Source organism: Filimonas effusa, assembly GCF_004118675.1.
GTDB lineage: Bacteria > Bacteroidota > Bacteroidia > Chitinophagales > Chitinophagaceae > Filimonas > Filimonas effusa.
On the sequence record NZ_SDHZ01000001.1, the window covers coordinates 288,358 to 403,700 of the forward strand.

General features: G+C 45.9%; 70 protein-coding genes and 1 other RNA gene (2 of these 71 only partly in view). 38 read left to right on the forward strand and 33 right to left on the reverse strand.

Going from position 1 to position 115,343, the window contains the following annotated elements:
- The 5 genes from ESB13_RS01110 to miaA all read left to right on the forward strand — a co-directional run.
- Positions 1-605, forward strand: partial view of a TonB-dependent receptor gene (locus tag ESB13_RS01110; RefSeq protein ID WP_129001205.1) — the 3' portion only. The gene continues 2,332 nt to the left of window position 1, outside the view; only the last 605 of its 2,937 coding nucleotides appear in the window; its start codon lies beyond the left edge, outside the window; it ends in the stop codon at positions 603-605.
- A gap of 146 nt (positions 606-751) precedes the next feature.
- Positions 752-1,738: a pyruvate dehydrogenase complex E1 component subunit beta gene (locus ESB13_RS01115; protein ID WP_129001206.1), complete on the forward strand. Its 987-nt coding sequence runs from the start codon at positions 752-754 to the stop codon at positions 1,736-1,738.
- Between the two features lie 123 nt (positions 1,739-1,861).
- Positions 1,862-3,922 (forward strand): TonB-dependent receptor, encoded by a 2,061-nt coding sequence (locus tag ESB13_RS01120; protein WP_129001207.1) that lies wholly within the window; start codon positions 1,862-1,864, stop codon positions 3,920-3,922.
- Between the two features lie 96 nt (positions 3,923-4,018).
- Positions 4,019-5,179, forward strand: a complete 1,161-nt coding sequence (locus tag ESB13_RS01125) for a sigma-54-dependent transcriptional regulator (RefSeq protein WP_129001208.1) — start codon at positions 4,019-4,021, stop codon at positions 5,177-5,179.
- A 168-nt stretch (positions 5,180-5,347) separates the two neighbouring features.
- A complete protein-coding gene (gene miaA / locus ESB13_RS01130) occupies positions 5,348-6,262 on the forward strand; it encodes a tRNA (adenosine(37)-N6)-dimethylallyltransferase MiaA (RefSeq protein ID WP_129001209.1) in 915 nt (304 codons plus the stop codon).
- A 17-nt stretch (positions 6,263-6,279) separates the two neighbouring features.
- On the opposite strand, the gene ESB13_RS01135 is transcribed toward miaA, so the two are convergent.
- The 6 genes from ESB13_RS01135 to ESB13_RS01155 form a co-directional block, all read right to left on the reverse strand.
- A complete protein-coding gene (locus tag ESB13_RS01135) occupies positions 6,280-7,251 on the reverse strand; it encodes a quinone oxidoreductase family protein (protein ID WP_129001210.1) in 972 nt (323 codons plus the stop codon).
- A gap of 80 nt (positions 7,252-7,331) precedes the next feature.
- Positions 7,332-7,907 (reverse strand): Crp/Fnr family transcriptional regulator, encoded by a 576-nt coding sequence (locus ESB13_RS01140; protein ID WP_129001211.1) that lies wholly within the window; start codon positions 7,905-7,907, stop codon positions 7,332-7,334.
- Between the two features lie 23 nt (positions 7,908-7,930).
- Positions 7,931-8,260, reverse strand: coding sequence for an ankyrin repeat domain-containing protein (locus ESB13_RS23885; protein ID WP_220399523.1), 330 nt, complete (start codon positions 8,258-8,260; stop codon positions 7,931-7,933).
- Positions 8,227-8,685, reverse strand: coding sequence for a DUF2314 domain-containing protein (locus ESB13_RS23890; RefSeq protein ID WP_220399524.1), 459 nt, complete (start codon positions 8,683-8,685; stop codon positions 8,227-8,229). The genes ESB13_RS23885 and ESB13_RS23890 overlap by 34 nt, the downstream gene beginning before the upstream one ends.
- Before the next feature lie 147 nt (positions 8,686-8,832).
- The gene (locus ESB13_RS01150; protein ID WP_129001212.1) at positions 8,833-10,410 is read right to left on the reverse strand and encodes an OmpP1/FadL family transporter; all 1,578 of its coding nucleotides are present in this window, start codon (positions 10,408-10,410) and stop codon (positions 8,833-8,835) included.
- A 17-nt stretch (positions 10,411-10,427) separates the two neighbouring features.
- Positions 10,428-11,225: a hypothetical protein gene (locus ESB13_RS01155; protein ID WP_129001213.1), complete on the reverse strand. Its 798-nt coding sequence runs from the start codon at positions 11,223-11,225 to the stop codon at positions 10,428-10,430.
- 252 nt (positions 11,226-11,477) lie between these two features.
- Here ESB13_RS01155 and proS point away from each other — a divergent pair, with 252 nt between their 5' ends.
- The 5 genes from proS (at position 11,478) to ESB13_RS01180 (ending at position 17,790) form a co-directional block, all read left to right on the forward strand.
- Positions 11,478-12,959, forward strand: coding sequence for a proline--tRNA ligase (proS, locus tag ESB13_RS01160; RefSeq protein ID WP_129001214.1), 1,482 nt, complete (start codon positions 11,478-11,480; stop codon positions 12,957-12,959).
- Positions 12,960-13,310: 351 nt separating this feature from the next.
- On the forward strand, positions 13,311-14,012 hold the full coding sequence (gene truB / locus ESB13_RS01165) for a tRNA pseudouridine(55) synthase TruB (protein ID WP_246022387.1): 702 nt from the start codon (positions 13,311-13,313) through the stop codon (positions 14,010-14,012).
- 80 nt (positions 14,013-14,092) lie between these two features.
- Positions 14,093-14,491 (forward strand): hypothetical protein, encoded by a 399-nt coding sequence (locus ESB13_RS01170; RefSeq protein WP_129001215.1) that lies wholly within the window; start codon positions 14,093-14,095, stop codon positions 14,489-14,491.
- 3 nt (positions 14,492-14,494) lie between these two features.
- The gene (locus tag ESB13_RS01175) at positions 14,495-17,080 is read left to right on the forward strand and encodes a DUF4132 domain-containing protein (protein ID WP_129001216.1); all 2,586 of its coding nucleotides are present in this window, start codon (positions 14,495-14,497) and stop codon (positions 17,078-17,080) included.
- On the forward strand, positions 17,077-17,790 hold the full coding sequence (locus ESB13_RS01180; RefSeq protein WP_129001217.1) for a HesA/MoeB/ThiF family protein: 714 nt from the start codon (positions 17,077-17,079) through the stop codon (positions 17,788-17,790). The genes ESB13_RS01175 and ESB13_RS01180 overlap by 4 nt, the downstream gene beginning before the upstream one ends.
- Before the next feature lie 3 nt (positions 17,791-17,793).
- On the opposite strand, the gene ESB13_RS01185 is transcribed toward ESB13_RS01180, so the two are convergent.
- Positions 17,794-20,271, reverse strand: coding sequence for a BamA/TamA family outer membrane protein (locus ESB13_RS01185; RefSeq protein WP_129001218.1), 2,478 nt, complete (start codon positions 20,269-20,271; stop codon positions 17,794-17,796).
- Between the two features lie 5 nt (positions 20,272-20,276).
- Between ESB13_RS01185 and ESB13_RS01190 the strand changes: the two genes are divergently transcribed.
- Positions 20,277-21,011 (forward strand): TrmH family RNA methyltransferase, encoded by a 735-nt coding sequence (locus tag ESB13_RS01190; RefSeq protein WP_129001219.1) that lies wholly within the window; start codon positions 20,277-20,279, stop codon positions 21,009-21,011.
- Positions 21,012-21,074: 63 nt separating this feature from the next.
- On the opposite strand, the gene ESB13_RS01195 is transcribed toward ESB13_RS01190, so the two are convergent.
- Positions 21,075-22,307: an ABC transporter permease gene (locus ESB13_RS01195; protein WP_129001220.1), complete on the reverse strand. Its 1,233-nt coding sequence runs from the start codon at positions 22,305-22,307 to the stop codon at positions 21,075-21,077.
- A gap of 87 nt (positions 22,308-22,394) precedes the next feature.
- Here ESB13_RS01195 and ESB13_RS01200 point away from each other — a divergent pair, with 87 nt between their 5' ends.
- The 3 genes from ESB13_RS01200 (at position 22,395) to fsa (ending at position 24,620) form a co-directional block, all read left to right on the forward strand.
- Positions 22,395-23,720 (forward strand): type IX secretion system plug protein, encoded by a 1,326-nt coding sequence (locus ESB13_RS01200; protein ID WP_129001221.1) that lies wholly within the window; start codon positions 22,395-22,397, stop codon positions 23,718-23,720.
- 68 nt (positions 23,721-23,788) lie between these two features.
- Positions 23,789-23,886, forward strand: an RNA gene (ffs, locus tag ESB13_RS01205) — signal recognition particle sRNA small type.
- 83 nt (positions 23,887-23,969) lie between these two features.
- Positions 23,970-24,620, forward strand: coding sequence for a fructose-6-phosphate aldolase (gene fsa / locus ESB13_RS01210; protein ID WP_129001222.1), 651 nt, complete (start codon positions 23,970-23,972; stop codon positions 24,618-24,620).
- A 110-nt stretch (positions 24,621-24,730) separates the two neighbouring features.
- Here the strand turns inward: fsa and ESB13_RS01215 are convergent, their stop codons facing one another.
- On the reverse strand, positions 24,731-25,153 hold the full coding sequence (locus ESB13_RS01215; protein ID WP_129001223.1) for a hypothetical protein: 423 nt from the start codon (positions 25,151-25,153) through the stop codon (positions 24,731-24,733).
- A 70-nt stretch (positions 25,154-25,223) separates the two neighbouring features.
- The gene (locus ESB13_RS01220; protein ID WP_129001224.1) at positions 25,224-25,916 is read right to left on the reverse strand and encodes a hypothetical protein; all 693 of its coding nucleotides are present in this window, start codon (positions 25,914-25,916) and stop codon (positions 25,224-25,226) included.
- 199 nt (positions 25,917-26,115) lie between these two features.
- Between ESB13_RS01220 and ESB13_RS01225 the strand changes: the two genes are divergently transcribed.
- Together ESB13_RS01225 and ESB13_RS01230 are read left to right on the forward strand one after the other, a co-directional pair.
- Entirely contained in the window at positions 26,116-28,065 is a 1,950-nt protein-coding gene (locus tag ESB13_RS01225; protein WP_164974058.1) for a gliding motility-associated C-terminal domain-containing protein, read from the forward strand.
- Between the two features lie 75 nt (positions 28,066-28,140).
- Positions 28,141-29,376, forward strand: coding sequence for a peroxiredoxin family protein (locus tag ESB13_RS01230; protein ID WP_246022388.1), 1,236 nt, complete (start codon positions 28,141-28,143; stop codon positions 29,374-29,376).
- 178 nt (positions 29,377-29,554) lie between these two features.
- Here ESB13_RS01230 and ESB13_RS01235 read toward each other — a convergent pair whose 3' ends face one another.
- Positions 29,555-30,022, reverse strand: a complete 468-nt coding sequence (locus ESB13_RS01235) for an OsmC family protein (protein ID WP_129001226.1) — start codon at positions 30,020-30,022, stop codon at positions 29,555-29,557.
- A gap of 619 nt (positions 30,023-30,641) precedes the next feature.
- Here ESB13_RS01235 and ESB13_RS01240 point away from each other — a divergent pair.
- Positions 30,642-33,917 (forward strand): SusC/RagA family TonB-linked outer membrane protein, encoded by a 3,276-nt coding sequence (locus ESB13_RS01240; protein WP_164974059.1) that lies wholly within the window; start codon positions 30,642-30,644, stop codon positions 33,915-33,917.
- 11 nt (positions 33,918-33,928) lie between these two features.
- On the forward strand, positions 33,929-35,347 hold the full coding sequence (locus ESB13_RS01245; RefSeq protein WP_129001228.1) for a RagB/SusD family nutrient uptake outer membrane protein: 1,419 nt from the start codon (positions 33,929-33,931) through the stop codon (positions 35,345-35,347).
- 65 nt (positions 35,348-35,412) lie between these two features.
- Here ESB13_RS01245 and ESB13_RS01250 read toward each other — a convergent pair whose 3' ends face one another.
- A complete protein-coding gene (locus ESB13_RS01250) occupies positions 35,413-35,988 on the reverse strand; it encodes an RNA polymerase sigma factor (protein ID WP_129001229.1) in 576 nt (191 codons plus the stop codon).
- Positions 35,989-36,251: 263 nt separating this feature from the next.
- Here ESB13_RS01250 and ESB13_RS01255 point away from each other — a divergent pair, with 263 nt between their 5' ends.
- Positions 36,252-37,439 (forward strand): FecR family protein, encoded by a 1,188-nt coding sequence (locus tag ESB13_RS01255; protein WP_129001230.1) that lies wholly within the window; start codon positions 36,252-36,254, stop codon positions 37,437-37,439.
- Between the two features lie 296 nt (positions 37,440-37,735).
- On the opposite strand, the gene ESB13_RS01260 is transcribed toward ESB13_RS01255, so the two are convergent.
- The 6 genes from ESB13_RS01260 to ESB13_RS01285 form a co-directional block, all read right to left on the reverse strand.
- A complete protein-coding gene (locus ESB13_RS01260; RefSeq protein WP_129001231.1) occupies positions 37,736-41,137 on the reverse strand; it encodes a glycoside hydrolase family 98 domain-containing protein in 3,402 nt (1,133 codons plus the stop codon).
- Positions 41,138-41,452: 315 nt separating this feature from the next.
- Positions 41,453-43,195: a RagB/SusD family nutrient uptake outer membrane protein gene (locus ESB13_RS01265; RefSeq protein WP_129001232.1), complete on the reverse strand. Its 1,743-nt coding sequence runs from the start codon at positions 43,193-43,195 to the stop codon at positions 41,453-41,455.
- Positions 43,196-43,206: 11 nt separating this feature from the next.
- Positions 43,207-46,467: a SusC/RagA family TonB-linked outer membrane protein gene (locus ESB13_RS01270; RefSeq protein WP_220399525.1), complete on the reverse strand. Its 3,261-nt coding sequence runs from the start codon at positions 46,465-46,467 to the stop codon at positions 43,207-43,209.
- 228 nt (positions 46,468-46,695) lie between these two features.
- Positions 46,696-47,751, reverse strand: coding sequence for a FecR family protein (locus tag ESB13_RS01275; protein ID WP_129001233.1), 1,056 nt, complete (start codon positions 47,749-47,751; stop codon positions 46,696-46,698).
- Positions 47,752-47,839: 88 nt separating this feature from the next.
- A complete protein-coding gene (locus ESB13_RS01280) occupies positions 47,840-48,424 on the reverse strand; it encodes an RNA polymerase sigma-70 factor (protein WP_129001234.1) in 585 nt (194 codons plus the stop codon).
- A 14-nt stretch (positions 48,425-48,438) separates the two neighbouring features.
- A complete protein-coding gene (locus ESB13_RS01285; RefSeq protein ID WP_220399526.1) occupies positions 48,439-51,207 on the reverse strand; it encodes a glycosyl hydrolase 115 family protein in 2,769 nt (922 codons plus the stop codon).
- Between the two features lie 248 nt (positions 51,208-51,455).
- Between ESB13_RS01285 and ESB13_RS01290 the strand changes: the two genes are divergently transcribed.
- From ESB13_RS01290 to ESB13_RS01305, 4 genes are all read left to right on the forward strand, one after another.
- On the forward strand, positions 51,456-53,558 hold the full coding sequence (locus ESB13_RS01290; protein WP_129001235.1) for a glycoside hydrolase family 43 protein: 2,103 nt from the start codon (positions 51,456-51,458) through the stop codon (positions 53,556-53,558).
- 225 nt (positions 53,559-53,783) lie between these two features.
- Positions 53,784-56,372: a glycoside hydrolase family 2 protein gene (locus ESB13_RS01295; RefSeq protein WP_129001236.1), complete on the forward strand. Its 2,589-nt coding sequence runs from the start codon at positions 53,784-53,786 to the stop codon at positions 56,370-56,372.
- A gap of 23 nt (positions 56,373-56,395) precedes the next feature.
- Positions 56,396-58,036 (forward strand): glycoside hydrolase family 43 protein, encoded by a 1,641-nt coding sequence (locus ESB13_RS01300; RefSeq protein ID WP_129001237.1) that lies wholly within the window; start codon positions 56,396-56,398, stop codon positions 58,034-58,036.
- A gap of 52 nt (positions 58,037-58,088) precedes the next feature.
- Entirely contained in the window at positions 58,089-61,388 is a 3,300-nt protein-coding gene (locus ESB13_RS01305) for a family 43 glycosylhydrolase (protein ID WP_164974060.1), read from the forward strand.
- Positions 61,389-61,430: 42 nt separating this feature from the next.
- Here ESB13_RS01305 and ESB13_RS01310 read toward each other — a convergent pair whose 3' ends face one another.
- Positions 61,431-62,540 carry a glycoside hydrolase family 43 protein gene (locus tag ESB13_RS01310; protein WP_129001238.1) on the reverse strand — a complete coding sequence of 370 codons (1,110 nt, stop codon included), beginning with the start codon at positions 62,538-62,540 and terminating at the stop codon, positions 61,431-61,433.
- 24 nt (positions 62,541-62,564) lie between these two features.
- Positions 62,565-65,162 (reverse strand): glycosyl hydrolase 115 family protein, encoded by a 2,598-nt coding sequence (locus ESB13_RS01315; protein WP_129001239.1) that lies wholly within the window; start codon positions 65,160-65,162, stop codon positions 62,565-62,567.
- 480 nt (positions 65,163-65,642) lie between these two features.
- Between ESB13_RS01315 and ESB13_RS01320 the strand changes: the two genes are divergently transcribed.
- From ESB13_RS01320 to ESB13_RS01380, 13 genes are all read left to right on the forward strand, one after another.
- Positions 65,643-66,140 carry a hypothetical protein gene (locus tag ESB13_RS01320; RefSeq protein ID WP_129001240.1) on the forward strand — a complete coding sequence of 166 codons (498 nt, stop codon included), beginning with the start codon at positions 65,643-65,645 and terminating at the stop codon, positions 66,138-66,140.
- 75 nt (positions 66,141-66,215) lie between these two features.
- Entirely contained in the window at positions 66,216-67,115 is a 900-nt protein-coding gene (locus ESB13_RS01325; protein ID WP_129001241.1) for a helix-turn-helix domain-containing protein, read from the forward strand.
- Positions 67,116-67,324: 209 nt separating this feature from the next.
- The gene (locus ESB13_RS01330; protein ID WP_129001242.1) at positions 67,325-68,440 is read left to right on the forward strand and encodes an alpha/beta hydrolase; all 1,116 of its coding nucleotides are present in this window, start codon (positions 67,325-67,327) and stop codon (positions 68,438-68,440) included.
- 389 nt (positions 68,441-68,829) lie between these two features.
- Complete coding sequence (locus ESB13_RS01335; protein WP_129001243.1) at positions 68,830-72,915, forward strand: hybrid sensor histidine kinase/response regulator transcription factor; 4,086 nt, start codon at positions 68,830-68,832, stop codon at positions 72,913-72,915.
- A 127-nt stretch (positions 72,916-73,042) separates the two neighbouring features.
- Positions 73,043-73,960 (forward strand): sialate O-acetylesterase, encoded by a 918-nt coding sequence (locus ESB13_RS01340; RefSeq protein ID WP_246022389.1) that lies wholly within the window; start codon positions 73,043-73,045, stop codon positions 73,958-73,960.
- A gap of 44 nt (positions 73,961-74,004) precedes the next feature.
- Positions 74,005-75,744 (forward strand): glycoside hydrolase family 43 protein, encoded by a 1,740-nt coding sequence (locus tag ESB13_RS01345; protein WP_129001244.1) that lies wholly within the window; start codon positions 74,005-74,007, stop codon positions 75,742-75,744.
- 515 nt (positions 75,745-76,259) lie between these two features.
- Entirely contained in the window at positions 76,260-79,397 is a 3,138-nt protein-coding gene (locus tag ESB13_RS01350) for a SusC/RagA family TonB-linked outer membrane protein (RefSeq protein WP_129001245.1), read from the forward strand.
- A 12-nt stretch (positions 79,398-79,409) separates the two neighbouring features.
- Entirely contained in the window at positions 79,410-81,305 is a 1,896-nt protein-coding gene (locus ESB13_RS01355) for a RagB/SusD family nutrient uptake outer membrane protein (protein WP_129001246.1), read from the forward strand.
- 19 nt (positions 81,306-81,324) lie between these two features.
- The gene (locus tag ESB13_RS01360) at positions 81,325-84,180 is read left to right on the forward strand and encodes a SusC/RagA family TonB-linked outer membrane protein (RefSeq protein ID WP_129001247.1); all 2,856 of its coding nucleotides are present in this window, start codon (positions 81,325-81,327) and stop codon (positions 84,178-84,180) included.
- Positions 84,181-84,204: 24 nt separating this feature from the next.
- Positions 84,205-85,977, forward strand: coding sequence for a RagB/SusD family nutrient uptake outer membrane protein (locus ESB13_RS01365; protein ID WP_129001248.1), 1,773 nt, complete (start codon positions 84,205-84,207; stop codon positions 85,975-85,977).
- Between the two features lie 29 nt (positions 85,978-86,006).
- The gene (locus ESB13_RS01370; RefSeq protein ID WP_129001249.1) at positions 86,007-87,050 is read left to right on the forward strand and encodes a DUF5627 domain-containing protein; all 1,044 of its coding nucleotides are present in this window, start codon (positions 86,007-86,009) and stop codon (positions 87,048-87,050) included.
- Between the two features lie 88 nt (positions 87,051-87,138).
- Positions 87,139-88,509, forward strand: a complete 1,371-nt coding sequence (locus tag ESB13_RS01375) for a glycoside hydrolase family 43 protein (RefSeq protein WP_129001250.1) — start codon at positions 87,139-87,141, stop codon at positions 88,507-88,509.
- Between the two features lie 170 nt (positions 88,510-88,679).
- The gene (locus ESB13_RS01380) at positions 88,680-91,769 is read left to right on the forward strand and encodes a glycoside hydrolase family 2 TIM barrel-domain containing protein (RefSeq protein ID WP_246022390.1); all 3,090 of its coding nucleotides are present in this window, start codon (positions 88,680-88,682) and stop codon (positions 91,767-91,769) included.
- Between the two features lie 67 nt (positions 91,770-91,836).
- Here the strand turns inward: ESB13_RS01380 and ESB13_RS01385 are convergent, their stop codons facing one another.
- From ESB13_RS01385 to ESB13_RS01415, 7 genes are all read right to left on the reverse strand, one after another.
- Positions 91,837-92,829 carry a transketolase family protein gene (locus ESB13_RS01385; RefSeq protein ID WP_129001252.1) on the reverse strand — a complete coding sequence of 331 codons (993 nt, stop codon included), beginning with the start codon at positions 92,827-92,829 and terminating at the stop codon, positions 91,837-91,839.
- 21 nt (positions 92,830-92,850) lie between these two features.
- Positions 92,851-93,708: a transketolase gene (locus ESB13_RS01390; protein ID WP_129001253.1), complete on the reverse strand. Its 858-nt coding sequence runs from the start codon at positions 93,706-93,708 to the stop codon at positions 92,851-92,853.
- A 38-nt stretch (positions 93,709-93,746) separates the two neighbouring features.
- Positions 93,747-94,964: a glycosyl hydrolase family 8 gene (locus ESB13_RS01395; protein WP_129001254.1), complete on the reverse strand. Its 1,218-nt coding sequence runs from the start codon at positions 94,962-94,964 to the stop codon at positions 93,747-93,749.
- A 49-nt stretch (positions 94,965-95,013) separates the two neighbouring features.
- Entirely contained in the window at positions 95,014-96,066 is a 1,053-nt protein-coding gene (locus ESB13_RS01400; protein ID WP_220399527.1) for a LacI family DNA-binding transcriptional regulator, read from the reverse strand.
- Positions 96,067-96,228: 162 nt separating this feature from the next.
- Positions 96,229-98,652, reverse strand: a complete 2,424-nt coding sequence (locus ESB13_RS01405) for a glycoside hydrolase family 95 protein (protein ID WP_246022391.1) — start codon at positions 98,650-98,652, stop codon at positions 96,229-96,231.
- A gap of 186 nt (positions 98,653-98,838) precedes the next feature.
- Positions 98,839-99,912, reverse strand: coding sequence for a LacI family DNA-binding transcriptional regulator (locus tag ESB13_RS01410; protein ID WP_129001255.1), 1,074 nt, complete (start codon positions 99,910-99,912; stop codon positions 98,839-98,841).
- 111 nt (positions 99,913-100,023) lie between these two features.
- Entirely contained in the window at positions 100,024-101,154 is a 1,131-nt protein-coding gene (locus ESB13_RS01415; protein WP_129001256.1) for an endo-1,4-beta-xylanase, read from the reverse strand.
- A 182-nt stretch (positions 101,155-101,336) separates the two neighbouring features.
- Here ESB13_RS01415 and ESB13_RS01420 point away from each other — a divergent pair, with 182 nt between their 5' ends.
- Both ESB13_RS01420 and ESB13_RS01425 read left to right on the forward strand, forming a co-directional pair.
- Positions 101,337-103,253 carry an alpha/beta hydrolase-fold protein gene (locus ESB13_RS01420; protein WP_129001257.1) on the forward strand — a complete coding sequence of 639 codons (1,917 nt, stop codon included), beginning with the start codon at positions 101,337-101,339 and terminating at the stop codon, positions 103,251-103,253.
- 12 nt (positions 103,254-103,265) lie between these two features.
- Positions 103,266-104,600: a family 43 glycosylhydrolase gene (locus ESB13_RS01425; RefSeq protein WP_129001258.1), complete on the forward strand. Its 1,335-nt coding sequence runs from the start codon at positions 103,266-103,268 to the stop codon at positions 104,598-104,600.
- A gap of 54 nt (positions 104,601-104,654) precedes the next feature.
- On the opposite strand, the gene ESB13_RS01430 is transcribed toward ESB13_RS01425, so the two are convergent.
- The 6 genes in view from ESB13_RS01430 to ESB13_RS01455 are tightly spaced (at most 54 nt apart) and all read right to left on the reverse strand, a layout consistent with a single transcriptional unit that may run on beyond the window.
- The gene (locus tag ESB13_RS01430) at positions 104,655-106,238 is read right to left on the reverse strand and encodes a glycoside hydrolase family 43 protein (protein WP_129001259.1); all 1,584 of its coding nucleotides are present in this window, start codon (positions 106,236-106,238) and stop codon (positions 104,655-104,657) included.
- 12 nt (positions 106,239-106,250) lie between these two features.
- Positions 106,251-107,297 carry a LacI family DNA-binding transcriptional regulator gene (locus tag ESB13_RS01435; RefSeq protein ID WP_129001260.1) on the reverse strand — a complete coding sequence of 349 codons (1,047 nt, stop codon included), beginning with the start codon at positions 107,295-107,297 and terminating at the stop codon, positions 106,251-106,253.
- A 20-nt stretch (positions 107,298-107,317) separates the two neighbouring features.
- On the reverse strand, positions 107,318-109,957 hold the full coding sequence (locus tag ESB13_RS01440) for a glycoside hydrolase family 31 protein (protein ID WP_129001261.1): 2,640 nt from the start codon (positions 109,955-109,957) through the stop codon (positions 107,318-107,320).
- Positions 109,958-109,979: 22 nt separating this feature from the next.
- Positions 109,980-111,926 carry a glycoside hydrolase family 97 protein gene (locus ESB13_RS01445; protein WP_181955283.1) on the reverse strand — a complete coding sequence of 649 codons (1,947 nt, stop codon included), beginning with the start codon at positions 111,924-111,926 and terminating at the stop codon, positions 109,980-109,982.
- Positions 111,927-111,969: 43 nt separating this feature from the next.
- The gene (locus ESB13_RS01450; protein ID WP_129001262.1) at positions 111,970-114,015 is read right to left on the reverse strand and encodes an NPCBM/NEW2 domain-containing protein; all 2,046 of its coding nucleotides are present in this window, start codon (positions 114,013-114,015) and stop codon (positions 111,970-111,972) included.
- 54 nt (positions 114,016-114,069) lie between these two features.
- Positions 114,070-115,343: the 3' portion of a family 43 glycosylhydrolase gene (locus ESB13_RS01455; RefSeq protein WP_220399529.1), read on the reverse strand. Its footprint extends 496 nt past the window's final position; 1,274 of the gene's 1,770 nt are visible here — the last part of the coding sequence; its start codon lies off the right edge, out of view; it ends in the stop codon at positions 114,070-114,072.

A 115,343-nucleotide genomic window follows, 5' to 3' on the forward strand; every position in this document is an offset into this window, starting at 1 on the left:
GCAGCGTGATCGGTAAAAAACTCATGATAGACGCTTACGGTTACTATAGCCGCTATAAAGACTTTATCGCACGTGTGGCAGTAGGAAGGGGGATGAGCGAAAGTACCACGCCACAGGTATACCTCCGCGAACTGGCTAACCCGCTTACTACTACCAATTATTCATTTGTCTACAACGTAAATCAACCGGTGAAATCTTACGGATGGGGACTGGGATTGGTATACAAAGCATATAAAGATTACATCGTTACCGGTAACGTTTACAGCGATAAACTCTCCAATGTGCCGGCAGGTGTGATCGCTTTCTATAATACACCGGAAATAAGATACAACCTTGGCCTGGGTAACGAAAACGCGTATAAGAACTTTGGCTTTAATGTCATCCTCAAATGGCAGGGTAAGATCAATTGGCAAGGAACGTTCGGCACAGGAGAAATTCCCTCCTATACCACGCTCGATGCGCAGGTGAGCTATAAAATACCATCTGTAAAATCCATGATCAAGATCGGTGGAACCAATATTACCAATAGTTATTATCGCAGCGCATTCGGAAATCCGTATGTCGGCGGCTTATATTACGTAAGCCTTGGATATAACGTTTTCTAACATAACGATGTTGGTAAGTTTAAACCCCGGTGCCATACACCGGGGTTTTCTTTTGTATTTGGCACAGACTATTGGCTTTTGTAAGGGAGAAACTTATATTTTTGCGGTGCTTTTTTAAGGCTTTTAAACAATCGATCTAATTTACTATGCGACAAATTGCTTTTCGTGAGGCTTTGCGTGAAGCCATGAATGAGGAAATGAGAAGGGACGAACGCGTATTCCTGATGGGTGAAGAAGTGGCTGAATACAATGGTGCTTATAAAGTAAGCCAGGGCATGCTGGCCGAATTTGGACCCAAACGTATCATCGATACCCCGATTGCCGAACTGGGCTTCGCCGCCATTGGCGTGGGTGCCGCTCAAAATGGCTTGCGTCCGATAGTAGAATTCATGACCTTTAACTTCGCAGTACTGGCCCTCGACCAGATCCTCAATACAGCTTCTAAAATGCTGGCAATGAGTGGTGGTCAGTTAAGCTGCCCCATCGTTTTCCGCGGACCTAACGGTAGCGCCGGCCAGTTGGGTGCACAGCACTCTACCGCCTTCGAAAGCTACTATGCCAATATCCCAGGCCTCAAAGTGGTATCTCCTTCTAACGGTTACGACGCAAAAGGCTTGATGAAACAGGCGATCCGCTACGAAGAAGATCCCGTTATCTTCATGGAAAGTGAAGTGATGTACGGCGACAAAAGCGAAGTGCCTGAAGAAGAATATTATATCGAATTAGGTAAAGCCGATATCAAAAGAGCAGGTAAAGACGTTACCATCGTTTCCTACAATAAAATGATGAAAGTGGCCCTCGCTGCTGCTGCTGAACTTGAAAAAGAAGGTATCAGCGCCGAAGTGATCGACCTGCGTACCATCCGCCCACTCGACTGGTACACCATCCTCGAAAGCGTGAAGAAAACAAACCGCCTTGTAATCGTTGAAGAACAATGGCCGTTTGCTTCTGTAAGCTCTGAGATCACTTACCGTATCCAGAAAGAAGCCTTCGACTATCTTGATGCGCCTATCCGTCGTATCACTTGCGCCGACGCTCCCATGCACTATGCGCCAAACCTCGTGGCAGCTTACCTGCCCGACGTTCCACGTACAGTGAAACTGGTGAAAGAAGTGATGTACACTAAGAAATAGAAAGTAGCTGACAGGTCGTGGGAAGAGCACAAAAAGCTATTGACGAACCGGCCTTTCAAATAAAATAAAAATCAAGCCGGAGAACTGTTCTCCGGCTTGATTTTTTCTACCATCTATTCACTTATGATCAAGCAATCAGCTGCCCTTTTTACCCTCATCATTTGTGCATTTACGCTACATGCACAATCTCCGTCGCTTGGCAACGCCAGAGATACGCTTGATGCAGCCGGTGATCCCGATTCTGTCACTGTTACTGCTTTTAACCTGCAAACCCGCTGGCTCTCTACACCAGCCGCCATCGCCATTATATCACAGCAAAACCTCCGCAACTTTGGATACCAGTCGCTGGTACCCGTATTGAATACTGTTTCAGGCGTTCGTATGGAAGAACGCTCTCCAGGCAGTTACCGCCTTTCTGTAAGAGGTAGTCTGCTGCGCTCCCCCTTCGGTATCAGGAATGTCAAGATCTATTTCGATGGTATTCCTTTGACGGATGCCGGTGGTAATAGTTATTTTAACCTGCTCGACTATAATCTCCTGCAATCTGCCGAGATCATAAAAGGCCCCGCCGCCAGCATTTATGGAGCTAATACGGGTGGCTCTCTCTTGTTGCACAGTCCCGCCGCTGCCGCACCGGTACCCGGCCATAAAGCACAGCTGGCGCTGTCAGGAGGCGCATATGGGATGTTCCGCCAGCAGGCCGCCTATAGCTATGACGATTCATCCGCCAGCTTCCAGCTGCGCCAGTTACACCAGCAGAGCGATGGCTTCCGCCAACAGTCCGCAATGCGTAAAGATGCCGCCCAGCTTTCGGGGAAAATACGCCTCAATAAAAGACAACAACTCTCAGCGCTCGCATTTTATACCGATCTCTACTATCAAACTCCCGGTGGCATCACCGCGGCTCAAATGAACCAGGACCCTAAACTGGCACGGCAGCCTACTGCTTCCTTGCCGGGGGCAGTGGATCAGCACACCGCTATTTTTAATAAAACTGCTTTCGGCGGACTTAACCTGGTCTCCGATCTCAGTGATAACTGGCAGAACAGCACCGTTGTAACTGTGAATCATACTGGTTTTCAAAACCCATTCATCACCAATTATGAACAACGGGATGAATGGAACTACGGCGGACGCACTTCTTTTCGCTTCCACCAACAGCAACGCCTTGTCCAGTGGAATGCCGTTGCAGGAGTAGAATGGATGCATAACCGCTCTTCTGTTGACAACTATGGCAACAGGGCAGGAGTGAAAGATACCATGCAGTTTAAAGATCGTCTCCGGGCTACACAGGCTTTTGCTTTTCTGCAAACCGATCTCCGTATCAGCCGCTGGTTATTCCAGGCGGGGCTGAGCCACAACCTTATGAAATACCGCTACCAGCGCATTTCCGACGGCGATCCGCAACAGCAAAAGGAACTTGACGCCGTATTGGCGCCCAGGATAAGCATCTTATACCAGCTGGCTCCCACCGTGGCGGCTTATCTTGTTGCCGCCAAAGGCTTCTCGCCACCCTCACTGGCCGAGATCAGACCCTCCGACGGCAATTACTACGGCAACCTGCAGGCGGAGCAGGGCTGGAACTATGAAGCAGGCATTAAAGGGCATCTCTGGCAAAACAGGCTGCGCTTCGATATTGGCATTTACGATTTCCGCCTTAAAGACGCCATCGTCCGTCGTACCAATACCGCAGGAGCCGAATTCTTCGTTAACGCCGGCGGCACCGTTCAAAAAGGACTGGAATGTTATATCCAGGCACAGTTGACGCCCTTTCTGTCCGCATTTCACAGCTTTAGCTACCAGCCTTACCGCTTCTCAGGTTACAAGGTCGATGATACCGACTTTTCCGGTAATGCTGTCACAGGTGTGCCCCGCTCCGTAAATGTCTCCGGCCTCGACTGTGTATTGCCACAAGGATGGAAACTGTCGGTATTATTGAATAATACTTCTTCCATTACGCTCAACGATGCTGCCACAGTAAAAGCAAAAGCCTATCATTTACTCCAGGCCCGGGTAGCATGGTCCTGCCGTCTGGGTAAACTGCGCGCTGAAGTTTTTGCCGCCGCCGATAACCTCCTCAACGAAAAATATAGCCTCGGAAATGACCTGAATGCAATGGGAAACAGATTCTTTAACCCGGCACCGCTCCGGAATGCCTCCGGCGGTATCATGCTCGACCTCTAACCCCCTTAAAATAGGGCCAAGGCTCTGGCACTCAGTCACTAATGTATTCTAATCAAATTTTCGTCTATTTTAGCACCTCAAATGAACAAACAGAACATGTCAAGTATCCTGATTATAGATGATGAAAAGGCCATCCGGAAAACCCTTAACGAAATCCTTTCCTTTGAAGGCTTTAAGGTTACCGAAGCCTCCGATGGGGAAGAAGGGTTGAAACTATTCAGCGCCCAGACCTTCGACGTGGTATTGTGCGATATCAAAATGCCTAAAATGGATGGCCTCGAATTCCTGGCGAAAGCCACCGAAGCCAACCCCGATGTACCTGTTATCATGATCAGTGGTCACGGTACCATCGAAACGGCCGTAGATGCCGTTAAAAAAGGCGCTTACGACTATATTTCCAAACCGCCGGATCTGAATAGAATGCTGATCACTATCCGTAATGCTACAGATAAGAATTCGCTGAGTAAGGAAACCCGCGTGCTCAAACGTAAAGTGGGTAAAGTGCAGGAAATGATCGGCGACAGCGACGGCATCGCCCGCATCAAAGATACCATCGAAAAAGTGGCTGCTACCGATGCCCGCGTACTGGTTACCGGCGAAAATGGCGTAGGTAAAGAACTGGTGGCCCGCTGGATCCACGAAAAAAGCAACCGCGCCTCCGGCCAACTGGTAGAAGTCAACTGCGCAGCGATCCCCTCAGAGCTTATTGAAAGCGAACTGTTCGGCCACGAAAAAGGCTCCTTCACTTCCGCTATCAAACAAAGGATCGGCAAGTTCGAACAGGCCAGCGGCGGCACGCTCTTCCTCGATGAAGTAGGCGACATGAGCCTCAGCGCACAAGCCAAAGTGTTACGAGCCCTCCAGGAAGGCAAGATCACCCGCGTAGGTGGCGACAAGGAAATTAGCGTCGACGTCCGCGTGGTGGCCGCTACCAACAAAGATCTGCTCAAAGAAGTAGAAGCTAAAAACTTCCGCCTCGACTTATACCACCGTCTCGGTGTAATCCTCATCCACGTCCCTTCCTTAAACGACAGGCGCGAAGACATTCCCTTACTGGTGAATAAATTCCTGGGCGATATCGCCGCAGAATACGGTCAGGCAAAAAAGGCTATCGATAAAAAAGCCATGGATGCCCTCCAGAAACATAACTGGTCCGGCAACATCCGCGAACTGCGCAACGTGGTAGAACGACTCATCATCTTATCAGGCAAAACCATCACCCTGGAAGATGTAAGCAACTACGTACTACCAAGATAGTAGCTGCGGCAATACGTAGTTAGCCCGGTTATCACTGCATGGTCATACATAATAAACTTACGCTTCTATAGACCGGAGCGCTAAGAGCAACATATGAACGGCGGCGCTGTTATAGGGGTACAAACCCGTGATAGCGCTGCTGTTAACACAGCATAATATCGCAATTTATTGACTCCTTACATCATCATAATAGCAGGACCTACAGCGGTAGGAAAAACGGCGCTGGCAATAGAAATCGCTAAACGCCTTGATACGGCTATTATCTCTGCCGACTCCCGTCAGTGTTTTGGGGAACTGGGCATTGGCGTAGCCAAGCCTTCCGCCACGGAATTGCAGCAGGTGCAGCATTATTTCATCGACTCGCATAGCGTTCACGATAACGTTAATGCCGTGGTCTTTGAACAGTACGCCCTGAAGGCAACAAACGATATCTTCAGCAAGCACAATAACTGCGCAGTAATGGTGGGGGGAACAGGCCTCTACATTAAAGCCTTTTGCGAAGGTCTTGATAACATCCCCGACGTTCCCGAAGATATTCGCCAAAAGGTAACGACAGCCTTTGAAGAAAAAGGACTGCAATGGTTGCAACAGGAAATACAGGAAAAAGATCCGGCCTTCTGGGCTGTTGCCGAACAACAAAACCCGCAGCGTCTTATGCGCGCCCTGGAAGTATGGTATGCTACTGGGCAGTCTATCGAAGCGTTTCGCATAGCCCATAAAACCCAACGCCCGTTTAAGATCATCAAAATAGGCCTCGAGCTCGATCGTCCGTTATTATACGATCGTATCAACGCCCGTGTAGATATCATGATGCAGGAAGGTTTGCTCGAAGAAGCGCGTGCTCTTCAGCCTTTGCAGCACCTTAATGCACTGCAAACCGTTGGCTACCGTGAATTCTTTAACTTTTTTAATGGAGAATACACCCTTGAGCAAGCCATTGATATGTTGAAACAAAACACCCGCCACTATGCCAAACGCCAGCTCACCTGGTTTAAACGCGATCCCGCCATACAATGGTTTCAGCCCGCCCAGGTAAATGAAATCATGCAGTACATCTCCGCTCAAACAGGCGGCTGGCGCTAATAATCACTGGATGATAGTTATATCGTTACCACCAGTCTTTGTCCGCTCGCTATTTCTGTATCCCATGCCTGCTCTATATTTTCAAGCGTTATACAGGTAGTATTTACCTGTAACCTTTTCGCTGCCGCCAGCTCAAACATTTCGGGAATGATATGTGTTAGTAGTTGATTCACTTCTTCTTTTGTCCAGCTTCCCAGGCCTGATCCGGATAGTTGCAGGTTAACACTCCTGAGTATTTGCGACGATAGTTCAATGGTTTCGCCGGTCATTGAGCCAATGGAAACAAACCGGGTTTTATGGGTAAAGTGGCCTGTGCCTTTCAGTGCTTCTAGGATGAGCACTGCTGTGTTTCCCCATAAATAATCCAATACGATATCTATAGGAGAATGCTGGTGAATCTCTTTTAACCGGGCAGAAAAAGCTTCGTCATCGCCTATGACAATGTATTCATCCGCGCCTATGGCGGTTAACATTTCCAATGACTGTTTATTTCTGCCTGTAACGATCACCCGGCCTGCTCCATAATATTTAGCGATTTGAACCGCTATGCTGCCGGTAAATCCCGTTGCTCCATTGATAAGAATGATTGCGCCCGCCTCCATTTGGGCACTAAACCTAAGCGCCATAGCCGATCCTGCAACAGCGTTGGGTAAGGCCGCGGCTGTGATATTGTCAATGTCAGCAGGTAAGGGGATGGTCCTGCTTTTATTAACTACTGCTTTTTCGGCTAACATACCCGTTATGCCTAAAGCATAAACCCGGCTCCCGTCTGGTAGCAAACCTACGCCATCGCCACCCGGTATTGTTGCCTGCGCAGGCCGGCCCTGGGTAGAGTAATGTTGGCCGCTTGCCCGCGATTTGTCCAGGTTTTTAATGGCGGCTGCTTTTACCGATAGGGTAATTTCATCCTGCCCGGTGGCAACCGGAGTGGGATAATCTGTTATATATTTAGGTCTTTCCCCTCTCTGAAAAACGACAGCTGCTTTCATGTGTACATGCTTTGAATGATAATGATTGATACCATGCAAAGGTATCGATGGCCCATGCCTGCCGGCAATAACATTTGTTATTAAATGCCTTTTGCCAGTTTGCTTTTAATGCGGCTTAAATGAACAGTCGTAATACCAAGGTAAGAAGCGATATAATGTTGAGGTATGCGCCGGACGATCTCGGGACGCTCTTGTATCAGGGCTAGATAGCGCTGCTGCGGCGTGTCTTTGATGGTGGAAATAAATAACTTCATATAGTCATAGGTCCTGTCGAATATTGCATCGATAAACCTGTCCCGTAATGCCGGTATCTCTTTTATCTCTTCAACTAACCTGTTCAAATCCTTTTTCGATGCCCGCCAGATAACACTGGGTTCAATCGTTTCAATACTTACAGGACTGGGAATGTTTTTCCTGAAGCTCTCGATAGAGCCAACCATATTGTTTTCAAAGAAGAATTGCGTAGTAATGTCCTTGCCGTTATGATTGAACCAGACACGAATACAGCCTGATTCAATTAAAAACATGCGCTTGGATATTTCTCCTTCTGTTAGCAGTATTGTTTTAGCTGGAACTTTAATAAGTTGAAAGCAGCTTACGAAGTCTGCCCATTTATCGTCGTCAATGGGATATCTGTTTCGGAACTGTTCAAACATTTTTCTTGACTAAAGTTTAGTTACTAAGCCTCCAATAACGGAATGATATGCGTCCAATTCAATTGGCGCGCATAATCCAACGCCGTTTTCCCATTATGTGTTTTCAGGCCCTTATCTGCTCCTTTTTCCAGTAATATTTCGATAGAAGTCCTGTTGCCTGCTATCGTTTCCCGGTGCAGTAAAGTAAATCCTTCATTATCAGCCTGTGATATCTCGGCAGGATATTGCTGCAGAAACTCACGAAAGCGCTCCCGCATATTGATGCTCATAGGATGTTCTGTCAGGTTTTCAGGATGTTCCGTTTGCTGGTAAACAACTTCTATATTGTTATAGTCGCCAAAGTCAAGCCCCATGCTTCGTCATGTGCTTCCCTTTCTTCAGAACGCATCTCGGAGCGCATCTGGTGAATGGTGAAGCCGCCATAGGTTTTACCACGGCTCGAAAGAAGCCAGTCGCTTACCTGCGACAAAGGCACCTGTACTGCATCGCCGTTATCAATATTGGTAAGTGTTTCAGGATCGTTGATAAGAATGCCGCCAATCTGCTCTCCATCGAAATACACATCGTTGATCCACATATGTTCAACAACGGGTTCATCGCTATCTTCCATTTGCTGCGCAAAAGCAACTTTCACACAGGCCAGGTCTAATGCAGGAACGATCCTGCGCGCCTCCCAGCTTAATTCACGCCACATATATTTGAATGTCTCACGCGCTTTTTCTGAAGCATCGATGATGCCCTGGTCATCTGATTTGGTGTAATACATATTGTCTGACATAGTATTGAATTGTAGGACCTGTAAACTGCAATCATCGCACCAGTTTTAACTCGTGGAAGGCATGTCTCCACGCTACTCAATAAAAAACGCCTGTATTGCTACAGGCGCCAAGCAGGTATGTTTAGATTGTCTGGTTAATTCCGCTCATCAGATTTTAAATCCTACCGTTAGTATCAGGTTTCCTCTGTTATTATTCACCTTAGCAAACGTATTGGGCTTATCGTTAAGCCTGTAAGGGAAGTTAACATCTTTATTGAAAGTATGTGCGTACGTCAAATCTATGAAAATTCCATGATTTCTGTAGCCAATACCACCACTAGCCATAATACGGTGTGCTTTTAATTCCTTGTCTTTGTAGGGGCTGCCATAATAAGCGCCTCCCAAACGGAACATCCAGGGATCAAACTTTAATTCACCACCTAAACGGAAATTGAATGCTCCTTTCAGGTAGTCTTTGATAGCATCATTCGCCATGCGGTAATATTCCTTTGCACCGCTATATTCAGCGTCATCTTCCGAAGCAAAGAAACGGGAACCACGGTGATTGATGAACTCGATATCAGCAGTAACAAAAGCCCGCTGACGCTGCGTATTTTCTACTTCACGGAATACATAACTACCACTTGCAATAACACGGTAAGGAGTTACCTGGCCATAATTACGGGTAACCTTACGGCCGTTGTTCAGCCCTTCAGTGGTAGCTGTTGCAACAGGATTGCCGGGAAATAAATTCTCGGTATTGGTAGTAATAGATGCGCTCAACTCATCTTTTATCGACATCACCGAAGGGGTATGAAAAGCCATACCGATCCTGATAAACTCTTTAGGTTTGTAAATGAAACCCAGCTTGGCATTTAAACCTACTCCACTGGAATTAAAACGCTCCTGGTATTCAAAATAACCAAAGTCGTTATTGTTATTTCCTGTTGCATCTGTCTCACGGTAAGTGATCTCGCGATGATACTTTTGAATAGGAACATTCAAACTGCCGCCAAAATATAACCGGTCCTCTATACCACCGCCTAAACCCAGCGATACCTCATGCATACCACCCCAGGTGTTAGCCGTATAATCCTGGAAAACACCCACATTGGTTATCGGGTTTACATATACCGCAGATTGATATCCATCAAAATTACCGTTCCCATCAAACTTATGATTGATCAGGTAGGTAGCATAGGCCAATGAAGCGCCGTTGACATAGTTGTTATAGGCTGCTATAGTATCGGCATTATCGTATTTTAATTCTTCAAGGTACTGCTCGCTGAAAGAGGTCATGTTGTTATATCCACTGTAGGAAACCCGGTTGTTATAACTCGCTAACTGGCTAACCGATAAAGCAAATGCCGAACTGCTCCAGTTGCTCCTGCGCGTTTTACCGGAACCCAAAACAATGCCGATAGGCCCATAGGCAAAAGCCGATTTGGAAGGCCCCTTCATACTGCTGTCCCTGAAATCTCCTTTGTTGCTGTTGAATATAAAACCCGGGCTTAAAACTATCTCCCGCGTTTTATAGAAACCCAGACCAGCCGGGTTTACATGCGTAGCGGTAATATCGCCGCCCAGTGATCCCATAGCCCCGCCAACAGCCATATTACGTGCACTGCCTCCCGGAACAAACCATCCCGCACGAAGTGCATCATCAGGTGTTTGTGCCTTTAAACATGGCATGGCGGCAATCGCTCCTATTAGTAAAAGACAGGACCTGGTAGATTTTCTCTTCATCTTGTGTTTTTTAGGTACTAATTCCTGGAAGGCCGCGCTCCGCTGCTGCCGTTGGAACTGTTATAACCACCGCTCCGTCCGCCCGCACTGCTGCTCGGAGCAGGACTGCCGGGACTAAATGTACGCGAAGGATTGCTCTGCTGCCAGTTGCCGGAAGAATTACCGCTGTTGTTGCTATTGTTGCTGCCGGAAAATGCTTTGCGCACCAATCCGCCGAAATTATTGGAGTTGTTATAGTTCGAAGAAGAGCCCTTCGCTGCCGGACGATATAACTGGTTGCTGTTATTGTAGTTCCGGTTGCCATAAGCCGATAGGTTACTACCCTGGCTCAGCGTTCTGTGTGTTTCAGGATTCTTGTAGTAAATAACAGTATAGTAAGGATTATACCAGCTGTTCCAGTTCGAACCGTAGAAACCATACCAGCCCGCATAAGGATTGTAATAATAAGGATTACCATACCCAAACGCACCATAGTAATTATTTACCCAGTGGTTGTTGTAAAACCCGCCATTGTAGAAACCAGGATTGTAGAAACTGCCCGCACCATAACCGTAATCATTGAAAAAATAACGGCTGTCATTCCAGTAAGCATAATCATCCAGCCCCGACCAGCGGTAATGATCTCTTACCTTCATACGCAGGTAACGGTCATCCGAACTCGCCGCATAATCATCATACTCTCCGGCAGCGCCTATCCCGCCTTTGGTAGGAGAATAGTACACATCATCAGGCGTTTGCGACGACTTATAAGCCCCCGTACACCCCCCAAGCACTACCACTGCAACTGCCCACAAGTATAAAAATTTCTTTTTCATAGTTCCTGCGTTTAGAACGGTTTACAATCTAAGTTCCTACATTTGCCCCATTCTGTAATTTACCTAAGTTTTGTAGCAAATTTCCGGCCTTTTTTGTTAAAAGTAGACTAAATGCGCGGAGCGGCAGATAGAACTCGGTAACTCGCAGACAAAATAACGCAAAAACAAAAAATCAACACTCAAAAAAGAAAAACCGGATGATCCCTTTCCTATAGGTCCCCGCTTTTACTTTTGATAAGATTTGATCACACTATGAGTAAAGAAATTACTTCAAGAGCAGAAGACTACTCTAAATGGTATAACGACCTCGTCGTTAAAAGCGGCCTGGCCGATCATAGCGCCGTTCGCGGTTGTATGGTCATTAAACCCTATGGCTATACCCTTTGGGAAAATATGCGCGACGTGCTCGACAAAATGTTCAAGGAAACAGGACACGTAAACGCCTATTTCCCGCTTTTCGTACCCAAAAGCCTCTTCGAAGCCGAAGAAAAAAACGCCGAAGGCTTCGCCAAAGAATGCGCAGTAGTAACCCACTATCGCCTTAAAACCGATCCCAATAACCCCGGCAAACTTATCGTCGACCCCGAAGCAAAACTCGAGGAAGAACTGGTAGTGCGCCCCACAAGTGAAGCCATCATCTGGAACACCTATAAAGGCTGGATCCAAAGCTACCGCGATCTCCCCATCCTCGTAAACCAGTGGGCGAACGTGGTACGCTGGGAAATGCGTACACGCCTCTTCCTCCGCACTGCCGAATTCCTCTGGCAGGAAGGCCATACCGCACACGCTACAAAAGAAGAAGCGATCACAGAAACAACGCAGATGCTCGACGTATACGCCAACTTCGTTGAAAACTGGATGGCACTCCCCGTGGTCAAAGGCGTAAAAACACCCAACGAACGTTTCGCAGGTGCCGAAGACACCTATTGCATCGAAGCCCTCATGCAAGATGGTAAAGCCCTCCAGGCAGGTACTTCCCACTTCCTCGGCCAAAACTTCGCTAAAGCATTCGACGTGAAGTTCAGCGACAGGGAAAATAAACTCGACTACGTTTGGGCTACCAGCTGGGGCGTAAGCACACGCCTTATCGGCGCCCTCATCATGGCCCACAGCGACGACGAAGGCCTGGTTTTACCGCCACGCATCGCTCCAATACAGGTCGTGATCGTGCCTATCTACAAAGGAGAAGAACAAAAAGCACAGATCGATGCCAAAGTAAAAGGCGAGATCGTCCCCGCCCTTAAAGCATTGGGTATCTCCGTTAAATACGACGACAGCGAAAACGCCCGCCCCGGATGGAAATTCGCTGAATATGAAATGAAAGGCGTTCCCGTTCGTATCGCCCTCGGCGCCCGCGACCTCGAAAACAATGTCGCCGAAGTGGCCCGCCGCGATACCAAAGAAAAGAAAGCCTATAGCCTCGACGGCCTCGCTCAACAGATCTCCAACCTGCTGAACGATATCCAGTCGAACATCTATAACAGGGCATTACAATTCAGGAACGAACATATTACCCCCGCAGATACCTGGGAGGAATTCATGGACATACTCGAAAATAAAACCGGCTTCGTGGCAGCACATTGGGATGGCACCGGCGAAACAGAAGATAAGATCAAGGAACTCTCCAAAGCTACTATTCGCTGTATCCCGCTGGATAACAAAGCCGAAGAAGGCGTTTGTATCCTTACAGGTAAACCATCCGCTCAACGCGTATTATTCGCAAGGGCTTATTAGTAAAGTATTGATTATTAATATTTTATGTTCTAATGGTGCCTGAATGACTTAAATCCGCAGGTCTGCCTCATCTAAAACAGGGCGCTCCTGCGGATTTTGTACGCTTTACAGAGCCGCTCTAAAGCCACCTTAAAGCCGTCTCGAAGCCGCTCTAACGCAATGCCGGAATCACCCCGGTAATAAATACCGCTTCCATTAACGGAAGGCCTTTCCCGGATCCGGTAAATGTCGCGGCCCGGCCGGTGAAAAAGCGCACAATAGTATTTTCAGAAAAGGAGACAAGCAGAGCGTTGAAATAAAAACGCACAAAACAAAAAGAAACGCACAAGAACAAGAGAAGTACGAAAAGCAATGAAACAGAAACCTGTACACGAAGCTATGATACCTTACCTCGAAGGACAGGTATTACTCATCAACAAACCGCTTTACTGGACTTCTTTCGACGCAGTTCGCAAGATCCGTAACCTCACAGGTGTAATGAAAGTAGGTCATGCCGGTACCCTCGACCCATTGGCTACAGGGCTTCTCATCATTTGCACAGGTAAATTCACCAAAAAGATCAACGAATACATGGGCATGGAGAAGGAATACACCGGCACCTTTACACTTGGTGCAACCACGCCAACCTACGATCTCGAAAGTGAACCCGAAAACCCGAAGGATATCAGCCACCTCACAGGCGAACAAATCCACACCGCAACAGCGCAGTTCACCGGGCCCATTATGCAGGTCCCCCCGGCGCACTCCGCCATTAAAAAAGACGGTAAGCCCGTCTACCTCGCCGCCCGTAAAGGCGAAGACGTAGCACTGGAACCACGTCCCGTCACCATCTATGCTTTCGAAATAACAGCCATAACCCTCCCTGTAGTGCATTTCCGGGTGGTATGTAGCACCGGAACCTATATCCGCAGCCTCGCACACGACTACGGCAAAGCCCTGGGCGTAGGCGCTTATATGAGCAGCCTCTGCCGTACCCGCATCGGAAGCTTCCCCCTAACCGAAGCAAAGGAAATGGAATCCTTTATCAGCGAATTGCAGGAACTGAAAAAATAAGGCAGGCATCCCGCTGCCAATGGCTCCTCGGAAGCTGTGCAGTAATTCGTTATCTTTCCGCTACCTAAATACTACAACCCATGCCCACAATTACATTGTCTGTCAAAGACGAAAACTTCGCTGGCAAGGTGTTGCAGGAAGTATTGATTGGGTTCCATTCAGAAACCGTAACGATCAGGGATATAATAGAAGCCAGGGTGTTACAGGAAGTGGAAGCCTACAATCAAAAGCAGCCGCAATACTTTAATGGTTTGGTGCAGCCTGCCGACGCAGAAAAAACTGTCAACGGCTATCAATTGCGCAATAAGGTCGTAATTGATCCGGAGAAACAGGTCTACGTAGCATTGGATGCCTTCCAGAAGAATGGCTTCTTTGTGCTGGTCGATACATTGCAATGCAGCTCGCTGAACGATAAGGTCAGGCTGCATGCCGATACGCGCATTAGCTTTATCAAACTAACACCACTGGTGGGAGGATAATGTATGAACTTCCTGAAAAAAATAAAAAATGTCTTCTCCGATACAACTACGGATGAAAAAGAATTTAAACAGGCTGTTCATGATACCTGGAAGGAGTATAGAACCAAAAGAGAGTATTTCTGGGGATGCAATCTTAACGATACAACTACATGGCCGCAGATCGTAAAAACATGGCCCGATAACAAAAAGGTGGCCTTTGCTTTATGGCTTGTTACTGCTATCAGCCATTTTATGTCGGGCAGAAGAACCGGCTCAAACGCCGATGAGGCATCGCAAAAAAATGCTGTGCAACAGGCCTACCTGCAGGCCCTGATGCGTAATAAACTACTGCTTGAAGAAGACGATGTTGTCCGCCTGTTCAATGCCTTTAGCCAGTATAAAGCCAACGACTGGTCATATCTTACTACCTGGCCTGTTGCTTCCTTGCTTAACCAGGTCGTAAAACAATGGAAAGACAAGCCGTTCAGCCCCGTACTTGAGGATGCGCTTCGGCAATTGAAGGAATTACTCGACAAATACATGTCTCCCTATGATCAGAAAGAGCACATTAAGATGGTCGGGAAAATAGACGGTATGCTTTTTAAAAATACGAATGCCTCATCTGCTGTTAAGCCCGTTAAATTCATGGGAAATGACCCGCTTGCAGAATTTGCAAACTTGTCTTTGGAACGTATGCCCGGTAATGAAAAACTTGTCTGGTACCAGATCCTCGCGCTTGCTCAAAAAGTATCTGGCGCTAAACCCTCTCAAAAATACCTGAATGAAATAAAGACGCTTATCAAGGCGTTGGGCGCCGATAAGTTTAAGAAAACAACGCACGACTGGTTTCACTTTCTCATAGAGCTGAAAGAACGTGAAGAAACTCATTCTTATACGTACAGCAGCGGCTATGAATACAATTACAGCTCCTATGATTACATCACTTCTGTAAATGCCGACCTCATAAAAGGATTGGTTTGGGCATGTGCTCATTTTCATGACGGCGCTTCTATCCAAACTATTTCCGCATTGGCAGAAAGGGCTTTCAAAAAAATACCCGGAAAAGGACCAACAGCTGCCGCTATAGGTAATGCTTGCCTGTTTACCTTGTTTGCATCAAAGGGATTGGATGGTATAGGCCAGCTTTCCCGTCTCAGGCTGCGTATCAAACAGGGAAGTACGCAGGCTTTGATCGACAAATACCTCGCGTCCGCAGCAGGCGAAAAAGGGGTGTCCGTTAGTGAGATCGAAGATATGGCAGTCGATGATGCCGGTATGCAACACGGAAATAAAACCATCTCCTTCGACGATTATACCGCAGTAGTGAATATTACAGGTATAGGCAAAACAGAACTTAATTGGATAAAGCCTGATGGCGCTCCGCAAAAATCGGTTCCTGCGCATATAAAGGATAAACATGCTGCCAGACTGAAAAAGTTAAAGGATAATATTAAACTGGCAGAGCAAACGCTTGTCACGCAGCGCGACAGAATAGACAGGATGTTGCGCGAAGACAGGCGAATGAGTAAGGAGCACTTTCATACTTATTATCTGCAGCATGGTATTATGTCCTTCATTGCAGAACGCCTGATCTGGAACTTTCACGCCGCTGATAATACCATCCGGCAGGCCATTTGCCTGAACGATCAATGGATGAACCAGCATAAGGAACCGCTTGATATTACAACCGCAACAGAAGTGTCGCTGTGGCACCCTGTACAGGCTTCTGTAGAAACTATAAAAAGCTGGAGGGAGTTCCTGGTTGCCCATCAGCTGCAGCAACCGTTAAAGCAGGCCTTCCGGGAAATATATCTGTTAACGGAAGCCGAATTTACAACCAAGACTTACAGCAATAGAATGGCTGCTCACCTGTTACGGCAGCATCAGTTCAATTCACTGGCTAAAAGCAGGAACTGGCGCTATACGCTCATGGGAGCTTTCGATAACGGCATGGATAATGGTATCGCCAGCCTGTCTCTGCCTGCTTATAATTTACGTGCAGAATACTGGATTAACGAAGTAAATGCGGTAGATGCTACCAATGATACGGGCATCTGGAATTATATAAGCACCGATCAGGTGAGATTCCTCGATACACTGTCCGGCAACCTCGTCGATCTTGTCGAAATCCCCGCCCAGGTGTTTTCAGAGGTGATGCGTGATGTCGACTTGTTTGTGGGTGTCGCAAGTGTCGGTAATGATCCCACCTGGCAGGATTCAGGCGGCCTTCCCGCTTATCGCGATTACTGGACCGCTTACTCTTTCGGTGAACTGTCCGAAGTAGCTAAGAACAGGAAGGATATCCTGGCAAACCTTGTCCCTCGTTTAAAGATCGGTCCTGTTGCCACAATTCGTGATAAGTTCCTTGTAGTAAAGGGGAAACTGCGCACCTATAAAATTCATATTGGCAGCACAAATATTTTGATGGAGCCTAACGATCAGTATCTCTGTATAGTTCCCGATAGAAGCCAGCAGAATCCTGCTGAAAAAATATTTCTGCCGTTCGAAGGGGATAATGGATTATCTGTTATTCTTTCTAAGGCATTTTTATTGGCCGAAGACGATGTTATTACAGACCCCACCATCACTTCTCAAATAAAACTAAAGTGATCGGTAACAGGTATATTCAGCAGATGATCGTTCCCGAATGGGGCCAGGAAGGTCAGCGGAAGCTCGCCGCTGCTTCTGTCCTTATTGTCGGCGCCGGCGGCTTGGGAACGCCTGTGGCTGTTCAGTTGGCCGCAGCAGGCACAGGTAATATCTCTATCGCCGATCATGACACCATAAGCCTTTCCAATCTTTCCCGCCAATGGCTATATACACACGACACGATAGGAAAGCAAAAGGCCGGTGTCCTGGCTTCCCGCATTGGCGAACAAAACCTGCAGTCCATAGTTACCCCGTTGAACGAACGCATAAATGCTGATAATATTGAAAGCTTAGTCAGTAAACATGACCTTGTATGCGATTGTACCGACGATGCAGCAACAAGAATACTGATCGATCAAACCTGCAGGACGCAAGCCAAACCATTGGTATATGCTGCCGTTAAAGGATGGGAAGCCTATGTGACAGTGCTGCATCATCAGAAAAAAATAACGCTGGATGATCTGTTTGCAGGGGAAAGCCTCTTGGATAACGCCAGCCTTAATTGCAATGTCGCAGGTATCGTTAATACCACCTGTGGTATTGCAGGCAGCATACAGGCGGCAGAAGCATTTAAGATCATCATAGGTGTCCCCAGTGAACTGGACGGCGCTGTGTTATGTATCGATAGTCTCTCCGGTATATTCCGGACCTTTCGGTTGAATCACTGGTGAAGGTTAGAACGGTAACCCTATCCCCAGCTGTATCGCAAAGTTGTTGCGCTTTATCACACGCTGCCCCGAAGCATCTGTAGCATCTATGACCTTGAACTCGTCATTGGTCCAGGTAAAGTTCGAAAAGTCCAGCCACCCGTTATTCCTCAATCGCGCAGGATCTTTCAGCTTTAATCCGCCATCAATTCTTATCAGGAAATAGTTGAAGTCGAAACGTATACCCGTTCCTATGCCAATAGCAATATCATCGGCAAAACGATTAAGGCTAAATACGCTTTTGGGATTGTCAGGATCGTTTTTGATATTCCATACATTGCCGATATCCGTAAACAACGCACCCGCTACCTGTATAGCGCCAATGGTCGCCACCTTATAACGGTATTCCGCATTAAGCTCCAGCTGCAGATCCCCATACCGGTCACGGAACGATCCCGAAGTATCGCTTAACAACGATGACCCAAGCCCCAGTTGCCGCAGGCTCCAGGCGCGCATACTGTTAGGCCCGCCCGCAAAGAACTGTTTGAAGAAGGGTAACGTCTTACCAAATTTCCCTTCACCACTGTAGTTGATACCTGCACCGCCATAAGCTCTTAACGCAAGTGTCGTCTTCCGGTATAAAATGGCCTTTTTATACTCCGCATCGAACTTGATATACTGGTATATCCTGTCCTGCAAACTGGTGATCCTGCCGAATAACCCGCCTGCCTCTTCTACAGAAAAACGGAAGATATTGCTTACCGAAGGATTATGACGCCCGGGATAGGTAACGGTATAGCTCAATACCTGGCTTATCACCGATCCGGTATTGAAAGCCGTACGCAGCAAAGGATTCGTCTTAAACGCATTCCGTAACCCCGCCAGCGTATCAAGCGAATACAGCTCTACATTCAATGGCTTGTACGACCATAACTTATTCTTCTTTTTCCATTCATACCCCCAGCTGGTAACCAGTGAACGCAGTTGATAAAAGTCCTTCCGGTTGATATAGGCGCCGTTGATGTTGAATACCGTTTGCTTGGCATCGAGCTTATAACCGCCTCTGATCCGTATAGGAGAGATGAAACGCGGAAACGCAAATCGCTGGTTGATCGACCCCTGGGTGGTCTGAAAAAGGTCGGCGCTGGGATCCAGGTTCATCTCTATACCGGTCCTCAAACTCGTTACCGCCTGTATGGCCCGCTTGGCCACATTCCTGTTCCGCAATGTAACACTGCTGGCTATACCAAACAGGTTCGATGCACCTATCACATCACCCGTATTCCGGCTGGCTTCCAGGTCATAAGTGATATTGTATTTGACATTAGGGGATAGGAAAATATGAAAATCCAGTGAATCTCCACGCACTACAGTCCTGCTGTCAACCTGCCCCCATGCCCCGATATTGGAGAAGTTGGTCATCGTCTTATAATACAGGTCTTCGTTATACATCGCGCCACGACGCATATACGAATGATCACGGAAAGGACGGTCCTTGAACTTCCCCTCACGATCATAAATAGTGAACCAGCGGCGATCCAGTTTCCTGAAATCAGGTTTGTTGATAAGACTATCCGGTATCTCGGTAGCCTTCGTCTCCGGGTAGTAATAAATATTGCCGATATAATACTGCTTCAGCGCCGCAGTATCCGTAAAACTGCTGTCTTTAAAATTCTTCCGGTAATAATCCCCCCGCTCATAAATGCTCAGGTCTATTATCGGGTTCCGCTTCTGACGCTCCGATGCCTCCGCCAGCCGCTCTGCCAGCTCAAACGGGTCAACAGTTAACTTCAATAAGGCCTTATCCGTTGTATCCGCTTCCGCCAGCAGGTTGTCGCGCGAAAGCTGGTAATAACCATTCTGCCGGTAAATGGTGACAAGACGCCCAAGCTCGCTGGCCACAAGTTCCTTCGAGTACGGCTTGCCCTTTTTCAATACAGTGGCTTCCGCATTCGCCAGCGCCAGCCGTTGCAGATTGCTGTCATTAAGCAAATAACGCAATGAATCGATGATGATGTTCTTGCCCGGATCGATCTGCATAACCACCGTAGTCCGCTTTTGTATAGGGAACGCTTTCCGGTTGAAAAGATTGGCCAGGAAAAAACGGTGGGCCTTGTGTTCCGTAACAAAAAAAGTATCCTTATAAGTAGCATAGTAATATCCTTGTGAATTCAGGTAACCATTCATGAACAGAATTGTCCTGCGGATATTCATCGTATCGAAAATAGGAGGGTTGCGCAGGCTGTAGAAAATGCCGAACCGCTGCACCTTACGGGCCATCAAACTGTCGTCCCAATAATTCTCTAATGAATTTAATAACCTATTTTTCTCATCTTTGGGCAGGTTTCCCTTGAGCTCTATCCGGTTATGGGCTACAAAAGGGGTGTCTGTCGGAAAATTCCTGACGGCAAGACGCCTTTGTTCACTACAGGAAGTGAGAAAACAAACCCAGAAACTAAGCGACAACAATAGAAGTATTGGTACGGGTTTGTGTTTAAATGTCATATTATATGGTTACTAAAAACGAGGTCAAATATATCCAAAGTTTATACCAGAAAAAAAACAGGCTTGAAGAACGGCTTTTTATTGCCGAAGGCCCGAAACTGGTCGGCGAAATGCTGCAATCCGGTTATGTTATCCGTAACATCTATGCCACCAGCCAATGGTGCGATAACAACTCCAATATACCCGCAACGCCTGTCTCCGATGCCGAACTTGAAAAGATCAGCCTGCTGCAAACTCCCAACCAGGTCCTGGCAATAGGGGAGCAGCGCCCGCCTTCCGGTGACCCTGTCCTTAAAGGGCATTTCAGCCTTGTCCTCGACGGCATCCAGGACCCCGGTAACCTCGGTACCATCATCCGTATAGCCGATTGGTTTGGCATTTCCCAGATCATCGCTTCTCCCGATACTGCCGAATTTTACAATCCAAAGGTCATCCAGTCAACTATGGGCAGCTTCCTGCGTGTAAACCTTTGGTACCAACCCCTGCAAGAATTGCTGTCTCAGTCCCCGGTACCGGTATTTGGAGCCCTGCTCAACGGTAAAAGCATTCACAGCCAGCAGCCCCTGAACGAAGGCCTCCTGGTAATAGGAAACGAATCAAAAGGCATCCGTGAACCGCTGCTGCCTTTCATCTCCAATGCCCTCACCATCCCACGCATTGGCCACGCCGAATCGCTTAACGCCGCCGTAGCCACCGGCATCCTGCTTTCACACCTGCGGGCAGGTATAAACGGCGGATAACAAAACATAAAAAAAACCGGAAAAATATCTCCGGCTTTTTATCATAAGATCTCTGTCATACCATCACCTGAACATGATCGCCTTCACCGGCCGTATCGTCTTGATAAACACGGTTGGCAGAATAAGCGATAAAATACACACAAACAAAGTGCCTGCACATACAGCCAGTACCTGCCACCAGATGATCATCACCGGGGCAACACTTACCGAATAAGCGCTTTCATCAAGTTTTATAAGCCCCGTATACTGCTGCAGCAGGCAAAGACCTACACCCGTGAATAGCCCTATCAATATGCCGGCCCCCGAAATAATGATAGTATTATAAAGGAAGATCGATTGTATGCTCCAGTCCTCCATACCCAGCGCCTTTAAAACGCCCACCATCCGTGTCCGTTCCAGTACCAGTATCAATAAACACGTAATAAGGTTGATGATCGCTACTACCGACATCACAATGAAAATGACATCCCTGTTTACATCCTGGATCTTTAACCAGTCAAAGATATTCGGATACACCTCCTGTATCGTTCTGCTGATCCAGGCATCCGGCAACTTGTCATAAAGCGCGTTGCTCACAGGATCCATGTTTTTATAATCGTCAAGAAAAAGCTCATAAGCGCCTATCTCATTATTGTCCCAGCGGTTGATACGTCGTAACAGCCTGATATCGCCTAAAGCAAACAGGTTGTCATATTCTTCGATCCCTGTTTTGTAAATACCGCTTACCTGTAACCGCCGCCAGCTGGTTCGCCCCGTTTCAGGCGAAATAAAATAAACTTTAACTGAATCGTTAACCTTGATATTAAGCTGGTTGGCAGTAGTGAGGGAAATAACGATCTGCTTGCTGTAAACACTATCCTTGAAATCAGGCCACCTGCCGGCGGTTAAAAAAGGCGCAAGATTGTCAAATGCATAAGAACTGTCTACCCCCTTGAATAAAACCCCTTCAATCTCCTGCTCCTTGTCAATTACAGCCGATTTGGTGGCAAAAGCCTGCACCTGCTTTACGCCGGGCGTTTGTCGCAATAACTGTAATACCGTATCGTTCTGCCGTAGCGGCGTTTCCTCCGCTACCAGCGCTTTGTACGATTCAAACTGCTGCACTCGCACATGTCCCCAGAAACTGAAAACCTTCTGGCTAACCGTACGCTGAAAACCATTCACAAAGGCCAGCGTAATGATCATGGCCGCAACACTTAAAGCCGTAGCGGCAGTGGCCAGGCGTATGATGAACCTGGAAAAAGAACGTTGCCTGTTGAAAGCAATGCGTCGTGCTATGAAAACCGGTATATTCATTTTTGAAGTGCTAAAACTACACTCCGTTACGCACCCCGCAAAAAGAAAGTCACAGTATTGTCGTAGGTTTATCTCAAAATTGTACACATGAGGTTTCTTTTTCTGACGCTGGGATTATGGACCATCTGCGCTTCTTCATATGCACAACGTGAACCCGATAAAATCTATCACGCTAATATCGGAAGCGTACAGCTGTTCCCCACCGGCAACCAGTACAATTACCCCATCATCACATTAGGCTCCGTTGGTGGCCTCGAACTGCATTTCGATGACCTCGACAACTACGTTAAAAACTATAACTATACCTACCAGCTCTGTAATGCCGATTGGACGCCCGTTAACCTCAGCACATTCGACTATATCCAGGGCTTCACTCAAAACAGGCTCACTCAGTTCCGTAATTCTTCTATAGCCACTACAAGATATATTCACTACCAGGTGAACCTGCCCGAACGCAATTGTATGCCCTCAAAAAGTGGTAACTACCTGCTTAAGGTCTACCTGAATGGCGATACCAGCCAGTTGGCCTTTACGCGCCGCATCCTCATCGCCGAAAGCGGGGTCACCATAGCGGCTGCTATTCAGCAGCCTTTTGATGCCACAAAAGCACGCACGCATCATAAACTCCAGTTTACCGTCGATAAAACACAGCTCAATGTACTGAACCCCGCACAACAACTGCAGGTGGTAGCATTACAAAACTTCCGCTGGGATAACGCCGTCACAGGAAAACAACCCATGTTCATGCGCGGAAATCTCTTCGAATACAATGGAGAACGTGACTTCCTCTTCCCCGCAGGAAAAGAATACCGCTGGGCCGATCTGGGTAGCTTCCGCTTCCTGAGCGAACGCATGGATAGATACGATCTCAAACAACTCCCCTTCGAAATATGGCTGAAGCCCGACGGCGAATGGACGCAATCACGTTACCTCTATTACGCCGACCTTAACGGCTTCTCCGAAACAAGAACTACCGATAATATCAACCCCTGGTGGCAAGGCGACTATGCTTACATTAATTTTATCTATGTTCCTGCTGCGCGTAAACCCATCCCCAATAAAGAGCTCTATATAGGTGGACAATTCTCCCAATATAAATACACCGACCAATACCGCATGATCTTCAATGACCAGATAGGCGCCTATGAAAAAAGATTACTGTTGAAACAAGGCTACTATACCTACGCCTATTTTACGCCTGTATCCGCATCGCCCCAAATGGCAATACCAAATACACAGGCAACAGGGAATACACCGCAGCTCCCGGGCGAAACAACTTTCACCGACGGTAATTATTGGGAAACCGAAGACGATTACACCATTCTCGTATACTACCGCGCCTTCAGCGATCGCTACGATCGCCTCGTAGGTCTTGCCACCATAAATAGCCGCGCCTCCAGGATAAAAGAGTAATTTTTACACTTAAATTCTATTCCACAGCAACTTTTGTTTTTTAAAAAACATTCCCATACTTTTGCACCCGGCAGGTCTTACACGACCAGCTCCTGCTGAATCCCCCAGGACCGGAAGGTAGCAAGGGTAGGTGGTTGAGCGGTGCGATGTAATAAGCCTGCCTTTTTTTCTCCCCCTAACCCCCTGAAGGGGGCGCTCAAAAAATTCAGGGTTTATAAACTTGAAAAAATCCCATTCGGGCTAGGCTTTATGAAATTCTTTATCGACACAGCGAACCTCGCACAAATCAAAGAAGCAAACGATCTTGGTATATTGGATGGTGTTACAACCAATCCTTCCTTAATGGCTAAAGAAGGCATTAAAGGAAACGATGCTATCCTTAACCATTATAAAACCATCTGTGAGTTGGTAGACGGTGATATCAGCGCCGAAGTATTATCTACAGATTTCGAAAGCATTATCGAAGAAGGCAAGAAACTTGCCGCTATTCACCCAAATATCGTAGTTAAAGTTCCGATGATCAAAGACGGTGTGAAAGCCATCAAATGGTTTACCGACAACGGCATCAGAACAAACTGTACTTTGATCTTCTCTGCAGGTCAGGCAATCCTCGCCGCTAAAGCCGGCGCTACTTACGTTTCTCCTTTCCTCGGTCGTATCGATGACAGCGGTTGGGATGGCGTTCAACTCATCGAACAAATCGCAAACATCTTCGCTATTCAGGGCTTTAAAACCGAGATCCTCGCAGCTTCTATCCGTAACGCAAACCACATCATCCGTTGCGCAGAAGCAGGTGCCCACGTTTGCACTTGCCCGCTCGACTCTATCCTCGGCCTCCTGAAACATCCTTTGACCGATATTGGCCTCGCCAAGTTCCTCGAGGATGCTAAAAAAATGTAGTTTACAATTGTACCAATAGCAATCCAAGGGTACTTCCTTCCGGGAGTACCCTTATTTTTTGAAATAAAAATAACGCCGGGTGCATTCCTATGCTCTGGTTCATACCAATGCTATTGCTTCTTCTTCCGGTACTCCCGCAATACCTCTTCCTCGGTCTTTAACACCCCGCTGTCTTCCTTCTTCTTGATATAAATACGAACCGAACGCACTAACGCAGGATTAGCCTTTAAAGTAGCCGTAATATCCACATACTCCCCTTTAAAGCTGGTATCTATGATAATACTGTTACCATCCCATTTCCCCGCATTGGCTTTAAAATCAACATCCTTGCTGCTCAGCGGCCGCCAGCGCCCGTTACTGAGCTTGGCGTCAACGTTGATATAGTTATACACCTGCTTTTTAAGACTGTCTGTGTAAAGATGAAAATAAATGCTGTCAACTACAGCAGGCGCCTCCTGGCTCCTGGCCTTTGATCCGCTCGCCATTATAGCCAACAAGAAGAGAACGGGTAAGAATGGTAATTTTTTTTGCATAGCTATCCTTCTCCCGCAAAGCTAACGCCATATCCCTGTTTCTCCCCGGAATTAACATTTTACCACCGGCTCACGGCTTTGGGATGCGCTGGATCGGGCCATCATGCTTAGGCTCCATAGAACCCATCCGGACGCCTCCCAGGTAATAACCGTCTCTGTACTGGTCGACAAAGCTTTTACGGTTGAAAAAGCGGGCTCTATTCAAAAAACGCTGGCAAATAGCATCGTTCTCGGCATTGCGTAAACCTGCAAAGGCCTGCTGCAAAGAATCTGCTACTTCGGTTCGCTCTCCGCCAAGTAAGAGCTTGGCCGTTGCAGTCGTAGAAAGTATCTGTATCCGCGTTGTGGTATCTCTGGTGTCCAAAAGCGCTGCAGTGGATGCATCGAGAGCTGCTTTATAATCTGCGCGCGATTTTTCCGTCAATCCTTGTATTTCAAAAAGCGCTCCGCGGAACAGTAAAAGCCATGCAGTCTTTTTTTTGCTGATCATTTTACTTAAAGCAATAATGGAGCTATCATACTGTCTGGCCCTCGCCAGTATGCGCGCTTGTGTATATAAAGCGCACTCATTTGATTTATCTAATGCCAGTATGCGCGAGATATAACGCCTCTCATTGAAATAATCAGGCTCACTTTCGCCAATATGGCTATTGAGGGCAATTGTCAGACTGTCTGAAAGTTTACTTACTTTTTCCTGTACACTGCGCTGTGCATAGGAACTGATCAATATAAGGCTGAGGCCAAGGGTGTAGATTAGTTTCATAGTCTTAAAAAGGTTAAGTAGTTGCTCAAATATAATCTTTTCCCCTATAGCCCATCGGCCTTCTTTGATGAACTATCGGTATCCCCCCTTCACTGGTCTATTTCTTACATCATCCTACACACTATTCCCGTTACTTTAGGAAGTATTCTTCTGATCAACTGTTGGTTTCCCCTGTTTTTCCTACATGCTGCTTAAAAAAATGACAACGAAGAGCTTATATAGTGTTTCCCGTTCTGCCGCCTGCTGGCTGATCCTCCTTTTACTGGCCGTAACACAGCGCGCCACAGCCCAGCTTTGCACCGGTAGCCTCGGCGATCCTGTAGTGAGTATTGATTTCGGCGCCGGTACGGCCACCTTTGCCGGCGCCCTTCCTTCGGGAACTACCAACTATACCTATGTGGCGCAAAGCTTCCCCAACGACGGCTACTATACGGTCGAAAATACTACCGCCGGCGCAGGATCTGTCTGGTGGTCCACGACCGACCATACCGGCAACACAGGCGGTTATATGATGGTGGTCAACGCCTCCACTTCTGTAACGGACTACTTCTACAAGAAAGCAGTGACCGGCCTCTGCGGCGGCACTACCTACGAATTCGCCGCATGGGTCGTAAACCTGCTGCGCTCTTCCGACAATAACCCGCCCAATGTTACCTTCTCCATCCTCACTCCCGATGAATCCACGGTGATCCAGTCTTATAGTACAGGCTCCATTCCCCGTACCAGCAGCGGCCCCGTATGGAAACAGTTCGGCTTTTTCTTTACCACGCCCGCAGGCGTCTCCGATGTGGTCATCAAAATAAGTAATAGCAGCCCCGGTGGCGCGCCCGCTAATGACCTGGCGCTCGACGACATTACCTTCCGCCCATGTGGCCCATCTGTTAACATCGCCATTGCAGACGGAACCACCACAAAAAGGATCTGCAAAACAGACAACAGCACCTTTCAGTTCTCCGGCACTGTTTCTCCGCCCTATACCGATCCCGCTTATCAGTGGCAGCTAAGTATCGATGGTGGTACAAGCTGGACAGATATCTCCGGCGCAACCACAACGTCCTACACCCGCTCCCCAACCGGCGCAGGCACATTCCTCTACCGCCTGGTAACCGCGCAATCCACGAATATTGGTTCCGCCTCCTGTCGCGTCGCTTCAACTCCCATCTCTATCACCGTATTGGATAATCCCGATACCGAAGCCGCTTCCAATAACCCGGCATGTGAAGGCGAAACCCTGAACTTAACTTCCGCCAGCGGAGCCGCATCCTATAGTTGGACAGGCCCCAACGGCTTCACCAGCGCCAGCCAGAATCCCACGATCAGCGACATTACAACCGCCGTCAACGGCACCTACACCATTGCAATAACCACCACGGAAGGATGCGCCAATACCGGCACCGTTACCATAGCCGTCAATAAAAAGCCGGTAGCAAGTGCCGGCGCCGATATAGGCATCTGTGAAGGCAGTTCCACCTTGCTGCAGGGCTCCGGCGGCACCAGCTACGAATGGACGCCCGCAACAGGTCTCTCTGCTACAAATACAGCCACAACAACGGCAAATCCTACCGATTCTACCACCTACACCCTTACCGTCAGCAATGGCCTTTGTACCGATAAAGATGACGTGAATGTTTTTGTTTGGAAAAAGCCTGCTGTAAATGCCGGCGCCGATCAGCGCGACTATGAGGGTACTGTTTTCCAGCTATCCGGCACCGCATCGGGTACCGATGTTACTTATTACTGGTCGCCACCTTATAATATCAGCAATACCGCCGCACTTTCCCCCACAGTCTGGCCGGTTGTCGATACCACTTATGTGCTGCACGTTACCTCTCCCTATGGCTGCGGAACGGTAACCGATGCGGTGTTCATCAAAGTCTATAAACGTGTCACCGTTCCTAACGCATTCTCTCCCAATGCCGATGGTAACCATGATACCTGGGCCATCGATCAGTTGAATGTTTATCCCGAGGCCACATTGTCCGTCTTCAACCGTTACGGTCAGCGTGTGTTTTCCTGCCGGGGATACGATAAGGAATGGGATGGAACCGCTAACGGTGTACAACTGCCCGCAGGTACCTACTACTACGTCATCGATCTTAAAACAGAATTGGGAGGCAAACTTTCCGGCTGGGTGCTGCTCATTCGCTAGTGATCCCTCCCCGGAATGTAGGGCAGCCGCTTAATGCCAACTACTGTATCTTTACGGAAACGCAAAGATATTACCATGAGGAAACTAATGATGATGGCAGTGATACTGCTGGCAGTAGGGCAGGGAGTAATAGCGCAGGTACCTGTGAAAACCGGCATATGGCGCGCCCTCTTACATAGAGAAGACGGCAGGGACATTGTCTTCAACTACGAATTCTCCTGGAATAAAAACAAACCCGTTATCTATATCCTCAATGCAGAAGAACGGATGAAAGTTACCGATATCATCCTGGCAGGTGATTCTGTTTTCGTTCAGATGCCTTTCTTTGAATCTTCATTCCGTGCACGCGTCTATAGCAAAGACAGCATCAGCGGCAACTGGATCAAAGCAACCGCTACCAAATCGGTGGTGTTACCTTTTACCGCTTCTTCCCGTTATACAACCCGTTTTACGGCCGTAAAAGGTCCTGCAGCCACCAATATCAGCGGCAAATGGGCTGTGCAACTCTATAAGCCCGGAAACGAGCCTTCTCCCGCAATTGGCGTGTTTACGCAGAAAAACAATAAGGTGACAGGTAGCCTTCTCACTCCTACAGGCGACTTCAGGTTCCTGGAAGGCATCGTTACCGGCGACTCCCTGGTGATGTCGGCTTTCGATGGCAGCCACGCACTGCTGTTCACTGCTAAAGTCTCTAACCAGAAAATAGCTAACGGTATGTTATACAGCGGCGCCACAGGACAACAGCAATGGCAGGCGGTGGCTAACGATACCGCCACCTTACCCAATACCGCTGCCATGTACCTGAAAAGCGGCGAAGAAGGAAAACTAAACTTCCGCTTCAAAGATCTCAATGGCAAAGAGGTAGGCATTAACGACGAACGTTTTAAAAACAAAGTCGTCGTTATACAGATCATGGGCTCCTGGTGCCCCAACTGCATGGATGAAACGGCATTCCTGAGCGACTATTACAAAAACAACAAACAGCGTGGCGTGGAAATGATTGCCCTCGCATACGAATACACTACCGATGCCGAACGTTCTGCACGTTCACTGAATTCGTTTCAGCAACGCTTCAATATCACCTATCCTGTTCTGAATACAGGCGTAGCGGTTACTGATCCGCAGCGTACCGAAAAAACATTGCCCCAGTTCACACCCATTAAAACCTTCCCAACATCTATCATCATCGATAAAAAAGGAAAAGTGAGGAAAGTGGATACAGGTTTTGTTGGTCCTGGTACCGGTTCTTATTACAATGAGTATAAAGCTGAATTTGAAAAGATGATCTCAGCGCTCCTGGCTGAGTCGTAAAAAGAAAAAAAGAGGGCCTGCCATGTGACGCGGAGTGGTTTGTTGGTTCAGAAGAAAATAATTGTGACTTTTTTAAGTGCAAGTAAAACAGAAAGGATAATCAGTGATGGCAGGGCCTCGATAAAACAATGAACTAATGGAGCGCTTAAGCCCGCTCCCGGCGAGAACTCATGTATATCTACAGATTTTTAATACCTGCTGCGCTTACGCTCGGAAGTGTAACAACAGGTCGGAATACTATTGTCGATTTTATGGATGCTGATATAAGACAAGCCGCTTCTGACTTATGCAGGATCTGCTCTGCCAGTTCTTTCTGAGCTTCATCTTTGATGATCACCACAGGCGAAAGTATAATCTCACTGATCATATACTTGCCGTCTGTCATTTCAAGCTTGGCGGAAGAGTAAGAATTGAAAGACACAAAGTCCAGCTTCTTATGTTCTGCTATCGCAAGAAAGGTTGTCATCAGGCAACTATTGACGGCAGCAGCAAACAAATGTTCAGGTGACCATATTCCTTCCATTCCTTTAGGAAATTCCGGAGGGGTAGCAACCTCTATCGTTGTATCCAGAACAGAGGAACTCAATGTCCCTTTTCTATCTCTGTCCCAGCATACAGATACATCGTATGAATGTTCTACCGCCATAATGCTTGTTTAAATTTCTACCTCAAAAATGGGACGGTATTCAGGGATATTCTATGATAAAAGTCACCAAAACATAAATAGTTATCATTGCCTGCTTTTCGCTCCCCATCAACTTATCAGCATTTTGTGTCTCGATTCTTTTGGAAAAATTATAAACTAAAATATGTTTTGCTGAGTTTGTTTGTGATGATAAATCCGATAACTGGTTGATTATTATGGTAAAACCGTGTATGGTGTTGCCTGTGGCCTCCGCTGGTTGTCTACCTGTTTTTTGGTATCCCTTAATTAAGGCGAGTGCAGATGAATGAAAGGCGAACGTTGTTAACTCCGCGAGGATTTTGTTTTCATTAACGAACGTTTCAACAAAAATGGATCGAAAAAAAGAAAATAATTTTTCCTGCTGGTTAGTACTTATCTCCTTTTTATCACTCTTAGCCTGGTAATTGAGACTTTGACTTTTTAAAAGAAGTAACCGAACAGCATTGCGGGCAGAACGGTTACTCTTTCATACTTGGCTTAATTACTTTAACTGCTGCCTCCGGTACACCAGGACAACAACAAAATTGTAAACCAAAACGTACGCAAAATTATGCATTTAACTGCTAAACTTCTTCGTGTCATGAAGTTAATGTCTATCCTGCTCCTGGTTGGCGCGCTACATGCCAGCGCTGCATCCTGGTCTCAGAAAGTGTCTTTTTCAGGCAAAAACGTTTCTCTGGAAGCCGCATTCTCTGCTATTGAAAAGCAAACCGGTTATGTTCTGTTCTATGACTACAGGCAAATTGCCGGGGCTAAACTCATTTCCCTTGACGTGAAAGACGAGCCCCTCTTATCCTTTTTAAATTTGTGCTTCAAATCACAGCCATTTGGATATTTGATCGAAGACAAAACAATTATTGTTACACGCAATAGCGAAAAACATAATAGGATAACGGCAATTGTTGAAAATGTGCCGCTACCTCCCAAAGATGTATCCGGTATCGTTAGCGGCGACAACGGGGTTTTAAACGGTGCATCAGTCGTTATAAAGCGCACGGGTCTTGTAGCAACCACCAATACAAAGGGACAGTTTACCATATCAGGCGTAAATGAAAACGATACCCTGATCATCACCTATATCGGGTACCAGCAGGAAAAGGTTGCGGTAGCTGGAACAAACTTTGTCTCTGTAACATTAAAAATTGCTTCAGGTAAGCTGGATGAGGTTCAGGTATTGGGCTATGGGGGATCTACCACCCGAAGGCTTAATACAGGCTCCGTTACAAAAGTCACTGCAGACGATATTGCTAAGAACCCTGTTGGTAATGTGCTGCAGGCGCTGGCCGGACGTACAGCCGGCATGAGTATTAGTCAGGCGAACGGACTGCCTGGTGGAGATGTTACTTTTCAGGTGCGCGGACAAAATTCTATTACAGCAAATTCATACACCAGTGCCCCTCTTGTAGTCGTTGATGGCGTACCGTATCCCAACGCACCCATCAACCATCCCGATATGATGGGCGTTACCAATAATATCCCAGGCCCTAACGGCTTTGGTAGTTCTTTGTATAACCTGAACCCGGCCGATATAGAAAGCATTGATATCTTGAAAGATGCTGACGCTACGGCTATTTATGGTTCACGGGCAGCCAACGGCGTGATGCTCATCACCACCAAAAAAGGAAAGCAGGGTAAAACCAAGGTCGACGCCAATGTGAATGGAGGTGTTGCTATGAATAACCGGCGTGTGGAGCTTTTATCCACGCCGGAATACCGGGCTTTGCGCAAAGAGGCCTATCAAAACGCAGGTATAGTACCTACGGCAGCTAATGCCCCCGATTTATTTACATGGGATAGTACAAAAACTACCGACTGGCAAAAGGAACTGGTAGGACATACCGCTAATATTGTTGATGCCAATTTATCCATGTCGGGCGGAGCAGGAGGTACTTCCTTTTTGATTGCAGGAAATTACCACTATGAAAATACCATCTATGCAGACAGGCGCGGATCTAATAAGGCGGGCGCACACTATTCGTTGAATCACACATCAAATTCAGGAAAGTTTAATATCGCCTTATCGGGAATGGTGAACACCACCCAAACAAAATTACCGAACGGGGCTTATGGCAGTTTAGCATATACACTTCCTCCCAACTTTAATCCATACGATGCTGCGGGCAATTTAAACTGGAGTTACAGTGGCGGCAACCCTTATGGATCGATGAGAACTTCCTATAGTGCCAAAACGTTAAGCCTTACCTCCAACTTGTTACTTCGTTATACCATACTACCGGGCCTCGAGGCCAGAACTTCATTCGGATTAACGAATGTTACCTCTGAGCAGCAGCTCATTTTCCCGAAGGCGGCACTGGACCCGTCCAACACATTTGCGCAATCGTACAACAGGTATAACTCTTCACGCAACCGTACAGTAAACGTAGAGCCTCAAATCCAGTACTCCGGTAATTTGCTCAAAGGCAGGTTTAACATACTGGCAGGTAGCACTATCATGAAAACAGTTGGGGAAATGCCTGTTTATATCACTGCCACAGGCTTCTCATCAGACGCCTATATCAATAATCTGGCGCTGGCAAGCACCTATACTACCGGCACAGGCTACAACGCTTACCAGTATGCCTCATTCTTTGGACGCGCCAACTATATCTGGAATTCCAGGTATATCATCAACGGCTCTTTCCGGAGAGATGGATCTTCGAGGTTTGGCCCTGACAGGCGCTTTGGAAACTTTGGAGCCATAGGTGCTGCATGGATCTTTTCAAATGAAACATTCATGAAGAATATTCCTTTCCTGAGTTTTGGTAAATTAAGAGGTAGCATAGGATGGGTAGGATCTGACAACGTTCCGAATTATAAATTTATCAGCACCTACACTGCCACTACCTACCCCTACGGCACGGCCGCCGGAATGGCGCCTGCACAATTGGATAATCCTGATTTCGGATGGGAGGCTACCCAAAAACTGGAAGGCGCCATAGAATTAGGTTTCTTTAAAGATCGTATCCTGCTTTCCGCTTCGGTGTATCGCAATCGCACCGGTAATCAACTGGTCGATTATCCCGTGAGTACACAAACAGGATTTACTTCTTTCACCAATAACCTTACCAGCGCACTCGTGCAGAACAGTGGTTTTGAAATTGAGCTTACTACTACCAATATTCAAAACACAAAACTGAAATGGAGTACATCTTTGAACCTGAGCCTTCCCAGGAATAAATTGCTGAAGTTCGATGGCATCGAAAAAACCAGCTATGCAAACAGTATGGTGGTGGGTAACCCGCTTTTAGCCTATTATGCCCTCCATTATACAGGCAATAATGCGAATGGTATACCGCAGTATGAAGATGTCAACAAAAATGGTGTAATAGATTATTCCGGCGGCCTGGCAGCTTACAACAAAGGCGATAAAGTGTTGGTAGGAGCCGGTTACGCCACCTGTTTCGGTGGATTGAACAATAGCATCAGCTATAAAAATATACAACTCGATTTCCTGTTCCAATATACGCTGGGTGCAAAAAAGCCTACCTACCTGTCTAATTCATTTCAAACAGGACAGATGTATAATGTTCCTAAAAAAACAGTGGAGGCCTATCGCTCCCTCGGATTGGCAAAAGCATTTATCAGGCCTTCGTTTTCAACAGACTGGTATAATTACACCCTGTTAAGCGATGCTGTTTATATGGATGCATCCTTCCTCCGGCTTACCAACGTATCAATATCCTATAACTTTAAGCCTGCTACGCTAAAGCAATTACACATCACTGGAGCCAGGGTTTACCTGCAGGCGCAAAACCTTTTCGTAATTACCAACTACAAAGGATTTGACCCGGAAACAGGCATCAATTCCGTTCCCCCCTTGCAGAGGCTGGTTGGCGGTCTTCAATTCTCACTCTAAAAAAAACTATTATGCAAGCACAACATATAAAAAGCCTTATCTATAGCTGCTTAACTTTAGGCATACTGATGGCCGGAACCGGATGCAGTAAATTCCTGGAGCCCGATTATAAAACCAATGTCACTACCGACGTTATTTTCAGCAGTGATGGAAACGCCCAGGCTGCCATTAATGGCGTATACGCCACTATGGCCAATAATCAAACCACTAATGGCGAAATAACCCGTTCAACGGGTATGGCCGCAGATGAACTGTCTTACTATACAGCCAGCATCGTCTACGATCAGTTTGCAAGTAACAATTTACTGGTGAACAACGACAACCTGAATACGTTCTGGGTTCACTTCTACAGTGTGATTTACCAGTCTAATTCCATCATTGAAAATGCGGGTGCTTCTTCCGGCCTTTCGGCTGCCTTTCAAAAGCAGATTATAGGAGAAGCCTATTTCTTAAGGGCATTCAGCCACTTTTACCTGGTGAATCTGTTTGGACCTGTACCATTGATAACCACTATAGAAAAAAATGTAACACTCTACGCACCCAGGGCCAGCGAGGCCGATGTTTATACCCAGATAAAAGCCGACCTGGTAATGGCTATGAATAACCTGCCTGCTGATTATACGATCTCCGGGGGCAAACGCACCCGGGCCAATAAATGGGCCGCAGCAGCTTTGCTCGCAAGGGTATACCTCTATACGAAAGACTGGGCTAATGCCGAGGCGATGGCTACACAGGTTTTAGCCAACACCGGTTTGTATAAAATACAAGCCACTGCCGATATCAATAAAGCATTTCAGAATGGTAACAGCGAATCTATTTTAGAACTTGATCGCACCCCTTTTTCTAATTATACCAACGAAGGAAGCGCATTTGTAACAACAATAGGCACTGCCGCTATACTGCGATATCCGATGAATACCGAACTGGTCAGCAGCTTTGAAAGCGGCGATCTCAGGAAAACAAACTGGATTCTTCAGGGTGCCAGTGTAAGTACTCCCTCCAAGTATAAACTAAATGCTGCACCTGCCACTGCCGCCCTGGGCGAAAACTACCTGTTACTGCGCGTCGCGGAATTGTATCTAATCCGTGCAGAAGCAAAGGTGCAACAAGATAATTTCACGGGTGGGGCAGATGATATTAATGTGATCAGAAACCGTGCAGGGCTTAAAAATAGTACAACAATGACAGACAGGGCCTCCTCTATGCTGGCTATTGAAAATGAGCGCAGACATGAGTTGTTTTGTGAGTGGGGACACCGCTGGTTCGACTTAAAACGCTGGCCCGGTTTAACGGCCGGAAACAAAACCAGGGCGGATGATATTTTAGGTAAGCTCAAAGCAGGCTGGAAAACAACGGCTACCTTATTCCCGATACCACAAATTCCAAGAAGCAACAACCCCAATCTAACGCAGAATGACGGGTATAATTAAAAAACAAACAGCATCAGGCCCACTACTTGTTGGGCCTGATGCTGTATTGTTTGTTTGCGTATTCGTTACCAGAAGAATTTTCTCGCCAGCAGCGAAGCAAGCGCCAATCGATAGCCATTCCTGACCAGGTAATCCCTTATATCATTCAGTGCTTTTTGCAGGTGGTTTTTTATTGTATTTCTCGATAAACCTGTTGCTGCGGCTATTTCATCAACATTCATATTCTCCCTGCGGCTCAACAGGTAAATTTTACGGGGCTGCGCCGGCAGTTCTAATACCGCCTTTTCAATAAGTTGTTGCACGGTTCTTTCACCCATTAACTCCTCAATCTGATCACTTTCCTTAGCACTATGTTTGTAGAGCTCGGCAGCCAGCTTGCTATCCAGCGCCGCTCGTTTTAATAACCCAATCGCAAGATTTCTGGCAATACGAAAAATATAGCCGTCTATATTCTCAACAACCCGCAGGTCTTTCCTTTTCCGCCAGAGTATCAGGAACAACTCCTGCGTTACTTCTTCTGTCAGGTACTCGGATTTCGTGATAAAATAAATATACTCATGCACCCTTTTTGCATACGTCTCAAACAGCTTACGAAAGCTGCTTTCATCTCCCGCCTGTTCCGATGAAAGGTCAATTACCATCCTCACTTTGTTGATCAGGCAATAATACCAAAATATTACGCTTCAACCATTTATGAAAGCTATTCCATTCATACAAAAATAAATCATATACGATAGCCGCTCAGTTACTTTCAACAATCCTCAGTATTTTTTCGTACTATTTCGGCCTGGCCCGTAACGATAAAATAAAAACCGGCGCCATTAGTACCTGGAAGCCCATAATAACCTCTTATTACAAGGCAATAACAGAATTGTTATAGCGGCCACCATTAAACCATCTTGAAATGACTCCACAGGAACGCGCACATCAGCTATTTGAAAAGTACCTTGCCGGTACATGTACTCCCGGGGAATGGGATGAATTGTTGGCGCTTGTGGGTACGTTAGACGAAAATGATGGCGAAATGCTGACTGAGCCATTATACCAGGTCTGGCTAAAAACAGGCAAAAACGAACGCCACTCACAGGTGCCGCCTTTTAACCAGGAACAACTCTATCAATCTATTATAAAATCCGGCAAGGAAGACAGCAACACACCCGTTCGCCGGATAAAATGGTGGCGCATTGCGGCGGCTCTCATAGCGAGCCTGCTGGTGACAGCAGCGCTGCTCTATTATAACTACAACAGCCATCCCGCTTCGCACACGATGGCTGACACTGCTCCGGAAAACAAGATAAAGCCAGGTGTAAACCAGGCGGTTTTAACGCTTTCTAACGGCCGGCAGATCATTTTAGACAGCACAGCTACTGGTACCATTAGCAAACAAGGAAACATTACAGTCATCAACCTGAACGGACAACTCGCCTACAAAGCCGAAACCGGCAGCACTGCCATTGAAACAGTTTATAATACAGTAACAACAGCAAAAGCGAATCAATATCAACTCGTGTTGAGAGACGGCACCAGGGTTTGGCTTAACGCCTCCTCCTCTATACGCTTTCCAACGGAATTCACGGGTGCAATCCGTACTGTCGAAATCACCGGGGAAGCCTATTTTGAAGTGGCTGCCATGCCATCCCAACCCTTTCACGTGAAAACAAATGGTGTTGATATAGAAGTGCTGGGTACTCATTTTAATGTAAATGCCTATGCCGACGAAGCAGCTATCAGAACTTCTCTGTTGGAAGGCGCGGTAAAAATAACGGCCGGTAATAAATCGAATCTCCTGGCTCCCGGGCAGGAAGCAAATGTGCTGCCGTCCGGGGAAACAGCTGTACGAACTGGCAATGTAGCATTGGCTGTAGCATGGGTAAATGGCTATTTTCAGTTCGATCAGGCGCCCCTGCCCGTTATCATGCGCCAGGTTGGCCGATGGTACGATCTCGACATCAAATATGAAGGCCAGGTACCTGACAGGGTCTTTAAAGGAAAGATTCAACGAAGCCTCCCGCTTTCCGGTATCCTTAATCTTTTAAGAAAAGGAGATATTCAAATAAGATTGGAAGGCAAAACGCTCATCATCATGGGTTAAGAAACGCCTGCTGATTACCTGTCGGTCCGTCCTGGTATTGCAATACGGTTGTCCCGGTTGGGAATGGATATTGGCGCATCTTGGAAAAAGGATACGATAACCAGTAACGGTGTGCCCAATGTCATTGTGTTATCATAGGTGCATGTTCCGGAATAGGTAACGGGTGGTAAATGATTACGAGTTCCCGTAAGACAGATGCAATTTTCGCAGACTTACGTAGTACACCGGATGAACTGTGAAATAAAATGCCCCCGGCAGGTACAAGCTGCGGGGGCATTTTTATTCGTAAATAGCGGTTACTGTTTTACCAGTTTCAGCGATGCATGCCCGCCCTTGCTATTATAAATGTTGATGAAGTAAATTCCCGGTGCCAATGTTGCGGTATGTAACGCTTCTATATTGCTTTTTACACGCTGTGCGGTAATAGGCTTGCCTGAAGCGTCACTTAGTACGAGTTGATCCCCGGCTTTCCAGTAACTGCTTAACCTGACGGTTACATTACGTTGCGTAGGATTTGGATAAATTTCTATGCTATTGGCACTCTCTGTCAGTTTTAGATCCGTGTTATCGCTGGCTGGTGCTGTTATGCTCAGCAGCATACCGATTGAACTGGCGGTGGTGGTACAGGCTGCTGGAGTGCCGTTCGTAAATGCTATGTAATCGATATTTCCCAGGCCCGTACTGCCTGTGGCTTCCAGTCTTACATCTGCTACGCCTGCGCCCGTAGTTGCCGTAACGGTAACGGTAGACCAGTTAGACCATGATCCCGTAGCGGGGAAGTTAATGGTAGCGATCGCCACGGCGCCGTTGATAAGTAGTCTTCCGGGGCGGGCGTCGGCACTCGCATAGCGGAAAGTAAATGTTTGGGAGCCGGCTGAGCTAAAGTTCACTTTCCAGTTGATACCTGCGCCTGTGGCGTTGTTTGTATTGGCAAAGCCGCTACCTACGAAGCCGGGATAGTTATTCTCAACAACGCCGTCCAGGCTGCAGAAGCCGGTTTCATTTTCCTGTATGGCATAATTGGTTACGGCTGTTGCGCAATTCGCGGCTGTGCCACCCACTACCTCTACATAATCTACATTGGGGAGGCCGCTGGCTCCTGTTGCCTCTAACCTAACGTCGCTGATCCCTGGAATAGTATTGGCATACACGGTAACAGTACTCCAGGTGGTCCAGGAACCTGTCGATGGTAAACTGATATTGGCAGCAACGATCGAACCGTTTACCAGGAGATTGGCTGTCCTGGTGTCAATACCTGCATAACGGAAGGTAAACGATTTGGTTCCAACGGAAGCAAAGTTGATTTTCCAATCGATTCCGGTTCCTGCCGCGTTGTTGGTATTGGCAAAGCCAGCTCCTGTATAGCCTGCGTTGTTGGTGTCTATGGTGCCATTTACATTGCAAAATCCGGTTGTATTTTCCTGGATGATATTACCGCCACTGCTAACCGGCTGTACTACTATATTGTCGAAATAAACGGAATAAGCCGCTGCCGCATTTGCCCGGAATTCAATAGTGTTGGTGCCGGCATTTAGTGTAATCGTTTGGGTATGTAACGCCCAGTTGCTATTGCTGTCTGTTTGGGTAAAGAGTGGTGTGCCAACGGAAGTTCCATTCACATATAACCCGATGGTATTAACATTGCCGCCGGTTAATGAATACCTGGTTCTTAACTGGTAGGTGCCGCTATGTTGCAGGTAAATGCTGTCGCGGATGCTGGCAGCGGCATTGGTGCCAAAACGCAGGTAGCCCTGGCCGGTATAATTTCTTACTGTACCGCTCACGCCATTGATGGTATTCCCGCTTATACTTTTGTAGTCGAACAGCTCCGCTTCGTGTTGTAAGGGACCATTATACACAGCAGGGGCGCTGGGAGTAACTAACACGGAAGGCGTATAACTGGTAAGTCTCCCGGTTGCCGTGCCGGAACAATTGATGGTAATGTCCAGCGCCCCGTTGTGTTGTACCGTTAGCGTGAATACTCCCCCCGACCAGTTGCCGGATACAGTGCTGGCCTGGTGTGAGCCTCTTTCTGTAAAAGACCAGGTTGGCTGTGAACTCGCACCATAAATTTTGATGATGTCGGTCTTTAATGCTGTGTTAACTTTATTGTCATAGTTATTCAGGTAGATGTTCAGTCGGTTCGCATACTCTTTTATGATGCCGGCGGAGTACTGCGAATAGCTTAACTCCATGGAACTACAGGTGTTGTATTTAAAAGGTATGGAAGCGGTTGCCGTTTCATTTGTTTTAAATGGATTGTAGGTTACCCAGCCGTTTTCATGGCGCCCCGCATACAGGGTGCCCATATATTCTGAAGGAAACAGGCTGTTGAATTCAGTCACTTTAGACGAGATGCTGGGCCATCTTGTGGCATAGGCCGATTTATTGATCTTTACCTGGAAAGAATTGGCATCTGTATCATCAAGTTGATAAGCAAGAGGTATCGATGGATACCGGCCCGTTTTCTTGAAGAAGCTTTTATTCAACTCGTAGTTGCCATCGGTATCCATCCGGTACAACCCTTCAAACAGCGTTTGGGGAGTGCTATACCGGTCTTGGTTGCTGCCACTGTTTACATCATTCACTATAACCACTTTTGTACGGTCAATAACCTCTCTCCGGGTAGGAATGCGAACGGTGCCGTCTAGTACCTTACGAAAAAGATCTATACTGATATTGTGAAACTGGGGGTAAAACTCCCAGCGCCGCGTGGTAAATCCATCCGCTGTAGTTGCTGTACCAATTTCTCTTGAAGCATTGATGGGAATAGTTTCAGGGCCATCGATTACAGTTTCCCCTGTTAGCATAATATGTTCCAGGTGAGGTGCAAGGCCTGTTGCCAGCGTAAAGTTGGCATTGGTCCCCGTTGAATCAGACCATCCGGTTTCATCATAGCGGATTCCGTATTGGCCCGCATAACCCGACAGATATGCTCCTAGGCAGGTGCTTTCCATATCATACTGGTACGTTTGCTGCGTGTATTTTTCACAAAGAATATAATTTTCTGTATAGTTTCTGCAGGCTGCCGCAAAGTCCGGGTTTCTTTTTAGCATGCCAATAGGGTTGATATTCGGATTCCACTGGTTGGGACACCAGCTTACCACAAGGTAACCGCCATAGCGGTTGCTCAACTGAAGTAGCTTGGCAAAGAGCGCGATGCGGTCGGTCCACGCAGGAGAGAGAGGATCGTAGCTGTTTGAAGTGGGAGGCTGCAGGCTGCCGTCAAATCCCCAGAACTGTTCGGCATAATTAAACCCGATGAAGTTGGGATAATCACGGTAAAACTCTTCGTACATAGCGATATCTGTTTCTGAAAAATGCTGGAACCCGCCACTGGACTGCTGTATCATAGCCCATACGCGATTTTCTGCGCATACCCTTAGCCATGACTTGGCAATTTCGTATCCGTTTTCAGCCTGCAGCCAACGGCTTGTAAGCCGGTCATGATTAATCGAAATGGAAATGTTGAACACGATATAAGGTCGAATATCCGCGGGAACCATGTCGATGATCTTTTGTGGATCTGCCTGGTTCCAGGAATCGATGTGAATGAACCACGTAGGCTGCTGCGGTGAAATAGGACGGCGAAGCGGTGCGCCGGTTTGGCCATAGGTAGTGCCATGCAATAAGATAAAAAATAGTGCTGCCAGCCGGAAGATATATTCCCGGTACGCTTTGGGTAAATGAAATTTCATAGCTAAGCTTTAAATGTGATTAATAGATGTTTATGATTATTGTTTATCAACCGGAAATCGTCCGGCATGGTTGCGCAAGGAACGCACAAATGAGGTGGCATAGACAATCGTTTTTGGTGCTTTGTATAAAGGTGCTGCTCCCTATACGATAACAAATTAGCGTGGGATGGAGTTTTCAGGTGCGTTGATTGTCTTTAATAGTAGCACAAATGTTAAGGGGCTACGATCTGATTAGGGCTGGCAGATTGTAACCAGGTTACGCTCATACCAGCCCTTGCCTATGGATTGCTACTGACTGCAGGTAACTATTGTCTGTTACAGGTAGCCGGGGTTTTGATCCAGTACAGCATCTTTGTTGGCATCGATAGCTGACTGTGGTATCGCATACAAGGTGAAGTTTTTAGTGAAAGGTGTACCTAAACTATAATAAGGATTATACTTTATGACCCTGTTGTAAAATACGTCCGCACCCAGGCGTCCAAGGGTTAGCCTGCGTTTTTCTTCTACGCCCAATTCCCGGATACGCTCATCAAGAATGTAGTCCAGGGTAACCGCCGATGCACTTACTTTCGACGCGTTTGCCCGCGCTCTCACTACATTGATATCCGCAGCCGCCAGGTCTGTTTTGCTTTGTTTGAGATAGGCTTCTGCTCTTAGTAAATAGGTTTCTGCCAGTCGGAACATATATTGATCTGTATAAGTACCGCCGGAAGAGCCCGACAGCGCATAGGTAGCAGCGTTCGAATACAATGCCTTCGGATGATCGTAAGGGTTGGTTACTTTTGTTTGATAGCACGTAAGATACCTGCCGGGGAAGGTGGTCTGGCTATTTTCTCCCGTAAGAAAGGTGTAGCCTGCCGGAGGATTGTCGATATCGAGTGTATCTCCCAGTTCTTTATACAAAGTCTTGAAAGCAGGATTGTTGTAAGCAAACTTCCTTACAAAATTGTGATTCGCATTTCTGATATCTGTTTTAAAATCACTGGCCCACACTTCTTTGTCAAAGTGAGTGGTGGGTATGATGGAACCAATGCCACGGCCACCGGTATAGTCTCCTGTAGGCCAGTTGAATGGCGATTGGGTAAGCGAAACGCCGTTTTTATACATTTTAAAAAGACTGGTTTGCGGAGCGCAATGCCTTTCGAGCAGGTAACTGCCTGGCGAACTCCAGATAGAGGTGATATCCGTGCCACCTCCCAAAACATCTACCTGCATTTGAATAACAAAAATGCCTTCTCTATTGCCGTAGGTCGAACGGTTCTGGTTGCCGGTACGATATAAATCCCAGTAAACATCACCAGGCTGTTCCGTAGCCCTTGAACCAAAGCGCTGTGTCATGAGTCCCAATGCCGGGTTGGAAATTACTTTCGTAGCAGCATCAACAGCTTCCTGCGCCTTGTCCTGGGCAAGATATAATTCTGATAACAAATGATACGCCGCAGGAGCGCTAACCTCGCCGTCTTTTACCGCCGTAATGTCCTTGAGGTTTTCGGCAGCGAACTTAACATCCTCTACAGCCTGGGCTATTGTTTGTTCCCTGGTAGCCCTTACATAGTTTGTCTTGGGCCCCAAAACTTCTTCTAACTGAAGTGGTACGCCTCCATACAAATAAGCTAAGGTGCGGTAAGCTAACCCCCTGAAAAATTTAGCCTTCGCATTAAATAGCACCTGCTCGCTCTCCGGCACACTTGATTTGGGTAAACGACTGATGATGGTATTGGACTGCGCAATCAGCAGGTACAGCTTGTCCCAGTGCGCCTGGGGTATGGCCGCAGAAGGACCATAGTTGGCGGCCAGGTTCGGTACACTGCTGCCGCTGCTGCCATTCCATACAAAGTCGGTTCCGAATAAATAGTCCATTACACTTCGCTCGCCATTACAATAGAACTCGTATCGTGTCAGGTAATATAACTCATTAACGGCAAGATCAAAATCTGCTGACGTGCTGTAAGAGTTTTTGGAACTCATGAAATCACGCGGGGTTTCCTCCAGGAACGATTTCTCGTTGCAGGATCCCAATAGTAGGGCGCTTATCGCTATGTATATGATTTTTTTCATTGTATTTTCTATTAGAGTGAGATATTGATCCCAAGGGTGAAACTCCTCATAACCGGCCTGCCTTCGTAATCATTGCCGGATTTGTCGATAGTAGAGGTTCTGCCAATAGGGGTAACAGTGCCATAATTCGCTTCCGGATCCCATCCATGCCATTTCGTAAACGTAAGCAGGTTTTTGCCGGTAACATATAGGTTTACATTCTGCACGCCTATAAGTGTAACTATTTTTTTGGGCAGATCATAAGCCAGCGACACATCCTGCAAACGAACGAAACTCCTGTCTTCATACCTTATAGGTTGTATCTTTCCAGCCGTAGGTGATGCCGAGTATATGCCGTCAGGATTGCTGGGCGACCATATGTTTTTGGTGAATTCATTTAAATGGTTGTTCATCCGCGCAGTATTATCCTGGATCAGCCAGGCATAGTTCTCGCCCAGGTACCCGTCTTTCCCACCTTGCACAGAATTGATAAAAAAGAACAGGGATACTCCTTTGTAAGAAAATTTATTCATAATGCCGAAACGGTACGCCGGATCAGTTTTGCCCAAAATGGTACGGTCGGCCTCACTTATCTCTCCTTCCCCTGTGATGTCATGAATTTTATAATTACCAATTGCGTATCCTGTAGGGATTTGATCTTTTACCTGGTATATGCCGTCAATTTTATAACCGTAAATGGCGCCTAACGATTTGCCGATAAAGAGACCGCTTGTTATCAGGTCCCCGGAACCGGTCAGCTCAAGCACTTTGTTCCTGTTGGCAGATATATTGAATGTAGTACTCCATTCGAAATCATGGTTTACAATATTGTCTGTGGTAACAGTGAATTCAATGCCCCGGTTTTGAACATTGCCAACATTCGATTTGATAGAAGAAAAACCCGTAATGGTCGGAATGGATACATCGTAAAGTAAATCGCTTGTTTTGGTTCTATATGCGTCGATAGTACCCTTTACGCGGTCATTGAATAAACGAAAATCTAACCCTATATTATAACCACCTGTTTTTTCCCATTTCAGGTCGGGGTTTTCCATAGAACTGAGCTCCTGCCTTATTACAGTACTGCCTGCATCACCGAAAATATATCCGGCGCCGGTCGATACTTTTGCCAAAGACGAATAGCTGCTGGTCAGGTTACCGCTGATGCCATATCCTCCGCGTAATTTCAGGTAATTAACGGCAGGTATTTTAAAGAAACGCTCGTCAGATATAACCCAGGCCAGGGCTACAGACGGAAATATGGCATTTTTCTGGTTAGCGGCAAAACCTGAAAAACCATCCCGTCTTACAGTTGCTGTTAACAGGTATTTGTTATCGTACCGGTAGTTGATACGTGCCATCTGGTACAAAGCAGAATTGTCATTGGCATCCGAATAGGCAAACTGGTTGGTGCCAAGTTCAAGGCTGTTGTATCCCAGCGTTAACCGGGAAAAATTCCTCGATTCCGCCCGTGTTTGTGAATAGTTGCTTGCTCTCGCGCCATAAACAAGTGTGGCTCCAATACCATGCCGGCCAACTTCTTTGTTGTAATTGACAATGTTATCTAATGTGTAATTATAGTAGATCGATATGTCCTTAAAGGCTAACCCTGTTTGTGAATTTCCATAAGGGTCCGACTGGTAAGAGTTGTTGATCGTATAGTTGTTGCCATAATTGATCCGGTAGCTTAATCCTTTTACAGGTAGCTGTATCTCTGAGTACACATTGCCTATGAGATAATTATGTCTTTCCTGGTCGGTGACACCGGTTCCCATAAGAGGATTGCCTGCCGCATTTTCCATCGGGAATGGATTTAATGTGCCATCCGCTTTGTATGGCGTTACCAGCGGGTTCATCGTATACAATGTCCATAAAATGGGCTCAACACCATCCTGGTTGGCAAAAGAGCCCGATGCCTGTATGCCCACTTTCCACCATGGACGAATCTTGGCTTCCAGGTTGGCCCGAACACTATTACGTTTAAAATTATCGTTTCGCAGGAAGTTTTTTTGATTGGTATTGCCATAAGATAATAAATAGGAAATAGCATCTGTACCACCGGAAATACTAACTCTGTTATCCAGGATAGATCCTTGTCTGGTAGCAGCTCCCCACCAGTCGAAATCCGTATCTACGATACTGCCATCCGGGTTCATGGTGCTTTTTACAGTAAGATAGTCGGTCATCTTAAAGGTCGGGTCTTCTTTGGTATAATCCGATGCTGCCGTATATGCTTTGTTCCACATGAGGTTTTTAAGGAACATAAGATATTGCCCCCGGTTCATAGTCGAATAGTTCTTTGTAGGGCTTTGAAAACTATAAGACGATGAAAGATTTATCCTGGCTTTACCTGCCTTGCCCTTTTTCGAAGTGATAAGCAATACGCCATTCGCTGCCTGTGCCCCGTAAACAGCCGTAGCGCTCGCGTCTTTAAGCACGTCTATTGATTCTATATCAGCAGGATTGATAGAAGAAAGTGAATTCTCATACACGATGCCATCCAATACAATCAAAACATTTGTATTGCCTGAAATGGTATTTCTGCCGCGTATAGAAATGCTTGGCGTGCCGCCCGCACTTGTAACCTGCCCGATATTCAGGCCGGGAACAGTGCCCTGTAAAGACTGTACTATGTTGGTGTTGGGCGATTTTTCAAAATCTTTGATGTTGGCGCTGATTACAGCTCCGGTTAAATCCCTTTTCTTTTGTGTGCCGTAGCCTATTACTACCACTTCATCCAGCCTGTTTTCTACCGATACCAATGTTATCCTGGCATAGTTATTATCTTTTACTGCCACTTCCGCAGCCTGGTAACCTACGCCGGTAATCACTAATACGGCGTTGCCGTCTTTTACATTGATGGTATAGGAGCCGTCTTCTTTGGTTGACACACCATTGGTAGTTCCTTTTTCCACCACGCTTATTGCAGCCAGCGGTAAGCCTTTGTCGTCCACTATTTTGCCGGATATTCTAATGCTGGCAGCATCTTCCGTTTTGCCGGTTATCGCTACAAGATCGTCGTTTATTTTTTTATAGGAAAACAGGGTGTTTTGTAGCAGCAGCTGCATGACATGGTCGATGGTGGCATTCCGGGCTACTACATCCACCTTGATGGTACTTTGCTTTACCTCCTCGTTATATACAAATCTGTAAGAGTGTTGTGATTCTATTTTTTTCAAAATATCAGGAATAGTAGCGCCCCTGATATCCAGGTTTATTTTCTGCTGTGAGGCCCCCTCAAAAGCAGATACCTGGAACGATGTGATAAGTATGATTAAGATACTGAGTTTCATTACCGACAAGCATTTAATTAGCAATCGCCCGGGGCAAATACCGGCAGAGCAATCATATTTTTTCATATATTGCAATTGTTTACAGATAATAGAATTATTGCTTTTTCAAGCAATAGGAAATTGTCTTAAGGCGGGATATGCTCGCAACATAACCCGCTTTTTTTGTTTGGCTGCGTTATGTTTTGGTAGCTGGCTTCATGATGTGCAAGGTTTAATCGTTAGGAATTATTAAAATATAAATACTGTATTTTTTTCTTTCTCTATTTTGTAGTTGAAGTTGCCCACATTTTTTAACGACTCCAGCACATCCTCCAGTCTGTCATTCTCAAACGTGCCGTTGTATAGCCTGAATCGTGTGGTTTTCTGTACTTCTATAGTTACATTGTACCAGCGTTCCAGCGTAGTTATAACATTCTCTAAAGTTTCCTGCTCAAATACCAGGCGGTTCTTTGTCCATTCTGTTTCTCTGGTGGTAGTATCTTTCTCGTTGATCTTACTACTGAAAAGCTCTGCTATGGGCATTTTGGCGGATACTCCGGTATTTAAGTCCGGTAACGTGTTTTGTACTACTATCTTTTCGCTGGGCTTTAGAATGATTGTATTCTTGCTGCTCTTTCTTTTTAATACTACCTCTATCGCTCCCTTCACTAATGTGGCTTCTGTGCTTTTTTCGTTGGCATAAGCTCTTACGTTGAACGCCGTACCCAGTACTTTTACCTCTATAGTGGAAGTATGTACTATAAAAGGAATTGCTTTGTTTTTAACAACATCGAAATAAGCTTCTCCTACTAAACTAACTTCACGGTTTTTGATACCATAGTCTTCGTTGTAATTTAATCTGGAGTCTGCATTTAACCACGCTTTTGTACCATCGGGCAGTATAAGGCTGGTCTTTGATCCTTTCCTGGTAATGAATACATTATCAGCTACCGGAGCCGGGCTGTCTTTATTAAGCGTTTTGTTTATCAGGAAGGTGGCTGCCACTAAAAAAATCAAGGAGGCGGCTATGGCAGGTAACAACCGCTTGATACGACTGCTTTTCCTGATGAAAAGATTTTTTTCTCCATGTATTTTCCTGTTCAAAGAAAATAACGCCTCATTTACTGCCTGGCTTTCTATATCATATTTTAAATGGCTGCTAAAAACTTCATCCATGGCATCTGCCATGTAGGCGAATGTTTCGTCTTGTTTTATTAATTCAGAAAGCTCCAGCTGCTCGGGGAGGGTGATGGCTCCCGACTGCTTTTGCATGAGAAGGTATTCGAATCTGTCATTATGCGCCACGTAAAAATCTATTTACATCCAATGACGCAATTCTTTACATTTTACCCCCAAAAAAAATGGAAATATTTTTTCGGTGCTTAAATAGCTTTCAGGAGCTTTTTATAAAATACTCCTTTGCTGTATTTTTTAATAGGTCGGTAAGCTTTTTTATTGCAATGGACATCTGGTTTTCAATGGTTTTAGCCGATACGTCCAGTAGCCTGGCTACTTCCGCGTATTTTAAACCATCTTCCTTGATTAATTTGAAAATCAACCTGCAACGGGGAGGAAGCGTGTTAATGGCATTACTTACAGCGTTCAGGGTTTCCTTATCGATCAGTTTTAGATCCTGGTTATGCAGTTCGTATTTCAATGACTCTCCAATATCCTCCAGTGGTACTTTGCGTTTATACCAGTCATAGTTCTTGGTGCGCATGTAACTCACTGCACTATGCTTGGTTGCTATATATAAATAAGCGGAAAGGTTGTTAATGGTAGGTAATATCTTTCTGTTTTCCCAAAGCTTTGCCATTACCTCTATGCACACATCTTCTGCCTGCTGCTTGTCTTCCAGGTAGGCTTGCGCGTAAGAAAGCAGCGCTGGATAGTACATTCTGAAAAGCTCATTGAAAGCATTTTCATCTGAACTCTCAGCTATTTCGTTGATCAGGTATGGCAATCGTTCTTGAGGCATTAATAGGATAGATTTTAAGGCCGCGTTGAATCCGGGGAGGCTATGGTTGCCGGTTCCCGGTAATGAGGACTTTCGTTCATATGTAGAAAGGTCTTTTCGTAACCACCACAATCCACAATTACTTTTTGCAACACCATTCCGGGAGTATGCGGGTAAATATCCAGTTCATACCAGCCGTTCTTATCCGGGGGAAGCGGCAGGTACATGCTTGTTTCAATTACACGGGCTGCTGCTGTAGGGTACATGATACTGTAGTTGTTTTTCCAGGTTAACTGGTCATTGATCACCTTTGATTTTTCAGCGCCGCCTTTAAACCCCGCCGTAACCCGGCTGCCTCCTTTAATAAAAGGCATTACAGTACTGAAAACCAGTAGCACCTTAACAGAGTCCGCTTTTGATTTCAACTGCATCTTATAGGTTAAAGAAGCCCCTTCCACTGGCAGGTTAGGTGGAAGCAGTTCCAGCCCCGACAGCGTCCTGCCTAAGCCGGGAATGACCGACCAGGCGGTGCCGGCTGAACTTTGGCTTTTATAGTAATGTGCTGCTTCCATGACAACTACGTTGCTCTTTTCTGAAAAAAGATAACTGCCGTTTATCATTTCTTCCGGTTGTATGCGCGTAACCCTGGGCATAACATTATATTGCGGGCCGTGCCATTTTGTATAACCAATGTGCGTCTGCTGCATCATCCTGTTCCATTTACCATTTGCTACACGGGTATGAAAATCGCTCGTAAGCAGGGAATCGCGCATGAAGCAGGCTGCTACCTCATCTGCCCAAAAATTGGCGGTAGTATCTTTATCTGCTGCCAGCTTTCGGTTCATGGCTAATGCATAATACATATCGTATAAATTGGCAAGCGCCTGAACCGGGTACAGTAGTAATTGAATATAGGCATCCCGGTAAGCTGTATCCAATGTGTGGAATTGACGTAGTGCACGTGCCTCCAATGCCAGCAGTTCATCGGTTACCATTTTAAACTCTCCGTTCTCCAGGTTATAGGTTTTTTCGTCTAGCATTTCAGGTGTGATCCTGTGTGCGTATTTGCTATAGTCGTTCAGTATTCTTGCTGCCTCCCTGGCCTGCCCGTTTCCAAACTGCTGTGCGCAAAAGTCAACAGTATATCGAAACAGGTTGTTCTGGTCGAATTGTTCAGGGTTCCAGGCCATATCCAGGAAAAACGACATAGGAAACTCCATGGGCTTCAAATCACCCACATTCAGGATCCATAGCTTATCTACGCCGTAACTGTAGGTAAGCTGCATTTGCTCCCATACATGTTGTATCTGCGTTACATTCAGCCACTTATAGGCTCTCGGCGCGCCATAATAGGCAGCATGGTAGTACATGCCGTAACCTGCGGGGTGCTTTTTCCCTTTTAAATCAGGAAGACGCCTTACATTACCCCAGTTGTCATCGCACAACACAATGATCATATCATCAGGCACTTTCATGCCCTGGTCAAAGTACTCCAATACCTCACTGTATAAAGTCCATACCTGCGGTGTTTTGGCAGCGGGCTTTTGGGTTACCTGTTCAATAATAGCACGCTGGTCTTTCATGATGCCTTCCAGTACCCTGAAATTAGCTTCGGCACTACCCGCATCAGCCATCGGCTTATCATCGTCGCCACGCATGCCCATCGTGATAAGGCTTTCGTAGTTCTTTGTGTTTTCTATACCTTCCCTGAAAAATTTCCGGATGCCTTCTTTATTGGTAACATAATTCCACTCTCCATTACCATAGTTTTGTTTGTTGCGGATCCATTCCTGCTGCGAGCGTTGCATCGGTTCGTGGTGCGAGGTGCCCATGATAATGCCGTATTCATTTGCCAGCCGTGGGTTGTCTGGGTCGTCTTCATTGAAAGAATTGCCTTCATATTCGCCTTTTTCATTCCTTACAATAGTAGGGCCGGGTGCGTATTCTTTAAAAGCCCCCCACATACCCGGCCACAAAAGGTTGGCGCGCAATCTGAGCATTAACTCGAATACATGGCCGTACATCTTGCTGTTCATGCCGCCGAATTTGAGCCTCGCCCATTCCTGCATGGCAGGGTTTTCATCATTGATAAAAATGCCGCGGTATTTTACCTTGGGTTCGCCCGAAGCAAAATAGGCCGGTAGAATATAGGCGGCAGAACGTTTTTGTACTGGCACGTCTGCCCACCAATACCAGGGCGAAACCCCTAACTGTTTCGATAGTTCGTAAATGCCAAAAATGCTGCCCCGCTTATCACTTCCTGCAATAACCAAAGCGCGCTGTACACCCGGGAAGGGATTAGCAACGGTCGTTATAACAAAGCTCTCCCATTTCCCTTTCAGGTCTTCCGCTTTTATGCTGCCCAAACCAATCAGGCGGTCAATCCATTTATTCTTGCCAATCGTTCCTATGATGACGGGCATAGCCGGAAAGCTATCGCTGCCATACACCCCGGGCTTATAATGCGTAACCCGCTCGATATCATTCTGCAGATCACCGATGGCGCGGATAACGCCGCTAAATTCGCCCGGACTATAATATATAGAGGCCGCATGGTGGTTCGCTGCCAAAGGAAAAGCGCCCGCACCGTCAATATCGCTTACCAGCACGGGAGGGGTGTTGGCTTCTGCGCCTGGCGATGAAAGAAATAGCAACGCAGAAAAAATGACAATAGTGTAAAGCTTACGCTTTTGCAGGCGACTATGGCAACAAAGGCTGTTTACGCTGTTTAACGCTTTGTGTAAGGTATTGGTATTGCCTCGCAGTGAAAATAACTGGTGGCTGGTGGAAATACTTATAGGCACGCTTGAATCGTTTTGCTGAGTTTGAAATCGATTGAAAAATAGAGAAATTTTGTTTAAATCCTGCTTTTTAAAACATTTGTTCCATCCTTTTAAGCATTTGTGACATCTGGGCAGGAGCGGCTCGGATAGCTTTGTCACAAACCTCGTAGCTGTCAGCAGCTAAAAAACTGCTATCCGGTGAAAACTGCAATTGACAGATTGAAAAATAAATGACAAATTGAGCCGGATCGCAAGGCTTGCCTATACATATGAAAATAATACGCTTCGCCGCTTTTTTTATGTTGTTTGCCGTCTCCGGCTTACACGCACAAACCTGGATGCCCGATAACGGTAATGGTACTTATACCAACCCCTTGTTTTATGATGAGTTTTCGGATCCCGATATTATCCGCGTGGGCGACGATTTTTACATGGCAGGCACCACCATGCACAGTTTTCCAGGATTGCCCGTGTTGCATTCAAAAGACCTCGTGAACTGGTCATTGCTGGGATATTGCTTCGATAAGCTGAATATGGGGGACGACTTTACCTTGAATAATGGCAAAGAAGCTTACGGACAGGGTATATGGGCTCCTTGTATACGGTATAATAACGGTACCTTTTATATCTTTTCCAATATTAATAACTACGGGTTACAGGTTTTCTGGTCCAAAGATCCCCGTGGACCCTGGCAACATAAAAAAATACAGGCTGAAATATATGATTTGTCTGTTTTGTTCGACGACGATGGAAAAGTATATGCAGTACACAAATACGATGAAGTAAAAATGGTGGAGTTGAAGCCGGATTTTAGCGGCGTAGTGGAAGGCTCCGAAAAGGTAATTATTCCAAAAGGTAATGCCATGGGAGAGGGGCATCATATCTATAAAATAAAAGGTAAGTATTACATTATCAGTGCTAATTATTCTCCCTCGGGTCGCATGCAATGTGCCCGTGCCGATAATCCATATGGGCCTTACGAAACGGTTGTAATAAGTGCCGATGAAACCATGGGTACAGAACGTGGGGCGGTGGTGCAGAATGTGGGCTTGGGCAATAAGGTGCCGGCTCCCGGGTTTCCGTTCAGAATATCAAAACCGGGTCCCAATGAACTGGGGGCTGTACCCTTGCACCAGGGAGGCGTAGTGGATTTGCCGAACGGCGACTGGTGGGGTTTTTCTATGATGGATGTATTATCCGTCGGCCGTACTACCTTCCTTTCACCTGTTACCTGGCAGGAGGGGTGGCCTTATTTTGGAATTCCAGGTAACCTGGGGCGCTCTCCGCGTACCTGGCTAAAACCGGCTGTCGGTGTAAAAACTACACCCACACCCACGTATCAGCGCAACGACGATTTTTCAGGCCCCGGTTTACAAAAAGTTTGGCAGTGGAATCATGAGCCTGTAAATGATAAATGGCGGTTAGATTCCAAAAAAGGCGCTTTGCGTTTGTATACCATGCCCGCTCCGGATTTTCTATGGGCAAAAAATTCATTGACGCAAAGGGTCGTGGGCCCTCAATCTTATGCAACAGCAGTGTTGGATGCGGCTAACCTGGAACAGGGCGATTATGCTGGCTTGGCTGTATTGAATATGCCCTATGCGTCCTTGGGCGTTTTGCGTAGAACAGAGGGGTACTTTCTGAGATTTTACAACCAGTTGACCGATAAAACCACGGAACTAAAATTGGCATCGCCTCAAATAAGTCTCCGTATGAGTGGCGATTATGAAAAGGATATAGCACAATTTAGTTATAGCACCAACGGCGTTGCATTTACACCTGTTGGCGACTCTGTTCGGCTGCCTTACCAGTTGAAAACTTTTCAGGGTAGCAGGTATGCATTGTTTGCTTACAATACCGAAGGAAGGGAAGGTGGTTATGCCGCCTTTGATGATTTTAAAGTAACAGAACCTTTTGCCGATCGTTCGCATAATATTCCTGCCGGTAAAGTAATAACGCTTACCAACCTGGCTACCAATAACCTCGCCTGGGCCAGCCCGCATGGCATGTTGCATACCGCGTGGCCGGGATCAAAGGAATTAAATGGACCGGGTTGTCAATTCAGGGTACACGACAGGGGCAATGGTCGCGTTGCGCTCGAAGCTGTAAGCGGTGCCGGATTTGTAACAGTGGTGGGGGTGGGATTAACTGCTGATGTGCGATTGTTAAAGCAGGAGTCGGAAGGTAGTTTGTTTCAGTGGCAGGATATGTTACATCATCAATGTATGCTGCTGTCTCTGAAAACCAATCGCTTTGTTGGCCTGGTTCCGGAAACAAGAACGCCATACGCCGCCAATTTTGCAGGCACAAGACCTGATAGAAAAGATGGAACTGTATTTTCCTGGAAAATAGTAGACGCATCAACTGAATAAGGCACTTGCCATAGATGCAGTAGTATATTCTGTTTGACATTTGTATCACCATTTTAGTGAAATGTGAACTTCGGCTGCCATACGCTATACTACTTTTGACGTAAGCGGTTGTCGCGGCCATAGCAGGCAAAAAACTGTTGCAGATGCCATGGCGCTTACTAGCCCCTCTGTGCCGGATATAGTCATTCTCCTTTATCTCACTACAATTCTCAATAAGATCACTGAATGAGGCTTGCTATTATTGTAATACTGTTTTTGTTGCCGGGGGCTTTTACTTACAGCCAATCTCCGGGGAAAGCTGGCTTGGAAACACGTCAGCGCATCAATATTAACCGCGACTGGAAGTTCCTCCATGGCGATTATCCCGAAGCCAGGCAATTGTCTTATGACGATGAAAAATGGAACCTGGTTCATCTGCCACATAACTTTAGCATTCCCTATTTCCAATCTACCCGGTGGTATACAGGGTATGGCTGGTATCGCCGGCATGTACATATTACAGAACAATGGAAAAATAAACGGGTATCGCTGGAGTTCGAGGGGGCTTTTAGAGAAGCTGAAATTTTCGTGAATGGCCAGCCTGCGGGTTCCCATAATGGCGGCTACACCGGGTTCTCCATTGATATTACCCATTTGCTTACCGCCGGCGATAATGTCATTGCCGTGCGCTTGAACAACAGGTGGAATGCAAGACTGGCGCCTCGCAATGGCGATCATAATTTTACAGGCGGAATTTACAGGGATGTATACCTCGTCGTAACTAACAATGTTCATGTAGATTGGTATGGAACTTATATTACGACACCGGGTTTGTCAAAAGACGGTGGAAGGGTAGCAATAGAAACAGAAGTAAGTAATCAAAACAAACATAGCGGCGTCTATACGTTGAAAACAGATATTGTAGATGCCAACGGTAAACTGGTGACATCTGTTTCAGCCAGGCAATCCATAGCCGCAACAACTTCGGTTGTTTTTAAGCAGCTAACACCGGAGGTGAAAAAGCCCCGGCTCTGGCACCCCTCAAATCCTTACCTGTATAAGGCCATTACTACCATCTGGGATAATCAAAAACTGCTGGATAGCTACGAAACCTCATTCGGATTCAGATGGGTACGCTGGACGGCTGACAGCGGTTTTTTCCTGAATGGAGAACATTATTATTTCAAGGGAGCCAATGCACACCAGGATCAGGCCGGATGGGCAAGCGCGGTAACGAATGGTGCCATTGTACGCGATGTGAAAATGATAAAGGACTGTGGAATGGATTTTATCAGGGGATCGCATTATCCCCACGATCCTGCTTTTTCGGCGGCATGCGACAGCCTGGGTATGTTGCTGTGGCAGGAAAATGACTTCTGGGGCTCCGGTGGTGACCAAAAAGAAACCGATAATTGGTATAGCGGGGCAGGCGCTTTCCCGTCCAATAAAGAGGACCAGCCATATTTCGAAGAGAGTGTAAAAACAAACCTGCGGGAAATGATCCGCATTCATCGTAATCATCCTTCCATTATAGTTTGGAGTATGTGTAATGAGCCCTTTTTCACTGGGTGGGGAACCATCGGCAGAATCAGGGAGTTTTTAAAGGAACTTACAACGCTTACCCATCAGTTAGATCCATCGAGGATGGTGGCCATTGGTGGCTGCCAGCGTGGTGAAATTGATAAAACAGGCGATATCGCCGGGTATAATGGCGATGGCGCCAGGTTGTTTCTCAATCCTGGTATACCCAGTGTGGTTACCGAATACGGCTCCACCATTGCAATACGTCCGGGAAAATATACAGCAGGCTGGGGCGACATGACTAGCCAGCAGGATTCAATTTTCCCCTGGAGAAGCGGGCAGGCACTTTGGTGCGCATTCGACTATGGTACCAGGGCTTCAGGTGATTTTGGCCTGATGGGAATGATTGATTACTTCAGGGTGCCTAAAAATCAATGGTACTGGTACAGGAACGAGTATAAACATATTGCACCACCGGAAGCTGTTAAAAACGGGGTGCCCGCAAAATTGCAACTGGCTGTTGATAAGAATACAATTAACGGAACAAATGGCACGGATGACGTATTGCTTACAGTTACCGTAACAGATAAAACAGGCAGGCCAATCAGTAACTCGCCGGATGTTACGCTGGAAATTGTTTCGGGACCGGGCGAATTCCCTACAGGCACAACCATCAGGTTTGCTTCCAATTCAGATATCTATATCCGTGATGGAAAGGCGGCTATAACGTTTCGGTCTTATTATGGTGGTAAAACGGTGGTGAAGGCAGTGAGCGAAGGTCTGGTAGCTGATTCTGTTGTCATAGAAACTCTGGGAACTCCCCGGTTTGTGAGTGGTAGTACGCCAAATACAACGGAACGCCCTTATGTACGTTATACCATAGAGAAGAAAACAGTTGACGATAGGTCCGTGAATATCGCTTATCCCAAACCTACCCGCGCCAGCAGCGAAGCCACGGGGAAAACGGCCAACCTCGCCAATGATAAAGATATACGCTCTTGTTGGCAGCCCAACATTTCGGATACCGCCAGTTGGTGGCAGGTAGATCTGGAAAACGTCTATGTGATCACTGAAGTGCGACTGCAGTTTCCTTTGCAGGAAAAATTCGACTGTACTGTTGACATATCTGCCGACAACCAGAACTGGCATGCAATAGCAAAGCCTCGGAATCCTTTTCCGGCAGACGGAAAGCTGGTTGTTCCCGTAAGCAATGCAACACCAGCGAGGTTCTTGAGAGTGAGCTTCAGAAATGATCCCAATAACCAGGTGAAACTGGCAGAAGTAGAAGTGTTTGGCAAAACAGCCGATGATTGATTTTCAGTTAATCTTCCATTTACATGAAAGCAATAGTTTTTTTATTGGGGGCAGGAATTTTTGCCGCGGCATGTTCCGCGGTCAAAAATCCCCCCTCTCCACACGGAGAAAATACAGCAGAAGCCAGAAGTACAGGCACTGGAAAAAATATCACCGGGTATTCCAATCCGGTGATCTGGGCCGATGTGCCGGATATGTCTGTAACGAGGTTGGGCAGTGATTTTTATCTTATCAGCACCACCATGCACCTGATGCCCGGCGCGCCTGTTATGAAGTCGAAAGATCTGGTCCATTGGGAAATAGTGAGTTATGTTTTTGACAGTCTTACCGATAACTCGAAATATAACTTACTGGGTGGTACCGTGTACGGACGTGGCCAATGGGCTTCTTCTATTCGTTTTCATAAAGGAAAGTTTTACGTGTTATTTTCCCCCAATGATCAGCCCTATAAAGCTTATATATATTCCACAACAAACCCCTCCGGTAAATGGAACCTGGTAACAAGAACCCAGCATTTTCATGACGCCTCTCTTTTTTTCGACGACGATGATAGGGTATATGTCTTTTCCGGTACTGGTTCCTTGAAAGAGTTGAAGCCGGATCTTTCCGATGTTAAGCCAGGTGGTGTAAGTAGCCATGTGTTTGAAAGAGATCAAACGGAAACCGGTTTGCTGGAAGGTAGCCAGGTGATAAAGCATAATGGAAAATATTACCTGTTGATGATTTCCTGGCCAAGGGGCAAACCCCGCCGCCAGGTTTGTTACCGTGCCGATAAGATAACCGGGCCTTATCAAAAAAAAGTGATCCTCGAAGATAACTTTGCAGGCTTCCCCTATGCAGGGCAGGGAGCTATTATTGACGACGAAAAAGGCAACTGGTATGGTCTTATTTTCCAGGATCGTGGCGGTGTAGGTCGCGTCCCACTTTTAATGCCCGTTCGCTGGGTCGACGGCTGGCCCATGCTTGGTGACGAAAATGGCAAAGTGCCATTGCAAGCCCAGGTGCCGCTGAAAACGCACGATAATGGAACGCACATCGTTGAAAGCGATGATTTCTCCGGCAAAAAATTGAAACTTAACTGGCAGTGGAATCATAATCCTGTTACTGCTGCCTGGACTGTAACCGAACGCCCCGGTTATCTGCGCCTTAAAACAAGCCGGTTGGTCGAAAACCTCTATGCCGCTCCTAATACCCTTACACAACGGATGGAAGGGCCGCTATGCACCGGTGTTGCTTCTTTTGATGTCTCAGCCATGAAAGATGGCGATGTGGCCGGCATGGCTGCATTTAACGGACACTCCGGTGTCTTGTCGGTTGTGATGGAAGGAACCAAAAAATACCTGGCCATGTCGTCCCAGCTCGTAAACCTCGACAATGAAAAAGCAATCACTACTGTCGATTCGGAAGAAAAGCAACGCGTTGAATTGAACAAAGATATCGTCTACCTGAGGGTGGATGGTGATTTTAACCTCGACAGGGATATCGCCGCTTTTTATTACAGCTTCGATAACAAGAACTGGAACAGGATAGGCCCGGACTTTAAAATGAAATTCGACTATACCAGGCATTTCATGGGTACCAAATTCGCGCTGTTTAACTACGCTACCAAAGCAAACGGCGGTTATGTAGATGTCGATTTTTTCAATTACAGTCACAAGCAGTAAGCGCTTCCTGTATAGGTCCTATACTCCGTTTTTTAATAAATAAAAAACTAAGATGATTACAAGATATCTATTTCTTATTGCCGCATGTATGGGCATTTCGGGATTACACGCGCAAAATCCTGTGATCAGGAACATCTTCACCGCCGATCCCGCGCCAATGGTGTACAACGATACTGTATTCCTGTATGCTGGACAAGATACAGCCGCTCCCGGCACTAACGGATACCGGATGCCCGACTGGCATGTATTTTCTTCAACAGATATGGTGAACTGGACCGACAGGGGAGCACCATTGGCTCCCACCAGCTTCTCCTGGGCCGCTAAAGATGCAAATGCGGCACATTGTACTTACCGGAATGGCAAATTCTACTGGTATGTTTCTGTCATGCACAAAAGGGATAACAATAGTAACGGCGGCGTAGCGATAGGTGTGGCTGTGTCTGACAGTCCAACCGGCCCTTTTACAGATGCGCTTGGCAAAGCTTTGGTGACCAACGAAATGACAACTGACATGAAACATTCCTGGGATGACCTCGATCCGGCCGTTTTTATCGACGATGATGGGCAGGCTTATCTCTTCTGGGGCAATGGCAGTTGTAAATGGGCTAAGCTCAAAGAAAACATGATTGAGATCGACGGACCCATTACTACCATGAAACCACAACATTTTACAGAAGCCCCCTGGGTATATAAACGCAACGGTTTATATTACCTGGTATATGCAGCGAATTTTCCTGAAACAATAGAATATTGTACGGCAAAAAGCATCACAGGTCCCTGGGAGTATCGCGGAGTGATACAGGATCGGGTTACCAATAGCACAACTACACATCCGGGTATCATAGATTATAAGGGGAAGTCTTACTTCTTCTATCATAACGGCACATTACCCTCTGGCGGAAGTTTTAGGAGAAGTGTATGTATCGAGTATCTGAATTATAACGCAGATGGCACTATTCAGAAAATTCCCGAAACCACCGAAGGGGTTAGGCAAACTGAGGCTAACATAACCGTGGACGTGCGTAAAAGAGGGCATGCAATTTCCCCTACATTATTTGGTGTTTTCTTTGAAGATATCAATCTCTCTGCCGATGGTGGCTTATATCCGGAAATGATCAGGAATCGTTCTTTCGAAGACGCAGATACCTTGCAGAACTGGAAATTCAGTAGTGCCGGCAATAGCACCACGGCTGCAATAAGTGTCGCAAATGTTCACGGCAAAGTTCCTTCCATACCAGTAAACCCATTTAATAGAAAGTCACTTGTTTTAAACGTAAATGGCGCTTTTGCTTTGGAAAATGAGGGTTACTGGGGTATTAATGTTAAACAAAACGAAGCTTACACTTTTAAATTGGCGGTGCGAACTGCTGCCGGAGAGCCCTATAAAGAACCCCTGCAAATTAAGTTAACCAGTTCATCAGGAAAGCTGCTGGCTTCCGGTGTTATTCAGGATTTTACTACAGAATGGAAATATCATTCGCTTCATTTAACAGCGCTGGCATCAGATGCAAATGCGCGTATTGAAATTACAGGAGACGGGAAAGGTAAATTGTTTCTAGACATGGTTTCTTTGCTCCCCGATACTACATGGAAAGGGCATGGTATGCGTACCGACCTTGCAGCAGCTATGAATGCCCTGAATCCTAAATTTTTACGTTTCCCGGGCGGATGCTGGGTCGAAGGCGAAGATTTTGAGCATATGTATAAATGGAAAAATACCATAGGTAAAGCAGATGCCCGCGTGCCTTTATGGAATATATGGGGGTATAATGCTACCAACGGTATCGGGTATCATGAATATCTGCAGATGGCGGAAGATCTTGGAGCTGAACCGCTTTTTTGTATCAATGCCGGCGTATCGCACAGGGAGTCTGTAACAGCCGATCAGTTAGGGCCATGGATACAGGATGCATTGGATGCCATAGAATACGCCAATGGACCCGTTAACTCCGTTTGGGGAAGTATACGCGCAAAGAATGGACATCCGGCACCTTTCCATATGAAGTATCTGGAAATAGGTAACGAAAATTTTGGAAAACAATATTTTGAGAATTACGAGCTGATAGCAAAAGCAATATTGGCAAAGTACCCTGGTATGAAGCTCATTGCAAATGATTGGTCTGGCGGCCATCCTTCAGAACCTCGTCCTGAAATTATTGATGAACACTATTACGATAATCCGGATTGGTTTGTTTTGAATGCAACGAAGTACGACACTTACGACCGTAAAGGTCCTAAAGTTTTTGTAGGCGAGTATGCGGTTACAAGCAACACAGGTAAAGGAAATCTCCGTGGAGGAATAGCAGAAGCAGCCTGGATGACTGGTATGGAGCGCAACTCCGACGTAGTGGCAATGGCGGCATATGCACCTCTGTATTGTAATGTAAATCACAAAAAATGGCCCGTAAACCTTATTAATTTTGATAATCATCGTTGGTATGGCTTACCGGGTTATTACGTACAGCAAATGTTTGCTGCCAATCAGGGAACAGTAAACCTGCCTGTGGTAATAGAGGGAGGCCCGGCAGTGGAGCTGCCGGAAGCTTCAGGAAGAATTGGCCTGGGAACCTGGAATAACACTGCAGAATTCAAAGATTTGAAAGTAATTGCTCCTGATGGCAAGTTGTTATATCAGGCAGACTTTTCCGGAAACCTCGACGACTGGACAAAAAGCGGTACCGGCGAATGGTCTGTTCAAAATGGGGTACTCAGGCAATCGGCACTGAATCCGGGGGTTACCGCTTACGTAGGTGATACCAGTTGGAAAGACTACACCATTTCATTAAAAGCCCGCAAGATCGCTGGTGAAAACGGTTTCCAGATCTACTTTCATAACAAAGCCCGCAGCGGTCGCATACGCTGGGATATTGGTGGTTATAACAATTCAACCAATGAAATGCAGATTGGCCTGAATGCAGGCAGTATGAAAGGGTCAGTTGAACCGGGCCGGTGGTACGATGTTAAACTTGAAATCACCGCTAATACAGTGAAAGGTTATCTTGATGGAAAACTGGTGCAGGAAGTGTCCAGCAATAACCTCAATACAAAAGCCGTTTGCGCCAGTGCTTCCTCCGACGACAGGTCGGGGGATATCATTGTAAAGCTGGTGAATACAGCTGCGAGCGCCGTAAAAACTACCATTAAACTTGACAACGCCACAGGATTAACGGGCAAATGCAAAGCCATTATTCTTACTTCAGCAAGTCCACTGGATGAAAATACATTGGAAGAACCTGTAAAAGTTGCACCCAAAACAGAAGACTCAACAATTACAGGTACTGTCATCTCTCGCACTTTGCCAGCCTGTTCACTCACTGTTCTCCGGCTGTCAACGCATAAACAGAAGATGTAAAACCAAAAACTTTTTCTGTCTGGTGAATCGCTCCCCCGGCTGTTATGGAAGAGCGATGGTTTGTTCCGTCCACGTAGGGCCTGTAATGTAGAACCTGCCGTTCTTGTAATGTACAGGTTCAATTCCCATTTGCGGAGTCTTCTCCCATGCTTCCAGTGTCTGACTATAAGGGTAGGGGCGTTTTTCATACATCAGGTAATGACACGAACTCCATAACTGCCCGTCAGGACCGGTAAATAAAGCGTTGTGACCAGTCTCGGCATAAGGATCTTCTGTATCCTGGAACTGCAGGTAATCATAACCACCACCAATGGCAAGCTCCGGGCGATATCCCTTTTTGCGGGTGCCGAAAATGGGCTCCTGCGATACCAGCTTCCACGGGCCAAGCGGAGAAGTGGATGTGAGTAACCCCACCTCATAACCGCGCGTCCAGGTAGAAAAGAACATAAAGTAATTTCCTTCCTTTTTAATAACGAAGGGGCCTTCTATACCACCCTGCATCCACTCCGGCCAGCCGGGTTGTTTCTTATCCAGGAATTTTTGAATAGGCGTGGTTAGCTTACCTGAGGGTAAATCAATTTTAGCCTGAAACAAACCATTGCCACTGCAGTAGAAATAGGTTTGTCCGTCTTCGTCTTCAAACAACGTGGCATCATTGTTATACTGGGGGGTAAGAGGCCCGTTAACCAGCGTATAAGGCCCCGTTACCTTATCCGAAGTAAACAGCCATACATTATGTGTTTGCATTCCTTTCGGATCCGCTGCCGTTACTTTGCCACTATTTACAGTCATCCAGTATTTATGCTGTATAAAATGGATTTCAGGGGCCCAGAAACGTCCGTTGTACGGGCAATCGGCTGGAAGTTTGGTAGCATCTATCAGGAATGAATGTTGTTGCCAGTGAACCAGGTCATCGGATACAAGTAAACGTACGCCGGGATTAAGACCTTCCCATACCGGGTTGGATGTGCCTACACAATACCACTTGTTATCCACTTTAATGATAAAATGATCCCGCATGGAAATAGCTGTGTCACGTGTGATAGGGTTAGTGTACCTGAAAACAGGTGCGGATGTTTTATTCTCTTGCTGTGTTTTGCCGACCCCCGCTATGGCCAGCAATGCCGTTAATAAACACCATGAATATTTCATAAAGCAACCTTTACTGTTGATGAATTATTGTTTTTTATAAGGGCTTTCCTGCATTTTAAGATGCGTAGGTTCATACCCGCCCTTATCAGCAATGAGCTTATATAGTACGATACCCGGATCTAAAGGACGGATCGTTAACCTAAGTATACCATCGGCTGTTTGGGGTACTGCGATTTTGGTAACCGTTTCTATCATTCTGGCTGCTCCCGCAGGATACATCTTTGAATAGTTGTTTGCCCACGTAAGCTGGTCATTGATGTTCCAGGTGCTTACTTTACCATCGTTAAAGGAAGCCGCTACACGATGTCCGCCTTTTTTAAAGGGGAGGGTGCAGTCGAAAAATAGCCGTAAGGTGATGCTGTCTGGTGTGTTGTTGAGCTTCATTTTGTAGGTGATAGCTGCATTGTCGGTATTTTCAGTATAAGGCATCAGGGCAATACCTGAAAGGGTTCTGCCAAGGTCTGGTATAACTGTCCATTTCGCCTTGTCGTTGTTCCGCGATTCAAAATAATGTTCCGCTTCTATTACCACCACATTGTTTTTTTCATTGAAAACATAACCGCCCGGCTTTACTTCTTCAGGAGTAACGAGTTTCGTCCGTGGCATGACATTACCACCTTTCGGCTCATCCCAGGAACGGTAACCGATATGCGTTTGATCCATAATATGGTTCCATTTGCCACCGGAAACATTCAGGTTGTAATCCCTGGAAAATGCCGCATCGCGTTTAAAACAGGAAGTCGCATAATTGGCCCAGTAGTTGGCTTTCAAATCTTTTTCTGCGGCCAGTTTACCATTCATGGCTACTGCATAGTACATATCATACAGGTTGGCCATGGCCCTCACCGGGTGAAGTACTAGTTGCATGTAAGTATCTCTGTACTTTGCCGGTAAATTGTAATATTGCCTTAATGCCCTCGTTTCTAATGCCAGGTAAGCATCTTTCACCTGCAGAAACTCGCCGCTTTCCAGGTTATAGGTCCGGTGATCCATCATTTCTGCCGTGATACGGCTGTTGTATTTACAATACATGCTAAGTATCTCCGAGGCCTCCGTAGCTTCCGCTGTGCCAAATTTATTTTCACAGAATAACCTGGCATATTCTTCCAGGTTCTGTGCGGTAAAAGAGGTCGGGTTCCAGGCCATGTTCAGGAAAAAATCCATAGGATACTCGTTGGGCTTCAGATCGCCCACGTTCAGGATCCATACTTTGTCAACGCCATAGCTATAAGTGAGTTGTAACTGCTCCCACATGTGCGGAATCTGCGTCATGTTAAGCCATTGATACGCGCGTGGCGCACCATGTAAATCAACATGGTAGTAAATGCCATAGCCGCCGGGATGTTTTTTTTGCTGTAGTTCCGGCAGTCGCCTGATATTTCCCCAGTTGTCATCGCAAAGCAGGATTGTCATGTCATCAGGCACTTTAATACCTTTGTCATAATATTCCAGCACCTCACTGTATAAAGCCCAGATCTGCGGTGTTTGAGCAGCCGGCTTTTTAGTGACTTTTTCTATGATCTGGCGCTGGTCTTTCATGATCCGCTCCAGCAATCTGAAATTTTCATCGGCGGTCCCGGCATCCTTCATAGGCATGTCGCCATCACCACGCATACCCATGGTAACTACATTCTCGTAAGCTTTGTTACGACGGAAGCCATCTTCCCAGAATTGCTTCAGGCCCGGTTCATTCGATACATAGTTCCATTCGCCATTACCATATTCTTTACGGTGTTTGCCCCATTCGCGTTGCGAACGCATCATGGGTTCATGATGGGAGGTGCCCATAACAATACCATATTCGTCAGCGATACGCGGATTGTCTGTATCATCTTCATTAAAAGCATTGCCCCACATCGCCGGCCAGAGATAGTTGGCGCGTAAACGAAGCAGCAATTCAAACATATGTGCATACATTTTACTGTTTAAACCGCCGAATTTTTCTTTTGCCCAGCCTGTAAAACAAGGGGCTTCATCATTGATGAAAATACCCCTGTAACGTACTTTGGGTTCTCCCGATGCATAACGTCCCGGCCTTACATAGGCTGCAGTGCGTTTTGCTACAGGCACATCGGCCCACCAGTACCAGGGTGAAACACCCAGTTGCCTCGAAAGCTCGTAAATGCCATATATCGACCCTCTTTTATCGCTGCCGGCAATCACTAACGCTTGCTTTACACCTGGAAACGGATCCGCTATAGTGGTAATGACAAAACTCTCCCATTTGCCTTTCAGGTCTGTGCTGCTAAGCTTGCCCGTAGCTATCAAACGGTCTACCATCCTGCTTTTGCCAATAGTACCAATGATCACCTGTAATGGAGAGGCCGATGATGCAGTCGTAACCTGGGGATGATAACCGGTAACACTGTCTATATCGGATTGAAGATCGTTGATGGCCCTGATAACCCCTTTGTAGTCATTACTATCATAACAAATAGTAGCGCCCTGTTGCTTGTCGGTTACCAGTGGAAAGGAACCTGTGATTGTTCCATCCTGGACAATGAGCTTTTCGGTAATGGCGCCTGTTTGCTGTGCCTGAACAGGTAAAGAAACGATTCCTGTTGTAATCCAGATCGTCCATCGCTTTAATAACCTTTCTGTAATTCTGTTAAATGGCATCATCTCTTTAAATATAATGGTGTGATATTTATTGCTGTACGATTATGAAACCGCAGCTAACGTGTGCCGGTACTGTCTTCCTGGGTTAATCCTGTTACCTGTCGTATATTAATTATCGATAAAAGCGGCAATTCTTAAGCCGGTAGATAAATGCAGGGGATTCCATACTGTTATGGCCAGGGACACACACACACAATCGGTTTCATATTGTTTCTTCATCTAAAATAGGTGATTTTTATTCAAAATTTGAAATCGATTACAAAAAAAGAAGATCGTGCATTTGTTTTAAATAATGGCTGCTGCATTTACTTGCTGTTCCAGATCGGGGAAATGTATACAACAACCTGTGATAAGTGTTAACGAAGCCTGCGGGAGTAAAGTAGTTTTGTGTTATCACAACGCTATCATTCCATCGTTATCACTAATAATGCTAACTTGTGGTAGTATGCTGTCCGGTAATATTATAATATAAATACAACTCTTATGGAATTTATACAAAACACGATCAACTGGATCAAAGGTGAACTGTTAGAAGCATCGCTCATCATTGCTTTTGGTGTTATTACTATTATAGCCGCATTTTTATTCTGGAAGATAGGTACCACACCCAATGCGAAAGCCCTGTTCCTTCCTTTGCTGGTAAGCGGGCTGATTTATACTACAATCGGAATGGGTATGCGTATTACTAATCCAAAACGAATGGTGGAATTCCTGCAAAAATACCGCGAGAATAGGGTTGCTTTTATCCAGGCGGAAAAGAAAAGGGTAGATGATTTTCAATATGGGTATACGATATCCAAAATTGTAGCATCTATCTTTCTTCCTGCAACGCTGTTGATATTCTGGTTCACTAAAAACCCCACCTTGCAGGGTATAGGTATTGGCCTTACTTACTTTGCGCTGGCAGGACTCGTGGTAGACTACTTTTCACAGGAAAGAGCGGATCTGTATTATGCCGCTATTCTTAAGGCGTTGTCATAAGCTGGCGCCCTTAGCTTATGACAACTTTGCAGAGCTGGTAAACGAGAAAATAATCACCTCTAAATAATAGGTATTATGAAACCTATTGTCCACTTACATAGCATATCTGAGATCAACAATTTTATGAAAGGTGTTACAAGACACCCGCTTGTAGCTGTCGTTGATTTTAGTAAGGTAGAGGAGTATATCCAGGAGGATATTAGGGTAAGCTGCGATTTTTATTCTGTTATGTTTAAAAACTACTGCGCAAACAAAGTGCGCTACGGCAGACAAACCTACGATTTCCAGGAAGGTAGCCTGATTTGTATAGCCCCGCGGCAGGTAATGTCGATGGATAGTGAAATAGAAAAGAAAGAGAATAGGATAGGGTGGGGGCTGTTTTTTCACCCCGATCTGATCAGGGGTACCTCTTTGAACGCAAAGATGAAAGAGTATACCTTCTTTTCTTATGAAACTTCAGAAGCATTGCACCTGTCGGAGAAGGAAAAACAAACCTTGCACGACTGTGTACTCAAAATTCAGAACGAACTGGAGGAAAACATCGACAACCATAGCCAAAACCTCATTGTTTCCAATATCGAGGTCTTGTTAAACTATTGCTCCCGGTACTATGGCCGGCAGTTCATTACAAGAAAAAGCTCCAATCGCGATATCGTGGCGCAGGTAGAAAGCGCTATACGGGAATATTTTGAGTCGGATACGCTAAACGGACTTCCTACGGTAACTTATCTCGCTGATAAGGTTAATCTATCGGCCAATTACCTGGGCGACTTGCTAAAAAAGGAAACAGGTATGAATACCCAGGACCATATTCACTATTTTTTGATTGAAGCCGCCAAAGGACATCTGCGGAATACAGACAAAAGCATCAGTGAAATTGCCTACTCCCTGGGCTTTGAATATCCGCAGTATTTTAGTAAGTTATTCAAACAAAAAACGGGAAATACGCCGCAGCAGTTCCGGAATTTGAATTAATGGCAGCGCTTGAATAATAAAGCTTTTCCTTACCCGGTTTAAGGGGTAAGCAGGGGATGCAATAAGTAAATTTGTATCGTTATACCTCTGTTTTTAGACATTTTTGCTATAAAATCCAACAAACTCATCAGTCTTACGCCTGAGGTCATTATTATCTTTAATGCGTTTAATTAAACGGTTGCTCATTTAAACGGACAAAAAAGCGAATAATGAACCTAAAATGTATTGCCATTACCCTGGCATCCCTATGGATAGGCGGATGCTGTTATGCGCAAACAAGCGCCAGGGATATTAAAGATGATTTCAAACCTTCTCCGCTCAATCAGCCAGGAAAAGAATATCCACAAGTCAATTCTCAGGGGTATGCCCGCTTTAAGGTTTTTGCACCGCAGGCAGATAGTATAAGGGTCAGCCTGGGGCTCGGTGGCCAGGGTGGCACCTTGCTAACGAAAGGCGCCGACGGATATTTTACCGGCACTACTTCGGGACCTATGGACGAAGGATTCCACTATTATCATCTGACGATCGACGGAGGCGTCTTTAATGATCCTGGCGCTTTGAATTTCTATGGTTCCACACGCTGGGAAAGCGGGATAGAAATCCCGGCGAAAGACCAGGATTTCTACGCACTTAAAGAGGTGCCCCATGGTAATGTTCAGCAGATTCTTTTTCCTTCAAAAAGCACGAACACTTCACGAAGGGCTTTTGTTTATACGCCTCCCGGGTATGGAAAAAACGCAACTAAATATCCGGTGTTATACCTCCAGCATGGCTGGGGCGAGGACGAAACCGCCTGGAGTAACCAGGGACACGCGAATCTCATAATGGACAACCTGATCGCAGAAGGTAAATGCAAACCGTTTATTATTGTGATGACTTACGGTATGACCAATGAAATAAAATGGGGTAATATCAGGAGTTTTAAGATCGAAGAATTCCAGACAGTGCTTACAGATGAATTGATTCCTTACGTCGACCAGCATTTTCAAACAATTGCAAACAGGGATAATCGTGCTATGGCCGGCCTTTCAATGGGGGGAATGGAAACGCATACCATCACACTTAATAAATCGGCCCTTTTTGGCTATTATGCATTGCTTAGTGGTGGTATATTTAACTCGGAAGAATTAAAAGATAAACCTAAACCGAAATTGGTATTCTTAAGCTGCGGAAGTAAAGAACGGCCGGAGGGCGTAATGAATGCGGTAGCCGAATTGAAAAAAACAGGATATAATGCAGTTTCTTTCGTTTCCGAAAATACAGCCCATGAATTTCTGACTTGGCGGCGTAGCCTGCGCGAGCTGGCACCCTTGTTATTTCACTGATATTCTGCGCTAAGGTGATGAAAACCAGGCCGGGGCTGACCAAAAACTAATGGCCAGCCCCGTTTGCAGTCACAAAGGTTATTAAAGCCGTTTACAAGCCGGAAGCATATAGCTTTAGATATACCATGAGCGCACTTAAAACGGACTAATATCGCACTTGCATCGCACTTGCATCGGACTTGCATCGCACTTTTGGGCAGGGGCAGCCCATATATATCATTCCCGCTGCCCCTGCAGCAGAAAATTACAGGCGTTTTAATGAAAGAGACTTTACTTCTCTTTTAAGTCACGATTTAAAGCCGCTTTTTGTTATATAAGTTGTAGATTAGCGCATATTGCCTTACTAACTATTAAGTCGGTGTTATAGTGAGAGTGTAAAGATTTAAGTAATGATTGTTTGTCGTCACATTGTTCTTCTGATCTTGACGTTGGGCTTTTACGTTGCACATGCCCAGCAGAATAATTTGCATTTTATTAATTTTAGTAGCAAGGATGGCTTGCCCTCTAATACTATTACCGCTATCTTGAAAGACCGCTTTGGTTACATGTGGTTTGGCTCCGACGACGGGCTAAGCCGTTTCGATGGCTCTAAATTTACAGTATACAGCTACAACGCTGCAGATTCCTCTACTATTCGTTCCAATGCTATTCTGGCGCTCTATGAAGACGCAAATGGCCAATTGTGGGTAGGTACCACTAAAGGCCTTTCTCTGTACGATAGGTCGCGAAATGCCTTCCGTAATATTAATGTTACACGGGGGGCTTCCGTGAAAGCGCTTTGCGGCGATCATCAGGGCAACCTGTGGCTCGGAGGGTATTCTGGTTTGTTTAAATATAACCCCGCTACAGATGCTACCCAGTATTACTCTCCCGAAGACAGCGTCAGAACGCATTTGAAATCGGGTATGTTCATTAGTATTTACGAAGATAGCCAGCAACGCTTGTGGATTGGCAGCACCAAAGGCTTGTACCTTTATCAACCCGAACACGATAATTTTCAATTGTATGCCGGCCGCACACCCGACTCTACATTAAAAGACCTGGATATTAAAGCTATTAATGAAGATGCACATGGCAATCTGTGGGTAGGTACACTCGATGGAGGCCTTCATAAACTGCCCAAAGGAGGCTCCGGCTTCCTGAATTTTGGAGCGGCAGCAGGGCCGGGACGTAGCCTTACCAGTAATCGTATCTATAGCATAGCACATGATCAGGATGGTACCATATGGGTCGGTACCGAAAAAGGCGTAGATATCCTCGACCCCCGTACCGGTAACGTCGAACATGTGGCACGCAACGCAAGAAATAAATATAGCTTGCAAGGCTCCTCTATCAGGAGTATTTATATCGATAAGAATGGTATTTATTGGTTAGGCACTTTTCAGAGTGGCATTAATAAATATGATAAAAACCTGACAGCATTTAACCTGGTGCGAAGTAACCCTTTTGATCCGTCAGGATTGAGTGCCCCTAAAGTAACCTCCTTTGCCGAAGCCCGTAATGGCGATATTTACATAGGTACCGATGGCGGTGGGTTGAACCTTTATCATCGTAGTACCGGTTTGGTGACGCGGATACCTGTAGCAGGACAGGCATTAACCATTCTGGCTATGGAAATGGTTGATGATGAATTATGGTTGGCCACCTACATGCAAGGTATTTATATACTGAATGTAAACAGTGGCGCCGTACGGCACTTTACAAGGAACGATGGCTTTTCAGGCCTGGTAAGTAACGAAATTTTTTGTCTGCATAAAGACAGGAACGGTAATGTTTGGGTAGGTACCAACGGCGATGATGTACAAGTATATACACGTGCAAATAAGCGGTTTTTAAAATTACAGGATTATATAGCAGGAGCAACTGGTGATAAAGCGCCGCAGAAAGGTTTCATCCGCGCCATCGAAGAAGACGCCAGCGGTACCATCTGGATTGCAGCCCCTGGCCGCGGTATCGATATGTTCGATCCGGCAACAAATACCTATCGTTTGTATAGCCACAACCAATTGGGTAACCTGCCTGTTGAAGATGTACAAACGCTCATTCCCGGTAAAGAAGGAATACTTTGGGTGGGTACAGGGGGAAGAGGACTTTGTAAAATCGATTTGAAAAAAAATAAGTTTAATGTCTACGGCGCAGCGCAGGGATTGGCAAATGAAGTGATCTGGAAAATATTGGAAGATAGCTCCGGATTACTCTGGTTGAGTACCAATAAAGGCATCAGCAGATTCAATCCACTTAAAAATGAATTTAAAAATTTTACCTATGAAAACGGCTTGCAGCAAAGTGCATTTACCTTGGGGGCCGGTCTTATAACCAAAGGTGGCGACATTTTTTTGGGTGGATTGGATGGATTCAATTTTTTCACGCCAGGAGCGCTCCACTATAACCGTAAAATTCCCACTGTTGTTTTTACAGGACTGAAAGTAAACAACAACGAAGTCGTACCCGGTGAAAAAGCCGCAATCTCTAGCGATATCGCAGTGGCCAATGAAATCAGGTTGCAATATAAACAGAACTTTTCCATTGATTTTACTGCACTGGATTTTACCAACCCCAATGAATGCCGCTACCTCTATAAGCTGGAAGGCTTTGATAAAAAATGGAACAATATCGGCGCCAGCAAAACCGCTGTATTCACAAACCTCGATCCCGGCGAATATACCCTCCTCGTGAAAGCATATAGCCCTAATGGTGAATGGACTACCGAAGCTGCTTCGATTGTACTGTATATAAAACCTCCGTTTTGGCGAACCACATATGCCTATATTATTTACCTGCTCCTGGTCACTTTTATTTTATGGGGGATACGCCGCCGTGGCATAAAAAAGCTACAGCGGAAATTTGAAATGGAACAGGAACGCCAGCAAATCCGGCAACTGATCGAAGACGAAAGAAAAGAAGCCGAACGCCAGCGCGCTTTCGATGAAGTGAAAATCAAATTCCTCACTAACCTGAGCCACGAATTCAGAACGCCTATCTCCTTAATTGCCGGACCTGTACAAACTTTATTCGATTCGGAAACAGATCAGGATAAAAAGGGACAATTGTCCATGGTAAAACGCAATGCCCGCAGGCTGCTGAACCTCGTAAACCAGTTACTCGATTTCCGTAAGCTCGAAGAACAGGAACTAAGATTGAACGCTTTGCCCGGCGACCTGGTAAGCTTTGTGCAGGATGTGGTAGAATCTTTTAAAGACCTCGCCGACCGTCGGCATATCTGTTTTCGTTTCGAAAGTGAATTGAATGTATATGATACATCATTCGATAGAGATAAGATCGAACGCGTGCTTTTTAACCTGTTGAGCAATGCTTTTAAATTTACAGGCCGCGAAGGAATAGTTACCATGCGTTTGGCTAAAGAGAATAACGGCGATGGTGTGGTTATCTCCATTGCAGATAACGGTATCGGTATGTCACAGGAAGAACAAAGCCGCATCTTTGATCGCTTCTTCCAGGGCGAAATGCACCCCGGTGTCATGAACCAGGGAAGCGGGATTGGATTGTCTATCACAAAAGAGTTTGTACGGCTCCATGGAGGATCGATAGTGGTGAACAGCGCTTATGGTAAAGGCAGCGAATTCATAGTCAGCCTTCCGCTACGGGAAGAAAAACCGCCCGAAACCAAACCCGAAATAAATGAACCCACGGAATATATCGATGAACCAGTGACTGAAAATACAACAGCAGGTAATAGCGCAGAACGCCTGACTGTATTGATTATAGAAGACAATGAAGATTTTCGCGCTTATTTGAAGAACCAACTGAAATCCTTTTATAAGGTAATTGAAGCCATGGATGGTAGGGAAGGATGGCAAAAAGCCCTCTCGGCTCACCCACACGTGATTGTAAGCGATATTAGCATGCCCTACATGGATGGCATTACATTGAGTAAAAAAATAAGAGCCGACAAACGTACAGCCCATATTCCCATCATCCTCTTAACGGCGCTTACCGGTGATACCTACCAGTTGAAAGGTTTGCAAACAGGCGCAAGCGATTACCTGACCAAACCGTTCAGCCCCGAAATATTAAGAGTGAAAATTCAGAACCTTGCTTCTCTCAATCAAAGCTTGAAAGAAGCTTACGTCAAACGGCTGGAAATAGGAAGCCTCCCCACAGCAGTGGAAAACGAAAATGAAAAGCTGTTGCTGAAAATAACGAATTACATCGAGGAAAATATAGAAGATGAAAAGGTCTCCGTAGAACAATTGGCAAAACATCTTTTTATGAGCCGGGCAACCCTATATAATAAAGTGGTGGATATGACCGGAGAAACACCCGTCGAATACATTCGCTCGGTTCGCCTGAACAAAGCCGCTGAACTGCTGGAAAAAACAGACATGCGTATTGCCGAAATCGGCTATACCGTAGGTTTCGTTACACCCAATTATTTCGCCCGCGCATTCAAGGCCAAATTTAATATGTCCCCATCCGAATTCGCCGCCTTGAAAAGAAAACCCGCCGGCCCTTAACTGTTGTGATAATGTTATAATGCATGTCTTAGGTTTGTTTTAGACATTTGTGCTACCTTTTCAGTATTTGTTACTCCCTGGTGGCAAGTTGCAGGTGTAGTTTTACGGCCAAATCTAAGACTTGCATATGAATTCTATAACATCCATTCTCCCTGCTGTTGGGCGCCAGTCTGCAGCCCGGTTTAGATTACATAGCCATCTGCTGCAAAAGTTGCTGTCATGTTTTTTACTCTCCGGTATGCTCCTGCTAAGTTCGCTCGCTTATACCCAGGACTCCAGCTTCCATATTTATCTGTGCTTCGGACAGTCAAATATGGAAGGCAATGCCAAAATAGAAACTGATACAATCGTTGACCCGAGATTCCAGATGCTCGCCACCGTCGACTGCCCGGGCTTGAACAGGCAGATGGGGCATTGGTACACGGCACAGTCTCCGTTATGCCGTTGCCGCACAGGATTAGGCCCCGCAGATTATTTCGGAAGAAAAATGGTGGAACAGCTTCCCGCATCTATAAGGGTAGGTATTATAAATGTGTCCGTAGGCGGCTGTAAAATAGAACTGTTCGATAAAGACGGCTATGCTTCCTATGTAGCCACCGCACCCGAATGGTTGAAAAATATGGTAAACGAATACGACGGTAATCCTTACGCACGTTTGGTGGATATGGCGAAGCGCGCACAGCGTGCCGGCGCCATCAAAGGTATTTTGCTGCATCAGGGTGAATCTAATACGGGCGACACCACCTGGCCCTTGAAAGTAAAGAAAGTTTACGATAACCTTTTACAGGATCTGCAGCTTCCCCCCGGCAGCCTGCCTTTACTCGCCGGAGAACTGGTGAATGCCGATCAGGGTGGTACCTGCGCCTCTATGAATAAAATTATAGCAACCCTCCCACAAGTAATACCATCGGCCTATATCATTTCCTCTGCCGGTTGCACCGACGCTCCCGATAACCTGCATTTCAACGCCCAGGGATATCGCATGCTCGGCGCCCGTTATGCTGCCCGGATGTTGTCGTTGCTGGGATACACACATGCACAGTAAAATAGTAGGCAATTCAAACAATAAATAAATCAGAATAGACTAAGATGAAAATTTCAGCTAAAGCGCTAAAAATGACAGGCATTTTCAGGTGTTCGATACTGTTTGCCACCTTGCTATGCTCGCGCACCGATGCGCAGAAGGTGTCACCTGTTAAAAATCAGCCCGTATTTACACAGTTTTCTTACCAGGGAAAGGATCGCATTTACCAGGAACATCCATTGAAACCGGGAGAATTTTATACTCCCATATTACAAGGCTGTTACCCCGATCCCAGTATCACTCGTAAAGGTAATGACTACTACCTGGTGAACTCCTCCTTTTCAATGGTGCCGGGTGTGCCCATCTTCCATTCTAATGACCTCGTGAATTGGAAACAAATAGGTCATGTGCTGGACAGGCCTTCACAACTTAAAGTGGAAAACGCAGGTATCTCCGCAGGTATCTATGCCCCGGATATCAAATACAACCCATATAACAATACTTTTTATATGATTACTACCCAGATAGCCGGTGGCATTGGCAATATGGTAGTAAAAACACAGGACCCCGCAAAAGGATGGAGCGATCCCATTAAACTCAAATTCGATGGTATTGATCCCGCATTATTCTTCGATGATAATGGAAAGGCTTACCTCGTACATAACGATGCTCCGCCTAAAGGACAGGAATTGTACAACGGTCATCGTGTTATTAAACTCTGGGAATACGACCTCGCAAAAGACGAAGTAATTCCAGGCAGCGATAAAATCATTGTCAACGGTGGGGTCGACATAACCCAGAAACCAATCTGGATCGAAGGCCCACATCTTTATAAAAAGAATGGACGTTATTACCTGATGTGTGCCGAAGGTGGCACTGGCGGCTGGCATAGCGAAGTTATTTTTGTTAGCGATAGCCCCAAAGGGCCTTTCATCCCCGCAAACAACAATCCTATCCTCACACAACGGTATTTCCCGAAAGACAGGGCGAATAAAGTAGACTGGGCAGGGCATGCCGACCTGGTCGAAGGCCCCGGCGGAAAATATTATGGCGTGTTCCTGGGTGTCAGACCCAATGATAAAAACCGCGTAAATACAGGCCGCGAAACATTTATGTTGCCTGTCGATTGGAGCGGCGAATTCCCTGTGTTCGAAAATGGACTCGTGCCATTAAAACCAGCAGCTAAAATGCCCGCAGGCACCACCAATTTTAATGGTCAAAACGGCTTCTTGCCTAATGGCAATTTCAGTTTTACAGACGATTTAACCGCAGCAAAGCTCGACTTTAGATGGATTGGTGTAAGGGGCGCCCGCGAAAATTTCATCACAGGCACAAAAGAAGGTGTCAGAATTACACCTTTCCCGGTTACCATCAAAGCTACCACCCCCACTTCTACGCTGTTCTGCCGCCAGCAACATGCCAGCTTCGAAGCGGCTGTTAGTCTTAAATACCTGCCGCAGTCAGAAAAAGAACTGGCAGGCATTGTGTGCTATCAAAAAGAAAGTTTCAACTACGTGTTTGGCATCACCAGGAAAGGAAACGATTTGTATATCGTTTTGGAAAGAACACAAAATGGTAAATCCACTGTACTCGGAAGCGAAAAATTGGGAGCCGGCGCGCTCCGGTTGAAAGTTGCAGCCGAGGGGGACGCCTACTCCTTTAGTTATGCGCTCGATGGACAAAACTTTATCAATCTGGGAGGAACTGTCTCTGGGGATATTTTGTCCACAGATATCGCAGGCGGCTTCACAGGAGCGCTTATCGGCCTCTATGCAACAGCAGCGAACGATATACTTATTCCTTAGAAATAATACCTGTATTTAGGTTGGTCTTGTCTTTCATATACGACTGTCTTCCATCTGGAAGGCAGTTTTTTTTTGCGCAAATAGTAGCCGCCTGCCGCAAAATGATGCTGAAAATTGTAATCGGTTGTGTTTTTTTAATAATTTGAATTTCAATATTTTATGTTTTTATTTTGCAGTCGGATTGACATTCGTACTATTTATTTAGCGATTAGGGACAAGCCTGTTTTACAGGTAAGGCTAGCTTTGTTTGCGTTGCCTTACGGTAGCCGGTTGTCATAGAAATTTTTTAATTAACCCTTTTTTGATATTCCTAAACGATTGCGTTATGAAACTACAACGATGCTTGCTACAGGATCATTTGGATCCTATATTTTTTAGTGTTGGAAACACATTTATTTTGCCGCGACAACTTTCCCGCATGTGGAATGCCCGCCTGATTACAGGAAACCACACCGCTTCATGAACTTTATTACTGCTTATCAGACAACAACTTTTTGAAACTTAAAAAGCTCATCATGATTTTCAGATCACCGATGCTGAAAGGACTACCTGTGTGTTTACTGGTCCTTTCAGCTTTATTATCCTGTTTACCCGGGTTCACACAAAATACCAGGGTAATCAGGGGTACTGTTTTCGATGCACAGAACATGCCTTTGCCCGACGCTACTGTTAAGCTGAAGCAGGGCGGCTCCACCGTCAAAACAGGCAAGGATGGTAAATTTGCGATACCTGTACCCAATGGTACCGCTATCCTCGAAATAAGCTTTACCGGTAAATCCACACAGGAAATAACTGTGGAAGGCCAGGATCGTAAAGAGGTCACTATTTTATTAAAAGACGCCGCTGCCAACCTCGATGATGTTATTGTGGTAGGGTACGGCAGGCAGAAAAAAGCAAGCGTGGTAGGGGCTATCAGCCAAACTACAGGCAAAACGCTCGAGCGCGCAGGCGGCGTTACCAATCTCGGTGCCGCACTAACCGGTAACCTGCCAGGCTTAACTACCATGACCTCCAGCGGTATGCCCGGTGCAGAAGACCCGCAGATTTTAATACGTGCACAAACCACCTGGAACAACAGCTCTCCCCTCATCCTCGTCGATGGCGTGGAACGCCCCGGCGCTTTAGGAACCATTGATATTTCCTCTGTAGAAAGCATCTCTATCTTAAAAGATGCATCCGCTACAGCAGTATATGGCGTGAAAGGTGCCAACGGCGTCATCCTGATCACTACTAAAAAAGGCGTTGAGGGAAGGGCCGCTATTCGCTTAAGAAGTAATATGACCATGAAGGTGGCTTCCAGGCTGCCGGAAAAATACGACGCCTACGACGCACTATTATTAAAGAATAGGGTAATAGAACGGGAATTATCCAATGCGCCCGCCGGTTGGGCAGGCTATAAACCGCTGGATATTCTCAACAAATACCGCAATCCCGCTAACGCCGAAGAATGGGACCGCTATCCAAATGTGGATTGGCAGAAAGAACTATTCAAAAGCAACGCAAAATCTTTTAATACCAGCGCCAATTTATCCGGTGGTTCTAAGTTCGTCACTTACTTCGCAGCAGTTGACTTTACCTATGAGGGCGACTTGTTCCGCACCTTCCAGAATGGAAGAGGGTACCAGGCGGGTTTCGGGTATACCCGTACCAACGTGCGAAGCAATCTTGATTTCAATTTGTCCAAAACAACAAAATTCACTACGCGTATCTTCGGTTCTAACGGCGTTCGCAAACTGCCCTATAATATTGCCGACAATGACGCGTCCTTCTGGTCTTCGGCATACCGTTCTTCACCCGAGGCAATGCGCCCTATTTATTCAGACGGCTCCTGGGGCTTTTATTCTTTGCGTAGCGCAGATGTGCCTAACTCTGTTTTTAATCTGGCTGTTTCAGGAGTGGAGAAAAGAACTACCACGCAGCTTACTACTGACTTTGTGTTGCAGCAAGACTTAAGCATGGTTACGAAGGGACTTAGTTTTAGAGGAAGTATTTCACTCGATAATACCTTCAAAGAAACAGGACGTGGTATCAATGACTTATATAATGGACCTCAGCGTAAATGGATTAACCCCGAATCCGGCCAGGTTGTTTTCGAGCAACCAATCAACAATGGAACTCAGCTCGACTACATAGATGGTATCCGTTGGTCTATTGCGGCAGGATCAGTGGATAAGGGGGCAACTTATCGTAGGCTCAACTATATGCTTCAAACCAATTATGCTCGCAAGTTCGGTAGGCATGATCTCACTGCACTGGGACTTTTACAACGTGAAACTTATGCTACAGGCAGCGAATTTTACCGCTACCGTGAAGATTGGGTCTTCCGTTTCACTTATAACTACGATACAAGATACTTTTTTGAAGCAAACGGTGCTTATAACGGTTCTGAGAAATTTGGACCAGATAAGCGTTTTGCATTCTTCCCTTCACTTTCTGCAGGTTGGATGCTCAGCAACGAAAAATTCTTACAGCAAAATCTGCACTTTGTCGATCAGCTTAAGTTGAGAGGCTCCTGGGGTAGAGTGGGTAATGATAATATCAACGATCGCTGGTTGTATAAAGATCAATGGTTGTTCGATGGCAATGCACAAATGGGGAGCCCCATTGCGAATACGCCCTATACCTTTTATCGTATCAGCCAGTTGGGTAATCCTAATATCGCCTGGGAAACCGTGGAGAAAAGCAATGTGGGGGTTGAATATAGCTTGTTTGGCGGCAAGGTGGCTGGTAGTGTAGATGTGTTTCACGATAAAAGAAGCGACGTTTTCCTAAGTGGCGACAGGCGTGCTGTTGCAACTTATTTTGGTGTGCCGGCGCCTATGGCCAATCTCGGCAGCATGTCGGGTAAGGGGTATGAGGTCGAACTTCGTTTAAGCCATACTTTACGCAACGGAGTTCACTTATGGGCTAATGCCAACCTCACACATGCTAAAAACAAAGTGCTTTACATGGATGATCCGGAGTTGTTACCAGCCTACCAGAGAAAGGCCGGCTGGCAGTTAAATCAGGCTACCTCATTCTTAAACTCAGGATACCTGCAAACCTGGGATGATATTTATGGTAGCACCCAGCGTACCACCAATAACCAGTCTAAGCTCGCAGGCGACTATAATATTATTGATTTCAACGGCGACGGTATCATCGATAATTATGACCAGGCTCCTTATCAATACAGTAGCGCTCCGCAAAATACTTATAACGCTACGATAGGTCTCGATTGGAAAGGGTTTAGTGTGTTTGTGCAGTTCTATGGCGTGAATAATGTAACCAGGTTTGTGAACTTCCCTACGTTTGCTACCTACTCGGGTTCTAATGTAGCTTTCGTGGAAGGAACCTATTGGACTAAACAAAACGGTGGCGATGTACCGATGCCACGCTGGTCATTATTGAATGCCGCCGGTGGCGATGGTACACGTTACCTCTACGATGGCTCTTATCTGCGCCTCAAAAATGCTGAGGTGGGATATACTTTTGCCGGAAAATTCATCAATAAAATAGGTATGAAAACCTGCAGGTTATATATTAATGGCAATAACCTGCTGTTGTGGACTAAAATGCCTGACGACCGTGAGTCCAATTTCTCCGGTGATGCGGCTATGGGGGCCTATCCCACCATGAAACGCTACAACGTTGGTATCGACATCAACTTATAAACGTTAAGCACAATGAAAAAATATTACAATAAATTATGGCTATCCCTCGGCATTCTGCTTGTAGCTGCATGCGCATTAAGCTCCTGCAAAAAATTCCTGGATAAGTCTCCGCTTACAGATATCAGTGACGAACAGGCATTTAAAAACTTCAGGAACTTTCAGGGTTTTACGGAAGAATTATATAGTTCTATACCACTCTTGACAGGCTCGGCTTATCACAACAACTGGAACTTTGGTGACGACGAAATGTGGGAGCCTACAGATACCAGGCTCATGGCTTATAGCATCGATCAAGGCGACTATTGGGCCTGGAATTCTGCTGGTTTTGGCTCCTGGTTTAAAACCGGTGGCAAGCCTGCTACACAAGTGCGTGGCGATAAAGGTAACCTTTGGGGACTGTCTTGGTATGCCATCCGTAAAGCGAATATCGGCATCGCAAATCTGGATAAACTCACAGAAGCTACAGACGAAGAAAAAAACCTGATAGCAGGACAATTATACTTCTTCAGGGGCTTCTATCATTTTATGCTGATGCAATATTGGGGCGGGCTTCCTTATGTTGATACGGTACTGCCCTCAGATAAGGCTCCTAAATTGGCACGGTTAAAGTATCAGCCTACTGCCGATAAGGCAGCTGCCGATTTTCAAAAGGCCGCCGACTTGCTCCCTATCGATTGGGATCAAACTACCGTGGGTAGCCAAACGCTGGGCAATAATAATTTTAGAGCCAATAAAATTATGGCGTTGTGTTTCCTTGGTAAAAACCTGTTGCTGGCTGGTAGCCCGTTAATGAATCGCGAATCTACAGGCAGCAGCTCCTACAACACCGAATACTGTAAAAAAGCTGCTGAGGTTTTTGGACAGGCGTTGCAACTGATTGAAACAACAAAGCGTTATGAACTGGCTAATTTTGCAAATTATCAGCAGATCTTTTACACCTTCAACCAGAACGGCAAAATTCCAGGTCTCAAGGAATCGATTTTTATGGAAAATCTCGCTGAAGCAGCAGGCCGTTTCCGCTACAACCAGGCCAATGACTATCGTCCAATGACCATTAACCCTTCAGGTATCAAAGCTTATCCCACTGCCAATTATGCCGACATGTATGGAATGGCTAACGGTTATCCTATCGCCGATCCTGAAAAAGTAGATCCTGAATCGGGTTACAATCCTGAATACCCTTGGAGGAACAGGGACCCCCGCTTTTATAACGATATTATGATCGACGGCGAAAAATGTGTGAACGACCCAAGCAGGGTAGGAAATAACCCATACCGCCAATATGCAAGTCTTTTTACCGGCGGATTTTATAGAACGGATTATCCTACAAAGGCTGTATTTACTGGTTATATGATAGCTAAAATTTCTGCAAAACTGATGAACGACTGGGATGGTTACAGAGAAAACAATACGCTCGTTCTTAGCCTCATGCGCTTGTCAGATGTATACCTGATGTATGCAGAAGCAGCTTCCGAAGGTTACAATTCTCCCTCCGGTAAATCGTCTAATTATAATAAGACCGCAGTAGACGCAGTCAATTTCGTAAGAGACAGGCCAGGGTTAGGTGTAGGGCATGTGGCTGAGAAATTCCTGAATACACAAGTTGCCTTCAGATCCGAATACAGAAGAGAGCGCGCAGTAGAGCTTGCTTTTGAAGGACATCGTTTTGTCGACCTTCGCCGTTGGCTGCTGTTAACGGAACGTCCTTATACTTTAAAGAAAGGGATCGAATTCGACCGGGCAATACCCGATGCCCAGGTATATGCCGATCCCAGGAATGCACGTGTCAGGAATTTCAGGGAAACGATTCTGTTCGAAAGGCAGTTGAGCCAGCGGCATTATTGGTTTCCGTTCCTGTTAAGTGATGTGAATCTGTATAAAGAATTTCCGCAGAATCCAGGTTGGTAAACATTAAATTATTACTACAATGAAGAGAATTAATATACGGGGCTGCTGTATTCTGTTTACAGTTTCTTTACTGAGTATGGTTACAGCATACGCCCAGGAAAAAAGAGATAGCCTTGTGAACGTCGCTTTTGGAACCATTGCTCAAAATGACCTGCTGGGTGGTGTTTCTTCTGTAAATGTTGCTGAATTACTAAAGAAAAATTATGGCACTTCTAGCCTCGATAACCTGCAAAGCTTTGTAGGTGGCTATACCGGTAATGTCTGGGGGCAGGCGCCTTTGATACTGGTGGATGGCGTGCCACGCCGGGCTGCCGATATTCGCATGGTGGAAATAGAATCCATCTCCGTCTTAAAGGGGGCCAGCGCTGTGGTGCTATACGGCGGCAATGCTGCTAAAGGTGTTGTCCTCATCACAACCAAACGCGGCGATGTTCATCCTTTAACGATCGATGTACGGGCAAACACTGGGATGTTTGTACCCAAGGGGTATCCTTCATATCTCAAGGCAGCCGACTATATGACCCTGTATAACGAAGCGAGCCGTAACGATGGCATTGCTGAAAGATATACGCAGGAGCAGATCTCCAAAACCGCCGCCGGAACCAATCCCTATCGGTATCCTGATGTAGATTTCTTTCATTCCGGATATCTCAAAAAGGCTTACTCAAGATCAGATGTCACCACTGAAATCCATGGTGGCAACGATTTTGCCCGCTATTATACAAACCTCGGAATGAACTATAACAATAGTATCATGAATTTCGGGGAACAAAAGAAAAACAGGGATTTCGGCTTTAATCTCAGGGCCAATGTTGATATGAATCTTAATAAATGGCTTACTGCTTCCACCGATGCAGTTGCCATCATTGCTAATAACTATACCGGAAGGGGCGATTTCTGGGGCGCTTCTGCCACTATGCGTCCAAACTGGTTTTCTCCATTGATACCCATCGATAGGTTTAGTGCCGGTAATGCCGGCTTAAAAACTATTGCCGATAATAGTAACCATGTGATCGACGGTAAGTATCTGCTTGGTGGTTTATCTACAGACGCAACCAATGCATTTGGCGATATGCTGGCAGCTGGTTATATAAAAACAAGGAACCGGACGTTGATGTATAACATCGGAGCAAAAGCCGACCTGGGGAATCTAGTGAAAGGTTTGTCTTTTAAAACCGGCTATAGTATGGACTATACTTCGCTTTACTCCGAGGCCTACCAGGTAAGTTATGCTACTTATGAACCTACATGGTCCACGGTGGACGGCAATGATGTGATCACTGCGCTGAGAAAATATAATAATGATCTTAGTACAACGAATGAGGTGGTTGGACAAACTGCTTATACGCAAACCATGTCTTTCAGGTCACAATTCAATTATGATCGTACCTTTTCCGGAAATCACCAGGTAACTGCCGCATTACTGGGATGGTGGTATATGACGCAATTTTCAAGCGATGCAGATAATAACGGGGGAAGTACCTATCACCCGATCAGGAATTCAAATCTTGGATTTCAGGCTGGTTATAATTATAAAAAGCGGTATTATCTCGATTTTTCCAGTGCGTTTATACATTCCGCAAAACTGCCTCCCGGCAAGCGTAACGCATTGTCTCCTACCGTTACTGCAGGATGGCGTATCAGCGATGAGGCATTCTTCAAAAACAATGTATCGTTCATAGATAACCTGAAACTGAACGCTTCTTATGCGTCTGTTAAACAGGATCTGGATATTACAGGATTCAGGCTCGACGGTACTACCCCAACCGATTACTATTTGTACGATAGTTACTATGGAATTAATGGTTTCCTCGGTGGCTGGTATCCCTGGCGTGATGGCGTTTCCGGTGGTTTTACGGCCATGTCGGCGCAAGGTGCCAATCCCAATTTAACCTTTGTTACCCGTAAAGAATTCAGGACAGGTTTCGACGCCTCCTTATTTAAAGGGCTGATTTCTTTAGAACTTAATTACTTTGTTCAGGATACCAAAGGCCTTCTAGCCAGGGGTACTACTATCTATCCTGCTTTCTTTAATGGCTCAGGTGATTTTAGGCCTTGGCTTAACTTTAATAACGACAGACGTTCAGGTGCCGATTTTTCTGTGAATTTGAATAAAAAAGCTGGAGAATTCCAATATTCAGTAGGTGTTTCGGGTATGTTCTTCTCTTCCAAAGCTACCCGCAGGGATGAAATATATCTTAATTCCTACCAAAACCGCGCGGGTAAAAGCCTGGATGCCTATTGGGGATATGTTGCGGAAGGTTTATTCCAGAACCAAACTGAAATTGACAATCATGCCAGGCAAACTTTTGGTGGCATAGTTAAACCAGGTGATATCAAATATAAAGATGTAAACAACGATGGTATTGTTGATAACAGGGACCAGGTCGATCTGGGACGCAATGGATGGGCGGCATCTCCGTTTACCTATGGCATAAACCTGACAATGAAATGGAAAAATCTAACGCTTTTTGCTTTAGCCAATGGACAAACAGGAGCTATTGGATTTAAAAATACCTCTTACTTCTGGGTAAGGGGAACCAGTAAGTTCTCTGATGTAGTAAATGGCCGCTGGACCGAAGAAACAAAGAATACGGCTACTTACCCACGACTAACCACTACTGCCGGAAATAATAATTATCAGAACAGCACTTATTGGATGTACAAAACCAATAGGTTCAACCTGAGCCGGGTACAGGTTACTTATGACTTTAAGGAAACTATTTTTAAGAATTCCTTTGTGCATGGCCTGAGTGTCTACTTCCTCGGCGACAACCTGCTTGTGGTGTCTAAGGAACGTAAACTAATGGAAACCAACATTGGAACAGCTCCGCAATACCGGTTCTACAACCTGGGTATCAGAGCTTCTTTTTAATGAACTAAAAAAGAGCATAGTTATATGAAAATATATTTGGCACTAATAGGAGCAGTAACCCTTGCATGCACTGGCTGCAAGAAATTACTGACTCCCGATGAAGAAAACCGGAAAACGGTTGAGCAGATGTATACCGATCCTGCTTATGCACAGGGATTTGTAATGAACGCCTATCGAACTATTCCAGGATATTATGATAACAGCGATTATGCTACAGATGATGCTGTAACCAATCAAAGAACCAATAATTTCCTGCTGATGGCTACTGGCTCGTGGACGGCAGCTAATAATCCACTTTCGGTATGGAATGCTTCCTACGGCGCTATGCAATACTTGAATCTGTTCCTTGCTAATGCCGATAAGGTAAAATGGGCAGAAGATCCCGAAGCCGCAGTGATGTTTAAAAGAAGAATGAAAGGAGAGGCCTATGGTTTACGCGGCTTGTATATGTATTTCCTGCTGCGTGCGCATGGAGGCATAGCGGAAGATGGGCAGCTAATGGGTGTGCCTATTATTACGGAAATTCAAACCACTGATACCAAAGATTACAACATGCCACGTGCCACCTTTGAGGCTTGTGTAAAACAGATTTATAAAGATCTCGATAGTGCAGAGGCTAATTTGCCGATGGAATATGCCGATATTTCCTCGTCTGCCCAGATCCCCGATAAATTTAAAAACTCCACACTGAAGCCGGAAGTCTACAATCGCGTAATGGGACAGTATTCTCGGCAACTCTTCAATAGCCTGATCGCTAAATCGTTCCGTGCAAGAGTTGGCTTGCTTGCCGCCAGCCCGGCTTTTCAGCATGCAAGTAATACGACTACATGGGCGAATGCCGCCGATTTTGCAGCTGCCATTATCGACTACAAAGGAGGTGTGAATGCACTGCCTGCCAACGGTGGAACGTTCTATGCCAACACTGGCGACATCGATGGCCTGAGCGGCGGAAATAATCCCAGCGAAATTATCTGGAGAGAAAACCTCCAAACCAACAATAGTGACCAGGAATCCCAAAACTTTCCTCCAACACTTTTTGGGAATGGCTACATGAATCCTACGCAAAATCTGGTGGACGCATTTCCAATGGCAAACGGGTATCCCATAACGCATAACAGTAGTCAATATAATGCGTCAAATCCTTACGCAGCAAGAGACCCTCGTTTTGCCAGGTATATTATTTATAATGGCAGTACAGCAGGTGTAAGTAATGCTGTAATCTATACAGGCAGTGCATCCGGTACCGATAATGGTATTAACATCCGGGAAACCTCCACCCGCACTGGTTATTATATGAAGAAACGCCTTCGTATGGACGTTAACCGTAATCCTGCTTCTATCACTGGAAAAAACAAGTATATTCCACGTATCCGTTATACAGAAATGTATCTTGCTTATGCAGAAGCAGCCAACCAGGCATGGGGCCCCACAGGAACGGGTACGCATACATATTCAGCCTACGATATCATCAAGAAAATTCGTAACAGGGCGGGTGTAGGCCTTACTAATGGAGATGCCTACCTGGAAGAATGTAAGTCCGATAAAAACAAAATGGCTGAACTGATCCAGAATGAACGTCGCCTGGAACTTTGTTTCGAAAGCTTCCGTTTCTGGGACCTCCGCCGCTGGAAGGCTAACTTGAACGAAGTCGCAAGGGGCATGGACGTTAATGGCACTACTTATCGCCAGTTTAATGTGGAAAACCGCTCTTTTGAAAATTATATGTATTACGGGCCAATTCCTTTTTCAGAAGTGCTGAAATACAGCAACCTGGTTCAGAATAAAGGATGGTTATAACCATTGATTGAATCGCAAATCTTAATGATATGAAACGATATAAAATTTTTACAGGAATATTTTCTGCTGCGGTGGCGCTGGTGGCCTGTAATAAAAATCAGGATATAACACATCCGGATTTCGACTACCAGACTGTTTATTTTGCATCTCAGTTCCCTGCAAGAACTGTTGTGCTGGGCGAAGACTTGCAGGTCGATAATACACTTGATAACGAACATAAGGTGAGCATTAAAGCTACCATGGGAGGTACAAGGGAAAATAAGAACAATGTAGTGATTGACTTTGAAGTAGCTCCATCGCTCTGCAATAATCTTTACTTTTCAGCGGCCGGCGCCAAAGTAACACCCATGCCCTCCTCTTATTATACACTGGCATCCAATAAAATAACCATCGCTCCAGGTAATGTTTTGGGTGGCGTGGAAGTGCAGTTGACCGATGCGTTTTTTGCCGATCCGTTATCATTGTCGAATAATTATGCCATTCCCTTGATGATGAAAAGTGTCCAGGGAGCTGATTCTATCCTCAGGGGCTCAACACTGGTAACCAATCCTAACCGGCTCTTAGATGCTGACTGGGTTATCAAACCTCGTGACTTTGTCGTTTATGTGGTGAAGTTCGTAAATGCATGGCATGGCAGTTACCTGCGCAGGGGAGTAGATGTGGTAAAAGGTAAGCCTGGCAATTCGAGTCTGGATCGCACCATTACAAGGAGAAAGACATATGTAGAGCAGGATGAAGTAAAAGCTACCACTACAAAATCTTTGCAATCGGTAGAACTGCCGCTGACTTTCCAAAACGCCAGCGGGGTGAATATTCCCATGAACCTGCTGTTGACTTTCGATAGCAAAAATGATAACTGTACTATTACAGCGTCAGGTAGCGGTTACACAGCTACTGGAACAGGTAAGTTTGTCAAGAAAGGAGAAAAGAACAGTTGGGGAGGACTCGATAGGGATGCACTCTACCTGGACTACAGCATAGACCATCCTCTGATGCAGATTACATCTAAAGACACCCTTGTGATGCGTAACCGGAATGTTGTCCCGGAATACTACACGCCGGTGGTAAAATAAAAAGCACGGATAAATGAAAACATAACGCCTTTACTAATGAAAGGCGTTATGTTTTATTAGCTGAATCTACAATTACATTAAAGCAACTATGATAAAACTAATTCTGAAAACAGCAGCAGCATGCTGTTTGCCTGTAATGCTCCACGCTCAGAATCCTGTGGTTCAAACCAATTACACGCCCGATCCGGCCCCCATGGTTTGGAAGGATAGTGTCTACGTATATACCGGTGACGACTTGCCAGGGTTCCCTTTTTACTATATGACCAAATGGCGTGTGTATTCTTCGGCAGATATGGTAAACTGGACCGATCATGGTGTTCCTATTGCGCTGGAGTCATTCTCCTGGGCGGTAGACCGCGCATGGGCGGCGCAATGTATTCAACGGAATGGCAAGTTTTACTGGTATATCTGCGCACAAACAGATCAAAATAATATGGCTATAGGTGTGGCTGTAAGTGACAACGCCACCGGCCCGTTTAAAGACGCCATAGGTAAACCGCTGATCACAACCGGCAGTTGGTCTAATATAGATCCCACCGTAGCCATCGATGACGATGGTCAGGCCTGGCTCTACTGGGGAAATGGCCAGTTGTTCTATGTTAAACTCAATAAGGATATGATCTCCTATTCGGGAGATATCGTAGAAGTGCCGCAATCGGTGGCCTCATTTGGTGGGGTGAGAGGAGCAAAGGATAATAAAGACGTATACATAGAAGGCCCTTGGTTTTTTAAACGCAACGGCCACTATTATCAAATGTATGCCGGCATGGAAAACCGTACGGAATGTCTTTCTTATTCCATGAGTAAAACACCTGTCGGCCCCTGGGAGTATAAAGGAAAGATCATGTCCGGGCAGGCTACCAACAGCTTTACCAACCATGGAGGTATTATCGACTTTAAAGGCAACTCTTATTTGTTTTATCATACAGGGCTGCTCAAAGGTGGCGGAAGTTATGGCCGTTCTACCTCTGTTGAATCGTTTACTTATAATCCCGATGGAACAATACCAGCGATTACGATGTCTGCCAAAGGCGTAAACCCCGTTGGCGTATTGAATCCTTATCGTCGCGTAGAGGCCGAAACCATTGCCTGGGCAGAAAACTGTAAAACAGATCAACAGGACAAAATAGGGGTATTCGTATCCGATATTCGTAAAGATGCCTGGATCAAAGTGCGTGCGGTTGACTTCGGAAAAGTAGCGCCCAAAACTTTCTCAGCTTCATTGGCAACCGGGTTAGGCGGCGGCATCCTCGAAGTCTTTGCAGATAGTATCGGGGGCGTTAAAATAGCCACCATACATGTTCCCCGCACAGGAGGATGGCAAAGCTGGAAACGCTTCACCGAACCGGTGAAAAACGCCGTTACGGGCGTCCATGACCTTTATTTTTCCTTCAAAGATCAAAATCTTACCGTAGGACGCAAACTGTTCAATTTCGATTACTGGATGTTTGAAAATTAAAGGCATCGTTTCTTTTTTATTATCATTAATATGATTTAAAATTGAAGACGATATCCTCTTCTAACGATTCACTTCAATGCATGCAGATGTTAGCACTCAGAAGCTTCTTCCTGTTTATAGTGTTTACTGGCATATTTTTAAATATAGCAAACTGCCAGCCTGGAAAACAATTGAAACCAGGAATTGATTATCCGGCAGAAATTGAAAACCCGGAATTGCTCGGAATTAATAAAGAACCATACCATGCAACGTTAATGCCTTACGGTAGCCTGCAGGAGGCGCTGGCGGGAAAAAGACAGGCCTCCTCTTATAGCCGTAGCCTGAATGGAAAATGGAAGTTCAACTGGGTGCCTAGTCCCGAAAAAAGACCTGTGGATTTTTATAAGCTGAATTATGACGTTTCCGGTTGGAACGACATACCCGTGCCCTCTAACTGGGAAGTACATGGGTATGGGACGCCTTTTTACCGGAACCTGGGATATACAATTAAAAAAGATTATCCGAACGTCATGAGCGAACCCGATAAAAATTATACGGCCTATAAAGAACGGAATCCCGTAGGTTGTTACCGTCGTAGTTTTGAACTGCCTGCCGCCTGGAAAGACCGCCGCATGTTCCTGACATTCGATGGGGTCGATTGCGCTTTTTTTGTTTGGATAAATGGGCAACAGGTTGGCTTTAGTGTCAATAGCAGGAATGCAGCGGAATTTGATATTACAAAATATGTAAACGCAGGCGCCAATACCATAGCTGTAGAAGTTTACCAGTATAGCTCAGGCACATGGCTCGAAGATCAGGATATGTGGCGCTTGCATGGTATATTTCGCAACGTTACCATCTGGAGCAGCCCGCAGGTGCATATGCGTGATTTTTTTGTAAAACAGGATCTTGATAGCAATTATAAAGATGCAGTAGTGGAAGTCCTTACCAGCGTAAAAAACTATGGCGAAACGGCAGGTAAGCAACAATCCATAGAAGCCGTATTATATGATAAAGAAGGTAACAGGGTGGCCGCTGCTAACGTCACGGGAAAGGCATTGCATGCCGGCGAAGAAGAACAGCTTTCTATAAAGTTTCCGGTAAAAGATCCTGCAAAATGGACCGCAGAAACTCCCAACTTATATACGCTGGTATTAACCAGTTCTGAAGGAGAAATTATTTCAACCAGGGTAGGATTCAGAAAAATTGAGATCAAAGGACGGGTATTTACAGTCAACGGTGTGCCCATTAAACTAAAAGGAGTCAATCGCCACGAACATTGGTCCGATGTAGGCCATGCCGTTACGGAACAACAAATGATCCGCGACCTGGAAGTGATTAAACAAGGTAATTGCAATCATATACGTACCAGCCATTATTGCGACGATCCGCGTTGGTACGAACTATGCGATGAATGGGGTATCTGGCTCGTAGCAGAAGCAAATGTGGAATGTCATGGCTACGATGGACGGTTCGATAACGAACCTACTATAAAAGCAGCCATTATTGACCGGAACATCGCTAATATCCAAAATTTTAAAAATCATGCCTCCGTCATTATCTGGTCACTGGGTAATGAATGCGGCTGGGGCGCAACGCCTAATTTTGTGGCAGCCATGAATGCGGTTAAAGCGCTTGATCCCAGCCGGCCCATCCATTACGAACGGTTCGGAACAGGAAAGAATAATCCCGCCGATTTGGACGGAAGAATGTACGGCACGGCAGAAGACTATGTAAGGGTCATTCAGAATAAAGAATCGACAAAGCCTTTTTACATCTGCGAGTTTTTACATGCCATGTTTAATTCCATGGGGTCGCTGGCCGATTACTCTGAAGCGTTCGATAATAATCCTGAGATCCTGGGTGGCGCTATCTGGGAATTTCAGGACCAGGCTTTAATAAATGACCGCAATCCGGATCATCGCATTCTGGCCTTCGGAGGTGGCTTTGGTGAAGTGCCTAACGACCATTACTTTATTCATAAAGGCGTGATATCTTACGATCGTGCCATAGAAGGAAATAAAGTAAAGCCGCATTATCCCGAGATGAAAAAAGCATTTCAATGGATAGCAACTGAACTTGTTGATCCCTTAAACGGTACCCTCCGCATTAGGAATAAATACCAGTTCATTACACTCGATGATTTTGAAGCATCCTGGAGTATAACGGAAAATGGTATTGAAATTAAAAGTGGAAGTTTGGTATTGCCGCGTATTGAGGCCCGTCGGGAAAGAATCGTCCATCTTCCGTTGAAGATAGAAGCAGTTCGTCCCGGCGCGGAATACTTTTTGCGGATTTCCTTTAAGCAAAAGAACAACGTGTTGTGGGCAGGAAAAGGTTTTGAAGTAGCTTCGGAGCAATTTAAGTTGCCTATTAAAATACTGCCGCCAATAGTGGCACGAGTTTCTATGCCGCCGGTGAAACTAAATGAAACCGGTGCTTTGGTTACAATAGCAGGCAATGGTTTCTCTGTGGTATTTAATAAAACGACCGGCTTAATGACGCAGCTCGTAAAAAGAGGAACAAACCTGCTGGCTGCGAACGGCGGCCCCGGGATCTGCCTGTCACGCGCTGCCCATCAAACCGACGATGGCTGGGTGAACAGAACATGGGACAGGTTTGGTATACAATCATTAAAAGATTCTCTACTGAGTTTTAATATGGAACGGCTTGCTGGCGATGTGGTAAAGTTGACATCCATCATAATGGCTACCGGTAAAGAGGGCTTTAATACGCGTCATACTGCCGTATATTTTATACAGGGCGATGGCACGGTTAAAGTTGAAAATAAACTGCAGTTCTCTGGCTGGCGCGTAAACCTGGCGCGCATTGGTGTTAGATTCTTATTCGATAAAAAACTCGATCAGGTACAGTATTTCGGAAGGGGGCCTTTTGAAAACTACGCCGACCGTAAAACTGCCGCAGATGTGGGCCTGTTTGAGTTGAGTGTAAACCAGCAATACGAATACGAAAAACCAATGGAAAGAGGTAATCATGAAGAGGTCCGATGGGTAAAACTAAGCGGCGTTACACAACCTGCTGTGCGTATACAGGCCGACGAAAACCTGATGCAGTTCTCCGCATTGCCGCATACCGATGAACAAATGTCCCCGGTAGAATATAAAATAGATTTGCCGGCAAGCAAGGCAACCGTATTTTGTCTCTCAACAAAAACCTTGGGAGTAGGGTCCGCCAGTTGCGGACCTAGACCATTGGATAAGTATCTGGTATGGTCCGACGATACAACCTTTACTTATACAATTGATTTAACTGATAAATAGATATAAAGAAGGCACCTCATAAATATGGGGTGCCTTTTTCATTTTAAACTGTACTGTATGAGAAGGGTTAGAGCGAAGCAAGCTGTGGTGAATTCGCCAGTTGCTTTTGTTTTGCCTGGAGTACGGAACGGGCTGCTTCTACAATATGTGCTGCATCAAGACCGTATTTTTTCATGAGTTCAGCTGGTTTGCCGCTTTCGCCAAATGAATCATTTACCGCTACATAACGCATAGGCACTGGGTCTTTGGTGATCAGTAATTGCGCAATGCTGTCACCTAATCCACCAAGCCGGTTATGCTCTTCTGCGCTTACTACACACCTGGTTTTCGCTACCGATTTAAGTATAGCCTCTTCGTCAAGCGGTTTAATCGTATGTATGTTGATGATCTCTGCATCGATCCCCATTTCAGCTAACTGTTCTCCTGCAAGAATAGCTTCCCATACTAGGTGACCGGTCGCAAAAATGCTTACATCGGCCCCCTCGTTAACCATCCATGCTTTTCCTATTTCAAAATGCTGGTCGGGAGCTGTGAATATAGGCACCACCGGGCGTCCGAAACGAAGGTAAACCGGTCCGTTGAACTCGGCAATCGCTTCTGTTGCTGCTTTTGTTTGATTGTAATCGCAGGGATTGATAACAGTCATGCCAGGCAGCATTTTCATTAGGCCAATGTCTTCCAGTATCTGGTGTGTGGCGCCGTCTTCTCCCAATGTAAGCCCGGCATGCGAAGCGCATATCTTTACATTCTTTCCGCTGTAAGCAATACTTTGCCGGATCTGATCGTACACACGCCCCGTAGAAAAGTTGGCAAAGGTGCCGGTAAATGGGATACTGCCCCCAATGGTCATACCCGCAGCTATTCCCATCATATTGGCCTCGGCTATCCCTACTTGCGTAAACCGGTCCGGGAATTCTTTAATAAATGCTTCCATTTTGAGAGAGCCGATCAGGTCGGCACAAAGCGCCACAACATTTTCATTTTTGCGGCCTGCTTCCAGTAGGCCGGCGCCAAAGCCGGAACGCGTATCTTTCGATTCCGTGTAGGTATATTTCTTCATTTAAATAACTTGAATTTCTTACTAGTAATCAGCCAGGGTGCTGGTGAGTTCCGATAGCGCCTGCTTTTGCTGCTCGTCATTAGGAGCGGCGCCATGCCATTTGTGCGATCCTGTCATAAAGCTCACGCCGTGTCCCATATTGGTTTTCATGAGTATAACTATAGGTTTGCCATTGTGCGCACGGGATTTGGCAAGCTCAAGCGTGGCCATAACTTCGCTCATTTTGTTCCCGTCCATTTTTAATACATCCCATCCAAAGGCTACCCATTTGGCATGTAAATCACCAAGCGATAATACCTGTTCCGTTGAACCATCTATCTGCTGACCATTGACATCGATAGTGACAATCAGGTTATCTACCTTTTTGGCAGGAGCAAACAAGGCCGCTTCCCATATCTGACCTTCCTGTAGCTCGCCATCGCCATGCAGACTAAATACCAGCGACTGGTCTCCCTTGCGCTTTTTGGTTAAGGCAGCACCTATCGCTACCGAAAGTCCCTGGCCCAGGGAGCCGGATGACATACGTACGCCAGGCAGTCCTTCATGTGTGGTAGGATGTCCCTGTACACGGGAATTTAATTGCCGGAAAGTGGCTAACTCACTTACATCGAAATAACCGCTGCGTGCCAGTACTGCATAAAATACCGGCGAAATATGGCCATTGGAAAGAAAGAAAAGATCTTCGCCCGTACCATCCATATGAAAGGCAGGATCATGCTTCATGATCTTGAAATAGAGTGCCACCATAAAGTCTGTACACCCCAGGGAGCCGCCCGGGTGCCCCGACTGGCATCCATGTACCATGCGAATAATATCGCGGCGAACCTGCTTCGCTATCTCTTCCAGCTCAGATTCACTCAACATTTTTGTAGAAGTCATTAAGTTTATTGATTTAGTGTTGCTTATAAAGAGATTTTCTATAGGCTTGCAGGAATCATTTGATACCTGCCGCTCAGGTGCAACAAACTGAACAGGTATAGCAAGCCATCGTAATAAGGATCAAAATAGCCATCATCATAAGGCTCCAGTTTCGCATTCCATAACTGGTGTACAAAATCAAGACTTCCTTTGTCGTTGTTAAGAAGAGAAGTGGTGGCAACTGTTGCCACTAGCCCTATTGAGTGCCTTAATTTAGTAACGGTACCGGCCGGCAATATAAAATTGGGACGGGACCCGTCAAGGTTAAACTGGTCTTCAAAACTGTCTATTCCCTTCAAACGCAGGAAGGCTTGCAGGCGTTTGGCATAGCTTTCCTGCCACTGTTTGTCTTTGCCAAACCAGCAATAATCCATTGCTATATTCATGGGTACACGCCAGGAATCATAGCGGAATGCTGCTGGCATCCAGGGAGTAGAATGTGCTGCCCCACTGAAGTCTGCATAATCGGGGTTCAGTCCCGTTACCGGGTCGCAGGTTCTTTTCAGGAAAGCACGGGATGTGTCCGCACAATCTCTGTAAAACTGTTCATGCCCGTCTTTGGCGTAAATGGCCCATACCTCCATGAAGGCAGGAAGATGGTACGAAGGATCAGTCCAGTTATAATTGTTGCCCTCGGGCACAAAAGTAATTTGCTTGTGTTCGGTATTGATAAGGTTATATATATTGCCCGTGCCGTCTTTCTTCCACATCTCATCCAATATGAAACGGGCTTCGTTATAGTAATGTATGCCAGTATTGTTTCCCCATTTGTTGGCGGCAAATAATAAGCTCGTGATATAATAAAGTTCACCGTCAGAAGCAGAGCCTTCTGAATTCTTTTTCATAGTAGCCGGGTTAATGCTCCAGGCAAAATAACCCTTACGGGGACCATCCTGGTGCTGCAGGTATTTTTTCGACCAACGCCAGATACGGTCGAATACGTCTTTTTTATCCATTTGTACAGCTACCATCATGCCATAGGAGAGGCCTTCTGTCCGGGCGTCGTGGTTTTTTATGTCCGACACATAGGCCATAGAATCTCCTACTTCAAAGTAGATACGCTGGTCGCTTTCGAAAAGGGCATGATAAGTTTTGGCGAGTTTATCTTCTATCGCCGCATTACTATATCCGGCTTCTCTGAACAGGTTGCGGTTTTGCTGCGCCAGGCTTATTATTGGTAGTAAACAGCTAATAATGAGTATGCGTATTAGTTGCATCGTTTATGATTTATCAAATTAATTCAATGCTGCTTTCTGAAGAACATAACTAGGCAAATAATCGTTGCGACGAAGCTCTTTGTATGAGCCGGGAACGTACAACGATCCGCGTAGCTCCGTTGTTGTAATAACCTTTTATATTGTTTATCAGGTTATGAGCGGTAATTTCACCTATCTCAATTCCCGGGTATTGTATGGTCGTAAGCTGCGGACTAACAGCCCTGCTGATAAAATCATCATTAAAGCCTACCAGCGCGAGGTCTTCAGGAATACACCAGCCGGCGTCGCTCAGTTTATTCATACATACCGCTGCTGTATAATCATCTGTAATGAAAGCGGCATCAGGACGTGGATAAATACGCATAATGGCGTCGGCAGCGTCTATACCTGCAGCTTTATTCAGTTCATTTGTCAATACCAGGTTGTCATCTATGCCAATGCCATAATCACGCAGCGCTTCAGCATAGCCTTTATAACGCTGGGCATAAATTTCCCTGTTCTTATTACCGGTAACCAGTACAATACGCCTGCAGCCTTGGCCAAGTAAATGCTGCGTCGCCTGGTAAGCAGAGCCGGCATTGTCGATCACTACCAAAGAACTGCCGGGATGCTTTTCTGCGCTGTCAAAAAATATGACAGGTACCTTTTTATCATAAAAGGGACGGAAATGTGACAGGTCGTTGTTGTCGCAAACCAACGAAGCTATCACCCCGCTTACGCGTCTCTTTAAAAAGTTTTGTGCATTAAGGGCCTCCTTGGTAGTGCTTTGTGCTGAATAGGCAATTATAATTTCGTAACCTGCCGCCGAAGCAACCGAGCTGATGCCGGTTAATACGGAAGACATGAATTGGTTGTTAAGATCATGCACTATTACCCCTATGGTATGTGCTGCACGGTTTCGTAAACTTCCGGTAAACAAATTACGCCGGTATCCCAGGGCTGCCGCCGCCTCTGCAATCTTAAGCCGGGTGTCTTCGCTGATAGCGGGATTGTTATGCAAACCACGGCTTACTGTAGAAATAGATACCCCCAGATGATCGGCAATATCATAAATGGTGATTTCCTGGCTTGTTGGCAAAACCCCGGCTTCTTCTTTTTTCATTTGACAAGTGTTTCGGTGAATATCTTGTAGAGAAAGAGCAATCCGGCGTAAAAGTAGTTTTGGCAGAAGACGGAGAAGAGAATATTTGTAGTAAACAATAGCACAAATGTTTAAAAAGTAAACATTTGTGCTTTGTCCTGTCTGTATGCGTATTAAATCGGCTTATTGTGCTACAAGCGTATATTGCTTTCCCGCCTGGGTGGGCAGGTCATATAACTGCGTTGCCGCTAAAGCAGGCGGTGTAATGATAGCTTCTGATGATATGACCGGGGCTGGTGTCGGTGGCGTTTCATAAAATGGATTGGAATTGTTGCCTTTGGCAGGTCTTAAGCTACTATTGCCCGTTGCCTTCATTGAATTCGGAACCCGCAGGCGAAGGTTACCCCCAATTGTGGAACGAACCGTTACTTTTAGAAGTTTCCCGTTTTCCCACTGCATATTTACCACTTCAAATCCACCCTGCGCGCGCAACCCGCTCACCGATCCGCTTTTTTTCCAGGCATCAGGTAGTGCTGGCAGCAGGTGCAGGCTACCGTCGGCACTTTGCATCAGCATTTCTGTAATACCCGAGGTACAGCCGAAATTACCATCGATCTGGAAAGGTGGATGCGCATCAAAGAGATTGTTGTAGGTCCCTCCGCCATCAGGATTTACGCCCAACGGCGTTAACTGGTTCTGAATGAGCTTGTAAGCATGGTTGCCGTCGAGCATCCGGGCCCACCAGTTTATTTTCCAGCCCATACTCCAGCCTGTAGATACATCCCCGCGTTGCTTGAGTGTATTGAAAGCAGCACTATAAAGTTGCGGCGTTCGGAAGGCCGATATTTGATTGGACGGGAAAAGACCATACAAATGTGAAATATGGCGATGATGATCGTTGGGGTCATCCACATCATCCAGCCACTCCTGCAGTTGGCTATGATTGCCAATGTGCATGGGAGGGAGGAGGCTGCGCATGCGCCGGAGCGTGTCGGCAAATACAGCATCCTGCTTTAAAATCTCCGATGCTCGTATAGTACTGGTGAATAGATCAAATACAATCTGGTTGTCCATAGTCGTTCCGGCGTCGAGGCTGGAGCCGCCATGCGCCCGGGGCGCATTCTCCGGTGACGTGCCCGGGTTAACCACCAGCCAGTGATTCTTGGGATGCTCTATGAGAAAATCAGCATAAAACATAGCCGCGCCTTTTAGTATCGGATAAGCTTCTGCCAGGAATTTTTTGTCGCCGCTATACAAGTAATGTTCCCATAAATGTTGCGAGGTCCAGCCTCCACCCGCATTCCAGATGCCCCAGAACGCTCCATCCACGGGACCGGTAATGCGCCAGATATCTGTATTGTGATGTGCCATCCAGCCTCGTGCCCCATACATCACCCGCGCGGTTTCACGACCACTTTCACTCATCTCCTTTACCATTTGCAGAAATGGCTCATGAAGCTCTGCCAGATTGGTCTTCTCAGCAGGCCAATAGTTCATTTCAGCATTAATGTTAAGAGTATACTTACTATCCCACGGTGGTGCTATCTTATCGTTCCAGATACCTTGAAGATTGGCTGGTTGTCCGCCTGGTTGAGAAGAGCAGATCAGCAGGTAGCGGCCATACTGGTAGTATAACGACACCAGTTGAGGGTCGTCTGCCGACCGGAAATGCTGAAGCCGTATGTCTGTGGGGTCAGCAGCGGCAGCCGTTGTTCCCAGGTCTAGGCGTACACGGTTAAAGTAACGCTGGTAGGCGGCTATATGGGCAGGCAGCAGAGTTGAAAAAGACTTGGGATAGGCTTTGTTCAGGTAGCTGATTGCCCGCTTTTCTTCGTCTCCGCTGATATCCTTATAGTTATTGAAGTTCGTAGCTATAGATATATAGATTGTTACAGTATTGGCATTGGATATAACAAGGGAACTGTCGGTGGTGGTGGCACTGCCGCCGTCCAGCTTAAACCTGGAGATGCCTTTGAATCTTACCTTCCCTGTTACGCCTTCATGATCGCCGGTGGTGCCTGCAATGGTGAGTTCATTTGCCGCCGTAGTGCCAATAGTAGCCTGTCGCTGGGGCGTCGTATAAAAAGCAGTAAAAGAAAGACTGCCTTTCCGGTTGGCCGACAATCTTATCACGATTACACGGTCGGTGAACGAGGCAAAAGCTTCCCGGGTATAGGTAACGCCGTTTACTGTATAAGATGTTTGGGTGATCGCTTTTTCAATATCAAGCTCACGCCTGTAATTGGTGTAACCGGTGTGCCCCGGGAACGACAAACGTAGACTGCCTACAGGCTGAAAACGTTGGCCGTTCGAATGCGCGGTGAAAAATGTTTTATCTGTTAATCTTTCAGCTTCTTTCTGTTTCCCGTCGAAGATCAGCTGCCTGATGGCTGGTAAGGCCGCCAGGGCCTCCCTGCTGTCATTGCGGTTAGGACTGCCCGACCATACTGTGTGTTCATTGAGTTGAATAGTTTCGTCTGCTACATTGCCATATACCATGGCGCCAAGCCTGCCATTGCCAATCGGTAAAGCATTTTCCCAGGTTGTCCCGGATGGCTTGTCATACCATAGTTTTAAGGCAGACGGTTGCTGGGTGTAACCCGGCATTGCTGTTGTTAAGCAAAGAAAAAATAATAATGGTTTCATCATCGAAGTATTAGTAGTAACAAGTAGCTACTGTGTTTAATGGCAATAAAATGATAAACGATCCGTAACGGGGTAAGTTTTGCTATGCCGGCAGGTAGGGGGGCTGAAGTCTCACGTGGGCGACTTCTTTATCTGTATTGCGACAAATCAGGCTTTCTGGGAAAATTGTCCGGCCTTCGTTTTACTACTCTCTACCATCTTTTTTTGAGAGCTTTGCCGCATCACAATCTTGCTTTTTACAACAATGGTTTTATCCTTGCGGAATTTGACATCTTCCTTGAGAATGTTTTTGAAATAAACATTGGCTGCTTGTCTTCCCAGCTCTCTGCTTTGCTGATCTATGGTAGATAATGTGGGTCTTACCAGTTCTGTAAAACTTTCATTTGCGAATCCTACAATACCCAACTGTTGTGGTACGGCAATTCCCATCGATTCGGCTAATTGTAAAACTGCCAGTGCTTGCACATCAGACACAGTTACAATAGCATCTGGTGGATGTTTTAGCGATAATAACTTGATGGCAGCCTGTCTGGCAGCTTCTTTCGTTAAGGCATTCTCCACTATGTAATTAAAGGGAATGTTGAGCGCCGCTTCCGTAATGCCCTTGATATACCCCGCTTTCCTGTTCTTAAAGGTAAGCAGGTGTTCTGGGCCACCGATAAATGCAATTCTTTTATATTTTTCTGCTACAAGGTGTCTTACCATGGCTAGAGCCGCTTCAGAATTGTCATTCATCACTTTATAAGTATCTACCTTGTCTATGCATCGGTCGAATTGAATGATTTCTATATCACTGTTCTTGACAGCCTCTAAATGCTGTGTAGATTGTGTCTCTTCTGCCAGGCAGATTAAGATACAATCTACATTCTGACGTACCAGCACGTCAATAGCCTTACGTTCCTGCTGGTAAGAATCATGCGACTGGCACATGATAAGACTGTATTGATTCTCTGTACACGCTTCTTCTATGCCTGCAATTACCTCGGAGAAAAAGCTCTGTGCAATATGTGGTATAATTACACCCATGGTCTTCGAAGAGCCTCGCCGGAGATTGGCGGCCTGCGAATTGTGCCGGTAGTGGAGTTCCGCGGCCTTTTTCTTGACCTTTTCCTTGATTTTTTCACTAACCAGCGGATGGTCATTTAATGCCCTCGAAACATACGAAGCTGACATGCCTAATTCTTCAGCAATATCATAAATCGTTATTCTTTTTCCGTTCATCTTATGTCCAGATTTCTTAACAAAACATATAAATGGCACACCCGGCCTTGCGGCGTTCTGTAATGCAATGTACACTTTTCAAAGAAGGATGACAATTTCTCACTTCTTACACTATTTCTGTTGCCTTCCGGCCTCGATCACTTTATAGAATGCAGGCTTGGGTTTAAACTGTCGGTCGAATAGCAAAGGATAATTGGTCCTTCCCCTTACAGGCCAGTCGTTGAGCCACGATTGACCGTCGTCCACGCCCCAAAAGGTGATCCGGCTGATTTGTTTGTCATATTTTAGAAATAACCGGAACAACGCTTCATAACCGCTTGCAAGTTTGTTTTGCATCGAATCAGGCAAGCCACCAGCGTAGGGATTGATCTTTTCGTTATAAGCTGCATTTTGGCTTATATCGGCACCTACTACATTTTTGGGGGCAGGCAAAACACTAATGTCCAGTTCTGTAAACATAACTTCAATGCCCAGAGAACTAAACTCTTGTATGCTTTTTTCAATCTGTTCAAATGGGATATGATCCACGCTCCAGTGGCCCTGTATGCCTACACCGTCAATTCTGACACCTGCCGCCTGAATTTTTTTGATCAGGGCAATAGCGCCCGCTCTTTTGGCTGGTTGCTCTATATTGTAATCATTATAATACAATTTAGTGTGCGGCGCCGCCTGCTGTGCTATACGAAAAGCTTCTACTACAAAATCATCACCAAGTTTTTGCTGAAAAACTGATTTGCGCATCGTGCCGTCTTCATTCAACGCTTCATTCACTACATCCCATGAATAAACCTTGCCGTCATATCTTCCCGCCACAGTCGTAATATGATCATGCAGGAACTGGCGAACCGAATCTGTACTGCTCATCCGGTACATGTATCGTGGTAACTGACTGTGCCAGATCAACGTATGTGCATTTACCTTGAGGTGGTGCCGCTCTGCATAAGCTACAAGTTTGTCTGCCAGCTCAAAATTGTAACGGTTCCATTCAGGCTGCAATAACGCAGCCTTCATAATATTCTCAGGTGTTACGGCTTCAAATTGAGCAGGTATCAGTAAGCCCGCACCAGGGTCCTTTTCTTCTATCTGCTGCGTGTTTAGGGCAGTACCGATTGCAAAATCTTTTTTAAAAACTTCTTTTAAGGATGGGGTCGGATCTGTAATGTTCGATTTCCGCCCACTGGCACAGCCAGTAAGTAGCAGCCCTGCAAATGCAACAGGTAGGAAAAGAAATTTCGTTGTCATATAGCCTTTTCAGTTTGTATTAATTGGTTATTTAGATTGTATCGTTGTTGCCCTGCCTCATATCACATATCCAGGCGTTTTTGGCTAAAAATAGGAGATTTTTGATTAAATATTGAAATCGATTTCAAAAATCGGGAAATGACCTATTATTGTAAGGTGAAATCAATAAATCTATAATAACCATGAAACGGCTTAGGCTTGCGATTGCTGCTTTTTGTATGGTCCATGTAATTGGACATACGCAAACAATTGTTACACATGCGCCCGAAGGCTTCGATGCTGTGCGCAGTAATATTAACCACGGAAAAATTGATACCATCAGCTATGCCTCTAAAACGGTAGGCGTTACACGAAGGGCATTGGTATACACGCCACCTGGCTATTCCAAAAAAGAAAAGTATCCGGTATTGTACTTGTTGCATGGTATCGGGGGCGACGAAAAAGAATGGCTCAACGGAGGTTCGCCGCACACGATCCTGGATAACCTGTATGCTGAAGGTAAGTTGGCTCCAATGATAGTGGTCCTGCCCAATGGAAGGGCTATGAAAGATGACCGTGCCATAGGAAATATTATGGCGCCCGACAAGGTACAGGCATTCGCTACTTTTGAACAGGACTTATTACAGGACTTAATCCCTTTTGTGGAAAAGAAATTTCCGGTGTACACCAACAGGGAGAATCGGGCTATCGCGGGATTGTCGATGGGAGGAGGCCAGTCGCTCAACTTTGGCCTCGGAAACCTCGACCGGTTCGCCTGGGTAGGCGGCTTTTCTTCCGCACCTAACACCAAAAGCCCTGAGTTACTCGTCCCCGACCCGGAGCTGGCAAAAAAACAGTTGAAGCTGCTTTGGATTTCCTGCGGTGATAATGATAACCTGATCGGCTTTAGTAAACGCACACATGATTACCTTTTTGAAAAAAAGGTCCCGCATGTTTACTATATCGAACCTGGAGTACATGATTTCAAAGTCTGGAAAAACAGCCTTTATATGTTTTCCCAGTTTCTCTTTAAACCGGTTGATCCGTCGGTATTTTCTCAATATACGGTGCTTGGTACGCCTGCAGCAACCAATGTGCGCAATGCCACCTTCCCCCAGGTACTGCCCGGTAGTCGTGTTGTATTCCGTGTGAAAGCACCAGAGGCACAGCGTGTACAAATTGATCTCGGCAGGAAATACGATCTGTCGAAAGATACAGGAGGTTACTGGATAGGTACAACAGATTCTATCAGCGAAGGATTTCACTATTATTCTTTGCTGGTAAACGGCGTTGCCGTTGCTGACCCCGCCAGCGAAACTTTTTACGGAATGGGCCGCATGGCGTCTGGTATCGAAATCCCTTTTGCCGGTGGCGCTTATTATGCAGCCAAAGATGTGCCCCACGGCGACGTGCGTATGAAACGCTATTTTTCACAGGTCACCAATTCCTGGCGCCGTTGTTTTGTGTATACACCAGCAGGGTACGACAGTGCTGTAAATGAAAAATATCCTGTACTATACCTGCTGCATGGGGGAGGCGAGGACGAACGCGGATGGAGCACGCAGGGTAAGGCGGATCTTATCCTGGATAATCTTATTGCTGCCGGAAAAGCAAAACCAATGCTAGTGGTGATGATGGACGGTAACGTGTCGCCTGGCGCGTTTAATGAACAGTCATTGCGAAGCTTTGAAAATGAGTTGAAACGGGTTGTTGTTCCCTTTATTGAGAAAAATTACCGTACGGCGGCAGACGCTGAACACAGGGCGCTGGCGGGGCTTTCCATGGGCGGCCTCCAAACGCTTTACGCAGGTGTTGCCAATACCGGTCAGTTTGCCTACCTGGGCGTTTTTAGCTCCGGTTGGTTTGGTGCACAACAACCAATGGTAGAGCAGCAATATGCTTTTATGAAACAGTCCGCCAATATGATCAATAGCAATCTCAGGCAATTCTGGATCGCTATGGGCGGTAAAGAAGATATAGCCTATAATAACTGCCGGAATATGCTGGCGAAATTCGACGAATTTCAGATCAAATATAAATACAGCGAATATCCCGGAGGCCACACCTGGCCGGTATGGCGTAACAACCTTTACGAGTTTGCCCAATTGTTATTTCAATAATTCAACGATGCGATGAAGAAACGCTTTATATATATATTACTGGCATTGGCTACCACAGCGGTCAATGCCCAAAACCCTTTTATCACAGATCAGTTCTCCGCCGATCCTTCTGCCAGGGTCTTTGGAAACAGAGTGTATGTTTATCCTTCACATGATATCTTATGTACAGAAGGTAAAGGACGCCCAGGTTGGTTTTGTATGGCAGATTACCACGTGTTTTCCTCTGCCAATCTTACCGACTGGACAGATCATGGTGTCATTGTAAGCCAGGATAATGTAGAATGGGTCGATGCAAGCGGTTACAGCATGTGGGCGCCTGATTGTATTTTCAGGAATGGGAAATATTACTTTTATTTTCCTGCACGAGGTAAAGATACCACAAAGGGAAAAGGCTTTTCCATAGGCGTGGCTGTGGCCTCAAAACCAGAAGGACCTTTCACGCCGCAGCCCGAACCCATAAAGAAGGTACACGGTATTGATCCCAACGTTTTTATAGACAAAGATGGACAGGCTTATTTGTATTGGTCACAAGGTCACATTTACGTGGCAAAACTGAAAGCCAATATGCTGGAACTGGATGGAGAACCTTCCATTATCGCAAATCTTCCCACAGAAGGATTGAAAGAAGGCCCGTATTTGTTCGAACGCAACGGCAAATATTATCTGACTTACCCTCATGTACAAAACAAGATCGAACGTTTGGAATATGCAATGGGCGATCATCCAATGGGCCCCTTTAAAGTTACGGGCGTTATAATGGATGAATCTGAAACTGGTTGCTGGACCAATCACCAGTCGGTAATAAGCTTTAACGGGCAATGGTACCTTTTCTATCACCATAATGACCTGTCGCCTCAATTCGATAAGAATAGATCTATCAGGATCGATAGTCTGTTTTTTGAACCTGGAGGTGCGATCAGGAAAGTAATACCTACGCTTCGCGGCGTAGGACTGACCAATGCAACGCATCCCATACAAATAGACCGTTACAGCCATCGCAGCACAAAAGGAGTATCCATTCAATTCCTGGATACAGCCAATACATTTGCTGGTTGGAAAACCGTCTTTAATAGCAGGAAGGCATGGATTCAATACAATAGCGTTGATTTCGGAAAAAAAGTGTTGAAAAACCTTGTGGTAAGAGCGCAATCCGCTGCCGGTGCAAAGCTGCAGGTGAGACTCGACAGGCCGGATGGCCCTGTCATGGCAGAATGCAGGATTGCTGAATCTGGCAATTGGCAGCTAAGCAAGGCAACGGTGGTTAATTTCATACCAGGCGTTCACAACCTCGTAGTAACAATGAATGACGGTAGCCAATGTGAATTAGACTGGCTTCGTTTCGAATAAAAAGAAGAGGGTATATCATATCGATACACCCTCTTCTTATTTTTTATACTTTATCTATTTCTTTTCCGTAATGCCACTGCCTATGCGGAAAAAGTCAAAGTCCGCATAGCCACCTGTATTTTTCGTAGCATAATTGAACAGGCCAAAGCGGTAGCCCATGAAATGAGGTATGGTATAAGACATCTTCAGTGTCGACCCCAGCATTGTCCAGCTTTTACCATCAAGGCTGTAATAAAAATAGGCTTTGTCGGCACGGTCTTTAAAATCGCAATCCGCTTTAAGATATACGGTTGATTGGTCGAGGGCTACATGCTGTACTTCCTTTGCAGTACCCGATTCTGCATTAACCATTACAATACTTCGTACCCCGTTAGCGCCTGCTTTTACACCTATCCATCCAAATTGCTTTTGCAACAGCAGAAGACCGGCATAGTCTCCGTCCTGCATATGCGATACATCTATAGCCGTTATGCCATGACACTGTGGCCCGAAGGTGCGCTGCGTCAGTGTATTGCGGACAAGCAGGATCGACGTGTCTATACGCCCTGTCGTGATCCTGAGAAATCCCGGGCGATCGGTTAACGACCAATGCTGATTATCCGGGTTGTGATTCCATTGCCATACCAGGGGCAATGGCGCTTCTTTAGGTTTGCGATTGAATTCATCGGAAGCAACGATGCCCGGAATATATCCCCGGCTTGGTGGAAGTGCAGGCAAGGTCATTGGTACTGTGTCTTTAATGCCAAATACAGGCCATCCGTCCTGCCAGCTTACAGGAACCAGGTAAGGTATACGGCCTACCGCACCAAAATCACGGAAGAGATAAGCATACCAGTCTCCTTTGGGAGTACTGATAAGGCCACCCTGCGCCACTCCTTTATCCTGCAAGGCCACTCTGCCCTCATAAGGACCTGTGATTTTATCTGCGCGGTGAATCACTACAGTACGCATGCCACCTCTGGGCCAGGTGATGTTAAAAAGAAAATATTTTCCATTGATCTTGAATAATTGAGAACCTTCGGCTGGCAGACCTATGTTGGAACCGGCAGGCGCACTTGCATTTTCTATGATCACCTGGCGCTCACTTCCAGGCTTTAAACCGGATAAGTCTTCGTTTAATTCTACCAGGGTGATCTTTCCTCCGCCATAAACCATATATACACGGCCGTCGTCGTCAAAGAAAAGAGAATGGTCATGCAGGGCAGGGCTGAAGGATGTTGCCTTCCAGGGACCTTTCTCTATGTCTTTCGTCGTATAAATATATGTTTTCCCAGGCGGGTTGGCGAAAGTACTCACATAATAAGTTCCTTTATGAAACCGGATACTGCTGGCCCAGGAGCCATGACCATAGGTGCTTTTCCCGTTCTGCAGGTTTAATTCATCTATGCTGTCAAGTGTATTATAGGCATAGCCCGTCAGTTGCCAGTTGATAAGGTCTTTTGATTTCATAATCGGTAATCCCGGGCTCATGTGCATGGTAGTACTGCTCATGTAATAAGTGTCGCCTACGCGCATCATCGATAAGTCCGGTACATCTGCATGAATTACCGGGTTTTGTGCTGTTTGCCCAAATGCACTCAATGCCGTTGATAACGAAAGCGCAAGCAAGGCCGGTAGGTTAAGAATTTTTTTTATCATAATGCAAACTGTTTAGGTAATATGGTTGTTGGATAATCTAAGTGAGGAATCTCTTACGATAAGGCCCGAAGGTACAATGATTGTATTGGTCTGGTTAAGGTCGTTTCTGCCTTCAATTTGATTAAGCAGGTTTAGGGCTGCCAGCTCACCAATATCCTTGCCCGGGTAATTAATGGTAGTGAGTGCAGGTTCTATCAACTCCCCGATAGTATCATTGTTAAAACCTACTATCGCAATATCCAGGGGGATAGATATGCCATATTGCTTAAGCATTTGCATACATGCTGCCGCAACGAGGTCATTGGTTATAAAAGCTCCATCGGGACGCGGATGCATATTCAGGATCTTCATGGCTGCTTCCTCACCGGCTTTTTTGCTAAGTTCATCTTCTACGATAAGTAAGGTGTTGTCGAATGGCAGATCATTGAGTCGCAGGGCCTGTTTATAACCACTCAGGCGTTGCGCATACACATTTCTGCTTAAGCTCGATGTTACATGTACAATGCGCCGGCAACCCTGGTTTATCAGGTGTTGTGTGGCTGTATAGCCGCATTCAAAATTATCTATGATCACTACAGTTTTTTTACCGTCCTGTTCCACTCGGTCAAAAAATACCACAGGTACGCCTTTATGATAGAACATATCGAAATGATCCAGGTCACTGGTGTCAAAAGATAAAGAAGCGATGAGGCCATCCACCCTTTTGTTGAAGAGATTGGTCGTATTGGCGATTTCTTTTTTAAAACTTTCTGAGGAATGGGCTATGAGCAGATCATAACCTTGTTGAGCTGTTATTTTCTCGATGCCTGACAGCACAGATGTAATAAAGCTACTATTCAGTTCATGAACCAGCACTCCAATGTTCTTCGATCTTTTACTGCGCAGGCTGCTGGCAAAATGATTACTGCGGTATCCTATTGCTTTGGCAAGGTCAGCAATGCGCTGTTTTGTTTTTTGACTGATGTTGGGATGATCCTGAAGCCCCCTGCTCACAGTTGCTGCAGAAATGTTTAATTCCCTGGCAATATCATAGATGGTGATTTCTTTATCTTTTTTCATACAACGGATTTGGGTATCTGCTATAAATGATCTTTTCTGGAAAAGGGTAGTCGCATGCTGATAGCTTCGCCTGTATATTCAACTGTTGTTTTTATGTTTTTATCGATGAGGTTTAATCCATGCCCCTGTAATTCGTTCACACAAACGATGTGGAATACCTGCTTCTTCAGCATCCCGTTATAACTACCCTGGCGTTTGTCAATATGCAAAGTTTGCTGTTTGTCATTCCATTTCATCGAGATAAGTGCATGCTTCCCTTTTTCATAGTTATAATTATCTCCTTCATCACTATACAAGCTGAAATGGCCGTCAGCGCCCGTATAAATTCTTATTTCAACCGTATCCATTGTCTTTTCTGAAGTGTATTGCATGAATTTTCCCATAGGAATAATAGCGCCTGCTTTTGCAAAAAGGGGAATTTTATCAGCAGGAGCAGTTGCGGAAATGGTTTGTCCTCCATTGATACGCTTGCCTGTCCAGAAGTCATACCAAGGCTGTCCTTCAGGTAAATACACACGCCATTGTTTTACTCCCGGAGCGGTAACAGGAGCTACCAGTAATGATTTGCCAAACATATATTCATATGCCTGCGCCACCGCATTTTTATCGTAGGCGAAGTCCATTACCAGAGGCCGCATAATCGTAGAGCCTTTTTCATGTACCTGCCAGGCTTCCGAATAAATGTAAGGCAACAGGCGATAACGCAAATCGAGCATGGTTCGCATATTCGCTTCCACTGTATCTCCATATTTCCATGGCTCTGTTTCACTTTGATAACCGTGCATACGGAAGATGGAATTAAATGTTCCCCACTGAAACCAGCGGGTAAGTATTTCATGATAGGCAGGATCACTATACTGACTGCGTCCGGGACGGAAAAAACCACCAATATCTGTCGTCCAGTAAGGCATACCCGTCAGGCTATAATTTAACCCGGCAACAATCTGCCGTTTATAAGTGTCCCAGCTCCAGCCTATATCACCACTCCAGTTGATAGTGCCATAACGCTGCTGGCCGGCAAATGCCGAGCGTGTCAATATTGCCACTCTTTTACCTGCATCTGTAGTGCGCTGTCCTTCATACACTGCTTTACTTACAAACAGGGGATAGGTGAGCCGGTAAAAATAACCGGGACCGAAATAGGTTTGCTTGCCGGCCAGTGCATCGTTTTCAGGCTCCGTGGCGTCCATCCACCAACTGTCCACTCCCTTGCTGAATAGGTTACTGTTAAGGGCATTCCAATGTGTTTTTCCTGCTAAAGGGTTGTAAATGTCTATCCAGGGTGAATTGGGTATATACAGGTTTTGTGTGATATAGGGTTTAGCCACTTCCGATTTTTTGTCAAGGTTTTCCCATACGGAAACGGAAAGTCTTGCATGATGCTCGTGGAGCTGCTGTATAAATTTCTCCGGCTCGGGATAGTTCGCTTCGTCAAATTTAGGTACCCCCCAGCCGTATTTACCCCAATATTGCCAGTCTTGTACAATCACATCCATGGGTAAACGTTTTTTACGAAATTCTTTTACTGTCTCAACAAGGTGTTGCCCGGAGGTATAACGTTCCCGGCATTGCCAGAAACCATAGGCCCATAAAGGCAGCATTGGCACGTTTCCCGAAAGGTTTCTGTAATCTGCAATAACCTCATCAGCGTCTTTACCCACGAATACAATATAATCTAACGACTTTGCATGAGGGGAGCGGAATACAGTAGTGTCGCTCGCCGGTCGCAATGATAAATGGGGAGTGTTGGTAGCCTTACAAACCACCTGTACCGTATGCTCTCCTGCGCTAAGCCTTACCAGCTTGCTGGCAGCAGGAGGCAGCCATAGATTGGATTGGTCTATACAGGTAATGCCGTCAACGATTACCAGGTGGCGGTTATCCATGTCGCCCAGGTCCAGCATAAGAGAATAGTCCCCGGTTTGGCTGATTGAAAATTTGCCTGTGTACGCAGCTTGCTGTTGCGATACGCGTTGGGTACCCGCAGTAGTGGTTACTTCCACCTCGCTCTTATCTGAAGAAGCTGTTTCGCGTTTTTGCAATATAATATCATTATCTGCAGGATTGAAGTAGGTGAGCCCGTATTGATGCCATAAAATACCATATCCTTTGCTGGAGTACAAAAATGGTATGGCTATTTGGGTATTTACCTGGGTGAGTTTACGCGTAATGTTTTTCAGGTTATAGTGCCCGTCCTGGAACTGTCCCAGGCCAAAGAGGTATTCGTCAGGTTGCGTGGCAAAGCCTTGTGTTGCTATATAACAGCCATTGCCTGAAATAGTATCTGCAATAAGTGTTCTGCTGCCTGCGGTTTCACTTAGCAGAACTTTCCCGTTTTTATCACTGAAACTGATAACGCCATTTTTTTTATGAAAGGTGACAAACACGGCATTTGTCTTTAATTGAATGGTGCCGGCTGTCTCGGAACAGGTAAATGCAACGGAAGGCGGTGTTTTTTCAAATACAAACTCATGCGCCTCGCTACGCAAATCCTTCTCCCATTGTACTCTTATCGCTTTATTTGAAACTGGTATTAAGCTTAAGATTCCTTCCGGTAATTGTATCGATACTTTATCTTTTGTTACTGTATGTTTCTGGTATTGTTGACCATATAGTAAAACAGGAACTACACATGCCAGGAATAAAATTTTCTGTTTCATATAGTCATACATATTTAATAAGTTATTGAACAAGGGTAAGTAAGGCGGCAAATCCGCCTCTCCGTAGTAACTTTACCGGAAACGTACTGTTGCTGTCAACAACACTATAACTGGTCTTGAAGTCTTTGTCGTGGTTGCCATCTGCAAGTAAGGTTAACTTGTATTTTTTTCCGCTGGTTAAAAAGCTGAGCGGTATCGTCTTTCTCTTCTCTCGTATCTCTGCATTAATGCCGCCTATATACCAGTTGTTCTCTTTTCTCCTGGCAATAGTGACATCCTTACCAGGATAGCCATCTATAAGCTTGGTTTCGTCCCAGCAGGTTGGTATCTCTTTTAAAAAAGATTTAGGCGCATCCGGTAAGTCATAGTAACCTTCAGGACGGTCTGCCAGGTGCTGTAGCGACGATTCAAATAGTACGCTTAATGCCAGCTCATGACCATACGAGGTAAGATGCGGGAATTGTGAGTTGGTAAAAGTTACAGGGGTATAATCCATAGGGCCTACTACATTGCGCGTAAAGGGCAGAATGGTATTGTGTTCAGGTGCAGTGAACGTAAACTCAGGTCCGTTGTTATACCATTCAGCACCTCTTACCGCTTCGTAAGTCATCAGGTGAGGATAAGTCCTTGACCAGCCACGGGGAACGATACATCCATGGAAATAAACCATTATCTCAAACTGGGCGGCATCTTCCAGTATGTCCAGGTAATACCTGATCATATCCTGCTTTTCACTTTCAAAGAAATCTATCTTTACGCCAGCCACACCCAACTGCCTGAGTTTTGTAAATTCTGCTACACGGTTCTCATGCGTTAGCATCCTGTCTTTAGGTGTGGCAGACACCCACGTATGGTCTCCGCCGGAATTATACCATATAAGAGGCTTTATTCCCTTGGAAAGTGAATACTTTATGGCGTCTTCCAGGTTGCCACCATTGCCCATCGCATCCCACTCCCAGTCAAATAACGTATAAGGCCATTTCATGGCGGCAGCAAGATCTGTAAAATGGCATACGGTCTTGAAATCTTTGGTGCCATGGTTATCCGACCAATAATTCCACGATACCAGCCCTGGTTTAATCCAATCAGTCTTCTGCAGGCTTGATGCCGGTGCTACATCCTCTACCAGTGTAGATGCTACCACATCAGCCAGGCTCCCCATAATGATGACGCGCCAGGGCGATTGCCAGGGCAAACTGATGGTGGGTAATGCTTCTCCCTTGCCTCTTCCGTCTTTAGGATCGGGAAAGGTGACCTTATACTTCGATTTATCGGCTGTATTGCTCAGCTTGGAACCGCAGTAATTACGGTTAACATCCGATTCGTGTAATAAAAACCAGCAGCTACTATCTCCTGTATTGAAAAGTGCAGGATAACACCATTCCTGTTGCTGTACTTTATCGTTGCTCATGGCGGTGTAAAGTCCTTCATTGGCAGGATTCCACTTTTCCATCCAGCGGGTTGTTTCAGGTGAAATGGTAAACGACGTTAGCTCGTCATTTACCGTATAGGAACCCTGTTTGCCTGGCAGCGCGTACCTGAATGCAACCCCGTCGTTATATACCCGCAGCAGCAAGTTGAGTCTGCTCTTGCTTTTGTTTTCAAAAGCAAACGCTGCTTCGTTTCCAAGGTTGCTACGTTGTGATTTTTTACCATGTAAGGCTGTGTATTGCTCGCGTATCAATACCGGTTTTGTGGAAGAAACGAAATGCAGCTCTTTTGCATAATCCTGGTTGTTTAGTACCAAGCCCAGGTCAATTCTGGAAATGGCTTCAGTGGTTTTATTATTACTACCTGCATAAGCGATCTTCAGATACCATTCGCCTGTACCCGCATTTTGTAAATTAACCAGTGATACGCTGATCTTTTGATTCGGCGATGATACAGTTAGTTGCTGAGCTTTTGCCCCAAACATCAACAATGTTATTACAACTATGGCTATACTCCGGATGATAGTACTTGCTTTCATGCTGCCGCTTAATTAAATAGATTCGGTTTACTTGTGTTGCTGGTTACTTATTAACAGCCGAGAACTTATAAAGTAAAACGCCATGTGCCGGAACAGAAATAGGAAGTGCTTTACTCGCTGTGTTAATTTGTGCAATGTTCTTTTGACGCCAGAGATCCCTTACTTGCTGATTGCCATTGATGCCCAGCTTAGGAAAATCTTTATAATCAAATTTAACAGGCTCTAGGCCAAAGTTGCAGAACCCTACAGCACGACTGCCGTCTTCCATTTCCTTTACATATATGCGTAAATCACCTATTGTCTGCTTACAGGTAGCTTGTTTGCCCAACGGGTCTTGGTCTACCGCAATTACTTCATCGTTTGTCAACAGGTTCAATGTAAACTCATCCAGTTGCTCCATGTCGCAACCAATAAGCAATGGTGCAGAGAACAGACTCCAAAGGCTGATGTGCAGGTACTGTTCATCGGGCTTCAGCTTGCTGGGATGAGGATTGCCCCAGCCTACTGTACCTACTACAAGCATATCGGGGTCGTTCCAGTTGCCGGGTTTGGCCCATGCCGCTGCCTTGTCTTGTTCAAGTGCTATATTTTTTACACTTGTCCAGGTGTCGGTAATATCGTTCGTAGTACGCCAGCAGCTGCCATCTACTGAATCGCCCCATTTCCATACATCAGACATTCCATATTGGCAAAGGCTGAACACTATATCACGTGGTTGTTGTTTCAGGTATTCTCCCATAAGCTTAAAGGGCTTAACCGCTGTATTCAGTTCGTTTCCCCCTTTATAAGACAAAGAAGATACTTTATAAGGATCGTTGTCTGTCATGCCGTTAATCACCCCGCCATAACTGCACCAGTCATATTTTAGATAATCGAAACCCCATTCCGCATATTTTTCAGCGTCTTGTTTTTCATAGCCGTAACTGCCTGCACAACCGCCACATGTCCACGGGCCGGGACTGGAATAAATACCTATTTTAAGGCCGGCATTGTGTACATAATCCGCCAACCCTTTCATATCGCCAAACCGTGTATTGGGGACGATATGCCCTGCCTCGTCACGCAATTTGCCACGAAGCGAGGAATCTTTCGAATCGCGGTGATTCTGCCAGAAATCGTCAATGTTGATATAAGTCCATCCATGATTCACAAGCCCGCTTTTTACCATGGCTTCAGTTGCCCGTTTTACCTTATCTGCCGATACTTCACCGGCAAAACAGTTCCAGCTGTTCCAGCCCATAGGAGGCGTTAGTGCAATCTTGTCACCGCAAACGATTTTGAGTTTTTTATCGGCTTTGCCTTTTGCATTCTTCGCGCCAAGTGTAACAAAATAGGTCCCTTTTTTGGATAGTGACCCGGTGATAATACCGGTTTTACTATCTAGTTTTAGCCCGTTAGGTAGCCCGCTTACAGAAAAGCTCATTGGGCGGTCACCAGTTGCCGCGATGCGGAATTGAAAAGGAGAACCAGGCCGTACGCCAAATACAGCGGCGCCATTAATTCTCGGACTTGACGGTGCTTTAGGGGTAAGTATATATGGCGTACTTGCTATAGGATTGTAAGTGGTAAAGCTAGTGGCGCCGGTAGTCTCAAATTTCGCATCAGCCCAATCGGCATGATCATAATAATTGCCATTGCCTCCGTCGGTTACAACCAGTTCCAGCTTTTTGACGCCCGTAAGTACTACGTTACAGGCCTTGGCTGCATCACCCAAACGCATAATACCGCTCGACCACAACTTTTTTCCGTCGCCATATAATTCAAACGCTACAGCAGGATCATGGCCGGTTACCTCATCATCTACACCCACAAATGCTGAAAATGAACTGGCTTTCCCATCCAGTAGCACGGATAACGAACTCACTGCATGCGTGCCAAATCCACGCTGGAAGGTCTTGCCTGCAATGGTAATAGGTTTGCGATCTATAGTTTGATTTTTACCAGGTACACCATAACCCTGTGTGGCAGCGCTGAGATCCAGTTGATCCAGCCATACCGTTTGGGCGGCAGGTTGCTGCGCGCAAATCATGGCAGAAATGATAACTAATCCTGCAAGTACGTTGAGTCTTCGAAGAACTGATTTTTTCATTGCAAACAATTTATCTACGTTTTATAACCTGGAATATATAGCTTCTGTTTTATCTTACCGGGCTTCGAACTTCCACCAGTCGAAATTGAATAAGGTGCCGCCGTTGCCTTTAAAAACGAAATAGATATCATGACGGCCACTTATTTTTTTAATGGAGGTAGATACGTTTTGCCAGTTTTGCGCTCCCCCCGTATTAACTACCTTGCATATGCCCGCAATGGGGCCGCCGACACTATCTAAACGAATCTCAATAACACCGCCTTGTGATTCCGAAGCCACGTTCGCTTGAAATTGTTGTGCCCCTTTTTTGAAGTCGACATTGCGTACTTTAACATAGCCTCCATCGCGAATGTCGGTTACATATCCTACATTATTATCATTGAAGGCTGTTTCTACTCCTTCTGCCCACGCAATGGTTTCCGCTTCCTGGCATATAAACGGATTTATATTGCCAACGCCTTTTGAAATACCAGGTGTAGGTATTACCCTCGCTATGGTGCCATCTGCCTTGATTTGAAGTTCGTCTACGCAAACCGACCGGTTAAAACCGCCGCCGCCGGCCAGCGCCCCATTGTGATAAAACAAGTACGTTTTGCCCTTGTAGTCCACTACGCCAGGATGATTGGTGAAGGCGCCTCCCTTTTTGATTATATCCATTACCGTATCCCGGTAAGTCCAGGGACCGGCAGCTGTTGGGCTGGTGCTATAAGCTAAATGTTCGGGCACACCACCCGCTGGGTAAAAAAGATAGTATAATTTGTTGCGTTTATACAGCCACGGGCCTTCTTCATAAGTGGTAAACCGCTTTTCTGTACTATTAACCGCGCCGCGTATCTTGTTGGCGAAAACTTCCTTTTTATCGGCGGCAATAGGTTGTACGCCAATAGTATTGTCATAAGATAACATATCGGGGTTAAGCTTCACATGCCAAAGCGCTGAATTACCCCAGGTTAACCATGGTTGTTTTGTCTCGTCTACAATAACAGTTGGATTGATATTGCCATCGCTGCAATTTTCCGTGATTAGTGGTTTGCCCAGTACGTCGGTAAATGGCCCGATAGCCTTGTCTCCAACCGCTACGCCAATTACTTTTTTGTGCGTACTTTTATCGATAGCGCTTACATACCAGTAGTATTTATTATCAGTCTCGCTTTTTACGCTATGAGAAGCCAGCCCATCTATCGATGCTGCCCAGGCAAATGTATGGTGTGCATGAAGGATACGTAGTTTGAATGCCTCGTCTGTTAATGGAACCTGTACAATACCTGTTGTTTGATCGTAAGACGTCATGTCTCCATTAAGTTTCACATAATACAGGTGCGGGTTAC

Bases quoted from the DNA above. Each gene is read 5' to 3' on its own strand.
- ESB13_RS01115 (WP_129001206.1), top strand. From the start codon at position 752: ATGCGACAAATTGCTTTTCGTGAGGCTTTGCGTGAAGCCATGAATGAG.
- ESB13_RS01120 (WP_129001207.1), top strand. From the start codon at position 1,862: ATGATCAAGCAATCAGCTGCCCTTTTTACCCTCATCATTTGTGCATTT.
- ESB13_RS01125 (WP_129001208.1), top strand. From the start codon at position 4,019: ATGTCAAGTATCCTGATTATAGATGATGAAAAGGCCATCCGGAAAACC.
- ESB13_RS01135 (WP_129001210.1), bottom strand. From the start codon at position 7,251: ATGAAAGCAGCTGTCGTTTTTCAGAGAGGGGAAAGACCTAAATATATA.
- ESB13_RS01140 (WP_129001211.1), bottom strand. From the start codon at position 7,907: ATGTTTGAACAGTTCCGAAACAGATATCCCATTGACGACGATAAATGG.
- ESB13_RS23885 (WP_220399523.1), bottom strand. From the start codon at position 8,260: ATGGGGCTTGACTTTGGCGACTATAACAATATAGAAGTTGTTTACCAG.
- ESB13_RS23890 (WP_220399524.1), bottom strand. From the start codon at position 8,685: ATGTCAGACAATATGTATTACACCAAATCAGATGACCAGGGCATCATC.
- ESB13_RS01150 (WP_129001212.1), bottom strand. From the start codon at position 10,410: ATGAAGAGAAAATCTACCAGGTCCTGTCTTTTACTAATAGGAGCGATT.
- ESB13_RS01155 (WP_129001213.1), bottom strand. From the start codon at position 11,225: ATGAAAAAGAAATTTTTATACTTGTGGGCAGTTGCAGTGGTAGTGCTT.
- proS (WP_129001214.1), top strand. From the start codon at position 11,478: ATGAGTAAAGAAATTACTTCAAGAGCAGAAGACTACTCTAAATGGTAT.
- truB (WP_246022387.1), top strand. From the start codon at position 13,311: ATGAAACAGAAACCTGTACACGAAGCTATGATACCTTACCTCGAAGGA.
- ESB13_RS01170 (WP_129001215.1), top strand. From the start codon at position 14,093: ATGCCCACAATTACATTGTCTGTCAAAGACGAAAACTTCGCTGGCAAG.
- ESB13_RS01175 (WP_129001216.1), top strand. From the start codon at position 14,495: ATGAACTTCCTGAAAAAAATAAAAAATGTCTTCTCCGATACAACTACG.
- ESB13_RS01185 (WP_129001218.1), bottom strand. From the start codon at position 20,271: ATGACATTTAAACACAAACCCGTACCAATACTTCTATTGTTGTCGCTT.
- ESB13_RS01190 (WP_129001219.1), top strand. From the start codon at position 20,277: ATGGTTACTAAAAACGAGGTCAAATATATCCAAAGTTTATACCAGAAA.
- ESB13_RS01195 (WP_129001220.1), bottom strand. From the start codon at position 22,307: ATGAATATACCGGTTTTCATAGCACGACGCATTGCTTTCAACAGGCAA.
- ESB13_RS01200 (WP_129001221.1), top strand. From the start codon at position 22,395: ATGAGGTTTCTTTTTCTGACGCTGGGATTATGGACCATCTGCGCTTCT.
- fsa (WP_129001222.1), top strand. From the start codon at position 23,970: ATGAAATTCTTTATCGACACAGCGAACCTCGCACAAATCAAAGAAGCA.
- ESB13_RS01215 (WP_129001223.1), bottom strand. From the start codon at position 25,153: ATGCAAAAAAAATTACCATTCTTACCCGTTCTCTTCTTGTTGGCTATA.
- ESB13_RS01220 (WP_129001224.1), bottom strand. From the start codon at position 25,916: ATGAAACTAATCTACACCCTTGGCCTCAGCCTTATATTGATCAGTTCC.
- ESB13_RS01225 (WP_164974058.1), top strand. From the start codon at position 26,116: ATGACAACGAAGAGCTTATATAGTGTTTCCCGTTCTGCCGCCTGCTGG.
- ESB13_RS01230 (WP_246022388.1), top strand. From the start codon at position 28,141: ATGAGGAAACTAATGATGATGGCAGTGATACTGCTGGCAGTAGGGCAG.
- ESB13_RS01235 (WP_129001226.1), bottom strand. From the start codon at position 30,022: ATGGCGGTAGAACATTCATACGATGTATCTGTATGCTGGGACAGAGAT.
- ESB13_RS01240 (WP_164974059.1), top strand. From the start codon at position 30,642: ATGAAGTTAATGTCTATCCTGCTCCTGGTTGGCGCGCTACATGCCAGC.
- ESB13_RS01245 (WP_129001228.1), top strand. From the start codon at position 33,929: ATGCAAGCACAACATATAAAAAGCCTTATCTATAGCTGCTTAACTTTA.
- ESB13_RS01250 (WP_129001229.1), bottom strand. From the start codon at position 35,988: ATGGTAATTGACCTTTCATCGGAACAGGCGGGAGATGAAAGCAGCTTT.
- ESB13_RS01255 (WP_129001230.1), top strand. From the start codon at position 36,252: ATGACTCCACAGGAACGCGCACATCAGCTATTTGAAAAGTACCTTGCC.
- ESB13_RS01260 (WP_129001231.1), bottom strand. From the start codon at position 41,137: ATGAAATTTCATTTACCCAAAGCGTACCGGGAATATATCTTCCGGCTG.
- ESB13_RS01265 (WP_129001232.1), bottom strand. From the start codon at position 43,195: ATGAAAAAAATCATATACATAGCGATAAGCGCCCTACTATTGGGATCC.
- ESB13_RS01270 (WP_220399525.1), bottom strand. From the start codon at position 46,467: ATGAAACTCAGTATCTTAATCATACTTATCACATCGTTCCAGGTATCT.
- ESB13_RS01280 (WP_129001234.1), bottom strand. From the start codon at position 48,424: ATGCCTCAAGAACGATTGCCATACCTGATCAACGAAATAGCTGAGAGT.
- ESB13_RS01290 (WP_129001235.1), top strand. From the start codon at position 51,456: ATGAAAATAATACGCTTCGCCGCTTTTTTTATGTTGTTTGCCGTCTCC.
- ESB13_RS01295 (WP_129001236.1), top strand. From the start codon at position 53,784: ATGAGGCTTGCTATTATTGTAATACTGTTTTTGTTGCCGGGGGCTTTT.
- ESB13_RS01300 (WP_129001237.1), top strand. From the start codon at position 56,396: ATGAAAGCAATAGTTTTTTTATTGGGGGCAGGAATTTTTGCCGCGGCA.
- ESB13_RS01305 (WP_164974060.1), top strand. From the start codon at position 58,089: ATGATTACAAGATATCTATTTCTTATTGCCGCATGTATGGGCATTTCG.
- ESB13_RS01310 (WP_129001238.1), bottom strand. From the start codon at position 62,540: ATGAAATATTCATGGTGTTTATTAACGGCATTGCTGGCCATAGCGGGG.
- ESB13_RS01315 (WP_129001239.1), bottom strand. From the start codon at position 65,162: ATGATGCCATTTAACAGAATTACAGAAAGGTTATTAAAGCGATGGACG.
- ESB13_RS01320 (WP_129001240.1), top strand. From the start codon at position 65,643: ATGGAATTTATACAAAACACGATCAACTGGATCAAAGGTGAACTGTTA.
- ESB13_RS01325 (WP_129001241.1), top strand. From the start codon at position 66,216: ATGAAACCTATTGTCCACTTACATAGCATATCTGAGATCAACAATTTT.
- ESB13_RS01330 (WP_129001242.1), top strand. From the start codon at position 67,325: ATGAACCTAAAATGTATTGCCATTACCCTGGCATCCCTATGGATAGGC.
- ESB13_RS01335 (WP_129001243.1), top strand. From the start codon at position 68,830: ATGATTGTTTGTCGTCACATTGTTCTTCTGATCTTGACGTTGGGCTTT.
- ESB13_RS01340 (WP_246022389.1), top strand. From the start codon at position 73,043: ATGAATTCTATAACATCCATTCTCCCTGCTGTTGGGCGCCAGTCTGCA.
- ESB13_RS01345 (WP_129001244.1), top strand. From the start codon at position 74,005: ATGAAAATTTCAGCTAAAGCGCTAAAAATGACAGGCATTTTCAGGTGT.
- ESB13_RS01350 (WP_129001245.1), top strand. From the start codon at position 76,260: ATGATTTTCAGATCACCGATGCTGAAAGGACTACCTGTGTGTTTACTG.
- ESB13_RS01355 (WP_129001246.1), top strand. From the start codon at position 79,410: ATGAAAAAATATTACAATAAATTATGGCTATCCCTCGGCATTCTGCTT.
- ESB13_RS01360 (WP_129001247.1), top strand. From the start codon at position 81,325: ATGAAGAGAATTAATATACGGGGCTGCTGTATTCTGTTTACAGTTTCT.
- ESB13_RS01365 (WP_129001248.1), top strand. From the start codon at position 84,205: ATGAAAATATATTTGGCACTAATAGGAGCAGTAACCCTTGCATGCACT.
- ESB13_RS01370 (WP_129001249.1), top strand. From the start codon at position 86,007: ATGAAACGATATAAAATTTTTACAGGAATATTTTCTGCTGCGGTGGCG.
- ESB13_RS01375 (WP_129001250.1), top strand. From the start codon at position 87,139: ATGATAAAACTAATTCTGAAAACAGCAGCAGCATGCTGTTTGCCTGTA.
- ESB13_RS01385 (WP_129001252.1), bottom strand. From the start codon at position 92,829: ATGAAGAAATATACCTACACGGAATCGAAAGATACGCGTTCCGGCTTT.
- ESB13_RS01390 (WP_129001253.1), bottom strand. From the start codon at position 93,708: ATGACTTCTACAAAAATGTTGAGTGAATCTGAGCTGGAAGAGATAGCG.
- ESB13_RS01395 (WP_129001254.1), bottom strand. From the start codon at position 94,964: ATGCAACTAATACGCATACTCATTATTAGCTGTTTACTACCAATAATA.
- ESB13_RS01400 (WP_220399527.1), bottom strand. From the start codon at position 96,066: ATGAAAAAAGAAGAAGCCGGGGTTTTGCCAACAAGCCAGGAAATCACC.
- ESB13_RS01405 (WP_246022391.1), bottom strand. From the start codon at position 98,652: ATGCCGGGTTACACCCAGCAACCGTCTGCCTTAAAACTATGGTATGAC.
- ESB13_RS01410 (WP_129001255.1), bottom strand. From the start codon at position 99,912: ATGAACGGAAAAAGAATAACGATTTATGATATTGCTGAAGAATTAGGC.
- ESB13_RS01415 (WP_129001256.1), bottom strand. From the start codon at position 101,154: ATGACAACGAAATTTCTTTTCCTACCTGTTGCATTTGCAGGGCTGCTA.
- ESB13_RS01420 (WP_129001257.1), top strand. From the start codon at position 101,337: ATGAAACGGCTTAGGCTTGCGATTGCTGCTTTTTGTATGGTCCATGTA.
- ESB13_RS01425 (WP_129001258.1), top strand. From the start codon at position 103,266: ATGAAGAAACGCTTTATATATATATTACTGGCATTGGCTACCACAGCG.
- ESB13_RS01430 (WP_129001259.1), bottom strand. From the start codon at position 106,238: ATGATAAAAAAAATTCTTAACCTACCGGCCTTGCTTGCGCTTTCGTTA.
- ESB13_RS01435 (WP_129001260.1), bottom strand. From the start codon at position 107,297: ATGAAAAAAGATAAAGAAATCACCATCTATGATATTGCCAGGGAATTA.
- ESB13_RS01440 (WP_129001261.1), bottom strand. From the start codon at position 109,957: ATGAAACAGAAAATTTTATTCCTGGCATGTGTAGTTCCTGTTTTACTA.
- ESB13_RS01445 (WP_181955283.1), bottom strand. From the start codon at position 111,926: ATGAAAGCAAGTACTATCATCCGGAGTATAGCCATAGTTGTAATAACA.
- ESB13_RS01450 (WP_129001262.1), bottom strand. From the start codon at position 114,015: ATGAAAAAATCAGTTCTTCGAAGACTCAACGTACTTGCAGGATTAGTT.